Genomic DNA, 112,961 nt, shown 5'->3' with positions numbered 1-112,961 from the left:
GCTGCTGGCGCCGCTGCTGGGTGCGATCGCGTTGTGGATCCGGCTCGATTCCCCGGGCCCGGTATTCTTCCGCCAGGTGCGGATCGGCCGCAACGGTGTGCCCTTCAGCATTTTCAAGTTCCGCACCATGACGGCCCGGCCGGCCGGGGGCGCGCAGCTGACAGTCGGGACGGATGCCCGCATTACCCGCGCCGGCCGGTTCCTGCGCCACTACAAGCTCGACGAACTGGCGCAGCTGGTCAACGTCGTGCAAGGATCGATGAGCCTGGTGGGACCGCGGCCCGAAGTGCCGCGCTACGTGGCCTGCTACCCGCCCGACGTCGCCCGCATCGTGCTGTCGGTCGCGCCCGGCATCACCGACTGGGCCTCTATCCACTACAAGGATGAAAATGCGATCCTCGGCTACGCCGCCGATCCGGAGCAAGCCTACATCGACACCATCCTGCCGGTGAAGCTTGAATACTACGTACGCTATGTCGAGCAGCGCAGCTTCTGGACCGACCTGCGCATCATTTTGCGCACCCTCAGCGCGATCGCGCGCTAGCCATGGATCCGTGGATGACACTGGTGCGCCTCGGCGACCTCGACCTGACCTTGCCGCTGGCGGCGGCGGCGTTCGGCTGGCTCGCCGCCGCGCGCGCCTGGCGCACCGCGCTGTGGTGGGGCTTGCTGTTCGGCGGCGGGGTGATGCTGGTGGGCTTCAGCAAGATCGCCTTCATGGCGTGGGGTTCCGGCCTGCCCGCGCTCGGATTCAAGTCGGTCAGCGGCCACGCTACCGGGGTCACCGCGGTGTTCCCGACCGTGCTTTACCTGCTGTTCCATGGCGGCGGTCCGGCGTTGCGCCGCGCCGGCGTCGCCGCCGGGCTTGGACTGGGGCTGCTGGTCGGCGCGCTGCTGGTCGACTACGGTTTCCATAGCGCCACCGAAGCGGTCGCCGGATGCGTGCTGGGAGCGGCGATCAGCCTGGCGTGGATCCGGTTGGCCGGACCCGCAGCGCTGGCGCCTTCGCCGGCCATGCTGTGCTGGTTCGCGCTGGCATTCCTGGCCGGCGCCTGGCTGATGACCTTCGCCCATATCGGCTGGTGGATGATCCGGCTCGCCACCCTGTTATCGGGCAACGCGCGGCCCTATCCACTTGGCGGCGCCGACACCTGCTGTTGACCTTCGCTTTCAAAAAACAGGAGTAAACACCATGGCTTCCACCGCCACGCCGGGCATCCGGCTTCTCACCGAGCCCGAGCTGGGGGAAGATTCATGCCAGTCGCTGCTCATCTCGCTGCTGCGCGGGCTTGCCGCGCTGCAGGTCGCCGCCGCCCACCTGCGCGCCGAGTTCTTTCCCGGCCTGCGTTCGATGGCCGACCCGCCCCTGGTCTACCAGGGCCTGGCCTTCGCTACCGGATTCGCCCACCAGGCGGTCGTCGTGTTCTTCCTGATCAGCGGCTGGCTGGTCGGCGGCAGCCTGCTCGGCAAGATGGGGCGTCCGCAGGCACTGCAGGCCTATGCGATCGACCGCGTGTCGCGGCTGTGGACCGTGCTGGTCCCGACCTTTTCCTTAATGCTGCTGTTTGGCGTGTTTGCCGGTGAGCTCATTCCCAACACCATACACTACTCGCCATCGAACAGCTATTCGCTGCTGTCCTTCGCAGGCAACCTGTTCGGCCTGCAGACCGTCACGATGGTCCAGTTCGGCGGCAACTATCCGCTCTGGAGCCTGGCGAACGAAACCTGGTACTACCTGATGTTCCCGCTAATGCTGGTCCTGATGACGGGCCCGACCCAGTCGCGGCGCGCGATTGCGATGCTGTCGCTGGTGGCCATCGCCCTGTTCCTGCCGTATGCGATGACCTTGTATTTCCTGATCTGGCTGCTGGGGGCGCTGTTCTCGCGCGTACGCGTCGATTGCAGCAACGCGGTGCGCTGGCTGATGCTGGCGGTGTTCGGCGCGGTGGCGGTGTATTTCCGCCTGACCGGCTACAACGACGACATGACGGGCGCATCGTTCGTGCAGGACCTCGTGTACAGCATCTTGTTCCTGATGTTCCTGTGCAGCATGCACATGAAGGCCGACCCGGCGTCGCGTCCGCTGGCGCGCCTGCGCGCGGGCGCGAAATTTTTCGCCGAGTTTTCGTTCACCCTGTATGTGTTCCATGTGCCGCTGATCAAGCTGATGCAGCATGTCGGGCTGAAGGTGTCGGGCGGATACCGTCTGTCGCCGTCCAGCTGGATCGACTACGGCATTTACTTCTCCTTGCTGGCCGCGCTGCTGGTGCTTTGCTACGGGTCCTACCTGCTGTTCGAGTCGCACACGCCGAAGGTGCGCCGCCGGCTCAAGGAGTTGCTGCTGTCGCCCCAGCCAGTGCCTGCGGCGACCATACGCTGACGGAGAAACCGTGCCGCCGAAATAGCGGCACGGTTAAGGCTTTTGCGCCATGTAGATGAAGTGCGAGCGCAGCGGCGGAACGAAGGTGGCCAGCAGGTCGCTGGCCAGGCGCGGCGCGCGCGACAGCCGGCGCGCGACAGGCGGCGCCAGCAGCAGGGTCTGGTAGCGGGAAGCGCTGGCCGCGGGCCAGTAGTCGCGGACCTGGGGCCGGCTAACCCTTCGCACGTTCCGATTGGACGGGTTGTTGTAGCGGAAGTCGAAAACCATGCACCACGCGCCGGACTTGAGCACCCGCCACATGTCGGCGGCCAGCTGCCGGCGCATCTGCTCGTCAAGGATCGACGAAAACACGGTGTTGGCGACGGCGAGGTCGAGGCAGCCGTCGTCCAGGATGTCGAGGTCGCCAAGATGCCAGCGCACGTCGCGCGCGGTGGCGGTGCGCGCCTGCACCAGGCGGTCTTCCTGGTACTCGGTGCCGATGAGGTTGGCGGGGTGCGCGCCCCAGCTGATCAGCTGGCGCAGGAATCCGCCGCTGCCGCAGCCGACATCGGCAATGCGCAGGCGCGCCAGGTCGTGCCCCACGGTGGTGGCCAGCAGGGCGCCGGCGACGCGGCAGCGCGCCGCCTCCTGCTCCATGACCTCAGGCCGGTGCCAGGCGTAGGGAGCCAGTTCCTTGCCGCCGTGCCACTCCTGGTAGACCGCGCGGATGCGGGCCTTTTCGTCGAAGTCTGTATGCGGGGAGTCCATGCACTCCATCGTAAGCAGGATGGCGTGGATCCGTTTGATAATTGTTGAAAGGCGCGAAAAGACCGCCGCCACATCCTGCGGCGGCGGCCCCGGGGCAACAGCGCTTAGTGCTGGTAGGCGCCGATGTCGTAACCTGTGCTTGCGTTACGTGCATAGCCATCAAAGTCATACGGCAGCACGTAGCTCGAATTCACCGCCTTGCCGATCGCGGGCGAGCCGCTGCTCAGGTGGAAGTCGTTGGCCGTGCTGGTGCGGGAGTAGCTGGCGAACTGGGGCACTGCCGCCACGGTACCGCTGTGGGTCAGGCCGTTCTTCAGCGTCCAGTTGTACGTGTTCTGGACCACCAGGTTGTTGCGGTAGGTGTTCTTCAAACCCGTCTTGCCCTGCTCCGAGATGCCGTACTTGTTGTCGTACACGATGTTGTTGTGCACGTGCACGTTATCCGCGCCCGCCGTCGTGAAGTAGTAGTCGCCGCCGCCGACGATGATGCCGGTACCCGACGTCGTCACCGTATTGTTGGTGATGATGACGTTGTTGGCGTCGTGCCACAGGTGGATTGCCGCTTCCGCCACACGGTAGACCACGTTGTTCTTCACGGTCCCCGAGGTGCTGATGTAGATGCCCTGTACAAAGTGGCAGCCGGCAGGTCCGATGTCATGGACCAGGTTGCCGATGACGTCCGACTTGATGCCCTTGTAGTAGCTGTCGACGCCAATCGCCGAGCCGCCGCCGCTGGTGCAAGCGATCGTGTTGGCGATGTGGTGCACGTAGTTATTGCGGATCATGTCGTAGGAACCGCCGTTGTAGATGCCGTAGGCCCACTTGGTGCCGCTCTGGATCTTGCGGCCATCGACTTCAAAGCCGATGATGTCGATGTAGCTGCCGCGGTTGTCCCACGCCACGTTGTTCGACGAGCTCGCCGGCGGAACGATCTTGGCGCCCCACTTCGTTGTCGAGACGAAGTAGATGCGGCCAGTCGCGGTGCCGCTGACGCTGGTGCGGAAGCCGCCCGAGTAGTTACCTGGCGCCACGTGGACCGTGGTGCTCGGCTTGGCTACCTGTGCCGCGCGGGTAATCGTCTTGAACGGCGAGGCCTTGGTGCCCGGGTTGCTGTCCGAGCCGGTCGGCGACACGTAGTAGTTATACGTCGTTGCCGGGATCGGCTGGGGAACCGGCGTTGGCGTTGGTTCCGGCGTCGGCGTCGGAGTCGGCTCCGGCGTTGGCTCCGGAGTAGGCGTTGGTGCAGGTGCTGGCGCAGCGCCGGCATGCTGGAAGGCGCCGATATCAAGGCCGGTGGTAGTCGAACGCACGGTGCCTTCGATGTCGGTCGGTGGCGATGCGGCCGGCAGCGCCGCGCCGACTGCTGGCGAGGTCGACGCTGGATGGTAGTCGCCGCCGCCGGTGCGGATGTAGTTGACGAACTGCGGCTCGGCGTTGACGGTGCCCAATGCTTGCAGGCCGTTGTTCAACATGATGTTATAACCGCGGTTCTTGTACACCAGGTTGAATACGTAGCTGTTATGGGTGCCGGTCGAGCCGACTTCCTGGATGCCGTAGCTGGCGTTGTCGTAGATGATGTTGTTGGCGACGCGGGTATGGTCGTTCGGCGCGCTGCCGAGGTAGCCGCCGTTGCCGCTGACAACCACGCCGATGCCGGAATTGAACACCGTGTTGTTGGCGACCAGGTTGTTGGTCGCGTCATGCCACAAGCGAATGCCGGCATTGCTGACGTTGTACACCACGTTGTTGACGACCTTGCTCTTCGCCGAGTTGATATAGATGCCGAGGTAGTTGGCGCAACCGGATGGGCCGACATCGTGGACCACGTTGCCGATGACGTCGTTGGCGATGCCCTGGTAATAGCTGTCCGCACCAATGCCGCCGCCGCTGCTCGCGCACGGCACATTTTTCGCGATGTGGTGCACGTAGTTGCCGCGCACTGCCGAATACGAGCCGGCCGTGTAGATGCCGTTCAGCCACTGCGTGCCGGCCTGGGCCTTGGCGCCATCGACCTCGAAGCCTTCGATGTCGACATAGCTGCCGCGGTTATCCCAGGCGCGCGTGCTGCTGGACGAAGCAGGCGGCACGATCTTCGCGCCGTAGCGGGTTTGCGAAACGTAGCGAATGCGTGCTTCCGCGGCGCCGCTGACGCTGGTCTGAAAACCGCCGGCGTACACGCCCGGCGCCACGCGGATCGTCACGCCCGGTGTTGCCGCGCGCGATGCCCGCAAAATGGTTTGGAACGGCGCCGACTGCGTACCCGCGTTGGTATCTGAGCCGCTTGGTGAAACATAGAGATCAGCTGGTGCCGCGACGCCGCTAGTGGTGATGGCCGCGAACTGCGGCGCCTGGACCGGGGCCGGGGTGCTGCCCGAATCGGCACCGCCGCAGGCCGCCAGCAACAGCGGCAAGCTGCTGCAAAGCATGGTGCGTACACGATTTTCGGACGCAAAACTGACAAGTGTGTTCATCAAAATTCCTCGCTTTAACAGAGTGATTGAGCAAGGTTTGACGTGTGGAACTTGATTCAGTTCAACGTTTTTGAAAATAAATTTCCTTGTAGTATCAGATGATTAAACACAATTTCACTAGCGAAATTGACCGATAGATCACGGGTGTGGATGTTCAGTTACTGATCGTGCCGTGCATCGAACACGGTATGGGCGGGTTGGTGACTGGCCAGGCTTTTCCGCCCTACCTTTGCGCAACGTTGCTGGCGGGGTATACCGCCTCGCACGCGCTGTTTGTCTGGCGACGTTCTATTTGCTGTAGCCGAGCTGTGCGCCCTGTTCGTAATGGAACTGGTAGCGGCAGCCGGACAGGCGCAGCGCCAAGTCATTGAACAACACGCCCTGCGGCGAGATGCCGGCGTGGTTGAGGCGCTTGATCGACTCGTTGATCTCTTCTTCGGTCGTGCGCCCCGCCCTCGCCAGGATGAACACGGCGCCGGCGTGGGCGCCGATGATCAGCGCGTCAGCGACCGCCAGGATCGGTGGCGGGTCGAGCAGCACCAGGTCGTACGCGGCGCTCACCGCTTCCAGCAAGGTGCCGAAGTTCAGGTGCAGCAGGAACTCGGACCGGTTCGGCGGCAATGCGCCGGTGGGAATGAAGTCGAGGTTTTCCAGCACGCCGCGATGGATGACCTCGCCCACCGGCGTGGCGCCTGCGATTACGCTGGCCAGCCCATGCTCGCGGCCCACGCCAAAGTAACGGTGCAGGTGCCCGTTGCGCAGGTCTGCATCGATCAGCAGCACGCGCTTGCCGCTGGCCGCCATGACCGCCGCCAGGTTGACCGTCACGAACGATTTGCCCAGTCCGCGCGCCGGCCCGGTGATCATCACGATGTTATTGCGGAAGTGCGGCATCGCGAACAGCAGCGCCGCGCGGAAGCCGCGCAGGCTTTCGACTGCGATATCTTCAGGGGCTGCCTGGGCCAGCAAGGGCAGCTTGCCGCCGTCGTCGCGTGCCTTGCGGCTGAATTTTTTTTCGTTGGCGCTGTGCGGAATGCTTGCATACACCACCCGCGCTCCCAGCAGCCGTTCGATCTTTTGCGGGTCGTCGATGCCGCCGTTCAGCGCGCGCCGCGCGAAGGCGATCAGCGTACCGAGGAAGATGCCGGTAATCGCAGCGAGCACCACGATCAGCGGACGGTTCGGCTTGATCGGCCGCTCCGGCGCCATCGGCGCGTCGATCATGCGCACGTTGCTGACCCGGCCCACGGAAATCAGGCGCAGTTGCTGGGCGGTGTTGGACAGGGCCGTGTACAGGTCGGTGTTGACCTTGATTTCGCGAACCAGCCGCGCTTCGTCCTGTTCCAGCACGGGCAGCGACTTGATGCGCTTTTGCACGTCCTCGATTTCGGCTTCGACTTCCCTGCTCTGGCGGTTCACGCCGCGCACGATCGGGTGGTCTTCGGTGAAGCGCGTCAGCAGCTCGGTCTTTTTCTGCTGCAGCGTGATGCGGCGGCTGCGCGCTTCCGCCGCCTGCTGCAGGCTCATGCGCGCTTCCTCGCGCATGTCGACCGTGCCGTGGCTGTTGCGGAAATGGTTGTAGCGTTCTTCCGACTGTTCGAGCTGGCGTTTCAGTGCCGGCAGCTGCAGGTTCAGGAAGGCCAGCGACTTCTCGGCTTCCTCGGTCTTGCGGGCGAGGTTCTGACGCATGTATTCGCGGCCGATTTCGCTGAGCACATTGTTGATGCGCTGCGGGTCGTCGCCCTGCAAGCGCACTTCAATGATGCCCGACTGCTTGCCCTGCTCGCTGATCACCATCGCGGTCTGGATGCCTTCGATGGTGCCGAGCCGCGACAGCCGCCGCAGATAAAATTCGGCGCCGGGTTTCGCGTCCAGCCTGTCGATGCGCAGTTCGAGCTTGCCGCCGCCCGCCTGCGTCTTGAGCGTGGTGCCGACCCGTCCTTCGTACACCAGCGCCTGGCCGCCGCCGCTCAGGCGATAGACCCTGTCGCCCATCGCGGTAATCACGAAGCGCCGGTTGTGCCACGGTTCCGGCACGTCGAACACCGACACCGCCGCCCTCTCCGAGCCCGACACATAGCCGCCATGGCCGAAGATGCCGGGCTCCGACAGTCCGGCGTCGGCGCGTCCGGCGAACCAGAAGCCGATCACCGGGAAATACTTGGGCCGCACCTCGATATACAGCTGCAGGTTGTCGACCGCATGCGAAATGACCATGCGCGAGCGCAGCAGCTCCATTTCGGCGATCGCGTCTTTCTTGGTCTCGAACAGCGACGAAACCTCGGCCAGGATGTTCTTCGACGCGTTCGGACTTTCTTCCTCGACGTGGATCAGCAGGTTGGCCTGGTACACCGGATTGGCCACCAGCGCGTACACCACCGCCACCGTCGTGATCAGGAATGTGACCAGCCCGATCAGCCAGCGGCTGTCATACAGGATATTGATATAGCTGCGCAGTCCCGGCTCTTCCGGTTCGACCTGGTGCTCATAGCGCGGTTCGACCGGCATGCTGAGCATCGGCGGGCTGGTCAGCACATTGGAGATCGGATGCTGGTCGGCGGGTCGGTTCATGTGGATTGCCCTCGTGGCGATTTACGGCCGGGTGGCGCCGACCGCCTGCGACAGCGCGCCGGGGAACAACAACGATAGATTGCGGTGCCAGTTGGCCAGCGGCGAGGCGGCGACGTACACCAGGTCTTTCGGATGCAGCTCGAAGGCTTCGGCCATCGCCAGCGCCCCCGTCTGGCGCGCGTCGAGCTGGAAGACGCGGGTGCCGTCCAAGGCCTTGCGCACCACGAATACCTGGCGCGCATCGCCGGTCATGGGACTGATGCCGCCCGACTCGCCCAGCGCTTCGTTGAGGCTGAGGCGCCCGTTGTGCATCGTCAGCGCCTTCGGCGTGACCACTTCGCCGGACACGAACACCTTGCTTTCGTCGCGCGAGTGCACGCGCACGACGTCGCCGTTGAGCAGCAGGATGCTGCCGGGACTGACGCCCTTCTGAACCAGTTCGCGCAGGTCGAGGTTGTAGCGTTTCTTGTCGCGTTCGAGCACGATGCGGCTCTGGTCGGCGGTCGGCTGCAAGCCGCCCGCGCGGTTCAGGGCTTCGAGCAGGGTCATCGGGATGTCATTGATCGCCTGCAGGCCGGGCAGCCGGACCTCGCCATCCATATAGATACGCTTGCTGCGATACGACTGCACGCGCAGCGTGACGTTGGGCTGGGCGATGTAGCGCGCCAGCCGCGAGACCAGCAGGTTGCGCGCCTGTTCCTCGGTCAGCCCGGCCAGCTTGAGCGCCCCGGCAAACGGGAACTGCACCTTGCCTTCGTAATCGACGACAAAGCCCTGCGGCGGCGTCGAGGTTGTGCCAGCCTCGGCCGAACTGCTGGAAGCCACCAGCCCGTGTCCCGCGAGTTCGGGGTGGTCCCACACGACGATCGACAGGATGTCGCCGGGACCGATTTTGTAAGGCGGCGGATCGGCCACGACAAGGTGGTCCAGCGCCTGGTTCGCGCGCTGCTCGCGCTGCTGTTTCTCGGTGACGATCAGCTGTTCGGTGATGAGCTGGGTAGCGGGGGCGTCCGCTGCCGGTGCGCCCGGCTCGGCGACGTCCGGCATTTCAATACGGCTGCCGCTTGCGGCGCACCCGGTAAGCACGAGCGCGAGCAGCAGCGCCGCGCAAAGCTTGCATCGGGATCGTGCGGTATTTTTCATGATTGGTACCCGTTCACATTGCCTGTCGGGCGCGGCCGTGCTGATGCTCCCGACAAGTTACCTGTCTGATCCAGAGTAAGTGAGCGCGATGACAACGGCTTTGGCGCATATCAAATGGCGGCCTAAGCATATTTGCACCGTGAAGAGATGTGCCTGGATAAGCGGTAACGCTGCTGGAACGGGCTAACGCACTTCCTCGATCAGCTTCAGGACCTGGTCGAAAGTCCAGATGCGGCGGATCTCGATGACGTCGTAACGCGACGCGATGTTTGGCGGGAACGTTGAATACAAGGCGTTGAGGCGGACGATGCGGCGAACCGCCTCGTCGGTATCCTGGCGGCCGCTGGAGCGGACGATGGTCACGTCCTCGATGCTGCCGTCGCTGCGCACGGCGACGCTGACCAGCGGGTCGATGCGCGCGCGCTCGCCGATCAGCCTGGGGAAATTCATGCCCCCGTTACGCTCGATTTTCTGGCGCCAGCTTTCCACATACATACGCAAGGGTACGTCGCGTTCGGCGTTGTCGACCACCACGCGGCGCTGCTGGCGTTCGCTGTCGGCGCGCGGACGCACGGGCGGCGCGCCGGTCAGCAGGTCCAGTCCCTTGCTCAGCTCGCGCACCCGGTTCGCAAGGTTACTGCCGTGATTGCCCGCAGCGGCCTTGCTGCCGCCGCCAGCGCCCTGCCCGTCGGCGGCGCCGAACGGATCGCCGGCCGGTGCCGCGCGCGCTTGCGCCAACCCGCGTTCGGGGGCCTGGGCGTTGCGGGCGCGCTCCTCCGCGAGCCGCCGCGCCGCCAGTTCTTCCTGGCGTTGGCGCTCAGCCAGTTCCTGCGCAAGGCGCTGCCGGGCGAGCTGCTCGTCGAGCTTCTTGCGTTCGCTAAGTTCCTGCTGACGGCGCTGCTGGGCAAGCAGTTCCTCCGACTTCTGCCGTTCCGCCAGCTCCTGGGCGCGGCGCTGATGGAAAAGCCGTTCCGCCAACTCCTGCTGCTTAGCATTTTCCTGTGCCTGGCGCTGCTGCGCGAGGGCATCGCGTGCCGCAACCGCAGCAATACGTTCCTCGTCGGCCGCCTTCTGCAACTGCGCCTCCGCCTCGCGCTGGGCGAGCAATGGCTGCGCCAGTTCCGGCAGCGGCGCCTCGTCTTGCCGCACTTCGGCGACATCGTCGCTGCCACGCTGGGCCTCGGCGGGGTCGATCGTCTTCTGTACGGATTCTTCCGGCTGCGGCAGCGGAACCACGAAGTCGCTGGCCGGATTGCTGGCCTGTGCGATCACGCGCACGGGCGCATCTGCTTCGGGCTGGGGTAGCGGCGTGCTGATGCGGCGAGCCTTGCGCGGCTTGTCTTTCCGGACCATCGCTGGATGCAGCGGCGGGGGCGGTGCGGGCCTTGCGACCGGATCGACCAGGCGCATGCCCGTAACGGGTGCCGGCGGCCCAGGCGGAACGGGATCGGCGGCGACAGGCTCGGACTGCGGCTGCGTGACCGGTGGCAGCATAGGTGCCAGCGTGACATCGATTGCGGAGCGCGCCCCTTGCAGCGCCATGCCTGGCACGCCGAACTGGAGCGACAAAATAAGGGCGTGCAGCAGCAGCGAGACCAGCAGTCCGGCGACGAGTCGGCGGTTGCCGGCGTCGTGCGACGGCGCGGCCGCTGCGGGCGCTATCGTGCCCGCCCGGAACATGGAGCCGGCACGATGGGAACGCCTGGTTGACTACCGGCCAAAGCCATGACTGCCTCACGCAAGAGTTGGTTGGAAACTGTCGAGTTCGCACCATGTCAGAATTTTAACGAAAAGCCGGCGCGGACGATAGTATCGCGCGATACATTTCCAGGTACCGTGCGGCGATGCTTTCCCAGCCAAAACGCTCGAACCCTATCTGGCTGAGATCGAACGATGGATAGTTGTCGATCATTCGTTCCAGCCCGCGCCCGATGTCCTGCACCGACGACGGATCCACCGGCAGGCCGACGTTCCCCGTGAAGGTGCCGTCGATCCCCTGTCCTTTGCTGAACAGCACTGGCAAACCCTGCGACAGCGCTTCGACATAGACCAGCCCAAACGTTTCGTGGTGCGACACCATGGCAAATATGTCGCAGGCGCGGCAGATCTGCAGCAATTCGGGGCCGGGCGCCACCGGGCCATAAAAGGTGATGCACCCGGCATGGCGTGCGGCCAGCCGTCGCACCTTGTCCAGGCGCGAACCCGCACTGCCAACCAGGCTCAGCCTTATTCCAGGACGCAACTGGCGCAGCGCCAGGAAGGCCTCGATCAGGCGCACGGCATTCTTGTTGCGGTCGAAGCGCCCGATAAACAGGATATGGCTGGCCGATGGGCGCTTGCGGACATGCAGGTTCTCCAGCCAGAGCTGGGCGATGCCGTTGTTGATGACCACGGCCTTCGCCCGGTAAGGTCCGGCGAACATGGCGACCAGCGGGTGCTTGAAGAAATTGTCGAAATTGGATTGGCTGATAAAGACCAGTCGCTGCGCGCTGTCGAGTATCTTGCGCGCGAGGAAAACCAGGTGCGGTTTGTATTTCAGGAACATGTTGATGTCGGTGTTGCGGACCGCCACGACGTAAGGCTTGCCGTATTTCCTGAACAGTTCGTACGCCAGCGCCCCATCGCTGAACAGGGTCGTGGCATGGACGAGATCGCATTGACCGGCAATGCCGAAGGCGTCGAGGTCCCGGTACAGCTTGCAGATCTTTTGCTTGAACAAGACGCGGTGATATCCGCTGAGCACGCCGGAGAACCGCAGCGCGGAACCCGCCACCGTGAAGTCGATCCGGTTGTTGGCGGGATCGGAGTGCTTGCGCAGTGGCGTGAAGATGTCCTGCTGCACGCCGAGCCGGTCCAGCTGGGTGTACAAATTCTTGTGAACTTTGGTCCACAAGAAATCGTTGCTGATGTGAAGAATGCGAGGCTGGCCCATCCCGATTAGCGTACGGGGTGGCGGCCCGGCCTTACTTGAGAAGGCGCAATTGCCCGGGCTTCAAGGGGGAGCGCGCGGCCCGACTGCCGCAAAGTGAAGCACCCAATGCCGCTGGGGATCGGCGCCGAGCAAGGCGGCAGCCTCGTCATCGTAAAACGCGCCTACCGGGCAGCCAGCCAGGCCGCGCGCGGTGGCGCCGAGCAGCCAGCGTTCGCCCACCAGCCCGGCCTCGATCAATACGTGTCGGTAGCCGCGCGCGCCCTGTGCGAGGACCTGGTCGCGGTCGGCCGACAGGATCAGGACCGCGGCAGCATCGCCGATGACATCCTGCGACAGCGCGGCCGACTGGGCCGCGGCCTGGAAGTCGCCGCTGCGCACCCGTTGCAGCGCATGGCCCGGCAGGTAGCGGTAAATCCCACGCGGCAGGCCGGCCACCCGGTTGACCACGATATTGAGCGTCACCGCGTCGGACAGCTGCACAGGCTGCGCCGCATCGGCAAGCAGCGACGACAAGGCCGCGAGCGGCATGGCCTCGCCGCCGAAGCGGCGCTCGCTGCGGCGGTTGACGATGGTCTCGTGCAGGCCGCGGCTGGCCGGTTCGGGCGCAGGCAAGGAAACGATTTCGGCAATGGCTTGCGCGTGGTGCCGCAGCGATGTCGCGCGCTGGACCAGGCCAGTGACGCCGATCGCCGACGCGCGCAGGTCGCCGACGGCCGTAAAGCGCTCCGGCGCCAGTCGGTCGTTCGTTTTCCGGTTCAAGGCGACCAGCGCCAGCACGCCCTCCTCCACGCCATCGGCGGCGATGGCGCGCGCGGCCGCGTCGTCGTCGAACGCCGGCAGCAGCTGGGCGTGCATGCCCGCGCCGTGCGCGGCGAGACGTACGTTCTCGAGCAGGTGGCCGGCGTCGGCAGCGGCGTAACGGTAGGCGCGGTTGTGGTACTTGTAGCCAGTGCGGCGGAAGATCGAACTCAGTACGATGGCCGCGTCAGCGCGGTCTGCTGCGCTTGCGCCAAGCGTGACCGGGAGCGGCCCGAGGACATCGAGCCGATGGTGCTCGGGATCGTAGTGATACAGGCCCGGCGCCAGTCCTTCCATCGAACGTGCGGCCACATACAGCTCGCTGGGGAACAGCGCGCCGGACGACGGCGCCGCACGCAGCGCGTTGCCTCCGCGCCGCTGTGTGATGCCCGATGAGAGGTACAGCAGCTCGCCCAGGGCGGCGAGGCCGAGCCGCCCTTGCCCGCCGGCGGGCGCGCGCAGCATCTCGCCAAGAACGGCGCCGCCAGTGGCGCCGCGTGCGAGCGCAATCGTCTTCACGCCGCCATATCGCTTGAATACCGGTGGCGGCGATCCCCATTCAACGCCGGGCGCCCGCTTGAAAACGCCGCCGCGCGAGGCCGACGAAAACGCGTGATACTGGATCACCGCCTGCACCGGTGCGGGCATGTCGCCAGGGCCGACGGCCGGCAGCGCATCGCCGGCCTGGCGTGTTCCGACAAAGTACGCCACGCCGAATGCCGCCGCCAGGGCCGTCGCCTGGAGCACCAGCCGTGGCCCGCCGGGCTTCGCCGGCTGGGGTTTCGGCTGCTTGCGCGCGAACCAGCGCAGCACAATCGGCAGGTTGAATACAAGATGGACCGACATCAGCGCCAGCGTCGCGTAGCCGAACAGGTAGTGCCAGTCGAACACCGGCAGCTGCTGGTTGGCGACCCAGAAGATCCCGAGGCCCGCGGTTGCCAGCAGGTAGGCCAGCAACAGCAGGCTGGTTTGGACATTCAGCGCAAGGCGCGCAGGCGCGCGTCCGCGCCAGGCCAGCACGGCGAGGATTGCGGCGTAGGCCGCAAGCGGAATCAGGACCCAGGCAAGCTTTGGCATCGGCAGGCACCGGCGAGAGGCGACGTATCGGATTCTATCGCGGTTCCTGCTGCGCCCTCGTGCGCTGCGCGGCCTGTCACAATAGACCTTTCAATTCGACGATGCCTGCCATGATGAACTTTAACCTCGGCCCGCTCAGCATCCAGGCGAGCCACCTCTTCCTGCTAAGCAGTTTAGTCATTGCGACCGCCGTCGGTCATTGGGTCGGACGGCGCGACAAGGTCCGCATCGGCGGCCTGCTGGTCGATATGCTGGTGATCGGCCTGATCGCCGCGCGCATCGCCTTCGTCGCGAGCTGGTTCGAACTTTACCGCGAGTCGCCCCTGTCCATCATCGACATTCGCGACGGCGGCTTCGCGCCGCTTGCCGGCATCGGCGCGGCACTTGGATACGGCGGCTTTCGCGCTTACCGCCACAATGCGCTGCGCAATCCGCTGGTCGCGGGGGTCCTCGCCGGCGCGTTCGCGTGGTTCATGTCGGGGGCGCCGGCGATGCTCGGCATGAGCGAAGAAAAGGCCGTGCCCCAGGTGACACTGGCGACGCTGGACGGACAAGCGGTGGTGTTGCCGGAGCTGTCCCGGGGCCGCCCGATGGTGGTGAACCTGTGGGCGACATGGTGCCCGCCATGCCGGCGCGAGATGCCGGTGCTGGCGGCGGCGCAGCAGCGCGAGCGCGGCATCACCTTCGTGTTCGCGAACCAGCGCGAAGAAGCCGGTACTGTGCTTGACTACCTGCGTGGCGGTTCGCTGGCGCTCGACAATGTCCTGCTCGACCAGTCGGGCGCGACGGGCCGCGCGGTCGGCTCTTCCGGCATGCCGACGACACTCTTCTACGACGCCGGCGGACGCCTGGTCGATGCGCACGTCGGCCCGGTATCGGCGGCTTCGCTGGAGGCCAAGCTGGACCAGCTGCGCGCCGCGGCCGGCGCGAGCGCCTTGCGTTAGCGAACGGAGCCCTCGCAAGGCTGCATGCTATATTGGTCCTGGCTCAGCCGGGTCCAGTACACGCAGCACCGCGGATTGGCTGGAGCGGAGAAGTAGATGAAACGGTGAGGTATTTCACCCTTACGGGCTTCCAGATGCCACGATCCACCCGCTCACGGGTTCGCGAAAACGCCCCGGTCTCCCTGCTGCTGATCATATCGTGCGTCGTCACGCTGCTCGCCTTCCTGGCGCAGCAACGGACGCAACGCGAACGCATCGCCATCCATGCGAAGGCCGATGCGACCGAATCGGTACTGGCGCTGCAGCATGGCGTGGACGCCTACCTGCATCTCACCAGGGGGTTCGGCGGGTTCATCGCCGCATCCGGCCCGACCAACCTGAAGGACTACGACACCTACCTCGCCACTGTCGACGCACTGACAGATCATCCCGGCTTGCGCTACATCGGCTACATACCCCGCGTGCCGCGTGCCGCGGCGCAGTCATTTGAAGCCAGTGTGCAGGCCGAGGCGCCGGGCTTCGCGATAAAAGGTTCGGGCACCGATCCGGACTTCGCCTTTCCCAACCTGTACGCCGCGCCGCGCGACAAACGCTCGCTGGGCATTCGCGGACTCGACTTTTCCGGTATCCCCCAGCGCTGGACGGCGATGCAGCAGGCGCGCGACTCGGGCCAGACCATTGCCACCGAGCAGCACCACTACGTGACGGCGCCGGGTATGGTGCCAATCATCATGGCGTTCACGCCGATCTACGACCGGGCATTGCCTTCAAGCACCGTCGAAGAGCGGCGTGTCGCGCTGCGCGGTTTCGTGTTCTCCATCTACCACGTGCCGGCCATGATTGAACGGGCGCTGGGCGACGCGTTCCGCTCAGAATTCGACCTCGACATCGTGGATGGTGCGAGTGTCCTGTACAAGAGTGGCGAGCGCGTGCCGCGCGCGTCGGGCGAACGCGCTTTCGGTGTCGCGCATCGCGCGTCGGTGATCTTCGGCGGCCGGCATTGGCAATTGTTCTTCTATCCCAGGCCGCAGTATTTTGCGCGTTACGAGAGTTCGATGGGCAACGTGATCCTGGTGGGCGGGCTGGGCGCGTCGCTAACCCTGGCGTGGGCAATGGCGGCCTGGCTTCGCCGCAACCGGGCCAGGCTGGGCAGCTACAAACAAACGCTGCGCTTCGATGAAGTGTTCGAAAGCCACCCGTCGGCCGTCTATCTGCTCGACCGGCAACGGCGCTTCATCAACGCCAACGCACGCGCCCTCATCGAGTTCAAGATGAGCAGGGAGGAACTGATCGGAAAGTCGATCGAGCAACTCATCATCCCCGCCAAGCAAGACATGTCGCGCGAGCAATTCGAGCAAGCGCTGAGCGGCAATTCTGTCACCTACGACTCGGCGATTATCGACGGCAAGGGCCACGAGATTCAGCTGAGCGTCATCATGATCCCGATGAAGACGAACGACCGGGTCGCCCACGTGGTGGGGATCGCGGAAAACATCACCGCACAGCGCGAGCGCGCATGGGAACTCAAGGAATCGAAGCAAATGCTGCAGCTGGTAATTGACCATATTCCGCAACGCGTGTTTTGGAAGAATACCAAGCTGGATTATCTCGGTTGCAATAAGGCGTTTTGTGACGACGCCGGGCTGGAGCAACCGGAGCAGATCATCGGCAAGAGCGATTTCGACCTGGCTTGGCACGCCAGTGCCGACTCGTCTCGGACCGAGGACGCGGCGACGCTCGCGACCGGCAAGGCCAAGGTCAACTACGAAGAACAGCAAAACCGCGCCGATGGAAGCGTCGTCTGGCTGCGCACGAGCAAAATTCCGCTAAGCAATATCGATGGCGAAACGGTCGCATTGCTTGGACTGTATGAGGACATTACGCTGCGCAAGCAGATGGAAAGCCAGCTGCGCGAATTGGCGCATTACGACGGACTGACCAAACTGGCGAACCGGACATTTTTCTACGATCACCTCGAGCAAGCGATTGCGCGCATCAAGCGCAAGGGCGGCCAGTTCGCGCTGATGTATTTCGATATTGATCGCTTCAAGAGCGTGAACGATACCTATGGGCATGACGTCGGCGATGCTTTGCTGACGGCGTTCTCTGCGCGTATCAAGGCCACGGTACGCGACATGGACGTCGTTGCCCGCCTCGGCGGCGACGAGTTTGCGCTGCTGCTGGACGATATCAGCGACCGTTCCGCAGCGGAACGCGTCGCCGGCAAACTGGTCGCTGCGATGCACCCGCCGTTCCAGGTGGGCAGGTTGGGCTTATCGGTAAGCACCAGCATCGGCGTGGCATTCTACCGGCGCGGCATGAGCGCCGACGAGATCATCCGGCAGGCGGACGGCGCCATGTACACGGCGAAACGCGCGGGCCGGGATCGCTATGAGATCGTCGCCGAACCGGTCATCGAACCCTAGTCAGGCTCAGTTCCGGCGAAAAATTGGCTGGAACGGCACCGCGGGGGCCGTGGTACTTGCTACCATGATTATTGCGGAAGTATAAACACCTACATACCATTTGCCATCATCGCAACCCTGGTTGCCCTTGTCGTGATTTCGAGCCTGGTGCCGCTCGGAATTCGTGACTGCTCACCGCTGAGTATCCTCATTTGAACGCAAGTTGCGCTCCCACGCTTCGACGACGCTCTGGTGCTCGAGCGGACGCAGATCTTTGTAGATCCAGGCTTCGTGCCCGTCATCGCGCGTGAAGCCGCGCGCTCCAAGTTCAACCAACAGCCGCCGCAGTTCTGTGTCAGGGGGTTCCGGTAACACGACTCAGGGTTGCCAGGCTTCTGTCGATCCGTCCTCAAGTCTACGATCAGGAATTGATTTCGCATCCAGGTTAGCCCTGGTGTCCAACGCACATGCGGCACAGGACTACATTGCAATGCCAGTGGATGTACGCCGATTTCGACGTTTTTTGGCCTGCCCAGCAGGAATCGAACCTGCGACCCTCAGCTTAGAAGGCTGATGCTCTATCCAACTGAGCTATGGGCAGTTTGTGTTGCGGAGAAGAATTCTCCGCGGAAATGAAAAACGGGCCGCCAACTCAATGACAGCCCGTCTTTTTAACTTGGTCGGAGTACAAGGATTCGAACCTTGGACCCCCTGGTCCCAAACCAGGTGCGCTACCGGACTGCGCCACACTCCGAAGACTCAATTATACTGCGCCGACCGAAAGTGGTCAATGTGCGCGGGTAAAGTATTTGGAATGGTTGTTGCGGGGTGGGAAGCAGCAACCTTCATTTCGATCTGCTGCCACGGCTGAGTGACAGCGTACGTCTGGCACGCCGCAAAATGGGTTTCCGCTTTCGCGGAAACGACGGGTCACGTTGTAACTTTGTCTGCGATGCGGCGGGCTGTGCTTTCTGCGAGTTGCTGGGTCTTGGCTTCGACCATCACGCGGATCAGCGGTTCCGTGCCCGATGCGCGGATCAGCACGCGCCCGGCGTCGCCCAGTTCTTTCTCCGCCTTCTCCTTTTCCGCAACCATGCCGGCGTTCTGGGTCCAGTCGAACCCGGCTGGCACCTTCACGTTGATCAGGCTTTGCGGGTACAGGGTCAGCTCGTCACAGCATTCGTCCAGCCCTTTGCCGCTGCGCTTCAGCGCCGACAGAACCTGCAACGCGGAGACGATGCCGTCGCCGGTGGTGTGCTTGTCGAGCGCCAACAGGTGGCCCGAACCTTCGCCGCCGAACAGCCAGCCCTTCTCTTGCATGACTTCCAGCACGTAGCGGTCGCCGACCTTGGCGCGCGCGAAGCCGATGCCGAGTTCCTTGAATGCCACCTCGAGCGCCATGTTGGTCATCAAGGTGCCGACCACACCGGCAACCGGTCCGACCGTCATGCGGTCGCGCACCATCACGTACAGCAGTTCGTCGCCGTTGTACAGGCGCCCTTTCGCGTCGCACATGATCAGGCGGTCGGCGTCGCCGTCCAGCGCGATGCCGAGGTCGGCCCCATGCTCGACAACGGCGGCAGCCATCGCCTGCGGTGCGGTCGCGCCGAATCCGGCGTTGATGTTGAAGCCGTCCGGTGTGTTGCCGATCGAGATGACCTTGGCGCCCAGTTCGTGGAATACGTGCGGGGCGATGTGGTAGGCGGCGCCATGGGCGCTGTCGACCACGATCTTCATGCCGCGCAGGTCCAGCTCGTTCGGGAAGGTGCTCTTGCAGAATTCGATGTAGCGGCCCTGCGAGTCGTCGAGGCGCTTGGCGCGGCCGAGCTTTTCGGCCGGCACGCATTCCATCGGCTGGTCGATTCCTGCTTCGATTTCCAGCTCCACCGCGTCCGGCAACTTGGTGCCGTACTGCGAAAAGAACTTGATGCCATTGTCCTGGAACGGGTTGTGGGACGCCGAGATCACGACGCCGGCCGACAGGCGCAGCGCGCGGGTCAGGTAGGCGATCGCAGGGGTCGGCATCGGGCCGGCCAGTTGCACGTCGACGCCGGCGGCCGAGAAGCCCGCTTCCAGCGCGGCTTCCAGCATGTAGCCGGAAATGCGGGTGTCCTTCCCGATCAGTACGGTCGGACGGCCGGAGGCCGAGCCGTTGCGGGCCAGTACCTTGCCGGCGGCGTAGCCGAGGCGCATCACGAAGTCAGGGGTAATTGGCGCTACGCCTACCAGGCCACGCACACCGTCTGTACCGAAATATTTACGTCCCATGATGTCTCTTATTTTCTATGAATTAATGGATTGCGGCTGCTTGCCACACTTTGAATGCATCTACCGTTTCGGCTACATCATGTACGCGGACAATTCTAGCGCCATGCGCTAGCGCAGCCAATGCCCCGGCCAAACTTCCGGCCAGGCGTTGTTCCAGCGGCTTGCCGGTCACGGCGCCGATCATCGACTTGCGCGACAAACCCGCCAGTACCGGCAGGCCCAGGTCCTGCTGCATCTTGCCGAGGTTGCGCAGCAAGGCGTAATTATGTTCCACCGTCTTGCCGAAGCCGAAGCCAGGGTCGATGCAGATGCGCTGGCGCTCGATTCCCGCCGCAACCATGGCCTCGACGCGCTCGCGCAGGAAGGCGACGACCTCCTCCACCACATCGGCGTATTCGGGGCTTTGCTGCATTGTTTCGGGCGAGCGCTGCATGTGCATCACGCACAGGGCGCAGTCGCTGTCGGCAACGGCTGCCAAAGCACCCGGCGCACGGAAGGCGTTGATGTCGTTGATCATGTCGGCGCCGGCCAGGATAGCTTCGCGCATCACTTCCGGCTTATAGGTGTCGATCGACAAGGGCTTGCCCAGGTCGCGCAGCGCGTACACGGCAGGGATGACGCGGCGCAGCTCTTCGTCCAGCGGTACCGCGGGCGATCCCGGCCGCGTGGACTCGCCGCCGATGTCGATCATGTCGACGCCTTCGGAAATCATCTCCTCGGCGCGCGAAACGGCAAATTCAAGCGATTGGAAACGGCCGCCGTCCGAGAACGAATCCGGGGTGACGTTGAGGATGCCCATCACCAATGGGCGTGCGTCGAGGTCGAAGCCAAAGCGGCCGCATTGCAGGTATTGTCGCATTCGGTAAGGCAGTCTCCGGCGGGGCAATTTGTCGCCGCAATGAAAAAATGCCGTTCAGTAATTATCTGAACGGCATTATATCTGTTGCTGGCGGAATTTGAGCTTTACGCAGGTGCGGTCGCGTTTGGCGACACATCGCCCGAGCCGCTGCCCGGTGGCTGGTTGCGCTTTGGCGGCACTTCGAACTTCGGTGGACGCGGCTCGTTGCCGGCCATGATGTCGTTGATCTGGTCCGCATCGATGGTTTCCCAGTCGAGCAGCGCCTTGGTCATCGCTTCCACCTTGTCGCGGTTCTCTTCAAGCAAGCGGCGCGCCAGGGCGTACTGCCTGTCGAGGATGGCGCGGATTTCGGCGTCAACCTGTTGCTGGGTCGCTTCCGAGATGGTCTTGGTGGCGCCGCCGAAGAAGCCTTCGTTCTCGCTGTCCTCGTACACCATCACGCCCATGCTGTCGCTCATGCCGAAGCGGGTCACCATCGAGCGGGCCAGCTTGGTTGCGCGGGCGAAGTCGTTCGAGGCGCCGGTGGACATCTGGCCGACGAACAGTTCTTCCGCGATACGGCCGCCGAACAGGATCGAGATTTCCTCGAGCATCTTGTCCTTGTAGCCCGACAGGCTGTCGTGTTCCGGCAGCTGCCAGGTCAGGCCGAGGGCGTAGCCGCGCGGCATGATCGTGACCTTGTGCACCGGGTCAGCCTTCGGCAGCAGCTTGGCGATGACGGCGTGGCCGGACTCGTGGAAGGCGGTGTTGCGGCGCTCTTCCTCGCGCATGACCATCGACTTGCGCTCGGGACCCATGAAGATCTTGTCCTTGGCGTCCTCGAAGTCGCTCATCTCGACCAGGCGCTTGCTGCGGCGGGCCGCGAACAGCGCTGCTTCGTTGACCAGGTTAGCCAGGTCGGCGCCCGAGAAACCAGGGGTGCCGCGGGCCAGGATGTCGGCCTTGACGTCGGTAGCGATAGGCACTTTGCGCATGTGGACGTGGAGGATCTGCTCGCGGCCGCGGATGTCCGGCAGGCCAACCACCACCTGGCGGTCGAAGCGGCCCGGACGCAGCAGCGCCTTGTCCAGCACGTCGGCGCGGTTGGTTGCAGCGACGACGATCACGCCGGAGCTGGCCTCGAAACCGTCCATCTCGACCAGCAGCTGGTTCAGCGTCTGTTCGCGTTCGTCGTTACCGCCGCCCATGCCGGCGCCGCGGTGGCGGCCGACAGCGTCGATCTCGTCGATGAAGATAATGCATGGGGATTGCTTCTTGGCGTTCTCGAACATGTCGCGGACGCGGCTGGCGCCGACGCCGACGAACATTTCAACGAAGTCGGAACCCGAGATCGAGAAGAACGGCACCTTGGCTTCGCCGGCGATGGCGCGCGCCAGCAGGGTTTTACCCGTGCCCGGAGGGCCAACCATCAGCACGCCGCGCGGAATGCGTCCGCCCAGCTTCTGGAACTTGGTAGGGTCTTTCAGGAAGTCGACGATTTCGGTGACTTCTTCCTTGGCTTCGTCGCAGCCTGCGACGTCGGCGAAGGTGACGGTGTTGTTGGTCTCATCCATCATGCGTGCTTTGGACTTGCCGAAGGAGAACGCGCCGCCCTTGCCGCCGCCCTGCATCTGGCGCATGAAGAATACCCAGACGCCGATCAAGAGCAGCATCGGGAACCAGGAAATGAAGACTTGCTGGAGGAACGAAGGCTCCTCAGGCGGTTTGATGTCGAAGCGCACGCCGTTCTCGCGCAGGTCGCCGATCAGGCCGCGGTCGAGCACGGTGGCGGTCGAGCGTACCTTGGAGTCGTCGACCCGGGTAGCGGTGATGTTGGCGCCTTCGATCACGACGTCCTTGATGCGGCGCGCCTTGACCTCATCGAGCAGTTCGGAATAAGCGATGGACTTGCTGCCGCCGGCGACGCTTTGGGTGTCGAACTGCTTGAACAGCATGAACAACAGCAGCGCGACGACCACCCAGATGGCGGATTTGGAAAACATATTATTCACGAAAACTCCTTCGATGCCGGGGGCATCTTTTTACCGAATATAAGGGCCGATTCTACTATCAATCAGCAGGGCGCGCCACGCACGCCCGCGATCCTGGCCAAAAAAGCGCTGGAAACCCATTCTACCTGCGGGTTTCCTGCGCAAGATGTGCGGCTATGCGGTCAAATATCAAGAGCAGATTCATCATCTGCAGCGTGATTCTTTTCGGTAGGATTTTTCAGCCCGCGGCCGACCAGGAAGATTTCCGACGACTTATCCCGGCTTGCCTTGGGTTTGACTTGTTTAACAGTCTTAAATTCGAAACGGAATTTCTCCACGATCTGGCTGAAACCCATGTCCTTGAAACATTTCACCACGAGCGCGCCCGATGGTTTCAGGTGGAACTGCGAGAATTCAATTGCCAGATCAATAAGATGCTCCATGCGCGCGGAGTCGGCCGTCGGAATACCCGACAGGTTCGGCGCCATGTCCGACAGCACCACGTCGCACTTGCGTCCCTGCAAAATCGCGTCGAGCGCACGCAGGCTGCGCGCCTCGCGGAAGTCGCCCAGGATGAAGTGCATGTCGGCAATCGGCTCCATCGGCAGCATATCGAGGCCGATAATGGTGCCATTGATGCCGCCCCCCTCCTTGCCCGACATCTTCTTACGGACGTACTGGCCCCAGCTGCCTGGAGTGGAACCGAGGTCGACCACGATCTGGCCCGGTTTGATCAGTTTCTCCTGTTCGTCGATTTCCTTGAGCTTGTAAGCGGCGCGTGCACGGTATCCCTCTTTCTGTGCCAATTTGACATAGGGATCGTTTATGTGGTCGTGCAACCAGTTTTTGTTTAATTTGTTCTTTGCCATTCGCGTAGAATACTGCTTTTAAAGGATTATCTTAAAATATTATGCAAAAACTTACCCCCGTCGAGCGCAGCGCACTGCGCGCCGAAGCCCACGGACTGAAGCCTGTCGTAATCGTTGGCGAAGCCGGCCTGACTCCGGCAGTAATGAAGGAAGTCGCGGCCAGCCTCGATTCGCACGGCCTGATCAAGGTACGTGTATTCGGCGACGACCGTGAAGCGCGCGTCGCCATGTATGACACCATCTGCGAAGAACTCGACGCGGCGCCGGTCCAGCACATCGGCAAGCTGCTGGTGATCTACCGCCCGAAAGTCGAAGCCGTCAAGGAGCGCAGCTCCAAGTCAGGCAAAGGTATGCGCGAAGTCACCATCGTCAAGGCCAGCGCCAGCGGCACCAAGCGCCCTAGCGTGACCAAGGTTATGATCAAGGGCAACGAGCGGGTTACGGCCGGCGGCAACATCAAGCGTGCCAAGCCGCGTCAGACCAGTTCCAAGAAGAGCCTCGGTTAAGCGAGGGTTTTCGTAGGGTGGGAAAGCGAAGGCTCGGCGCCCCCGCGCATTCCGCCCTACATTCAGGCTCGGCTTTTTAGCACCAGCGACACCCCCAGCACGCTCTGCGCCAGGTAAATCAGCGCGGCCACGCCGTGCACGATCCCGAACTTCATCTTCAGGTTCGAATCCATCACACCCTGCGTACCAGCCGCTTCACGCAGCATCGCCATCACCGGCTGCATGCCGAAATACCCAATCACCGTACACGCCAGCATCGCGCCGACGATGAAATTGAGCGTGCGCTTGCGCTTGGCGTCGAGGTCCGTGGCCAGCATCACCAGCACAAACATCGCCAGCGCGCACGCCACGGTCAGCCACGCCTCGCTGCGGAAAATACCCGCCGCGATATTGCCGAACATCTTGCGGTCGGCTAGCGTGTTCGACAAAGTCGGCGCCACCAGGTAGCCAACCGTCCACAGGCTGCCCGCCCACAGTGCGGCAACCAGCAGGCGCAAACGCGTCAGCATCAGATGTACTTGACTTCGAGGATTTCGTATTCGCGCGGGCCCGACGGGGCCTGCACTTCAACCACGTCGCCGGCGTACTTGCCGATCAGCGCGCGCGAAATCGGCGAGGTCACCGAAATCTTGTTCAGCTTCAGGTCCGCTTCATCGAGGCCGACGATCTGGTAGGTCACCTTCTGGCCGTTTTCCAGGTCTTCCAGGTCCACGGTCGATGCGAACACCACGCGCCCTTCGGCATCGAGGGTGGCCGGGTCGATGATCTGGGCCGAACTCAGTTTGCCTTCCAGTTCCGAGATGCGGCCTTCGACGAAGGCCTGGCGTTCCTTGGCTGCGTCGTACTCGGCATTCTCGGACAGGTCGCCGTGCGAACGCGCTTCAGCGATCGCCTCAATCACACTGCGGCGCTCTTTGGTCTTCAGTTGATGAAGTTCGTCCTTGAGCAGCGCGGCGCCGTATTTGGTAAGTGGAACAGTGTTGTTCATATCGTATTCGGTATCAACTAGAAAGTGAAAACCACAGAGCCCGCGAGACAAAAGCCTCACGAGCCCTGTGGTTAGTGGTACTGCTTGCTGCTTAGTTTAAGGTTTTATGCAGGCCTTGTAAATCGTACACGCGCAACTCGTCGAGATGACGCATGCCTTCGACCGCAGCCTCCGCACCCGCTATTGTAGTGTATGTCGTCACGCCAGCCGCCAAAGCCGAAATACGGATCGCGCGCGAGTCGACAATCGCACTGCGCTTCTCTTCGACCGTGTTGATCACCAGCGAGATCTCGTGGTTCTTGATGATGTCCACAACGTGCGGACGGCCTTCGATCACCTTGTTGACCGCCTGGCACGGAATGCCTGCGGTGTTGATGACCGCCGCGGTGCCCTTGGTCGCCACGATCTGGAAGCCCATCTCATGCAGGTCGCGCGCCACTTTGACAGCGCGCGGCTTGTCGGACGATTTCACCGACAGGAAGACCTTGCCCGATTCCGGCAGCTTGACGCCGGCGCCCATCTGCGACTTCACGAACGCTTCGCCGAAGGTCATGCCCACGCCCATGACTTCACCGGTCGACTTCATCTCAGGTCCGAGGATGGTGTCGACACCCGGGAACTTCACGAACGGGAACACGGCTTCCTTGACGCTGAAGTATGGCGGGATCACTTCCTTCGTGATGCCCTGTGATTCCAGCGTCTGGCCGACCATGCAGCGCGCCGCGATCTTCGCCAGCTGCAGCCCGGTCGCCTTCGACACGAACGGCACCGTGCGCGATGCGCGCGGGTTCACTTCGAGCACGTATACCGTATCGCGCATTTCGCCGTCGCGTTCCTGCTTCTGGATCGCGAACTGCACGTTCATCAGGCCGACCACGTTCAGGCCCTTGGCCATCAGCGAGGTCTGGCGCTTCAGTTCATCGATGGTCTCCTGCGACAGCGAGTACGGCGGCAGCGAGCATGCCGAGTCGCCCGAGTGGACGCCGGCCTGCTCGATGTGCTCCATCACGCCGCCGATGAAGGTGGTGACGCCGTCGGAGATGCAGTCGACGTCGCATTCGATCGCGTCGTTCAGGAAGCGGTCCAGCAGCACCGGCGAATCGTGCGACACCTTGACCGCTTCGCGCATGTAGCGCTCGAGGTCGCGCTGCTCGTGGACGATTTCCATCGCGCGTCCGCCCAGCACGTACGAAGGACGCACTACCAGCGGGTAGCCGATTTCCTGCGCCAGCGCCAGGGCTTCGGTTTCGGTACGCGCGGTGCGGTTAGGCGGCTGGCGCAGGCCGAGCGTCTGCAGCATCTGCTGGAAGCGCTCGCGGTCTTCGGCCGCGTCGATCATGTCCGGCGAGGTGCCGATGATCGGAACGCCGTTCGCTTCCAGGTCGAGCGCCAGCTTCAACGGGGTCTGGCCGCCGTACTGCACGATCACGCCGACCGGTTTTTCCAGCGCGACGATTTCCAGCACGTCTTCCAAGGTCAGCGATTCGAAGTACAGGCGGTCGGAGGTGTCGTAGTCGGTCGACACGGTCTCCGGATTACAGTTGACCATGATGGTCTCGTAGCCGTCTTCGCGCATCGCCAGCGCCGCGTGGACGCAGCAGTAATCGAATTCGATACCCTGGCCGATACGGTTCGGGCCACCGCCCAGCACCATGATTTTCTTCTTGTCAGTCGGGTTCGACTCGCACTCTTCGTCGTAGGTCGAATACATGTACGCGGTGTTGGTCGAGAACTCGGCCGCGCAGGTATCGACGCGCTTGTACACCGGACGGATGCCGAGCGCATGGCGCTTCTCGCGCACCACTTTGTCGGTGGTCTGCAGCAGGAACGCCAGGCGGCGGTCCGAGAAGCCCTTTTGCTTCAGCTTGTACAGCAGCGGCTTGTCGAGGTTCTCGAGTTTCTGCGTATCGAGCCACAGTTCGATGTCGACGATTTCCTTGATCTGGATAAGGAACCACGGATCGATGCGGGTCAGCTGGTGCACTTCTTCCAGCGTGAAGCCCTGCGCGAACGCGTCGCCCACGTACCAGATGCGGTCCGGTCCTGGCTCGCCCAGTTCTTCCTCGATCTTCTCGCGGTCCTTGGTCTTCTCGTTCAGGCCATCGACGCCCACTTCAAGGCCGCGCAGCGCCTTCTGGAACGACTCCTGGAAAGTACGGCCGATCGCCATCACCTCGCCCACCGATTTCATCTGGGTGGTCAGGTGCTGGTCGGCTGCCGGGAACTTCTCGAACGTGAAGCGCGGGATCTTGACGACGACATAGTCGATCGACGGCTCGAACGATGCCGGGGTCGCGCCGCCGGTGATCTCGTTGCGCAGCTCGTCGAGGGTGAAGCCGACTGCCAGCTTGGCCGCCACTTTGGCGATCGGGAAGCCGGTCGCTTTCGACGCCAGTGCCGACGAACGCGACACGCGCGGATTCATCTCGATGACGATCATGCGGCCGTCTTCCGGGTTGATCGAGAACTGGACGTTGGAGCCGCCGGTGTCGACGCCGATCTCGCGCAGCACTGCCAGCGAGGCATTGCGCATGATCTGGTATTCCTTGTCCGTCAGCGTCTGTGCAGGCGCCACGGTGATCGAGTCGCCGGTATGCACGCCCATCGGGTCGAGGTTTTCGATCGAGCAGATGATGATGCAGTTGTCCGCCTTGTCGCGCACCACTTCCATCTCGTACTCTTTCCAGCCGATGAGGGACTCTTCGATCAGCAGTTCCTTGGTCGGCGACGCTTCCAGGCCGCGCTTGCAGATGGTCTCGAATTCTTCTTCGTTGTAGGCGATGCCGCCGCCGGTGCCGCCCATGGTGAACGACGGACGGATGATGGTCGGGAAGCCCAGCTCGCGCTGAACGGTCCACGCTTCATCCATCGAATGCGCCACGCCCGAACGCGCCGAACCGAGGCCGATCTTGGTCATTGCTTCCTTGAACTTGGAGCGGTCCTCGGCCTTGTCGATCGCCTCGGGCGTCGCGCCGATCAGCTCGACGTTGTACTGCGCAAGCACGCCGTGGCGGTGCAGGTCGAGCGCGCAGTTCAGCGCGGTCTGGCCGCCCATGGTCGGCAGGATCGCGTCAGGACGTTCCTTGGCGATGATGCGCTCGACGACTTTCCACGTGATCGGCTCGATGTAGGTGACATCGGCCATCTCAGGATCGGTCATGATGGTCGCAGGGTTGCTGTTGACGAGGATGACTTTGTAGCCCTCTTCGCGCAGCGCCTTGCACGCCTGTGCTCCGGAATAATCGAACTCGCAAGCCTGGCCGATGATGATCGGGCCCGCGCCAATGATCAGAATACTTTTAATGTCACTACGCTTAGGCATCTACTTTTTCCCCTGCATTTATTTTTTTCCCGCCCGCTTGCATCAGGCTGATGAAGCGGTCAAACAGGTAACTTACGTCGTTCGGTCCAGGCGATGCTTCAGGGTGGCCCTGGAAGCAGAACGCCGGCTTGTCGGTACGGGCGAAGCCCTGCAGCGAACCGTCGAACAGCGACACGTGCGTGACGCGGCAATTGGCCGGCAAGGTGGCCGCATCGACCGCGAAGCCGTGGTTTTGCGAGGTGATCATCACCTTCTTCGAATCGAGGTCCTGCACCGGATGGTTGGCGCCGTGGTGGCCGAATTTCATCTTCATGGTCTTGGCGCCGGAAGCGAGCGCCATGATCTGGTGGCCGAGGCAGATGCCGAAGGTCGGGATGCCGCGCTCGATCAGCTCTTTCGAGGCTGCGATCGCGTAATCGCACGGCTCCGGGTCGCCCGGGCCGTTGGCCAGGAAGATGCCGTCCGGGTTCAGCGCCAGCGCGTCGGCGGCGGTGGCCTGTGCCGGCAGTACCGTCACCTTGCAGCCGCGCTGCGTCAGCATGCGCAGGATGTTCTTCTTGACGCCGTAGTCGAAGGCGACCACGTGGAACTTGGGATCGGTCAGCTTGCCGTAGCCTTCGCCCAGGGTCCATTCGGTTTCGGTGAACGCGTAGGCTTTCGGGGTCGAGACCACCTTGGCCAGGTCCATGCCGGCCAGGCCAGGGAAGGAACGCGCCAGCTCCAGCGCCTGCGACTCTTTCGGCTCCACGCCCTGGTTACCGACCAGGATCGCACCTCCCTGCGCGCCTTTTTCGCGCAGGATGCGCGTCAGCTTGCGGGTGTCGATGCCGGCGATGGCGACGATGCCTTCGGCCTTCAGGTAATCGGACAGCGATTGGGTAGAACGGAAATTCGAGGCCATCAGCGGCAGGTCGCGGATGATCAGGCCGGCGGCGTGAACCTTGGTCGCCTCGACGTCTTCGAGGTTGACGCCGGTATTTCCGATGTGCGGATAAGTCAGGGTGACGATCTGGCGCGAATAGCTAGGATCGGTGAGGATTTCCTGGTAACCGGTCATCGCGGTATTGAAGACCACTTCTCCGGTCGTATGGCCGGCGGCGCCAATGGAAAAACCTTTAAATATTGTCCCGTCTGCGAGGGCCAGGATGGCTGGAACGGCGGGGCCAGAAAAAAATGGCGGCAAGGGCAACTCCTGATAAAGTTACCGTAGCTGCGCCACGTCAGACCGACGACCCTGCGATCCCGAGCATCTCAGCTCGAGGGATTGGGTCAATTGAATGAGGGATGTGTGGGTAGTCGCTACGGTAGGTGTAATGAATGGCTAAACCTCCGAATTATAGCGCAAACGGCCTCGCTCGGCAATCGCCGGCGGCCCGATTGATGCCGAATTTTTCCGGCGCTGGACAGCAGCACCGCGCTTCTCTACATTAGCGCACTTGGCGCTAAGCGCAACTCTTTCAGGAAAACAATGGCGACAACAGTTTTTGGCATGGACACGCCGATGGAGCGTCCCGCTGCGGGCGGGCGCGCGGGCGTGTTTGTACCGGGTCCCGACGCCAGCGAAGCGGTGCGGGCGGCGATGAAGAATGGATCCGGGCTGTGCGGCTTCGGCAACCTCGACGGCACCGTCATGATCTACTTCGAGAACAACAAGTTCAACGACGCCGGGCTGCACAAGTGGGAGAACAAGGTCTACAAGGCGTACGACCGGATGGTCAACCTGGCGCCCACGGTGAACAAGCTCAACTGTGACGCCGCCAGCCTGATCCAGGTCGGTTTCGTCAAGGGGCGCGAAATCCTGGTCACCGACATGGCTGCGCTGAAAGACTGGCTGACCCGCTGCAACGCCGCCGACACCGCGCCGGAAAACGCCGAAATCCACGACTAGGCGCGCGTTTTCGCTCGCCAGATTCGGGGTCCGTCCCCGGGGACGGACCCCGATTGAGAATGCAATATTTGCTAGGCGGTCAGCGCGGCGAGGCCGGCTTTGGCGACCTGGGCGTCTTCCGGGGATTTCACGCCGGATACGCCGACCGCGCCGATGACGTGCCCGTCAACGACCACCGGCACGCCGCCCTCGAGCATGCCTTCGCTGAACGGGGCGCTGCCGAAGGCGGTGCGGCCGTTGTTGATCATGTCTTCGTAGCCCTTGGTGTCGCGCCGCCCCAGCGCCGCGACCTTCGCCTTGGCCGGCGCAATGTGCGACGACAGCGGCGCGGCGCCGTCCAGCCGCTGCAGCCACAGCAGGTGACCGCCGTCGTCCACGATGGCGATCGTTACCGCCCAGTTGTGCGCGACCGCTTCCGCTTCCGCGGCAGCCGCCATTTTCTTCACGTCGGCGAGGGTCAGGTAGGGCTTCGATTGCATAATGCGGTCCTTGTTATATTGTAAGTGCGCCGATTTTAAGGCTGGCGCCCTGCCCTGCGATACGCATTGCCGTAGAGCGGCTATGGCTGCTGCCTGGCCTTGAGCTTGGCCTTGATCTGTGGCATCACCGCCGCGGCGGCCTGTTCGCCGGCAAGGATCGCCAGGTTGCGGCCGTTGAAGTCGGCCCCGCCCATCTTGCCGAGCGCCGGCTGGATCACGATGTCCGCGTCCTTGAGCTCGTAGTGGTTCAGGCGCTGGCCCATGATCGTGAAGGTCTGCATCAGCACGTCGAGCGAGCTGACCGTCGCCTGCACGTCGGTCTGCGTCGAGATGTTGACCGCGATGATGAAGTCCGCACCCATCTCGCGCACGAAGCGCACCGGCACCGGCGCGACCAGCCCGCCGTCGACGAAGGAGCGCGTGCCGATCTTTACCGGCTGGAATACGCTCGGCACCGCCGACGAGGCGCGCACGGCTTGTCCGGTATTTCCGCGCTGGAACAGGATTGGCTCACCGTTCTTCAGGTCGGTCGCGACCGCACCGAAGCGCAGCTTGAGCTTTTCCATCGGCTGGTTCTTGACCGCCTTGTTGACGTAGTTCTGCAGCGCTGCGCCTTTCAGCACGCCGGTCGACGAGCCGAACAGCGGCAGCGCCCAGTCCGAAATCGTCGCTTCGTCCATTTCCATGGCTGTCTTCTGCAGCTCGAAACCGCCCAGCCCGGACGCGTACAGCGCGCCGACCACGCTGCCGGCGCTGGTGCCGACCACGATTTCCGGATGGATCCCCTGCGCTTCCAGCGCCTTGATGACGCCGATGTGGGCGAAACCGCGCGCGGCGCCGCCGCCCAGGGCGAGGCCGATCCTGATTTTCTTGGGAGCGAGGACGACTACCGGCGGCGGCACGATGGCCGCAGCTTGCTGGACCGGCGCCGGCGGCGTGCTGCCGCAACCGGCCAGGATCAGTGCGAGGGTAATCAGGGAGCTGCGATTGGAATACATATGTGGGTAGGAAAGAACAGAGACTGCGATTGTAACTGTTCTGGGCGGCTGGGGCGACCGGCCAATGGGCGTCTAAGTTATTGCAAAGGCAACATCCCGATGGCAAAATGGCCCCCACTCCCACGACGCGCGGCCAAGCCCATGAAACCTGCCCCATTCAGCACGACACCGATCACGATCGCCGATGCCCAGCAAGACATGCGCAGCGCGTATTACAGCGGCGCTCCCGGCATCATGAGCTCGGCGCTGGTGTGGTTCACCGCCGGCATGGTCGCCTTGCACCTGTCGGCTGCGCAAGCCGTGTGGACCTTACTGATCGGCGGAATGTTCATTCATCCGGCTGCGGTAGTATTCAACAAGATGCTGGGACGCAGCGGCAAGCACAATCCATCGAACCCGCTCGGTGCGCTCGGCATGGCCTCGACGTTCTGGATGATCATGTGCCTGCTGCTGGCCTATGGCGTGTCGATGATGCGGATCGAGTGGTTCTTCCCGGCCGTGCTGTTGATTATCGGCGGGCGCTACCTGACGTTCTCAACCTTGTACGGGATGCGCATCTACTGGGCCTGCGGCGCCGCGCTTGCCCTGGCCGCGTATCCGCTTGCTGTCTACGGCGCCTCGCCGGCCACCGGCGCATTCGCCGGTGCCGGCATCGAGGCGGCGTTTGCCGTCGCGGTGTTCCTGATGTCCGGCCGTACAACCCGAGGCGCTGCAGGCGCCGCCGGCACCTAAGCCTTGGTCCCCGGCAGCGACACGATAAAGCTGCTGCCCTTGCCCGGCTCCGACTTGATCGACAAGGTGCCGCCATGGCGCAGCAGCACGTGCTTGACGATCGCCAGCCCCAGCCCGGTACCCTGGGTCTCGCGCGAGCGGCTCTTGTCGACGCGGTAGAATCGCTCGGTCAGCCGCGAGATATGCTGCTGGTCGATGCCGATGCCGGTGTCGGTCACGGCAAACTGCGGCCCGCCGCCGTTATTGGTCCACGAAATATGGATGCGGCCGCCTTCCGGCGTGTAGCGCACCGCATTCGACGCCAGGTTGCCGAACGCCGAGCGCAGTTCTTCCGCGCTGCCCATGACATCCGGCCCGTCCACGCTGGTGCTGACCTGGTGCTTGCCGCCCGACAGCGCGCGCGCTTCCTGGGCGACTTCTTCGATCAGCGCCTTGACGTCAACCTGCTCGCTGCGCAGCGGGTAATCGATCGATTCCAGCCGCGACAAGGTCAGCATGTCCTCGATCAGCCGCTGCATGCGGTGCGCCTGGTCGGTCATCAGCTTCAGGTGGGCCTCGCGGGTGGCCGGATCGAGCGCCGTGCCGCTCGAGGCGATTTCCAGGAAGCCGACAATCACCGTCAACGGCGTGCGCAGTTCGTGCGAGGCGTTGGCGATGAAGTCGCGCCGCATCTCTTCGATGCGGTCGGTCTCGGTGGCGTCGTGCGTCACCAGGATCTGGCGCCGGTTCTCGAACGGGATGATCTGGACGATCAGCTTGCGGTCGCGCAGGCTGAGCGTCAGCGGCTGGTCGTAGCGCCCAAGGATGATGTAGTCGATGAAGTCGGGATGGCGGATCAGGTTGGTCACCCGCATTCCCTTGTCGCGCTCCAGCGTCAGCCCGAGGTGCTTCTCGGCGGCCGGATTGCACCATTCCAGGAACAGCACATCGTCCATGATGGCCACGCCGTCGGGCAGCAGGTGCATGGCCTGGCGGAAGCGCGCCAGCCATTCGGTCAGGTCGGCCTGGTGGCGCTCGTCGTCGCGGCGCAGCCGGTACAGGCGTGAAAAGATCTCGGTCCACGAGCCCCACCCGTCCGGCAGTTTCGAGCTGTGCGGGTCCTCCAGCCACACGCCCAGCTGGCTGAGGTAGGACAGCTGGATGAACAGCAGCGCCATCACGGCGATCAGCGCAACGGCCAGGCCGTACACCGGGCCGAACAACCACCAGACGATGCTGGCGCCGGCCAGGATGAAGATCATGCGCAGCAGCGCAGGGATCCAGAACAGCAGGTTTGGATTCATTCGCTATTTTTCGGAGAACATGTATCCGACGCTGCGGACGGTCTTGATCAGGTGTTCCGACTCCTTCAGGGCCTTGCGCAGCCGCAGCACATGGACGTCGACGGTGCGCTCTTCGATGGCGACGTGGTCGCCCCATACCTTGTCGAGCAGCTGGCTGCGCGAGAACACCCGTTCACGGTGCGCCATCAGGAACTTCAGCAGCTTGAATTCGGCATGGCCGATGTCGATTTTCTGCTTGGCGATTTCCACCGTGAAGCTGGCCGGATCGAGCGTGACGGCGCCGGCGGTCATGGTTTCCTGCGCATGCTCGGGACTCTTGCGGCGCAGCAGCGCGCGCGCGCGGGCCAGCAGCTCTTTCGGCGAGAACGGCTTGGTGACGTAGTCGTCGGCGCCGGTGTCGAGGCCGGCCAGCTTGTCTTCTTCCATGCTCTTGGCGGTCAGCATGATCACCGGGATATCCTTGAAGTCGCGGTCCGAACGGATTCGCGACAGCAGGCGCAGGCCGGTCTGGTCGGGCAACATCCAGTCGAGGAAAATCAGCTGCGGCGTGCGGTGCTGGATGAATTCCCAGGCCGCCGCGCAGTTTTGCACCGAACACACGTTCCAGCCGGTTTCGCGCATCGAAAATGTGACCAGTTCGATGATCGCCGGCTCGTCTTCTACAATCAGTACAGTGGTTTTATCGGCTGCCATCAGGGTGTCACGCAGTGTGGTCGGGGCTTGGCGCGGCTGGCTTGGTGTGGCGGATGTCCTTGCCCTCGACCACGTAAATCACGTATTCGGCGATGTTCTTGGCGTGGTCGCCGATCCGTTCGATGGCCTTGGCCACCCACAGGGTGTCGAGCGCGGACGAGATCGTGCGCGGGTCTTCCATCATGAAGGTGATCAGGTTGCGCATGATCGAGCGGAACTCGTGGTCGATCACTTCATCTTGGGCGATCAGCTGCAGCGCCTGCTTGCCGTCGAGGCGCGCGAAGGCGTCCAGCGCATCGTGCAGCAGGTCGCCGGTGGCGGTGGCGATGGTGCGGATCATGTCGTAGTGGTTCAGCGCAATGGCGCCGCGCGCGTGCAGGCTCTTCGAGGTGCGCGCGATCTTGGCCGCTTCGTCGCCGATGCGCTCGAGGTCGGTGATGACCTTGATCGTCGCCATCACCGTGCGCAGGTCGTTGGCGGTCGGCTGGCGCCGCACGATCAGGTGGCTGCAGGCGTCGTCGAGCGACACTTCGAGCTGGTTGACCGTGTTGTCTTCCGCGATCACGTGGTCGGCGCGTTCGACATTGCTTACCCGGAAGCAGTTCATTGCTTCCTGGAACTGGGTTTCCACGATGCCGCCCATCAGCAATACCTTGGAGCGGATGGTTTCAAGTTCGTGGTCGTACTGTTTGGATGAATGCTCGCCAATCATGCTGCTCTCCGTCTTCTGTTTTTATGTGGGATCGATGCGGATTAACCGAAACGCCCGGTGATGTAGTCCTGCGTCTCTTTGCGCGCCGGGTTCATGAATATCTGGTCCGTTTCGCCGAATTCCATCAACTCGCCAAGATACATGTACGCAGTGTAGTCGGAGCAACGGGCTGCCTGTTGCATATTGTGGGTCACGATGGTGATCGTGTAGTCCTGCTTCAGTTCGCTGATCAGTTCCTCGACCTTGGCGGTCGAGATCGGATCCAGCGCCGAGGTCGGCTCATCGAGCAGCAGCACGTCAGGCTTGACGGCAATGCAGCGCGCAATGCACAGGCGCTGCTGCTGGCCGCCCGACAGCGACAGGCCGCTCTTGCTCAGCTTGTCCTTGACCTCGCCCCACAGCGCGGCCTTCTTCAGCGCCGCTTCGACGCGCTCGTCCATTTCCCCCTTGGACAGGTCTTCATACAGGCGCACGCCGAAGGCAATGTTTTCGTACACCGACATCGGGAACGGCGTCGGCTTCTGGAATACCATGCCGACCTTGGCGCGCAGCATGTTGACGTCCTGGTCCGGGTCGAGGATGTTCTTGCCGCGGTACATGATCTGGCCTTCGGCGCGCTGGCCCGGATACAGGTCGTACATGCGGTTAAGCGTGCGCAGCAGGGTCGACTTGCCGCAGCCGGACGGGCCAATGAAAGCAGTTACCTGCTTTTCATGGATGTCCAGGCTGACATTGGTCAGGCTCTGCGTCTTCCCGTAAAAGAAGTTCAGGCCAGAAATCTCGATGGTTTTGTTTTTCGGCGTCACGGTCGGAATCGGAGTTGGAATTGGGCTGTTCATATCGTTTTTTAATTTGGAGTTTTCTGGCTGAACACGGTGCGCGACAGGATGTTCAGGAACAGCACGCTGAACGTCACGATCAGTGCGCCACCCCATGCAAGGGCGCGCCAGTCATCATACGGGCTCATCGCGAACTGGTAGATCACCACCGGCAGGTTCGCCAGCGGCGCGTTCATGTCGGTGCTGAAGAACTGGTTGTTCAGCGCGGTGAACAGCAGCGGCGCGGTCTCGCCCGAAATGCGGGCCAGCGCCAGCAGCACGCCGGTGATCACGCCGGCCTTGACGGCGCGCAGGCGCACCATCGTGGCGACTTTCCAGCGCGGGGCGCCGAGCGCAAAGGCGGCTTCCAGCAGGTTGTTCGGCACCAGGCGCAGCATGTTGTCGGTCGTGCGCACCACCACCGGCACCGCGATCAGGGACAGCGCGATGGTGCCCGCGTAGCCGGAGAAGTGCTTGGCGTTGGCGACGTAGATCGCGTACACGAACAGGCCGATGACGATCGATGGCGCCGACAGCATGATGTCGGTAACGAAGCGGGTCACCTGGGCGAACCAGTTCTTGTCGCCATACTCGGCCAGGTAGATGCCGGCCAGGATGCCGATCGGCGTGCTGATCGCCGTTGACAGGCCGACCATCATGATACTGCCGATGATGGCGTTGCGCAGCCCGCCGCCGACGCTGTTGGGCGCAGGGGTGTCGGCGGTAAACAGGTGGAGCGACAGCGCGCCGAATCCGTTGACCAGCAGGGTCCACAGGATCCACGCCAGCGCCAGCAGCCCGATTGACATCGAAATGACGGACAGCACGATGCCGATGCGGTGCACGTGAAGGCGTTTGCGATAGACAGGATTCATGGCGGTCATTTCACGCCCTCCTTGCGGGACATTCCGGCAAGCATGATCTTGGCGGCGGACAGGACGATAAAGGTGATGATGAAGAGGATCAGGGCCAGCGCGAACAGCGACGACACATGGAGTGGCGAGGCCGCTTCGGCGAATTCATTGGCCAGGGTCGAGGAAATACTGTTACCGGCGGAGAAGAGCGACCACGACAGCGAGTGCGCGTTGCCGATCACGAAGGTCACCGCCATGGTTTCGCCCAGTGCACGGCCGAGGCCAAGCATCACACCGCCGACGACACCGGTCTTAGTGTAAGGCAGCACCACTTTGCGTACCACTTCCCACTGGGTACAGCCGAGGCCGTACGCGGACTCCTTCAGCACCGCAGGAACGATTTCGAACACGTCGCGCATGACCGACGCGATGAACGGAATGATCATCACGGCCAGGATCAGGCCGGCGGTCAGGATGCCGATGCCCATCGTCGGGCCGCTGAACACGTGTCCGATAACAGGCAACTGGCCCAGCGTGCTTTTCAGCAGCGGCTGGACGTGGTCGGCGAACAGCGGCGCGAACACGAACAGGCCCCACATGCCGTAGATAATCGACGGCACGCCGGCCAGCAGCTCGACGGCGGTGCCGAGCGGACGGCGCAGCCAGACGGGACAGATCTCGGTGAGGAACAGGGCAATGCCGAAGCTGACCGGAAACGCGATCAGCAAGGCGATGAAGGACGTGGCGAGGGTGCCGACGATGGCGATCATGGCGCCGAATTTATCGTTGACCGGGTCCCATTCGACAGTGGTAACGAAAGAAGCGCCGAATTCGTCGAAAGCCGGCGCGGCGCCGATGATCAGCGATACGATGATGCCGATCAGTGCTAGCAGCACGGAGGCTGCGAAGGTAAGTGTTACTTTGTGGAAGATGAAATCCTGGAAGCGCTGCTTGCGCATGGTGGAATGCATCGCCGCTGCGCTGCGTTCCTGCGCCGCACTTCCCTGCACATCCGTCATCGCTACGGGTGGGTGTACGCTCATGGTATGTTTTTTGTATTAACCGTGCCTCTGGCGGGCTTAGGTTGGGTAAATCGAAATTACGCTTGCGCCCCGCAGGGCGGATAAGCCGGAGGCGCCGAGCCTTGGCCTATCCGCCCTGCGGGGCGGTACTCCTGATTACCAGGCAGCCTTGCCCGACGCATCCTTCAGGTTTGCTTTCCAGGCGTCATTCACCAGCTTGACGACCGATTCCGGCATCGGGACATAGTCCAGCGCCACCGCGGCCTTGTCGCCGTTCTTGAACGCCCACTCGAAGAACTTGAGTGCTTCCTTGCCCTTGGCGGCGTCAGCCTGGGCCTTGTGCATCAGGATGTACGACACACCGGTGATCGGCCAGCTGGCCTTGCCGCCCTGGTCGGTCAGCACGACGCCGAAACCAGGAGCCTTGGTCCATTCGGCCGATGCCGCCGCCGCCTTGAACGCTTCGTCGTCAGGCTGCAGGAACACGCCGTCCTTGTTCTTCAGCTGGGTGTGCGAAATCTTGTTCTTTTTCGCGAATGCCCACTCAACGTAGCCAATCGCGCCCTTGATACGCTGTACGTTGGCGGCGACGCCGTCGTTGCCCTTGCCGCCGACACCGGTGGCCCACTTGACCGTCGCGCCCGCGCCGATGGTGGTTTTGAAGTCAGGACTGGTCTTCGACAGGTAGTCGGTGAACAGGTAGGAGGTGCCGGAGCCATCCGCACGGTACACAACGGTGATGTCTTCCGCCGGCAGGGCCACGCCTGGGTTCAGCGCGGCGATTTGCGGCGCGTTCCACTTGGTGATCTTGCCGAGGTAGATGTCAGCCACAACCGGGCCGGTCAGCTTCAGCTGGCCTGGGGTGATGCCGGGCAGGTTGACGATGGTCACCACGCCGCCCATGACGGCCGGGAACTGGAACAGGCCGGCGCTATCGAGGTCCGCAGCGCCCAGCGGCATGTCCGACGCGCCGAAATCGACGGTCTTCGCCTTGATTTGCTTGATGCCGGCGCTGGAGCCGACCGACTGGTAATTCACGCTGTTGCCGGTGGCCTTCTTGTAATCTTCTGCCCACTTCGCGTACACAGGATAAGGGAAGGAGGCACCCGCGCCGGTCACGTCGGCAGCCATCGCCGTGGACATTGCCATCACTACAGTTGCGCCGGTAACCAGGGAAGCCAACATCTTATTCATTCGCATATCAAGTCCTTATAAGTGGAACTACGGGTGGAATGCTGCGCAGTGTACCGACCGAATATGACATGTTTATGACATTCAAAAAACTGCTGTACAACACGTTTTGTCGCTGCATGATACTCTGAAATTGTCACGAGTTTGATGTCACACAAACAATGCAAAGTCATCGGCTTGTCATATTTCCTAACCACACTATCGCGGGATAAGATCACTCATATTAGATAGAAAAACATGAAAACCGTTGCGCAAGCCGATGCGTCGAAGCACACCACGTTTCTCGACCGTGAACTGTCGCAGCTCACGTTTAACCGGCGTGTCCTGGCGCAGGCCGAAGATGCCGCGATTCCGCTGCTGGAGCGCCTGCGCTACCTCTGTATCGTCAGCAACAACCTCGATGAATTCTTCGAAGTACGGGTCGCCAGCCTGTTGGCCCAGGGAAACCCCGCCGAAAATCCCGCCCTCAACGCCACCCTCGCCCGCATCAGCCTCGAATGCCATGACCTGGTGCAGCACCAGTACGCCCTCCTGAACACGGAGGTTTTGCCTCAATTGCAGGACAAAGGCGTGCGGCTGGTGCGCCACACCGACCGCAACGAAGCGCAGCGCGCCTGGGTGAAAGAATATTTCGAACGCGAGGTGCGCCCGCTGCTCACCCCGATCGGCCTCGATCCGGCCCACCCGTTCCCCCAGGTCGTCAACAAGAGCCTGAATTTCATCATCGCGCTGACCGGCAAGGACGCGTTCGGACGCGGCACCGGCATCGCCATCGTCAAGGCGCCGCGCGTGCTGCCGCGCGTGATCCAGCTGCCGGACCACCTGTCGCGCAATGGCGGCACCTCGTTCTGCCTGCTGTCGTCGGTGATCCACTCGCACATCGAAGACCTGTTCCCGGGGCGCGAGGTGACCGCCTACTCGCAGTTCCGCGTCACCCGCGACTCCGACCTGTGGGTCGACGAGGAAGAGGTCAAGAACCTGCGCCAGGCGCTCAAGGGCGAGCTGCAGGGCCGCCAGTTCGGCACCTCGGTGCGGCTGGAGGTGGCCAAGAACTGCCCGCCGGAGCTGTCGCAGTTCCTGCTGAACCAGTTCAGCCTCGATCCCTCGCGCCTGTATGCGGTCGACGGCCCCGTCAACCTGGTGCGCCTGAACGAACTGATCGACCACGTCCCGATCCCCAGCCTGCGCTTCACGCCGTTCTTGCCGGGGCAGCTGCCCAAGCTGGCCGGGGCCGGCATCTTCGAGCAGCTGAAAAAGCATGAGATCCTGCTGCACCACCCGTTCCAGTCGTTCCAGCCGGTGGTCGACTTCATCTGCGCCGCCGCGCGCGACCCCGACGTGGTGGCGATCAAGCAGACCATTTACCGCACCGGCGCCCACTCCGAGCTGATGGAAGCGCTGGTGTCGGCCGCGCGCGCCGGCAAGGAAGTGACGGTGATCCTTGAGCTGATGGCGCGGTTCGACGAAGAGGCCAACATCAACTGGGCCGACAAGCTTGAAACCGCCGGCGCCCAGGTGGTGTACGGCGTGGTCGGCCTGAAGACCCATGCCAAGATCGCGCTGGCGATCCGGCGCGAGGACGGCGGCCTGAAGTTCTACGCGCACCTCGGCACCGGCAACTACCACCTGACCACCACCCGCCTGTACACCGACTTCGGCCTGCTGACCGCGCACCCGCAGGTCGGCGAAGAGGTCAACGAGGTATTCATCCACCTGACCAGCATGTCCAAGCCGCAGAAGCTGCGCCACCTGTGGCTGGCGCCGTTCACGCTGCAAAACGAGATCATCCGCGCGATCCGCAATGAAGCCCGCATCGCCCGCGCCGGCCGGCCGGGCCGCATCATCGCCAAGGTCAACGCGCTGGTCGACGAATCGGTGATCCGCGCACTGTATGCGGCCTCGCAGGACGGCGTAAAAATCGACCTGATCGTGCGCGGCGCCTGCATGCTGAACCCGGGCGTGCCGGGCTTGTCGGAGAATATCAAGGTACGTTCGATCATCGGGCGCTTCCTCGAGCACAGCCGCATCTACTACTTCCGCAACGACCTGGCGCACGACGTCTACCTGGCCAGCGCCGACTGGATGAGCCGCAACCTGTTCCGGCGCATCGAAGTCGCCTTCCCGGTGCTGGACAAGGCGCTCAAGCGGCGCGTCATCGCCGAGGGACTGAACCCCTACCTGAAGGACAACGCGAACGCCTGGGAGCTTGAGCCGGGCGGGCAATACCAGCGCCGCCGCGCGCGCAGCAAGCAGGCCAGCTTCTCGGCCCAGGACTACCTGATGAAACTGCTTGGCACGCCGACGGCCGGGCAAAGCGAATGACAAAGTGGTGAGCGACCCTGCGGCATAACAACATGGAGGATGGCATGGACCTGATCTTGTGGCGTCACGCGGAGGCAGCCGATCCCGAACCCGGGCAAGCCGACATGCAGCGCGCCCTGACCTCGAAGGGGCAGAAACAGGCGCGGCGCATGGCCGAATGGCTGACCTCGCAGCTGCCGGACAGCTGCAAGGTGCTGGTCAGCCCGGCGGTGCGCACGCTGCAAACGGTCGAGCCGCTCGGGCGCAAGTTCAGGGTCCAGCCGGAAATCGGACCGGGCGCCGATCCGCACGAGCTGCTGCGCGTGGCAAACTGGCCGAATGCGCGCGACCCGGTGCTGATCGTCGGCCACCAGCCGACCCTGGGCCAGGTCGCCGCGCTGCTGCTGTCGGGCGAACCGCAGTACTGGGAGATGAAGAAAGCCTGCGCCTGGTGGTTCGTGCAGCGCGAACCGAACGACCCAGCCAGCCTGTACCTGAAGGCGGCGATGGCGCCCGACCTGATTGTCAAATAGGCCCAGCCGCCCCTTGCAAAGACCCGGCCATCTGCTAAAGTTTAGGTGTATCAATTCTCAACGGGGAGGGGGCGCCGGAAACGACGTCGAATGATATGTTAAGCGTGCTCGTCATTGGTATTCTCGGCGGCATGGTCGGGCTGGTTATCTACGAACTGGTGGACGAGGTTCGTGGAGGCAAGCACGAACTGCACGATCGCTATCACGAATAGCACTTCGGCCTGGGTTACCCGGCCATATAAAAAAAGCGGCAAGGCCTTTTAGGCGCTTGCCGCTTTCGCGTTATGCAGGCTCAGACGTGCAGCAGCAGGTGCTCGCGCTCCCACGGACTGATCACCGTCATGAACTCCAGGTGTTCCTGCTCCTTGATCGCCGCGTACACGTCGACGAAGCGCGGCCCCAGCACTTCGGCCAGTTTGTCGTCGGCGCGCAGCATGCGCAGCGCCTCGGGCAGTCCCTGCGGCAGTTCAACATCCAGGTGCTGGGCGCTGCCGCCGGTCGCCTCGGTCGGATCGCGCTGTTCGGCCATGCCCAGGTAGCCGCACGCCAGCGTGACCGCAAAGGCGAGGTAGGGATTGGCGTCGGCCCCGATCACCCGGTTCTCGATGCGGCGGTCGGCCGGACGCGAGGTCGCCGTACAGGAAATCGATGCCCATCTGCGCTGCCCCGATCTCGTGGATCAGGGTGTCGACATCCAGCTGCATCAGGTCGCAATAATCGTAGATATCCTCGAACAAGGGGTCGAATTCGTTGACCGCGTCGATGCTGCAGATCTGGCGGCTGGTTTCGGCGCGGCCGCTGCGCCCGATCGGCGCCTTGAGCGGCTGGTTCGGGTCCATGTTCTTGGCGGTCAGGTAAAACTCCAGTTCCGGGCCGATGACGGCCGACCAGCCCTGCCCGGTCGGGTCAAGCGCCCACGGCACGATGGTGATCGTGGCCGGATCGGCCTTCAGGATCATGTCGCGGTCGGTGGCGGAAATGGCGCGCTCGTAGGCCGCGTCGCCGGTCGGGAAATTGCCGGTGACGGTCATGCCGAGCACGGCTTCGGGGATGCGCATGCCGCGCTCCTCGGTGAATTTGGTGCGCGGAAGAATCTTGCCGCGTGCGACACCAGTCAGGTCCGGCACCAGGCACTCGATCTCGGTGACCCGTTTCTCGTTGAGATACAGGTCCATATCAGCTATAGGTAAAATTCTGGCGCAGCACCATACATTCCTCCTGATTCATGAGGACTGTTATCGATATTGAATTATATCGCGGCTGCTTAGCAGAAGAATTTCATCAAGCGCAAAGCCCACCCGGGAACCACAGGATTTAATCGAGCTCGCGGAGCCGGTTGAACGCCTCGTCAATCCGTTCGACCGCGACGATTCTCATGCCCTCGATCGGCTGCTTAGGCACATTCGACTTCGGGATCATCGCGATCGAGAAGCCCAGCTTGGCCGCTTCGCGCAAACGTTCCTGCCCGCGCGGCGCCGGGCGGATCTCGCCGGCCAGGCCGACTTCGCCGAACACCACCAGCCCGCGCGGCAGCGGCTTGCTGCGCATCGAAGAATTAATCGCCAGCAGTACCGCCAGGTCGGCCGCCGGTTCGGTGATTTTCACGCCGCCGACCGCATTGATAAACACATCCTGGTCGAACGCCGCGACACCGGCGTGCCGGTGCAGCACCGCCAGCAGCATCGCCAGCCGGTTCTGCTCGAGGCCGACCGACAGGCGGCGCGCATTCGGCAGGTGGCTGGTATCGACCAGCGCCTGGATCTCGACCAGCAGCGGCCGCGTACCCTCCTGCGTCACCATCACGCAGGACCCGGGCACCTGGCTGTCATGCTGCGACAGGAACAGCGCCGATGGATTCGACACGCCCTTCAGGCCCTTCTCGGTCATCGCGAACACACCCAGCTCGTTCACCGCGCCGAAACGGTTCTTGATCGCGCGGACCAGGCGGAAGCTCGATTGCGTATCGCCTTCGAAGTACAGCACCGTATCGACAATGTGCTCAAGCACGCGCGGCCCGGCCAGCGCGCCCTCTTTCGTCACATGGCCCACCAAAATGATCGTCACGCCGGTCTGTTTGGCCATCCGGGTCAGCTGGGCCGCGCATTCGCGCACCTGCGCCACCGAACCGGGCGCGGAGCTGAGCGCGTCCGAATAAATGGTCTGGATCGAGTCGATGACCGCCACTTCGGGCTTGAGCGTCTCCAGCGTCCCGAGGATTTTCTCGAGCTGGATCTCGGCCTGCAGCTTCAGGTCCCTGGCATCGACCGCCAGCCGGCGCGCGCGCAGCGCGATCTGGGCGCCCGATTCCTCGCCACTGACATAGAGGGTGTTCTTCACCTGCGAGATGTTGGCCAGCGCCTGCAGCAGCAGGGTCGACTTGCCGATGCCCGGGTCGCCGCCGATCAGCACCACGCCGCCCGCGACAAGGCCGCCGCCCAGCACCCGGTCGAATTCCTCGATGCCGGTGCCGAAACGCGGCACGTCGACCGCCTCGATATCGGCCAGCGACAGCACCGGCGCGGTCTGCGCGAGGCTCTTGTACTGCTGCTGGTTCGACAGGCGGTTGACGCCGGGCGCCTCGACCACCGACTCGACCATCGTATTCCACTGGTGGCAGGCCGCGCACTGGCCGGTCCACTTGGAGCTGATCGCGCCGCAGTCGCTGCAGGTGTAGTTGGTTTTTACCTTAGCCATGGGATTCCAGGTCAGCTTCAAGCATGCGCACGCGCGGCGCCACGGCGCACATCAGTTCATAGCCGATCGTGCCGGCGGCGTCGGCCACCTCGTCGACCGGAAGGCCGGCGCCCCACAGCACCACCTTGCTGCCGACGCGCGCGCCGGCGACGCCGGTCAGGTCGACCGTCATCATGTCCATCGACACCCGCCCCACCAGCACGGTGCGCACGCCATCGACCAGCACCGGCGTGCCGTGCGGCGCATGGCGCGGGTAGCCGTCGGCGTAGCCGCAGGCGACGACGCCGATGCGCATCGGCGCGGCAGCCTCGAAGCGGCTGCCGTAGCCGACCGTGTCGCCGGCCACGATATCCTGCACGCCGATGATCTCGCTGGCCAGCGTCATGGTCGGGCGCAGGCCGAATTCAGCGGCCGGCTTGCCGCCCGGGGTGCCGCCGTACAGCATGATCCCCGGGCGCACCCAGTCGTTCGACAGTTCGGCCGCCAGTTCGGCCTGGTGCAGCACCCCGCCCGAATTGGACAGGCTGCGCGGGCCGTCGATGCCGTCGGCGCCTTTGCAGAAGCGGCGCACCTGCTCGCGCACGGTCAGGCGCGGGTGTTCCAGTTCGTCCGCGTTGGCGAAGTGGGTCATCAGGGTGATCTCGCGCACCGCGGCGATGGCGCGCAGGCGCTTCCACGCTTGCGCGAACTGGTCGGGCCTGACGCCGAGGCGGTTCATCCCGGTGTTCATTTTCAGGTGGACGTCGATCGGGCGGCTGAAGCTTGCCTGTTCCAGCATCGCGATCTGCTCCACGCAATGGACCGCGCTATTGATGCTGTATTTATCCAGCAGCGCCGTGTCGGCCGCCTCGAAGACCCCCTCCAGCAGCAGCAGCGGGCCGGTCCAGCCAAGCTCGCGCAGGCGCACCGCGCCCTCGGTTTCGATCAGCGCCAGGCCATCGGCGCCGGCAAACCCGCGCATGCCGCGTTCGAGGCCATGGCCATACGCGTTCGCCTTGACCACGCCCCACACCTTGGCGCCGGGCGTACAGGCGCGAACCCGGGCCAGGTTATGTTGCATGGAATCGAGATGGACGGTAGCGCTGAGCGGCCTTGGCATGGAGGAAATAGCATAGTTTACAAGAGGCTCTATTTTACCGGACGCTGCCCGTTTCGCATTGCGGATTTCTTTGGGTTCATGGGCATTCATGGTATAAAGCAACCCACACTTGTTTTAGAGCTTTCGAATGAATCGTGGTTTCTATACCATCATGGCGGCGCAGTTTTTTTCGTCGCTGGCGGACAATGCCCTACTGTTCGTAGCGATCGACCTGTTGATCTCCATGAATGCGCCGGCATCGCTGACGCCATTGCTCAAGCTCTCATTCGTTCTCTTCTACGTGCTTCTGGCGGCCTTCGTGGGCGCATTTGCCGACTCGATGCCCAAGGGCCGGGTCATGTTCATCGCCAATCTGATCAAGATTTTCGGCTGCGCGCTGATGGTATTCCAGCTGCACCCGCTGCTGTCGTACGCGGTGGTCGGCTTTGGCGCGGCCGTGTACTCGCCGGCCAAGTACGGCATCCTCACCGAATTGCTGCCGCCTGAAAAACTGGTGGAAGCCAATGGCTGGATCGAAGGCCTGACGGTCATGTCGATCATCCTCGGCACCGTCATGGGCGGCGCCCTGGTCAGCACGCACGGCTCGGCGCTGCTGCTCGGCTTCGACCTGCCCTTCATCAACACCGGCATCGACAGCACCACCGAAGCCGCGCTGGCGGTAGTCGTGTTCGTCTACATCCTGGCCACCCTGTTCAACCTGCGGATTCCCGACACCGGCGCCGTCTACGCCCACCAGGAACGCAACCCGGCCAAGCTGATTGCCGAATTCGCCATCTGCTGCGGCCTGCTCTGGAAAGACAAGCTCGGCCAGATTTCGCTGGCGGTGACGACCTTGTTCTGGGGCGCCGGCGCGACCCTGCAATTCATCGTGCTCAAGTGGGCCGAGAAATCGCTCGACATGCCGCTCGACAAAGCCACGACCCTGATTGGCGTGGTCGCGCTGGGCGTTGCGTTGGGTGCCGCCGCCTCGGCCAAGATGATCCCGCTGAAAAAATCGCTGACCGTGATCCCGCTCGGCATTGCGATGGGCGTGGTGGTGATGTGCATGCCGATGGTCCAATCGGTCGTGCTGGCCTATCCGCTGCTGATGCTGATTGGCGTGCTGTCCGGCTTCTTCGTGGTCCCGATGAACGCGCTGCTACAGCACCGCGGCCACGTGTTGATGAGTGCCGGCCACTCGATCGCGGTGCAGAACTTCAACGAAAACCTGTCGATTCTGACGATGCTCGCGATCTACGCGGTGATGATCACGCTCAACCTCGACCTGAACATCATCATCGTGCTGTTCGGCGTCTCGGTAGCCGGCATCATGTACCTGATCAAGAAACGCCACGCGTTGAACCAGAAAGAGCACGACTCCCTGGCCCTGATCGGCGAGCACAAGCACTAATTCCAAGTCGTAAAAGTTCCAAAATCGAACAATAAAAATCGGGGTCCGTCCCCGGGGTCTGTCCCCGGGGACGGACCCCGAATCACTTTGCAACTTTTTTGGCTGGCCCGTGCGAGGGTTATTGGAGACGGCGGGCGGCGCGGTCGCGCCAGGTGTCGGGGACGATGAAGCCGCGGGCGGTTTCGATGATCACGCCGCCTTCTTGCCGAACCGCAGCGATCAGCGAGGGCATCTGCGCTCGCGTCAGCGCGGCTTGCAATTCTTCCTTGCCGAGAACAGGCTCGCCACCGTCGCCACCCTCGCCACGGTACGGCGCCAGCCATTGCATGCGCGGCAGCACCACGAAACGTTCCGGTTCCAGCGCGGGCACTTCGGCCAGCGCGCACCAGAAACCGCGGCAGTGCTGCGCCGAGATACCGCCCATCGGCGCATGCCCGCCAGCCGGGTAAAACAGCCAGCCTTTCACCAGCGCCCTCGCCCGGATCACCGGACGCTCAAGCAGCGCCTGCGCCGCCGGGTGCACGCCCAGTTCGAGCTGGCGCGTGAAGATCTTGCGCATCTTCGCGCCCAGGCTGTCGGCCAGGTTTGGCCCGACAAAGGTGTCGAAGCGCGAGGCGCTGGTGCCTTCGAGCAGATAGAACTTGGTGGCGAACTCGATGTGCTCGACGCCTTCAGCGCCCGCATCGAGCAGGAAGTCGAACTCGCCAACCGTGTCGTTGCGGTTGCTGCGCACTTGCAGCCCGTGCGCCACCAGCTCGCCGCGTTCGCGGAAGTAGAAGGCCATCAGCTTCTCAGCATACAGCCCAAGCCGCGTGTAGGCGCGCTCGCCGAGCGATGCTTCGAGCGCGGACGGGTCGGCGTCGAGCTGACCGAGCCAGCGCGCGACGTCGGGCTGGACTTCGCCCAGCGAGGCGATCTTGTGTTCCCAGTACGGGTCGTGGGGATCGAGCAGGTCGGGCGCGTCGAGCAGCCACGCCAGCGTGCGCACGTGCGCTTGCCGCAGGTGTCCCCAGCGGCGCGCGAAGTGCGCCTGGTAGCTGTCAGCCAGGTCGTCCATCGTGCGCCTTCGCCAGGCACAGGTCGGCCCACGCCAGTGCCTTGTCGGCGCTGCGGCGCAGCAGTTCGCCGGGATGCAGCGTCGCGACCAGCGCTACCTCGCCGAGCGCATGGACGGCGCCACGCGACGCCGCCAGCGGCTCCGCGAGCGATTTGCCGAGCAGCCCGTTGGCGGCGATCTGGCCCATCGTCAGCACCATGCCGGCGCCGGTGAGCGCAAGCTCTCGTTCGAGATACGGCCTGCAGGCGCGCGCCTCGTCGTCGGTGGGCGCGCGGTCGCCGCCGTTGGCGGTGGTCGGACGGCATTTGACCAGGTTGGTGACCCAGGCGCCGGTGTCGCGCGCGAGCCCGACGGCCGCCAGCATGTTCACCAGCAGCTTGCCGGCGTCCGCGGCAATCGGCTGGCCTTCCTTTTCGTCCGCAGCGGTGGTGGCGCCCGCGGCGACCAGCCATTGCGCTTGCTGCGCACCGCTTCCGTACACGGGCTTGCGCGCGCCGGCGCACAAGCCGCAGCGGGTGCAGCTGGCGATGGCCGCGCGCAGCTGCGCCCAGTCCATCAGCGCGATTTCTTCGTCCGTCACGGCGGCCGGCGCATCCGGGTCGGCCCAGGCGCTGCCCGCTGGCTGCGGATGATTCATCGGCGCGCGTGGTTCGTGCCCCTCCTGGTAGATCGGCGGCGGCGGCAGCATCGGCGACGGCTCGGGACGATATGGTTTCGCGGCCGGCGCGGGTTCTTCAACCGGGGCCTGCACTTCCGGCGCGGCGGCTTCGCGCAGGGTCCAGAGCGGGCCGATGCCCATCTCTTCCAGGAAGGCGGCGGTGCGGCCACTCATAAAACGTACCTCATCACGATCGCGTCCTCGCGTTGTCCGTTGTGGTCCGGGTAGTATGCCTTGCGCCGGCCGATTTCGGTGAATCCGTACTGTTCATAGACCTTCAGCGCGCGCAGGTTCGATGGCCGCACTTCGAGCAGCACCGATTCCATTCCCAGCGTGCGGGCGCATTCGGCTACCTTGTCGAGCAGCCAGCGCCCGAGGCCCTCGCCCTGGCGCCCGGCGCGCACCGCGACATTGAGCAGGTGAGCTTCGTCGACCGCCGCCATCAGCAGGAAGTAGCCGACCAGCCTGCCTTCGTCATCGCGCAATACCCTGCCCTGGTAGCCGCTGGCGAGCGAGTCGGCGAAGTTCCCGCGCGTCCACGGGTGCGGATACACGGACAGTTCGACGCCGAATACTTCGTCGAGGTCGGCCGCCGTCATGCGCGACAGGTGCAGTCCGGCTTCCGTCACGCGGCGGCCTTGCTGGCGTTGATGGCCTGGCGTTCGGCGCTGGTGTAGGCGACCTTGTTGCGCAGGTAGATCGGCTGCGCTTGCGCGGCCGCTACCGCGCTGCCGGCGGCGAAGGCCGCGCTGCCAAGGCGCGCCACTTCAGCGGCGTGCGGCATGATGGCGGCCAGCGCGCCTTCAGTCCAGGCGCGGCCCGCAAAGGCGTCCGGATAAGCGGAGAAGCCGTTGCCGCAGGCGGCCAGCGGCGCATCGACAGCGGCCGGCGCGACATCGCCCGGCGCGCACAGCGCCGGTTCGGCCACGACCTTCAGGCCGCCGTCGTAACGGTACTGGGCCCAATAGACCTCGCCCATGCGCGCGTCGAGCACCGCCAGGATCTCGGTGGCGCCGGTTTGCAGGTGGCAGGCGAGCGCCATCGCTTCGAGCGTCACCAGCGGCACCACCGGCAGGCTGGCGCCGAACGCCAGCCCCTGGGCGATGCCGCAGGCAGTGCGCACGCCGGTGAACGATCCGGGACCGGCGCCGAAGGCGATCGCGTCGCACTGCTTCAGGGTGATGCCCGCTTCGGCTAACAGCTCCTGCACCATCGGCAGGATCGATTGCGAATGGGTGCGTACGCCGGACGACTCGCGTGACAGCAGCTTGTCGCCATCCAGCAGCGCGCAGGATGCCAGTTCGGACGAGGTTTCAATTGCGAGAATAATAGACATACCGTATTTTAACCCGGCCAGCCTGTGCTGGCAGCCCTGCGGCCGGCGTTGTAGAATGCCGCATGCATAGCATCACTCTCGAACCCGATAACCGCGACATCGTCGCGCAAGCACTGGCCGGCGACCGCTGGGTGGTGGCCTGCCTGTGCGCGGCGTGGTGCGGCACCTGCACTTCGTACCGGGCCTCGTTCGAGAGCGTGGCCGCGCGCCATCCCGACAAGCTGTTCGTCTGGATCGACGTCGAAGACGAGGCCGGCGTCGTGGGCGACCTTGACGTTGAAAACTTCCCTACCCTCCTGATCCAGCGCGATGATGTCGTGGCCTTCTTCGGCACCATGCTGCCCGATCCTGCGCTGGCCGACCGCCTGGTAAAAGCCCAGGCGGCGCAGTCCGATGAGGAGCTGGCGCGCCTTGCCGCCAGCAATTCCGAGCGGCGCGAGTGGCAGCAGGACTGCAACCTGCTCGAACTCATACGCGCCGCCGGCCAATAACGCGCCCGGTTTCGCGTCGCCGGGGTCAGCCCGGCTCACGCACCTGCCAGTCTTCCAGCAATGCGAGCGGCATCACAGGGCGGCTGTACAAGTAGCCCTGCGCCAGGTTGCAGCCGTGCCGCAGCAGGAAATCGGCCTGTTCGGCAGTCTCCACGCCTTCCGCGATCACCGACAGGTTCAGGCTCTTGCCAAGCTGGATGATCGCGATGGCGATCGCTTCGTCGTTGATGTCGGTCGAGATATCCTTGATAAAGCTGCGGTCGATCTTCAGCGTCTGTACCGGCATCTGCTTCAGGTAGGCCAGCGACGAGTAGCCGGTGCCGAAGTCGTCGATCGCGAGTCCCACGCCGATCGCGTGCAGGTCGTTGATGAAGGCCAGCGCGTCGCCGGTGTTCATGATCACCGACTCGGTCACTTCGAGCTGAAGCCGGTGCGGCTCGAGTCCCGTTTCGGCCAGCACGTCGGCCACCATGCTGGCGATGCTGCCACGCTCAAACTGCTTGACCGACAGGTTGACCGCCATCTTCGGCACCGACAGCCCCTGCTCTGCCCAGCGGATCATCTGGCGGCAGGCTTCGTACAGCACCCACTTGCCAAGCTGGCTGATGAAACCGATGTCCTCGGCCAGCGGAATGAAGCGGAACGGCGGCACCACGCCCAGCTCCGGACTGTTCCAGCGCACCAGCGCTTCGACGCCGATCAGGCGGCCGGTATCGATTTCAACCTGCGGCTGGTAGTTCAGGAAGATCTCGTTCTTCTCGATCGAACGTCGCAGCATGGCTTCGAGGCGCAGGCGCTCGACGCCCTCGCCCGTCATCGACGGCGCATAGAACTGGTAGCCGTTGCGCCCGCGCGCCTTGGCCTGGTACATGGCGACGTCGGCATTCCGGATCAGCATGTTCAGGTCGGTGGCGTCGTGCGGGAACATGCTGATGCCCACGCTGCCCGTGACGAACAGCTCGTAGTCGGAGACGATGAACGGCTGTTCGAACATGCTCATTAACTTCTCGGCGACCAGCCCCGCGCCGAAGGCGCCATCCACGTTCTCGAGCAATACGATGAATTCGTCGCCGCCCAGGCGCGCCAGCGTATCGCCTTCGCGCAGGCGCTCGGACAAAGCGCCCGCTACCTGGATCAGCAGCTCGTCGCCGACGTGGTGGCCGAGCGTGTCGTTGACGTTCTTGAAGCGGTCAAGGTCGATGAACAGCACCGCGAGCTGCTCGTCGACGCGCCCGGCGCGCTGCAGCGCGTGCTGCAGCCGGTCGTGGAACAGCAGGCGGTTCGGCAGTCCGGTAAGCGGATCGTGGTGCGCCATGTGGTCGAGCTTTTCCTGCGATTCCTTGACCGCCGTGATGTCGCTGAAGACGCCGACGTAATGGGTGATCTTGCCGGCGCTGTCGCGCATGACGGATACGGTGAGCCACTCGGGGTACACCTCGCCATTTTTACGCCGGTTCCAGATTTCTCCGCGCCAGAATCCGGCCTTCTCCTGCTCGTCCCACATCGCCTGGTGGAAGCGCTCGTCGTGGCGGGCGGAGCGCGTCATGCTGGCGGGCTGCCCGATCGCTTCGTGCTCGGTATAGCCGGTAATCTGCGTGAACGCAGGGTTGACAGCGACGATTCGGCGCTCGGCATCGACCACCATCACGCCATCGGCGATGTGCTCGAGCACCGTCGCCGACAGGCGAAGTTTTTCTTCGGCCTGTTTGCGTTCGGTGATGTCGGCATACACCCAGATGCTGCCTTCGTTCGGATGAAGCGGGTCGAGCGCGCAGCCATTGACCATGCACCAGAACGAGGTGCCGTCGCGCTTGCGGTATTCGCGCTCCTCGGTGAAGTCGCGGCCGTCGACCAGGTTCGGATAGGCGCGCAAGCCGGCCAGTTCGTACTCGGTGCGCGGCTGGAAGATGATGTCGTCGGGCGCCCCGGCCAGTTCGCCGCTGCCATAGCCGAACAGCTCCTCGCAGCGGCGGTTGGCCGAGACCACGTGCCGCCCGCGTACGAACATCACGCCGAACATCACATTGTCGAGAATCGCGCTTTGCTCGGCCAGCAGGCCTTCGATGCGCATTTCATTGTGTTTGCGCTCGCTGATATCGGTCAGGATGCCGTCGATCCACTCCACATTGCCGTCGCTGCCGATGCGCGGGTGGCCTTTTTCCGAGACCCAGCGTTCGGTGCCGGTGGCGTCGAGGATGCGGTATTCGATTTCATATGGGTTGCCGGTGCGGCCGGCATCCCGTACCGCGCCATACTGGAGGCGGCGATGTTCGGGCGCGATCAGGTCGGACCAGACGTCAATCGTGCCGCGCATGAACTGGCTGGCCGGGAAGCCGGATATCTCTTCGATCGCGTCGCTGACGAAGTCGATCGGCCCGCCCAGGCGCACGCGGAACACCGCGCCGGGCACCTGGGCGACGATGGTGCGGAAGCGTTCCTCGCGCCGCCCGATGTCTTCGAACAGGTGCTTGATCGCGATGCGCATCTGCTCCATCTGGCTGCCGAGGCGTCCCAGTTCGTCATTGCCGTCGAGGTCGAGGTGGGTTTCGAAATCGCCGCGTGAAAGCCGGTCGGAGAACGACATCAGCTTGCGCATCGGGCCCATCAGGCGGCGGTTCAGGAACAGGATAATCAGCAGCAGCGACACCGTGATCTGCCCGGCCAGCACCAGCGCGTACTTCGACTGCTTGCTGCGCAGCTCCTGCTGGCTGCGGGCATCGTCCATCTCGACCAGGATGCGGCCGATGCGTTCGCCGCGCACCAGGATGTCGCGCTCGGCGTGGTAGACGATCCCGGCCTGGCGGTTGGGCGACTGCACGTTCATGAACTGGGTGTCGGCCTGGCCGATCACCTGCACCCGCAGCACGGACGGGTCGCGCATGACGGAATCGACCAGCGAGTTGGCCGATTCGGCGTTCATGTTCCACAGCGACTCCTGCATGCCGAGAGCGAGGATGTCGGCATTGCGCTGGAGCGATTCGTTGAGGGCGGTCCGGGCGGCCTTCTGCTCCTGAACGCCAATCAGCAGGTAACTGCCGATGATCGCCGGGAAAACCAGGCCGCCGACCACGACCAGCAACAAGGCGCCGTAAATCGAACGTCCATACAGGATTCCCAACCTGGCGCGCAATTGTCGATAGGGAGTGCTATGCATGCGGTGGCATTACCATATTTGCTATCCCCGGAAAGGCCGAGACCTGGTCGGCATGATTTTATACACAAGACAATTACTCTATGGCAAGTGCACCGCCTACGTCAAGGCAAGCGGCGAATTTGCACAGAGGTTCCGCCACGGTTTGCAACTTGCCGCCAAATGGGAGTAACAATTCGCCGCCAGCACAAACCTCGCCATCTTGTTATTATCGCAGCCATCTTTCAACGAGGAACATAAATATATGAGCTTTTCAATGTACGAGGCATCCGTGCCTGTGTTCACCCAGATCCTGAACAGCCTGGCCGCCATCATCGACAAGGCCGAGACCCACACCAACGGAAAAAACATCGAACCGGCGGCGCTTTTGCAAGCGCGGCTGTACCCGGACATGTTTCCGTTCGCACGCCAGGTCCAGGTAGCGACCGACTTCGCCAAGAGCTGCTCGGCGCGCCTGGCCGGCGTCGAAGTGCCGCGCTACGAGGACACCGAGAAGAGCTTCGCGGACCTGCGCGAACGCATCGCCCGCACCCTTGCCTTCATCAACGACCTGCCGCGCGCGGCGATCGAGGAAAGCGCCCAGCGCGACATCGTCACCGGCAGTGGCGCTAACGTACGCGAGTTCAAGGGCCAGGTCTACCTCGTCCATTACGCGATGCCGCACTTCTACTTCCACGCCACCACCGCCTACGCCCTGCTGCGCCACAACGGCGTAGAAATCGGCAAGAAAGACTTCATCGGCAGCTATTAATACAGCCGGCCCTTGTAAATCAATGACTTAACAATCGGGGTCCGTCCCCGGGGACAGACCCCGGGGACGGACCCCGATTCTGGAACGGTCTTATTTATTTTATTTATTACGACGGGGGTAGCCTTCGGCGAGGATGCGCTTCCACACGCGCTCTTTGTCGGCAGGCGCCATCGATACCCAGTGCGCGACTTCGACGACCGAACGGCCGCAGCCGCGGCAAATCTCGTCGAACGTCGTCGAACAAACCGCCACGCAGGGCGTGTCCGGCCGTTCCGGCAGCTTTTCTGCTTTCTTCATCACTTCCTTACCTGGCTGGGCCGACATCGAGCGCATCCCAGCCGTCATGGCCTAGCTTCTCGATCGTTTCAATATTCTTTTCGAAGATCTCGCTGGCTTCCGGGAAAGCTTCGACCGCGCGTTCGATGCTGTCTTCGCGCAGCAGGTGCAGGATCGGATATGGCGCACGGTTGGTGTAGTTGCCGATGTCGTTGATGTCGGTGTCGGCAAACTGGTATTGCGGATGGAAGCTGGCAACCTGGATCTCGCCGTCGAGGTGCATGTCTTCCACCGCCGCATCGGCCACGTCGAGGAATTCGTTGTAGTCGACGAAGTCGTTCAGCACAAACGGATGGATCAGCAGGGTCGTGTCGACCAGTTCCGCCGGCGTGTCGGACAGGCATTGCAGTTCGTTCATCAGCGTTTCGAGCAGCGCCTCGACCGTGGTCGCGTTCGCGACGACATAGCGGACCTGCTTTTTGATGTGCACTGCCTTGGCAAATGGACAGAGGTTCAGGCCGATCACCGCCTTCTCGAGCCAGCGCTCGGTGGCCGCGATGATCTGGTCGTCGTCGGCGTTCAAATTCGGGGTACTCATGGTGTTGCTTTCAACTAAAGGAGGATGCTCGCGCAAAACCAGATTGTACGCACACTTACCCGCGCCATAGTAGTAATTTGACGATACCCCCGGGGTGTACCGCCAAAACCCGCCGTTTTCTTACGATGGCAAACTGATATTTTTTCCGCATACTCCAGTTTATCATTTGATAACACGACAGCAAAAAGTTGCCATTAAATTTGCCTGAGGAAAGGCCAAAACGCTTGACGACGGGAACGAGTCCTACGTACACTCGGATTTGTTCCCGTCAGTCTGAAGTCCTTGGACGCCACAATGGAAAGCTATGCAAACATACACCCGTACTACCATCGCACTGGCAGCACTGCTTGTATCCCTGGCTCCCATCGCCCAAGCGAGCGCTGATTCCGCGTCGTCCGCGCCGGTATCAAGCGCTGCGCCGGGCGCCGTCAAGACCGCCGTCGCGCCTTTCGCCGGCGTCAAGGCTGAAGAGTTCAAGGAAACCGACGTCTGGGGCCGCATCCGCACCGGCTACGCCATTCCCGACATCGACAACTCGCTGGTCGGCAACCACGTCAAGTGGTACAGCACCCGTCCCGATTACCTCGCGCGCGTTTCGACCCGTGCATCGCGCTACATGTTCCACGTTGTCCAGGAACTCGAAAAGCGCGGCATGCCAACCGAACTGGCGCTGCTGCCGATCATCGAATCGGCGTTCAATCCGCAAGCCTATTCCAGCGCCGACGCTGCCGGCATGTGGCAATTCGTGCCGGGCACCGGCCGCGACTACGACCTGAAACAGAACATGTTCAAGGACGAGCGCCGCGGCGTGCTGGCCTCGACCGACGCCGCCCTCTCCTACCTGCAGAAGCTGTACGTGATGTTCGGCGACTGGCAGCTCGCGCTTGCCGCGTATAACTGGGGCGAAGGCAACGTCCAGCGCGCGATCAAGAAAAACCAGGCGCTCGGCAAGCCCACCGATTTCGAAAGCCTGGCCGCGCACATGCCTGCGGAAACCCGCAACTATGTGCCAAAGCTGCAGGCGGTCAAGAACATCGTCAGCAACCCGGCCCAGTACGGCGTATCGCTGCCGGTCATCGACAACCAGCCTTACTTCACCGTCATCGACAAGACCAGCGACATCGACCTGGCCATCGCGGCCCAGCTGGCGGAGCTGTCGGTAGACGAGTTCAAGGCGCTGAACCCGCAGTTCAACCGCCCGGTCATCACCGGCGGCGAGACGACCAAGATTTTGCTGCCGAAAGAGAACGCGGAGAAATTCCACGTCAACCTGGCGCAATGGGGCCAGGCGCTGTCGACCTGGACCACGCACAAGATTACCGGCGCCAAGGAAAGCATCACCACCCTGGCATCGCGCTTCGGCACGACCCCGGAAGTGATCCGCCAGGCCAATAACATTCCGGCCCGTACCGTCCTGAAGGCAGGCTCGACCATTTTGGTGCCGCGCACCTCGGCCAGCATCGACAGCGATATCGCCGAGCACATCGTCGACAACGCGGTGATGGCGTTCGAAGCAGAGCGCGTAGGCAAGCGCGGCGGCAAGAAAATGACCAACGCCCAGAAGGTCAAGGCCAAGGTTGCATCGATCAAGAGCCGCATGGGCCGCAGCTCGGCCAAGGCCAAGGCGCCAAAGCGCCGCTGAGATCGTCAACGAGGGCGCATGCTGCACTTGCGTGCGGCATGCGCCCTTGGTTCTTTCGCAGTACCCGCGCACGCTCCGTCATAATCCGTGCAAACACAGTGAAACTACTGTATAGTCCTGTTTGTGCGCTGCAATACGTTTCTCGCAAACTAGCTTAGCGATGGCAATACGCAGTTACAAAGCAGTAAAACTAGCAGCTTCGCAAGCCTGGGCCTGTCCACCGGACAGCCTCAATAAAGCCCTCCCGCCTTGTGTGTCGCACCTGACACCGTCCCGGCGCAAAGCTTTTGTGCCGAAATTTCTTTTCATCTCAGAGTTATTTCGTTTGTTGGTTGGCGTTGCTATTTTGCGCTCGAAGGCATTTGCCCGAGCGCTGATCTATACCGAAAGAAAAGAAAACAATGAGTTTTGAAGCATTAGGCCTCCACGCGTCTATCGTAAAAGCAGCAACCGATGCCGGCTACACCACGCCGACCCCTGTACAAGAGCAAGCGATTCCTGCGGGTATCGCGGGCCGCGACCTGCTGGTTTCCTCGCAGACCGGTTCGGGCAAGACCGCGGCATTCATGCTGCCTGCCCTGCACAAGCTGGCAATCGCCGAGCAAGCGCCTGTCGCTCCACGCGGCGCCCCTGGCGAGCGTCCACGTTTCAAGGCAGCACAGCCGAAAATGCTGGTGCTGACCCCAACCCGCGAACTGGCACTGCAAGTGACCAGCGCGACCGAAAAGTACGGCACCCAGATCCGCCGCATCCGCGCCGTATCGATCCTGGGCGGCATGCCTTACCCTAAGCAGATGCAACTGCTGGCAAAGAATCCTGAGATCCTGGTCGCGACCCCTGGCCGCCTGATCGATCACATGGAATCGGGCAAGATCGATTTCTCGCAACTGGAAATCCTGGTGCTGGACGAAGCTGACCGCATGCTGGACATGGGCTTCATCGACGACATCGAGAAGATCATTGCGGCAACGCCAGACGGCCGCCAGACGATGCTGTTCTCGGCAACCCTGGACGGCATGGTCGGCAACATGGCCCGCCGTATCACCAAGGACCCGATGGTGATCCAGATCACCAGCTCGTCGAGCAAGCACGAAAACATCGTGCAGCGCGTTCACTTCGTCGACGACCTGTCGCACAAGAACCGCCTGCTGGACCACCTGTTGCGCGACGAAACGCTCGACCAGGCGGTTGTCTTCACCGCGACCAAGCGTGACGCCGACACCATCGCCGACCGCCTGAACATCGCCGGTTTCTCGGCTGCCGCACTGCATGGCGACATGCACCAGGGCGCCCGTAACCGCACGCTCGACGGCCTGCGCCGCGGCAGCGTGAAGGTGCTGGTTGCAACCGACGTGGCAGCACGCGGCATCGACGTCCCGACGATCACCCACGTGTTCAACTATGACCTGCCGAAGTTCCCTGAGGACTACGTCCACCGCATCGGCCGTACCGGCCGTGCTGGCCGCAACGGCCTGGCGATCTCGCTGGTGAACCACGCCGAAGGCATGAACGTCAAGCGCATCGAGCGTTTCACCAAGCAGCTGATTCCGGTGAACGTCATCGAAGGTTTCGAGCCAAAGCGCACCGCTTCGGCGCCACGTTCGGCTGCCCGTCCAGGCAGCTGGAAGCCGGGCGACAACCGCACCGGCGCCAAGCCAGGCCAGCGTACCTTCAGCAAGCCAGGCGCGGCACCGCGCCGTGAAGGCGCCCCTTCGGGCGGCGGCTACAAGGGTTCGAACCCACGCTCGGCCGACGGCGCACGCCGCACCTACGGCGATCGTTAATCGTTCAAACGATTAAACAAGGACGGCTACTTCGGTAGCCGTTTTTTTTCGTCAGTACGCGCAGGTACGGAACCCGGCAAAGATGTCGTCGCGCTCCGGCAAATAAAAATTACGGAAGCGCGCCGACCCGAACCGCGACGGGGTCGCGAACGACGCCCCGCGCAGCACCTGGTGCGTCATGAACCACGGCGCCGAATACTCGCGGTAAGGCCCCGCCTCGAATCCCGGATACGGCTCGAACGGCGACGCCGTCCACTCCCACAGCTGCCCCCAGCTGAAGCCCGGCTGGCCCGACAGCGCGGCGTACTCCCACTCCGCCTCGGCCGGCAGGCGCCGCTCCGCCCACATGCAATAAGCCTGCGCCTCATACAGCGTCACATGGCGCACCGCTTCGTGCGGATCGAGCGTCCGGAGCTGGCCAAACCGGCTGGCCAGCCAGCGCCCGCGATCGCGCCGCCAGTAGCGCGGCGCCGAACGCTCCTGCCCCATCAGCCACGCCTGCCCTGCTTTGCTCCAGTACCCTGCCCGCTGGTAGCCGCCATCGGCCACGAACTCCGCGAACTGGTCGTTCGTCACCAGGGTCGCATCGATCGCGAACGGCGGTACATAGCAGGCGTGCGCCGCCTTCTCGTTATCGAACACAAAGCCGCCATCCTGCGGTCCGCCCAGCCGGATCGTCCCGCCCGGATAGTGGATCTCGCGCGGCGCGGCTGCAGCGTTACGGCCACGCGCCAGCTCCGGCGGCGCCTCCACGCCCAGCAGCTGCATCGCGTGCAGCAGCGCCTCGCCATGCATGTCCTCGTGCGCCAGCACCAGCCGGTAGGGGTACAGCGCCGCGTCCACATTGGCTTCGCGCGACAGCTTGTCGAGCACGCGGTCGAGCACCTCATTGCAGTACGTTTTCAGCGAGCCGGTATTGGGCAGGTCGAGCGTCCAGCGACTGCGGTGGCCCACGGTATTCGAATCGAACCAGTCATCGCCGCGCGTCAGCAGCGAATTGCCAACGGCGTCGGCGGGATGACTGGAGGCAGCCTGGCGCAGGATGTACCACTCGGCGAACCAGGCGATATGGCCGAGCTCCCACAGGGGCGGATTGATGGTGGCGACGTACGGCACGCGCGATGGCAGGTCGTAGCCGGCCTGTGCAAGGCAATCGAACAGCCGCAGCGTATAATTTCGGGCAGACTGCAGCGCGTCGGACAACTGTTGCGGCCTTGCCTGCCTGAACGATGCATTGATTGGGTTCATGGCAGGATTGTAACGACTTTTGAGGGAGCGGCATCGGTGCAACGCGTAACCATCGTCAGCCCGGCCATGGCCGAGGCAAATAACGGCAACTGGCAGACTGCCATGCGGTGGGCGCGCTTCCTGACGCCCCGCTACGACGTCAACATCGCAGCCTCATGGACGCCCGTCACCGGCGCCACGCCCGACCTGATGATCGCCCTGCACGCGCGCCGCTCGGCCGCGGTGCTGGCCGCCTTCGCCGAGGACCATCCCGACAGTCCGCGCGTGCTGGTCCTCACCGGCACCGACCTGTACCGCGACATCCACGACGATCCAGCGGCCCAGGCCTCGCTCGCCCACGCCGACATCCTGGTGCTGCTGCAGGAAGCGGGCGTCGCGATGCTGCCGCCCGAACATCGCTCGAAGGCGCGCGTGATCTGGCAGTCGGCGCCATCGTTACCGCATGTGGCGCCGCCGCCCGGCGCCCGTGAGTTCACGTTCTCCATGATCGGCCACCTGCGCCCCGAAAAAGACCCGCTGACCTTCATGCGCGCGGCGCAGCTGGCCGCCAACCCGGACGCGCGCTTCATCCACATCGGCGGCGCGCTCGATCCGCAGCTCGGCACGGCCGCCGAAGCCACGGCGGCCGCGGATCCGCGCTACCAGTGGATGGGCAACCTGGCCCACGACGCCGCCCGCATGGCGCTGTCCTGCAGCGACGCGATGGTAATCGCATCGCTGATGGAAGGCGGCGCCAACGTGATCATCGAGGCCGTCACCAGCGGCGTGCCGGTGCTCGCCAGCGACATCGACGGCAACCGCGGCATGCTGGGCAGCGGCTACGAGGGCTACTTCCCGGTCGGCGACGCGCCCGCGCTGGCCGCGCTGATGGAGCGCTGCATGCTGGACCCGCCTTTCCGCGAGCGCCTGCACGCCCAGTGCGCGGCGCGCGCCGCGCTGTTTGCGCCGGAGGCCGAGCAAGCGGCGGTGCTCGACTTGGTGGATAATCTGCTGATTGCCCGGCCAGCCGGCGCCAACTAATGACACGGAAATCCCCATGAGCACAGCACCAGAGCAAAAAATCAAACTGACTTCGTTCTCCCACGGCGGCGGCTGCGGCTGCAAGATCGCGCCCGGCGTGCTGGCCGAAATCCTGAAGAACTCCACCGGCTTCCCGGTGCCCAAGGAACTGCTGGTCGGCATCGAAACCGCCGACGACGCCGCGGTCTACAAACTCAACGACGAACAGGCGCTGATCGCGACCACCGACTTCTTCATGCCGATCGTCGACGATCCGTTCGACTTCGGCCGCATCGCCGCCACCAACGCGATCTCCGACGTGTACGCGATGGGCGGCACGCCGATCATGGCGCTCGCGCTGGTCGGCATGCCGGTCAATAAGCTGCCGCTCGATACGATCGGCCAGATCATCCGCGGCGGCGAGTCGATCTGCGCCGAAGCCGGCATCCCGATCGCCGGCGGCCACACCATCGATTCGGTCGAGCCGATCTACGGCCTGGTGGTGCTGGGACTGGTGCATCCGTCGAAGGTCAAGCGCAACGCCGACGCCAAGGCGGGCGATGTGCTCATCCTCGGCAAGCCGCTCGGCGTTGGCGTGCTGTCGGCGGCGCTGAAGAAAGACGCGCTGGACGCGGATGGCTACGCCGCCATGATCGAGAACACCACCAAACTGAACAAGCCCGGCAAGGCGCTGGCCGACATGGCCGGGGTGCATGCGATGACCGACGTCACCGGCTTCGGCCTGCTCGGCCACTTGCTCGAACTGGCGCGCGGCGCCAGTCTCGAAGCGCAACTGGACATGGCCAGCATCCCCTTGCTGCCGGGTGTAGAACAACTGGCGCGCGATGGCTTCTTTACCGGCGCGTCCGGCCGAAACTGGGATGCCTACGGCAGCGACGTCACGCTGGCGGCCGGCATCACCCCGGCCCAGCAAGCCCTGCTGACCGATCCGCAAACCTCGGGCGGCCTGCTGGTATCGGTCGACCCGTCCAGCGTCGACGAGGTGCTGGCGCTGTTCGCGCGCGAAGGCTTCGGCCATGCGGCCGTGGTCGGCCGCATGGCGCCGGGCGCACCGCGTGTGACCGTGCACACCGCAACCGTGTGAGCGAACATCCGGGCAGAGGCGTAATATTGGCAGCTCAATCAACCCTGATCGAGGAGAAATGTCATGCCGTATGTCGATGGTTTCGTGGTCCCGGTAGCGAAGGATAATATTGAGCGATACAAAGAGATGTCCACCGCCTGCGGCAAGATCTGGCGCGAGCTGGGCGCGCTGGAATTCCGCGAGTGCATGGGCGACGACGTCAAGCCCGGCAAGCTGACCTCATTCCCGCAAAGCGTCAACCTGGAAGATGGCGAGGTGGTGTTCTTTTCGTGGATCGTCTACGAGTCGCGCGCCAAACGCGACGAGATCAACGACAAGGTCATGAAAGACCCGCGCATGGCCGAATGGATGAAGCCCGAGAACATGCCGTTCGACGGCAAGCGCATGGTCTACGGCGGCTTCGCGATGGTGGTCGACGTCTGAACTTAGCTGCCCTTACGCGCGCCCGGTGGTCATGGGCTGGGGCTCGCCGTGCTGCTTGCGCCCCACCCGCTCGTACTCGGAGATCACCTGGGCGCCAAGCAGCAGCAAGGTGGCGCCGATTTCAAGGCTGAACATGACGACGATCGCCGTCGTCATCGAGCCGTACACGATATTGACCTGCGACAGCGTCGAGAAGTACCACACCAGCACATGGCGCGCCCCTTCCCACAGCAGCGCCGCCGTCACCCCGCCGATCAGCGCGTGCGACAGCGACAGCCGCCCCACCGGCATCACCAGGTAGATCGAAGTGAGCAACAGGATCTCGCCGAACAAGCCAAGCAGGTACAGAAGGACGCCGGATACGCCGCTCAGCGACCAGTGCCAGCCCAGGAAATTGACCTCTTCTTCCCCCATCACCTGCAAGGTGCCGGCCACCAGTGTCACCAGCATCACGCCGATGCCCAGCGCCAGGATGTAGCAGTAAGGCAGGATGGCCGACACAAAGAAGTGGCGGCGCCGGATCGCCACGCGGTGGATGAAGATCATGCTCATCGCGTTTTCCAGCACCGTGAACGCCAGCGAACTGAAAAACAGCATCGTCACGCCAAGCACGCCGGTGATCAGGCCGCGCTCATCGAGGAAGTTCGACACCTCCACGACAATCGCGCGCGACTGGCCCGGCAGCAGCCATTCCAGGTAACGCTGCAAGGTCGCCAGCAGCTCCACAGGGTCCATGAAGTGCGACAGCACCACCACCACCAGCATCAGGAACGGGACGATCGACAGCAGCGCGTAATACGCCACCGCGCCGGCCAGCAGCAGCCCCTGGTTGGCGCGGAATCCCCTGAGCACCTGCAGCGTGAACGCGAGCGGGTGCGCGAGGATATAGGCGTTGGCGCGCCGGTTGAGGATCTGGATCGGCGCCAGTCGTCTGAACGTCATCGCGCGAGCCTGATGCCGCTGAACTGCCAGCGCGCGCCGGCCGGGAAGAAGTTGCGGTAGCTGGCGCGCGCATGCCCTTCGGGCGTGGCGCACGAGGAACCGCGCAGGACATACTGGTTGATCATGAATTTTCCGTTGTACTCGCCGAGGGCGCCCGCTTGCTGCGCATAGCCGGGGTAAGGCGCGTAACTGCTGCTGGTCCACTGCCAGCAATGGCCGGCCATCTGGAGCAGGCCGCCGGCGCCGGATGCCGCCGCCACCTCCCACTCGGCTTCGGTAGGCAGTCGGGCGCCGGCCCAGCGCGCATACGCGTCGGCTTCATACAGCGACACATGGGTGACCGGCAGCGCGGGGTCCAGCGCATGGTCGCCATGCAGCGTGAATTCGCGCCATCCGCCGTGCTGGTCGCGCAGCCAGTACAGCGGGTGTCCGAGCGTGCCGGCGCAGACCTGGTCCCAGCCTTCCGACAGCCATAGGGCGGCGTCGCGGTAGCCGCCCGCGTCGACGAAGGCGAGGTATTCGCCATTTGTCACCAGCCGGCTGGCCAGTGCGAACGGCGCCACATATTGCTGGTGGCGCGGCAGCTCGTTGTCGAAGCAGAAGCCGTCGCCCGCATAGCCGATCCCGGCAATTCCGCCGCCGAAGCCTTGCCATGAGAGGGCCGGCACGGCCGTGGCCGGGGCCGGCGGGGTGTCGGCATACGCCGGATAAAGCGGGTTTTGCGCCAGCAGGTGCTTGACGTCGGCGAGGATCAATTCCTGGTGCTGCTGTTCGTGTTCCAGCCCGAGCGTGACCAGCTCCGCCAGCGCTGCGTCCCCTGCCCGGCTATCGAGCAGGCGCAGCATGCGCGCGTCGACATCGAGGCGATAGGCGCGCACCGCCGCCATGCCGGGGCGCGTCACCAGCCCGCGCTGTGCGCGCGGGTGTTTCGCGCCGATGCCGTTGTAATACGAGTTGAACAGCACGCGGAAGGCGGGATGGAACGGCCGGAAGCCCGCTTCGAAGCGTTCGAGGATGAAGGTCTCGAAGAACCAGCTGGTGTGCGCGAGGTGCCACTTGACCGGGCTGGCGTCCGGCATCGACTGCACGGTGCAGTCTTCGTCCGAGAGCGGCTCGGCCAGCGCCAGCGAACGGCGCCGGACCTGGCCGTAACGGCGGCGCAGCAGCTCAGGGTCCAATGGCGCGCGCATGGATGACGGCAAACCATTCATCGGGATCGACCCAGGTATTGGTCGCCTGGAAGCCGGACTGTTCGAGCAGGCCGATGGCCGCGCTCATGCGGTACTTGTAGCTGTTCTCGGTGTGGATGCAGTCGCCGCGCGCGAAGCTGCGCGATCCGCCCGGCCAGCGGACAAGCATGTCGCGCAGCGCCTCGAGGTGCATTTCGATGCGGCCCTCAAGGCGGTTGAAGAAAGCCTGGTGGCGCCAGCCGCGCACGTCGAAGTCGGCGCCGAGCAGCTGGTTCACGTGGCGCAGCACGTTCAGGTTGAATGCGGCGGTCACGCCAAGCGCGTCGTCGTAGGCATCCGACAGCGTCTGTTCATCCTTGACCAGGTCGATCCCGATCAGCAGGCCGCCGTCGGTTTCGCACTGGGCGCGGGCGCGGCGCAGGAAGCAGCGCGCTTCGTCGGGCGTGAAATTGCCGATCGAGGAGCCCGGGTAGAAAAACAGGCGGCGCGCCGGGCTGATGTTGGCCGGCAGGTCGAGCCGGGCCGAGAAGTCCTGCCCGAGCGCGGTCATTTCAATGTGCGGAAAGCGCTGGCGCAGGCGGGCCAGCGACTCCTGCAGGAAATCCCACGAGATGTCGATGGCCACATACTGGTCGGGATGCAGCAGCGGAAACAGGCTGGCCGCCTTGGCGCAATTGCCGGCGCCAAGGTCGATCAGGGTCGTTCCGGGGCCGACTGCGCGCGCGATATCGGCGCCATGGCGGGCGAGGATGGCAGCTTCGGTGCGCGTCGGGTAATATTCGGGCACTTCGCAAATCGCCTCGAACAGTTTCGAGCCAAGCGGGTCATACAGGAACTTCGGCGCGATGCTCGCCTGGCTGGCGCATAAGCCCGCGCTGAGCTCGGCCTGGATGCCGGCGACCGGCGGGCGTGTTTCGGTCTGGCATTGTGTCAGCATGGAATTCCCAGTATGGCCGATGCGTTCTTGGTGATTTTGTTATCATAGCTGAATATCCAATTTTTTCGCGCCGCGCAGGAAGCGTTTCGGGCGACGTGCCACCACCCTAGCCATCACAGAAGGCCCCCCATGTCCCAGTTCTCCGCATTTCGCAGCATGAAAACCATGCTGGCCGCCGGCTTTGCAGCCGCCTTCACGTTCGCGTCCCTGCCCGCCTCGGCCCAGGCCGTGCCAGGCGTGCTGCGCGTGTCGGCGATTCCGGATGAAGCGCCGACTGAGCTGCAGCGCAAATTCAAGCCGCTCGGCGAATACCTGGCCAAGGCCACCGGCCTGAAAGTGGTGTTCACGCCGGTGACCGACTACGCGGCATCGGTGGAAGGCCTGGTCAACAACAAGCTGGACATGGTCTGGTTCGGCGGCTTCACCTTCGTGCAGGCCAACGCCCGCAGCGGCGGCAAGATCACCCCGCTGGTGCAGCGCGCCGAAGACGAGAAATTCCGTTCGGTGTTCATTACCGCGTCGAACGACATCAAGCAGCTGGCTGACCTGAAGGGCAAGACCTTCAGCTTCGGTTCCGAGTCCTCGACCTCGGGCCACCTGATGCCGCGCTCCTACCTGCTGGCCGCGAAAATCAATCCGGACACCGACATGAAGCGCATCGCCTTTTCCGGCGCGCATGACGCCACCGTGGCGGCAGTCGCCGGCGGCAAGGTCGATGCGGGCGCGCTGAATATCTCGGTATGGGAAAAGCTGGTCGCCGAGCGCAAGGTCGATCCAGCCGCGGTGCGCGTGTTCTACACCACCCCTTCGTACTACGATTACAACTGGTCGGTGCGCAGCGACATGAACGCCGCCCTGAAAAAGACGATCACCGACGCCTTCCTCGCGCTGGACCCGTCCACGGCTGAAGGCAAGGAGATCCTCGCACTGCAGCGCGCAACGAAGTTCGTGCCGACCACCCCGGCCAACTACACGACGATCGAAGCGGCCGCACGCAACGCGGGCCTGCTGAAGTAAGCAAGGCGCGCACATGACATTCAGGCTCGACAAGCTGACAGTGCGGCACCTGGCGCCCAACGCGCCGGTGGCGCTGCACGAGATCGGCCTGGACGTCGCCCAGGGCGAGCAGCTCGCCATCATCGGTCCTTCCGGCGCCGGCAAGACCACGCTGCTGTCGACGCTGGCGGTCGCGCACCGGCCTGCGCACGGCGGCTTCGCCGTGTTCGGCGAAGACCCGTGGGCGCTGCCCGAAGCCAGCCGCCACAAGCTGCGCGCCAGCCTGTTCCTCGCGCCGCAAACGCCGCCGCTGCCGCCGCGCCAGCGCGTCGTGACCGCGGTGCTGGCGGCCCGCCTGCCGCGCTGGAGCTTGTGGCAGGCGCTGGTCTCGCTGGTCCGCCCGCTCGACCCGGACGCCGCGTTCGACGCGCTCGAACGTTTCGGCCTCGGCGACAAACTGTATTCCCGCGTCGACCGCCTGTCGGGCGGTGAACGCCAGCGCTGCGCCCTCGCGCGCCTGCTGCTGTCTGACGCCAAAGCTTTCCTGGTCGACGAACCGCTGTCGGCGCTCGACCCGGCGCTGTCGCAGATGACCCTCACCACCTTGCAGCAGGAAGCGGCTTCGCGCAACGCCACGCTGGTGTGCAGCCTGCACCAGGTCGACATGGCGCTGGCGAATTTCCCGCGCATCGTCGGCCTGCGCGACGGACGGGTGATGTTCGACGCCGCGCGCGACGAGGTCAGCGCCGACATGATCGCCGCCTTGTACCGCAACGAGCAGGCCGAGGCAGCGCGCCCGGCGCTGCACGAAACGCCCGAGCGGCTCGCGGTCGGCGCCTGCTTCTGAAACGCATGCGGCAAGCCACCCTCCATCCGGACCCGGCGTGGCGCGCGCGCGTCGTGATCACGCTCGCCTGCCTCGCCCTGTTGTGGCCGATGCTGGTGTATTCCGAATTCAAGCCGTGGACCCTGTTCGAGCCGCAGAGCCTGACGGCCGCGTGGAACTTCGCATCGGGGTTCCTGACGCCGGCGCATGATCCCGAGTTCCTGTCCATGGTGTTGCGCGAGACCTGGCAGACCGTGGCGATCGCCACCGCCGGCCTGGCGCTCGCGCTGCTGGCCGCCATTCCCGCCACGCTGGTGGTCACTGAAATCCTGTCGGTCTCGCGCCTGGGCACCGGCCGCATGCGCATGTCGTCGCGCATCGTGCGCCAGTCGGTGCGCTGGATCCTTGTCCTGCTGCGCAGCGTGCCGGAACTGGTGTGGGCGCTGCTGTTCGTGCGCCTGGTCGGCCTCGGCCCCACCGCCGGCGTGCTGGCGATCGCCCTCACCTACAGCGGCATGCTTGGCAAGGTGTACGCCGAGATCCTCGAATCGGCCGACGCCCGCGCCACCGACGCGCTGCTGGCCGGCGGCGCGGCGCGGCTGCCGGCCCTGCTCTATGGCGCGATTCCGGAGTCGGCGTCGGAGCTGGTGTCGTACACCGTGTACCGCTGGGAATGCGCGATCCGCGGCTCGGCCGTCATGGGTTTCGTCGGCGCGGGCGGCCTCGGCCAGCGCATGGATGAATCGATGCGCATGATGGCGGGCGGCGAAGTGGCGACCATGCTGATCGTGTTCGTCCTGCTGGTCGCCTGCGCCGACATGGTGTCGAAAATGCTGCGCACGAGGCTCGCATGAGGCGCGCGCTGCCGCCGGCGCCACGGCATTCCTTGTCCACGCTGCTGCTGCTGATCGGCCTGGCCGTGCTGGTGGCCGCCAGTTTCGCGACCTTGCCGCTGGAATGGGCCGCGCTGTTTTCCAGCGATGCGGTGCGCAGCAGCGGCGAGTTCCTGGCCGGCTTCGCGCCCCCCGAAGCGGCACTGCCCTTCCTCCAAAAAACCCTGGCCGCGACCCTGGAGACTTTGTCGATGTCGGCGCTGGGCACGCTGCTGGCGGTCGTCGGCGGCATCGCGCTGGCGATGCCGGCCGCAGGCCGCTTCGGCAAACTGCTGCGCGTGCCGGCGCGCGGCATCCTGAACGTCCTGCGTTCGATACCCGAACTGGTATGGGCGTCGCTGCTCCTGGTGGCCGCCGGCCTTGGCCCGTTCGCAGGCACGCTGGCGCTGGCCGCGCATACGTCGGGAGTGCTGGGACGGCTGTTCGCCGACGTGCTGGAAAACGCCGAGCCGAATCCGGAGCGCGCGCTGCGCGCCAACGGCGCCGCGGCGGGTAGCGCCTTCTTGTATTCGACCTTGCCGCAGGCGCTGCCGCAGATGCTGTCGTACACGCTGTACCGCTGGGAGAACAACATCCGCGCCGCCGCCGTGCTGGGCGTGGTCGGCGCCGGCGGGCTTGGGCAGATGCTGAAGTATCACCTGTCGCTGTTCCAGATGCAGCAGGCCGCCACCGTGATCCTCGCGATGCTGGTGCTGGTCGCGCTGGTCGACGCCGCCAGCTTCGCGCTGCGCCGCGCCCTTACCCGCTAGGCATGCCATGCTCGACCTGATCAGCGTCACCAAGACCTACAACGGGCGCGCGGTGCTGGCCGCGCTGTCGCACCATTTCCCATCCGGCCAATTCGTCGCCATCATGGGCGAATCCGGGGTCGGCAAATCGACCTTGCTGAACCTGATCGCGGGGCTCGACACGCCGGACAGCGGCCAGGTGGTGGTGGACGGCACGCCGGTCTCCGCGCTGGGCGACGACGCCGCGACCCGGCTGCGGCGCAGCCGCATGGGCTTCGTGTTCCAGGCGTTCCATGTGCTGCCGCACCTGACCTTGCAGCAGAACGTCGCGCTGCCGCTGCTGCTCAATGGCCTCGACGCCGGCGCCGCGCTGCGGATGCTTGAAAAGGTCGGGCTGGGTGGACGTGGCGGCGATTTTCCGCGCCAGCTGTCCGGCGGCGAAATGCAGCGCGTCGCGATCGCGCGCGCGCTGGTGCACAAGCCAGCGCTGGTGCTGGCCGATGAGCCGACCGGCAACCTCGACCCCGACACCGCGGCCGGCATCCTCGACCTTCTGCGCGCCGAAATCAAGGCCAGCGGCGCCGCCGCGATCATGGTCACCCATTCCCACGCCGCTGCCGAAAAAGCCGACAAAACCTTCGTATTAACACGCTCTGGATTGACGTTAGCGTCTGTTGTGCGCTAGTTAGTTCAAATCTCAGGTTTAATTTGTCAACAATGCTGCGCATATATTCTTAACGTAGTATCATTATTCCGACCCGATCTGCATTAATTCTCACCGAAAGTAACGATCGGCAACGTTGGGCGGAATTCGGAAAATCCTGTCAATGTGAGCTAATTGGAGGGGTACGATGAACGTACGGCAGAGAAAACTGGAAATGATCGAGGCGATGAACCGCGCCCGGGCGCTGGAACCGTCGAGCTTTATGCCCAACAAGCTGCTCGACACCCTGATCCAGAAAATGCACCTGAAAAATGACGCGGAGCTATGCCGGGTGCTGGAAGTCCAGCCGCCGATCATCAGCAAGATTCGCCACCGCAAGCTGGCCGTCGGCGCGACCATCCTGCTGCGCATGCACGAGAAATCGGACATGAGCATCAAGGAGCTGAAGGAGCTGTCGAACGCGTCGATGCACTAGCTGTGCGCTGCGAACCGCCGCTAACGGCCGGTCCGCATTGTCGCGCACCTTAGCTGCTCTTCGGGCGCCCCGTCTTCAGTTGCGGCAGGCTGGCCAGCACGCTCTTCAGCGTGGCCATGTCGATCTCGCGGATCAGCGCCACGCCGACGCGCAGCAACTCGCTCTTCTTGATCTCGAAGCCAGCCTTCAGGCAGGCCTTCTTCACTCGCGCCAGCACGGCGTACTCCTCTTCCGGCATCGTAAAACTGTCGCGCACCAGCTTCGGCTTGCGGGTTTTCTCGCGCTCGGGCGCCGCCTCGGCCGGTTTCGGCGCCGCCCTGGCCGATGATTTCGGCGCCGGTGTGGCCGCCGCTTTCGGCGCCGGCTTCGACGCCGCCCTGGTTGCCGCTGGCTTTACGGCTGCCTTTGCGACCGGCTTGGCGGTTTTCTTTGCCGCGGCGGCCGGGGAGGCTTTTGCGGCGGACCTGGCCGGGGCTTTCGCAGCCGGCTTGGCTGACACCCTGGCAGGCGCCTTGGCCGCCGCTTTTACCACGGCCTTCGCGGGCGCTTTCGGCAGCGGGCGCGCAGCGGCTTTTTGCGCCACGGCGTTGATGGCATCGACCGGATGCCCGTTGGGTTTCGCAGGGGCTAGCTTGCTCATTGGTTCTCCATCGCTGAATAGTTAAAACAATATATACGATTTATTTTGTTTTCGGAAGAGGCCGGAGCGGCGCCGTCGCGCTGAACGGGCATTTCACTCGTTCAACATACGCCAAACTGGCTGGTGCGGGGCGTCCGGGACAGGAAAACTTGACCTGTATCATTAATTGAAACAGGCAGTGTCGGCCGTGCGAGACAATCGCGCGGAAACAGTATTACTGAATGGCCTGGACCGGTTTGACGGCGAGATCGATCCCGACTTCGTCCCACCACTCCTGCTCTTTCTCTATCCAGTAACTGATGGTTGGATGTTCCGCGAGCAAATCGCGGCTGGCCTCGATGTCGATGCGGTTCTTCATGCGCAGGCGCAGCTGGCCGGGCGCCAGTTCGATCCGCGCGTGCATCAGCAGGATGGCGAAGCGCAGCGCCAGCACCGCCTTGGCGAAATCAGGCGCCGACTGCGCGCCGCCCAGCTTGCGCAGGTTGCCCTTCTGCGCCAGGATCAGGCGGCTCATGGTTTTCTGCTCGCCCGCCGTGAAGCCAGGCAGGTCGGCGTTTTCGACCATATAGGCGGCGTGCTTGTGGGCCCCGGTCTGCGACACGACCATGCCCACTTCATGCATCCACGCGCTCCAGTACAGCAGCCGTGCGAGGCTGTCATCGGCCGGCTTGAGCTGCGTGTAAAACATCGCCGCCGCTTGCGCGACGCGGGCCGCGCGCTCTTCGTCGACGTGGAAACGGGTGGCCAGCATGCGCACCGATTCGTCGCGGCGGTCGCGCTGCGTCGAGCGCAGGTACAGGTCCCACATCACGCCCATGCGCAGGCCCGCCTCGACCGGCACCAGTTCGGCGATGCCCAGCTCCGCCACCAGCGCGATCAGGATCGCCAGCCCGCCGATGATGGTGCCGGCGCGGTCCGCGCGCAGGCCGGGCATGTCGATGCGCGACACGTCGCCGAATTCGATGAAACGTTTTTTAAGCGCGTCCAGGCCGGCCGGCGTCAGCCGGCCGTCGCCCAGTTCGTTCTTTGCGATGACGTCGGCGATCGTGCGGACTGTGCCCGACGAGCCGTAGGCCTGGCTCCAGTTATGCGGATGGTAAGGCGGCGCGGCGTCCTCGAAGTGGCTGCGCGCCGACAGGATCGCGTGCTCGAACGAGACCGCGTCGATGCGCCCGCCGGCGAAGAACGACAGGCTCTGTTTGACGGTGCCGACGCTGAACGATTCGACCCGCTCGATGTCGAGGCCGCGCCCGAGGATCAGTTCCGTGGAGCCGCCGCCGATGTCGACCACCAGGCGCCGCTCCTTCGGCGCCGACAGCGAACTGGCCACGCCCATATAGATCAGGCGCCCTTCTTCCTCGCCTGAGATGATCTCGATCGGGTGGCCGATGGCCTGTTCAAGTTCGGGTAAAAACGCCTGGCCGTTGCGCGCCACGCGCATCGCGGAGGTGGCCACCACGCGCACCGCGTCGAAGCGGTAGGCCGCCAGCGCGACGCGGAAATTGGCCAGGCAGGCAAGCGCCGCCTGCTTCGCCGCTTCGGTCAGGTCGCCGCTGGCATCGAGGCCCGCGGCAAGGCGGATCGGCTCGCGCACGCTTTTGAGCACGCGGATGGTCTCGCCGTCATGCCTGCCGATCGACAGGCGAAAACTGTTGGAACCCAAATCAACGGCAGCATACATGCGAGCCTCTGTTTCGCTTATTGTCATCAAGGGCACCGGGCCGTGAAAATCGTAACACGATAGCCGGGCAATGTGACGCCCTTATGACGCCGGCGGCACCCAGGCTTCCGGCACGACCGGCGTAACGGCCTGCACCACCTTGTTGCGGCCGCCCTGCTTGGCCGCGCGCAGCGCTTCGTCGGCGCGCTGGAACAGGCTGACCGTGGTGTCTTCGGGGCGGATGGTGGTGACGCCGAAGCTGGCCGTCATCTTGATTATCGCGCGCTCGGTCTTGACCGGCGTGGCTTCGATCGCGCGGCGGATCCGTTCGGACACCAGCAGCGCGTCGAGCAGGTCGGTGCGCGGCAGCAGCAGCGCGAATTCGACGCCGGCCATGCGGCCGAGGATGTCGCTGTCGCGCAGCTGGCGCTTGCAGGTATCGACCATGGTGCGCAGCACCACGTCGCCGGCCGGATGGCCGTAGCCGTCGTTGATGCGCTTGAACTGATCGAGGTCGAGCAGCACCACCGCGGTGGGCTGGCCGGGACGGCGCGCCAGCGCCATCCATGGCGCCAGCAGGTTGAAGAAGCCGCGCCGGTTGGGCGCATCGGTGAGCGGATCGGTCATTTCGAGCCGCTCGAGTTCCTGCTGCAGCTGTTCGCGCGACAGCAGCAGGTAGCCGAACGCCGTCAGCAGCATCAGCAGCACGAACGCGCCCGAGGACAGCGCCTGCACCAGCGCATTGCTGATCCAGCCCCAGCCTCCCGGCATGGTCAGCGCCAGGATGGCGCGCGCCGCCACCAGCAGCGACAGCAGCGCCAGTGAGACGACCAGGAAGCGGCGCAGCATGCTGCCGTTGCGCCAGCCCAGCGCCAGCGCGGCCGCGCCGAGCAGGTAGAAGCCGCCCAGGATCAGCGAGCTGGCCACCACGCGCAGCCCGATCTGGTCGATCGCGTAGCACGCCAGGAAGGCGGCGATCGATGCGCCCAGCAGCGGATAGACATAGCGGCGCCAGCGCGGGCGGCCGGCCACTTCCCACAGGCTGCCCGCCTCCAGCGCGACGCCGGCGAACAGCAGGCCGTAGCCGATCGGGATCGACACCAGGTCGGGGGCGACGCCGCTGCCGCGGAAGTACAGCAGCAGCCAGCCGGCTGCCTGGCACTGGCGCGAGATCGCCCAGGTCGACAGCGACGGCGCCTTGCGGCTGCCGAATTCGAAGAAGAAGAGTGCCGCGCACAGGGCCAGGTTGCCCAGCGCGAGCACGAAGACCATCGTGGTGATGTCCATCGGCGCCGGCCTGGGTCAGATTTCGTGTTCGACGCTGGTGCTGCCGTCGCCGATCTTGCTGGCCCAGGCCTGGGCGAAGTAATCGCGCTCGGCATCGCTCGGGGCCAGGTTCCAGAACACGATCAGGGTGCCCTTGTGGTCATGCAGCTGGGTGAACTTCTCCACAAATTCCGCATTCCCGCCGGCGTCGGCCAGCGCCATGACATAACCGTACACGCGCGTCAGCCGCTCGATGCGGTCCGGTTCGGTCATGCTGTTGGTCGCGGTAATGGTAGGATGATCTAAGAACATGGCGTCTCCGAGTGGCTGCCCGCAGAGCTTATCAGAAACCAATGCTTATCAACAAGGTATCCTTTGCCATGCAGCCACCGGAATATCCGCTCGACGCCGCCACGCCCATCGTCGCTACCCGCGGCGACCGCCGCACCCTCGAATTCGCCCCCGGCGAGGTGCAAAGCGAGATGCGGCTGTCCGATCCGGACGCCCTGGTGCTGGCCTACTGCCGCGCGATCATGTGCTTCGCCTTGTTCGTGCCGCGCCCGCGCCACATCCTGATGGTCGGGCTGGGCGGCGGATCGCTGGCCAAGTTCTGCTACCGCCATTTCCCGCAGGCCCGCATCACGGTGGTCGAACTGCGTGCCGACGTGATCGCCCTGCGCGAACAGTTCCACGTGCCGGCCGACGACGCCCGCTTCGAGGTGGTGCACGCCGACGCCGCCAGCTACCTGGCCTGCATGCCGGCCACCGTCGACGTGCTGGTGGTGGACGGGTTCGACGCCGGCGGCCTGCCGCCGGTGCTGGGCAGCGCGCGCTTCTACGGCGACTGCCGGCGCGCGCTGCGCGACGGCGGCGTGATGGCCGCCAATATGTTCAGCTACGACCCGCACTACCGCGCCATGTTCGAACGGCTGCGCCTGATGTTCGACGACCGCGTGTGCCGCTTCGACAAGGTCGCGGGCAACAACCGCATCCTGTTTGCGGTCAAGGCGCCACTCGGCGGCGCGGCGCCGCGCGCGCTGACCGTCCAGCGCCTGGTGGCGCGCCGGGACGGGCTGGGCGCCGGCTGGCTGAACCGCCTGCTGGCGCGCGCCGTGGTTCGTTTCCTTGCGCACATTTGAAGTAATCGCCCAACAATAAAGTTTGCGATGAGCACTGTTTCTGTGACACACTGATGCACGCTGATGACAACCCGGACGGACTCGTCCCTTTCGCACCTTAGGAAACAGGATTTGCTGCGTCGCCGCCTGCCATTTTCGTTCGCTGCCGTAGCGGTCCCGGCCTTCGCTGCCAAAGCCGCCACCGCCGCGACGCCGCTTGCCGCCGCCGGTTTGCCGGACGCCGGCCAGGTTTCGCTGATCCTGCTGTGGGTGGCGATCGCGCTTGCCGCCGGCGCCGTCGCGACGATCCGGGTGCTGGCGCAGCGCGCCAACCGCCTGCAGCAACAGCTCGACCTGCGCAGCGCCGAACTCGCGCGCGCCAACCAGTGCATCGCCGAGGACGCCCTCGCGCGCTCGGTCAGCGAACAGCGCATCCACCACATCGCCCAGCATGACGTCCTGACCGGGCTGCCAAGCCGCAGCCTGCTGCAGGACCGCCTGGGCGTGGCGATCGGCGACTCCGAACGCAGCGGCGAGCCGCTGTGGGTCTTGCTGATCGACCTCGACCGCTTCAAGTATGTCAACGACAGCATGGGCCACAAGGCTGGCGACGTGCTCCTGATGACGATCGCCGCGCGCCTGCGCTCGGCGCTGCACGACGACGACACCGTGGCGCGCCTGTCCGGCGACGAGTTCGTCGTCATCATGAGCCAGCACCCCGGCCAGCGGCTCGGCCCGCAACTGGTGCAGCAATTGATGGACTCCGTGGCCCAGCCGGTCCTGCTCGGCACCAAGGAGTATTCGGTGACCTGCAGTATCGGCGTGGCGGTCTACCCGACCGCCGGCGCGCTGGCCGACAGCCTGATCGAGCACGCCGACATCGCGATGTACAGCGCCAAGAAGCTCGGCCGCAACAACTTCCAGTTCTACACGCCGGCCATGAACGACGAGGCGCAGGAGCGCGTGCGCATCGAGAGCGCGCTGCGCAAGGCGCTCGAGCGCGACGAATTCGTGCTGCACTACCAGCCGCAGGTCGACCTGGCCAGCGGCAAGATCGTCGGCATGGAGGCGCTGATCCGCTGGCAGCACCCGGAGCTGGGCATGGTGCCGCCGATGCGCTTCATCAGCGTGGCCGAGGACATCGGCCTGATCGTCCCGATCGGCGCCTGGGTGATGCGCACCGCCTGCCTGCAGAACCGCGCCTGGCAGGATGCCGGCATGGGCCACCTGCGGGTCGCCGTGAACCTGTCGGCGCGCCAGTTCGGCTCGCCTGACCTGCTCGACAACATCAGCGCGGTGCTGGACGAAAGCGGGCTCGATGCCAACTGCCTGGAAATCGAACTGACCGAAAGCCTGTTCATGAGCGACGTGACCTTGGCGGTCGAACTGCTGCACAATATGAAGGCGATCGGCGTCAACCTGTCGATCGACGATTTCGGCACCGGCTACTCCAGCCTGTCCTACCTGTCGCGCTTCCCGATCGACGTGCTGAAGATCGACCGCTCGTTCGTCACCAACATCACGCGCGACGCCAGCGACGCCGCGCTGGTCGCGTCGATCATCAACCTGGCGCATAACCTGAAGCTGTCGGTGATCGCCGAAGGGGTCGAAACCGAAGAACAACTCGACTACCTGCGCCGCCACGGCTGCGACGAAATGCAGGGTTATTACGTCAGCCGTCCGCTGCCCGCGCTGGAATTTGAACTCCTTTTGCGCGAGCACAATCAGCTGGCGGATGACAAAATTCTGCTGACGGCGGGAGCGAACTAAAATAAACGGGGAAAACGCTTTATTTAGTTAATATTATTGTGGTCACATCGACATCGTTTGCGTACAATCACGCCATGTCACGGAGGCTGACGCCGAAGTGCAACGCGAGCAAGACCAAAACGGAACGACATGAGCTCAGAGATGAACAGTAACGGCGTGGCTGAAGAAGTCGGCGCGCATATCCGTACTGATTTTCGCACCCGCGACGTAGTGAACCAGGCAATAGCGGCAATACCGACGCTGGGGCTTCAGAAGGCGGCAGAATTCCTGTCGGCGATGAATGTCCCGCCCGAGGTAGCGATCCGCGCCCTGGCCTACCCGGTCAAGCGCAAGCACTAAAACCGGCTTAGGAAGAAAGACGCCGGGACCGGCTCCGACAAGGAGCAGGTCCCGGCGTCTTTTTTTGTCGGGGGGGTTTTCTATCCGCCGAGGCGTTCAAGCCTGGGCGTCGATGTCGGCCAGCGATTCGCGGCCCTTGTCGGTCAGCGTGAAGCCGCCTTCTTCGCGCGGCGCGATGTGCGATTTTTTGCCGAGAAACAGCTGGACATCGCCATCGACGGCAGCGGCCGGATCGGCGGCCAGCGCGCGCAAGGTCTCGACGCAGCGGCGCAGGAACAGCACTTCCTCGCCCTTCTCGGTCAGCTGCACCTTGCCGCCGTGGCGCTCATACTTGATCAGCTTGATGCCCGACAGGCGCTTGGCGTTACGCCCGACGCAGGCATTGACCCGGTCATGCGAGGCGCCGCGGCGGATAAAGTCGAGCGCGTCGTATTCGTCGGTGGTCAGTTTTTCATTCTTCATTGCAGCAATATCCAAGTAAGCCAGGCGGCCCACATGGTAACCGCGCAGCGGGTGCGCGGCAAGCCGAAACGGCGCCGGCGGCTAGCGCAGGGCCCGCAGCGCCAGCCATGCGAAGCCGACGCCGAAGAATGCGCCCAGCACGAGCGCCGCGCGCCAGCGCGCCGATCCGAGCACTGAGGTGCGCCCGAGGTAGATCTTGTTGTGTAAGGAATTGCCCATCATATTCTCCCCCAGCACTATGAATGAATGATGATTCATTATAAAAATGGGCCGGGAAATTCCCGTGTGACGCCGAACACAAATAACAATATTTATAGCCCAGAAGCAACACAATTGCACGCGGCCCTACTGCGCGCCGGACCCGGGTCGCGGCTGCTACGATGGACTCAAATACAACACTTGCACCGGAGTCCCCATGAACGCCAGCACGCCAACATCCGATCCCGCCGCCGCACGCCCGATGACCGAGGAAGCCGATATCGGCAGCGGTGAAAAATCGCCGGGCCACGCCGAAACCGAAGAAATGATCCGCCAGATCCCGCCGCTGCCGCCTTCAGGCCCGGGCGGCGATGCCGACGCGCCGAAAGACGGCGGCACCGCGCAGCAGCGCGGCTGAACGCGCTCCCGTATCAGCCTGCCTTGATCGGCGGCTCGGGGAACCTGGGCTCCTCGACCGGCGCATTGGTCGGCGCCGGGACATCGTCCGGCACCGGGGTTGGCTTCGGCTCCGGCGGGGCGTCCGGATCGGGTGTCGAATGCGCATGCTGCGCGAAAGTCTCGCTCATGGTCTGCCTTTCAAGGGAAGAAGAATCGTAGCAAAGCGCGCAGCCACGTTCTTATCGAAAATCAACATCGAGTCTGTCCCGAAAACCGCGCGCGGTTTTCCCACGCGCGGTTTTCGGGTATCGTTTCGCCTTACCGACTTCTTGCAAACGGATCCCGCATGTGCGGACGCCTCGACCAAAGCCACAGCGCCAGTGAATACCTCGCCGCCATGCAATGGCCGCAATCGAACCCGTTCGCGGCCAGCCAGGCGGCGCCCAGCGATAACGCGTCGCCGGGCACTTACCGTCCCTTGATGCGCATCGTCGACGACCAGCTCGTCATCGACGACTGGTTCTGGGGCTACCGCGCCTCGTGGGCGGTCGGCAAGGTGCCGATCGCGATCAACGCGCGCATCGAGAAAATTGCGAACCGCTACTGGTCGCCGCTGGTGCGCACCGGCCGCGCCATCATCCCTGCCGACGGCTGGTACGAGTGGACCGGCGAAAAGGGCAACAAACAGCCCTGGCATATCCACCTGAAGTCGCGCGCGCCGCTGTTCCTGGCGGCGATCGCCGCTACCGGGCCGTGCCGCGAAAATGCCTGCGAGACCGGCTTCGTGATCGTCACCGCGGACGCCGAAGGCGGCATGGTCGATGTGCACGACCGCCGCCCGGTGGTGCTGTCGGCCGCGGACGCCAGGCTGTGGCTCGACCCCGTCCTGTCGGCCGATGCGGCCGAGCGACTGGTGCGCTCGGTGGCGCTTGGTCCGGATGAGTTCGAATGGCATGCGGTCAGCCGCGAGCTTGGGCGGTCGGCCAGCGAGGGGCCGCACCGGGCGGCCCAGCTCGACCTGCCCTTGTGACTACTTGTGGTTGTGCTTCTGCTTGGCGCCGCCGCCGGCGCCTTCGTTCTTGCCGGCCTTTTCGCGGCTCATGTGGTCATGGCTGCTCTTGTCGGTGACGCCGGCCTGCTTCGTCGCTGCATCCGCTTCCGACTCATGGGCCGATTGCTTGTTCTGGGTGTCCGATTTATTCTGGGTCATGATGCACTCCTCGTTGCAAGTGACTGAAAATTGAAACCGCGCCGCACTGCAGGCACGTTTTTGTCACCTTAGCATGGAAGATCTGAACGGTCGGTACGCCCCATCCAATCGTGCGCGGCCTTGCCACGGCATGCCGCGGCTTTCACTTTTGCCACGAATCTGGGTATAGTTCAGCACCTTTCAAAACCTGGAAAAGCCCGATGACCGACCGCCTGCGCGCCCTGCTTCCCGCCCTCCTGTTCTCCAGCGCGGCCGTCGCCGCCCCGATGACCCTGGACGACTACCTGAAGTTGTCCGGCCCGGCGCCGACGGCGCGCATCGCCTACGGCAGCGCGCCGTCGCAGTTCGCCGAGCTGTTCCGGCCCGAGGGCAAGGGACCGTTCCCGGTGGCGGTGCTGGTGCATGGCGGCTGCTGGACGATCAAGTTCGGCGGCATCGAGCAGATGCGCAACGTGGCCGGCGCGCTGGCGGCCGAAGGGATCGCGGTGTGGAATGTCGAATACCGCCGCTCCGATGAAGAAGGCGGCGGCTATCCCGGCACCTACCAGGACATGAACGCGGCGCTCGACAAGCTGGACGCCGAGGCAGGCAAGTACCAGCTCGACACCAGCCGCATCGTCGCCATGGGCCACTCGGCCGGCGGCCAGCTGGTGCAGTGGATTGCCGGGCGCGGCCGGATTCCGGCATCGAGTCCGCTGTTCCATCCGAACCCGCTGCCGGTGCGCGAGATCATCAGCCTGGGCGGCCTGGCCGACCTGCGCAACGAGAAGGACCTGATCAAGTCGAGCTGCGGGCGCGACACCGTCGAACTGGCAGGCCTGCCAAGCGCCGCCCGTCCCGATGTGTTCGTCGACACCAATGCCGCCGAGCTGATGCCGAACGGCAGCCGCACGGTGCTCGTCACCGGCGAGCTCGACACGATCTCGCCGCCGCGCGCCGCGCACGATTACGCGGCGCGCGCGCGCAAGGCCGGCGACCAGGCCGAGGTGCTGATCCTGCCGGGCGCCAGCCACTACGACGAAGTCGCGGCCACCTCGCCGGCATGGAAACTCGTGTTGCCGGTGATCCGCGCGGCCCTCGAACGCTAAGACATATGGGATTCCAACGATGAGTACGCTACCGCACAGACCCTGATGTTCTCGTGGCACTACTCTTGTCTCATCGCATCATATTGAGTTAAGGAGCCCCATGAATAAATTTGCACACATCGCCGCCGCCATCGCCAGCGCGGCAGCACTGTCCACTTCGTACGCAGCCCCTGCCGCGCCTGCTCCCGGCCTGACGGTGGAAGCGGTCAATTCCGCCGGCAAGCTGGCCAGCAAGGCAAAGCAACCCACAGCGGTCATGCTGCGCGCACAGGTCCTGCTCGACCGTGCACAGTTCTCGTCCGGTGAAATCGACGGCGCCTACGGCTCCAACATGCGCCAGGCGCTGTCGGGCTTCCAGCGCGCCCGCGGCCTGCAGCCTACCGGCATGATCGACACCAGGACCTGGGATGCGCTCAACACCGACACGGCGCCCGCGCTGGTCAACTACACGCTGACCGACGCCGATGTCGCCGGCCCGTTCCAGGCGATTCCGGAAGAAATGGCCGACAAGGCCAAGCTGACCACCCTCGGGTTTGCCAGCGCCGCCGAAGCCATCGGGGAAAAATTCCACGCCAGCCCGAAACTGCTGGCGCGCCTGAACCCGGGCAAGGAGTTCCGCGCCGGCGAGCAGATCGTCGTGCCTAACGTAACCGGCCTGGCGCCATTGCCGAAGGCCGGCAAGATCGTGGTCGACAAGACCGACCGCACCCTGACCCTGTTCGATACCGCCGGCAAAGTCATCGCCCAGTATCCGGTCTCGACCGGCAGTGAAAACGACCCGCTGCCGGTCGGCACCTGGAAAGTGAACGGCATTTCGAAGAATCCGGTCTACCACTACAACCCGAAGCTGTTCTGGGATGCGGAGCCGGGCGACAAGAAGGCCAAGATCCAGCCCGGCCCGAACAACCCGGTCGGCGTGGCCTGGATCGACCTGTCGAAGGAGCATTACGGCATCCACGGAACCCCGGTTCCCGGCACCATCGGCAAGACCCAGTCGCACGGCTGCATCCGCCTGACCAACTGGAGCGTCGCTGCTCTGGGCGAGTCGGTCGCAGCGGGCACCGCAGTCGAATTGCAAGAGTAAGCCAAACTACGTGGAGTGACGACAAATGAAGTGGATCCTGACGTTTATCGGTGGCACCCTGCTGGGCGTGATCGCCTTGTTCATCTACTTGCGCAAGGTGGGCACGGAAGCGCCCCCGCCGCCGGTCGTCGTCCCTTCCGCCATCACCGCACCGGCGGCGCCTGCCCCAACGGCAGCGGCGCTGCCGGGCGCGCCTGACGTGCCGCCCGACCTGACCGAGGCCGACCTGCCGATCCGCCCTGCGCCATCGGAAGTGCCGGCGATCGCCAAGGTCGATGGCGTCACGTCCACCGCGACGCCAAAGCTGATGATCCCGGTCGAAGGGATCAAGGCGTCCGACCTGTCCGACACCTACAACCAGACGCGCGGAACCGAGCGGACCCACGAGGCGCTCGACATCTTGGCGCCCAAGGGCGCCAAGGTGTTCGCCACGGCTGACGGGAAAGTGGCCAAGCTGTTCAACAGCAAGCAAGGCGGCCTGACGGTCTACCAGTTCGACCCGAGCGAGTCCTACGCCTATTACTACGCGCACCTGGACCGCTACGCCGATGGCATCAAGGAAGGCGATGTCCTCAAGCGCGGCGACCTGGTGGGTTACGTGGGCGTGACCGGCAACTCCGATCCGAACGGCCCGCACCTGCACTTCGCGGTGTTCGAACTGACGGCGGAAAAGCAGTGGTGGAAGGGAGCCCCGGTCAACCCTTACCCGCTGATGGGCGAGCCGGCTCCCGCTTCCACGCCGGTGGCGGCGGCGCCTACTCGCTGACGTCCGGGCCGACGTTGATGGCCGCGTAGGCACGCTGCACGGCGACGGCTTCCTTGCTGTCCATGCCATACAGTTCCTGCGCCGCCGCCAGCACCTTGTTGCGCGCGTCGGCGTAGTTGGTGACCGCCGTGAACTTGGTGGTCAGCGCCTTGAACCAGATGCGGTAAGCCTTGTCGCTGCCGATGCCGGTCATCCCGAGCGGCTCTTTCACCAGGTACTTGCTGTAGTGTTCGCTGCCCTTGTCGGCATTCGATCCCTGCGACAGGAAAAAGAACATCCGGTTGTTCGGGCCGCTGCTGTAGTGGACGTCGATCCGCTTCAGGCTGCTGCTCCACGCATCCGGGCTGCTGCCGTCCTTGCTCGGCTTGAACATCCAGCGCAGCGGCGTGTTGCTCTTGCTGATTTCCGTACCCATCATCCAGTCGTTGCCCCTGGCCGGAATCTCCTCGCCGGTGCCGCCGGCGCGCGCATACGCCTCCACCATTTCGCCGCTGATATCGGACGCCGACTCGTTCAGCCCGCCCGACTCGGCGAAGTACAGCAGCTTGGAGGTGGCGGCGGTGACGCCGTGGCCCATCTCGTGGCCGACCACGTCGAGCGAGCCCAGGTTGTTGAAGCTGGAGCCGTCGCCGATGAACATGCATTTGCAGGTATCGCTGTAGTAGGCGTTGTCGTAGGCCGTGTTCACGTGCACCGCGATGTAGGTCGCATTGTTCTGGCCGTCGAGCGACTGCCAGCCGAGCGTGTTCTTCAGCATGTCGTAGGTGTTCATCAGCCCCCACATCGCGTTGACCGCGGCGGTCTGGCCGTTGGCGCCGGTGGTGCTGCCGCCCTCGACGAACTGCTTGCCGTCGCCCCAGGTATTGCTCCAGTGCGCATACAGTTCGCCGGCCGAGGTGCCGTGGTTGGCGTTGGTAATGGCCATGCCGCCGTGCAGGCCGCCCTTGCCGCGCAGCGGATCGACCAGCTTGAAGGTATCGCCCTGCTGCGTGGTCGACAGCGGCACCACGCCGTTGTACTGGCTGTTGCCCACGCCGGCCGCTGTGGTCTGCAACATGCTCCACTGGTTGATGATGCGCCCGTCGCGCGCGCCGACCACGCTGTCGTGATAGTACGGCTGGTTGCCGACCACCATCCGCGTGCGCACCAGGTACGCCAGCGCGTAGCCGGCCACCACCTCCTCGACATCGAAGGCATTCAGGTCCGCTTCCGGCTTGCTGAGGGCGGCCGGCACGCGCGCGGTCCTGACGATCGGGTAGACGATCAGTTCGGCCGTCGGCGCCACCAGCGGCTTGCCCTGAGGCGCCGTCGATTTCACCGCCACGGCGATCGCCGCTTGCGGGGTGATGGCCGGCCTGACGCTGAAGTTGGCGGTGACGGCGCCCAGCTTGTTGGCCGGCCCGCGCCCGAGGAACAGGCGGCGGTCGGACACCGATTCGTTGAGGATCTGTCCGGCCGCGTTGACCAGCACCACCGATTCGGAGCCGAACACGCGCACGCCCTTGTAGGTGTGGCTGGCGCGCGCCACGGTGGTGCCCTCGACGCCGGGATGCTGGTTGGTGACGACGTAGCCATGGTCGGCGTCGAGCCCTTGCAGCGAGCGGTGCGCAGCCAGCTTGGCGACCAGCGCCTGCGCGTCGACGCTGGTCGGCGCGCCCATCATCGGTGGAGCGGCGCGCGCGGGGGCGCCGCTCATTACGGCCAGCGCGCAGATCGCCGCAGCCACAGGGGTCATGTTGATCGTCATATCCGTCTCCAATCGTCAGGAGGCCGCGCGGAACGCGCCGGGCTCTCTGGCATATTGGATGAGGCAGGATTGGTGTATTTGCCGGGCCGCAAAAAGCGGGCAGGCTCAGCCGTTGCGCGCTTTGCGCGATCACAACGAATTACGAGGGAGGCAACAGGTATGGCCGCGTCACGCGGCGGCCAGCGGCAGGCGGATCGAGAACGTGGCGCCGTGGCCGAGCCCAAGGCTGGTGACGGTGATGGTGCCGCCGTGCAGTTCGACGATGTGCCTGGCGATGTAGAGTCCCAGCCCGAGGCCGGTGTCGTTGCCCTGTTTCTGCAGGTTGAATGCGCCAAACACGTGCGGCAGGTCGTGGGCTTCGATGCCCTGTCCCGAATCGATGACGTCGATCACCGCGTGCCGTGGCTCCTGGCGAACATTCAGCGCGATGCGTCCGCCTTCGGGAGTGAACTTCACGGCATTGAGCAGCAGGTTCCACACCACCTGCTGGAGGCGCTGGCCATCCGCCTCGATGATCACGCGCTCGGCGTAGTCGGCCGGCGTGACCTGCAAGGTGATCTGCTTGTGATGGGCGTTGATTTCGACGGTCGATACCGCGTCGTGCAGCACCTGTCCCAATGACACCGGCTTGCGTTCGATCGACATCTGCCCGGTCAGGGTGCGCGAGGCGTCGATCAGGTCGTTCACCATCAGGGTTTCCTGGGCCACGTGCTTGCGCATCATGCCGATGCTGGCCTTGGCGGCGTCGGGCAGGTCCGGCATGGTCCGCTGCATCAGCTCGAGGCGCAGCGACAACGCCGCCAGCGGCGTGCGCATTTCGTGCGACACGGTCGCGAGAAATTGTTCGCGGGCGCGGTTGACCCGGTTAACCTCGGCAATTGCCTCGCGGTGGCGGTCGGACGAATCGACCAGGGTGCGCAGCAAGGCCGTCAGCACCGCCATGCGGGCGTCGGACACCGGCGACTCGAGCCGCACCTCGCCCCACAAGGCATGGCCGAGCAGGCCGACCTGGCGCGCGATGCGGTCGCACGCCATCGGCGAGCTGAAGTCGCTCAACGTCCAGCCGTACACCACCACGCCATAGGTCTTGCCGAAGCGCGTGAGCGGCATCGCGCAAACGCGCAAGGCATCGCAGAAGGAAGCGGCCACGGCGGCGCCGTGGTCCAGCACCTGGATCGCCAGTTCCTGTTCCAGCAGGGCGCCGGCGCCGCCTTCGCGCCACAGGGTGGAACCGGCCAGCAAGGCCGCGGTGCGCGACGAATGCAGCGGTCCGATCTGGCGCCTGGCGTGGGCATCGTAGGCCGATACCACCAGCCCCGACGCGTGTGCAAACTGGCGCAACGGCGCCGACCAGTCTTCCCAGTCGATGACGGTTTCGCCGTTTGCATGAACGCGGATCACGAGGCTGGTTCTACAGGCAATTCGGCCGAATCCGGCAGTTCCTTTCCTTGCGCGACTGCCACCTCGATGCTCGGGCTGGTGCGCGAAGGCGAACGCGACAGCAGGCCGTAGTAGGACGAGAACGGCAGCTGCGGCACTGTCCCCGGGTCCTCGGCCGCGGCTTCGTCGTCCACCAGCAGCAGGCCGCCCTCGCCGATCACGTATTCGCGCGTAACTTGCGGGTTGCGGCTGCCGCGCACTTTCGGCACGGCGATCGCGCGGCGCAGCTGGGTCGAGATTTCGACGTAGTTGAGCAGGATGATGTTATCGACCAGGTGGGAACCCTTGAGGTCTTCGCTGATCTGCGAGATTCCCAGCAGTTCGGGGCTCTCGTAATTGAACAGGATGGTCGCCAGGCGGTCCTTGACGAAGGTCGCCAGCGCGTACAGGTAGTCGGCCACCTCGTCGCGGCTGGACATTTCGTAGACCGCCACCGAATCGAACACCACGCAGTCGATGCCGTGCTCTTCGACCAGCTTGATGATGAGGTCGAAGTGCACATCCAGTTCGAGCTCGAGCGGCGACTCGTAATGGATGAACAGGTTGCCGGCCTCGACCTGGCCTGCGATGTCGAAGCCCAGCGAAGCGGCGTTGCGCATCAGCTGGCGCGGGTGCTCGTCCAGGCTCACCAGCAAGGTCTTGTGGCCGGCCTTGATGGCGGAGGTCAGGAACTGCACGCCGAACACCGTCTTGCCGGTGCCGGAAATGCCGGTGACCATCGTCACCGAGCCTTGATAGATGCCGCCGTCCATCATGCTGTCGATGGCCCGGGACCCGGTCGACAGGCGCTCGCTGGAGGTTGGCTGGTCGTCCGAGGTGACCGGGCGCGACTGGGCGCGGCGGTAGACGTGGATGCCGACGTCCTTTTCGATGCGCATCGTGTGGCTGCCGCCGATGAATTCCTGGCCGCGCGACTTGAGCACGGTCAGGCGGCGGTGCACGCGCCGGTGTTGTTCTTCGCGGGTCAGCGAAATGATCGTGTCGAACACGAAGCGTTCGTGCGGATAAACGCCGTTGGTCCCTTCGTCCTGCTCGGCGGTGACCATGGTGGTCACGCCCAGGCGGGTCAGGCCCTCGATCAGCAAGTGGACGTCTTCGCGGAAGGGAATGTCGTGTCGTTCGGCATACAGGCGGATTGGGGTCAGGCCGTCGATCAGCAGGCGCTTGGCGCCAAGTTCCTGCAGCACGCTGGTCAGAACGCCGTCGGACGTGCGGAACTCGTTCAGCAAGACCGCCGGGCTGGTCTGGATAATCTTGATCGTGCCCGCGTCGATCAGCTCCTGCATCGGCCAGTTGAAGCCGGCGGCGTCGCGCAGCAGCTTCTGCGGGTCGAGCTCGAACGAAATAATTGCGCCGGGCTCGCCGTAATGGGCCGCGCCCGCATAGATGAAACCCAGTCCCAGCGTTGTCTTGCCGGAGCCCGGCGCTCCCTCGACGATCAGGTTGTTGTTGCGCGGGAGCCCGCCCATCAACACCTCATCCAAGCCTAGAATGCCCGTCTTTACCAGCGTTTCCACAGTTGCCTCTTCGCACATAACGATGTTCTTGTTGGGCCGGCGTATTCACGGCGCATGAACGAACAGTCTAGCAGCGTTACTTCTTATGTGCGGCACGTTCCATTGCAAATGTGCCAACGCGACTTAGAACATCCGGCTGAAGTTCACAGCCAGCGTACGGCCACGCCCGGCGTAGGTGTTGCCCGGGTCGGTCGCCGCCGCCGATTGCGAGTAGTAGCCGACGTATTGCTTGTCCAGCAGGTTCTCGATGCTCACGCCGATCTTGCCGTGGCGGCTGTCGAAGCTGGCGGCGGCGTCAACCAGCGTGTAGCCGTTGAAGTGTTCTTCCAGGCGGCTGGTGCCAACCATGCGGCCGATGTTGATGTCGCGGTCGACCAGGTGGGTGGCCTGCAGGCGCAGGCTGGAGGCCGGCAGCCACTTCCAGTTGGCGCCCAGCACGGCCTTGTCCGGTCCCTGCGAGCGCGCGCCCAGCGAAATATCCATCGGCGCGCCCTGGGTGGCGGCGGTCTTGCCGTCGGTCTGGGCATAGCTGCCGAAGGCCGAGACGGCACGGGTCGGACGCCACTCGCCGCTCACTTCCCAGCCCTTGACGGTGGTCGGCACGCGCTCCACCACGCCCACGCCGCTGGCGATGATGCGGATCACGCTGCCCAGCTTGGAGCGCGAATCGTAGCGCGAGATGCCGAACTGGCCCTTCTCGCCGCGCCAGTTGAGGCCGATTTCGTTGTTGCGGGTGACGATAGGCTGCAGGCTGATCAGGTTCGAGACCGACTGCCCCGGCGTCGCGACGCCGCGCAGCACCAGGCCGGCGTCCGGCAGCCCGAAGCCTTCCGAGCTGGCGGCGAACGCCGACCATTGCGGGGCGAAGCGCCACACCGCGCCAATATTCTTGACCGACTTCGAGAACTCGGCCGAGCCGCCTTGCACGGTGCGGCTGCCGTAGGCGGCCAGGGTGGTGTAGGTGTCGACTTCCAGCTCGGCGATCTCATGGCGCACGCCGCCGCGCACGGTGACCGGGCCGAACTCGTATTCCAGCTGGGCGAACGGCGCCGTCGAATTGAACTTCAGCAGCGGCACCCAGGTGCGGTCGGTGATGGCCAGGCGCTGTTCGGTTTCGTCGCGCAGGAAGTCGACGCCGACCGTGGCTTCGAGGCCGGCGATCAGCGTGTCCGGACGCACGTAAGTAATGCGCGAGCCGAGCTTGTCGGCCAGGATCTGCGACTGGTCCCACAGCGTGCCGTTCGGCGCGATGCGGGTGTCCTGGAAGGTGACGACGCGGGTAGCGCCATACAGCGATTCGAACTGGTGGCCGAACAGCTGGGCGCTGAAGATGCCGCCGGCGAGGTCGGCATGGCGGTAGTCGAGGCTTGCGCTGCGCACCTTGTTGCGCGGCGCGTCGCCGATCGGGGTGCCCGGCAGCGAACTGGTCGGCACGCCTTCGGCGACGCTGCCCGGATCGTTCATGTAGTCGCCGTCGCCCTCGAGGTTGAAGCGGTTGAGCGACAGCTGCAGGCGCTGGGCGCCGAAGGTCTTGCCGATCTTGACGAACAGGTCGTCGCCGTGGGTGTCGAGGGTGTCGCCCTGGACGGTGTCGATGCCGAGGCGGCGGCCGCTGCCGTCGTAGCTCATGCCGCGGCGCTGCACGGCGGCGTAGCCGAGGAAGTCGAAGGCGTCCGACTTGTGGCTGATCGAATAGCCGGTCTTCCAGTCGATGTTGTCCGAGCGGAACTGGGTCGAGGCGCGCAGGTTGATGCCGTGCGTGGTGCCGTTGGCGCGCGGCGCCTTGGTGATGTAATTGATGATGCCGCCGGTCGCGCCCATGCCCTGCACTGCCGACGCGCCATTGATGACCTCGATGCGCTCGACGATGAAGCTGTCGGCGAAGTAGCCTTCGCGCATGCCGGCGCGCAGCGGATTCGACTGCGGAATGCCGTCGAGCAGGATCAGCGGCTGGCGCCCGCGCAGCGACTCGCCGGTCGAACTCATCTTCTGGCGGCTTGGCGCGTAGCCCGGAATGTAGGTCGACAGCGCCTGCGACGGGTCATCGGCGATCAGGTACTGGGCCGCCAGGTCCTGCTGGCTGATGACCGAGATTGCGCCCGGGATCTTGTCGACGGCCTTCTCGCCGCGCGTTGCGGTGACCACCACTTCAGCCATCTGTCCCTCCGGGCTGGCGATCGCCTGTTGGGCGAAAGCGTTGACCGCCATGGTCATGCATGCTGCGGCGACGGCGCGGGAGAGAGGCTTGATCGTAGGCATTCGACAAAAATCCTTGATGAATAAAGCGGCATTTGCCGCTGAGCAATGTACAATACGAATGATAACGATTCCCATTTAAATAATCAAGCGTATCGAGAATTATTCTCATTTATACTGACACTCCCGCTTCAAGAAACCGCACCATGAAACAATTGATCCGCACAGTGCATTTGTGGACCGGCCTCGTGTTCGGCGCGATCCTGGTCGTGCTCGGCCTGACCGGCTCCTTGCTGAGCTGGATCCACGAGCTGGACAGCATGCTCAATCCGGGCTTGCTGCAGGTGGCGCCGCCGTCGACCATGCGCGCAGGCGAGCCCTTGCGGGTGGACGCGGCGCTGGTGCAAGCGACCACCGATGCGCTGGTGGCAGACCCGCGCTACGGCCGTCCGAGCATGCTGGAACTGCCCGAACGGGCCGGCGACGTCTTCGTTGCGTGGTACCGCCCTGCCCCCGCTCCCGGCGGCGCGCCGTGGACGATGGCGGTGACGCGCCAGGTGATGGTCGATCCGGCCACCCTCGCCGTACTGGGCGAGCGCAACTGGGGCGAGGCGGGCCTGTCGCGTCCGCTACTGATGCCGACGCTGTTCCATATCCACCGCTACCTGGTTGCGGGCGACGTCGGCAAGACGGTGATCGCGGTGACCGGCGTGTCGCTGCTGTTGATGACCCTGACCGGCATCGTGCTGTGGTGGCCGCGCATGGCGCGCGCGGCGATCTGGAAGGCGATCACGGTGCGGCACGGCGGCTCGTGGCCGCGCTTCAGCTTCCAGCTGCACCGCGCGGGCGGCTTCTTTGCCGCACCGATGCTGCTGGTGACCGCGTTTTCAGGCGTTTATTTCAATGCGCCGGACTGGGTGACGCCTGCCATCAAGGCGCTGTCGCACGTCTCGCCGGGCGGCAAGCTGACCAACAAGAGTGCCGCCGGCGGGTCGCGGGTGTCGCCCGCGGAAGCAGTCGCCGCCGCGCAAGCGGAGTTTCCCGATGGCCGCGTATCGCGCCTGTCGTTCCCGGCCAAGCCGGATCAGCCCTTCGAAGCGCGCGTGCGCCAGCCAGGCGAACTGCGCCTGGGCCCGGGCGCAACACGGATCAGCATCGACTCCGGCAACGGCGCCGTGCTGCGCGTAATCGATCCGGTCCGGGCGAAAGGCGGGGACAAGTTCATCAGCTGGCTGTTCCCGCTGCATACCGGTGAGGCGTTCGGGACGGCGGGACGGGTGTTCATCAGCCTGTTCGGCCTGGTGCCGCTCGCCTTCTTCGTGACTGGACTGGTGGTGTGGCTCAAGCTGCGCAAGCCAGTAAAGGCGCCGCGCCGGAAACAATCGGCTGCTGTGGCAGCCTGAGCCGACAAGATCACTTGCCCTGCGCTGGTACAAACTCCTGCATCACCGCCTTGCGCAACAACTGCGGCGGAACCAGGCCCTGGGCCAGCACGAAATCGTTGAACGCCTTCCGGTTGAACTTCTTGCGCAGTGCAACCTCGGCGGCCTGGCGCGTTTCCATCAGGCGCTGGTAGCCGTAGAAGTACGAGGTCGCCTGTCCCGGTGAGCGGAAGGTGTAGCGCTGCATCTCCTGCGTCGCCATGCCTTCGGACATGCCCACTTCATCCATCAGGAAACCCTTCACGCCTTCGGGTGAGATTTCACCGAGGTTGACCATTGGATCGAGGAAGGCGCGGGCCGCTCGCAGCATGCGCGCCTGCAAGGCGAACAGCTGGCCGTCGAGCGGTTCGTACGGCTGCATCTCTGCTTCCGCATACAGCGCCCAGCCTTCTACGTTGACGCTGTTGAAGGCAAACACCGCGCGCGCCGTCGACACGCCCGTTTCAATCATCTTGGCAAACTGCAGTTCATGGCCAGGACGCGCTTCGTGCGCAGTGATCGACCAGGTGCCAGCCTGGTGGGTGAAATCGTCGAAGGCCAGCGACTTGCCGCTGGCGTCAGGCGCCATGCCGGTGGTCAGGACGAATTCGCCGTACTCGCCGGTATTGCCGATCAGGCGAGGCGGGTTCATATGCGGCGCCGGGCTGCGTGCATTCTCGGCGGCGCTTGCCAGGCGGATCAACGCTTTACGCGACGGCAGCGTCACGATGTCCTGCTTGCGCACCGCCTCTTCGATCTGGGCCAGGCGCTCTGCGTACAGCGGCATCACTTTATCGTTTGGGATCTGCTCTTTCTTCAGCTCCAGCATGACCGCGCGGTAATCCGCATTCGGCAGATTGCGCTCACGCGCGATCAGGCCTGCCGTGATGTTCATCTGGTTGCGGATCTCGGCAAACGACATCAGCGCCTTGGCGATCAGTTCCTGCGGCGGGATATCGACGCCAAACTGTTTCAGGTTGTTTGCGTAGACCTCTGGCGGCAGGCGATGGTCGGTGCGCGCACGCGGCAGGATTTGCGCCTTCACCTGCGCGTTGTAATCGGTCAGCTGCTTCTCCAGTGCCGCAAACGTCGGCTCCCACCCCTTCAGGTCGCTCTTGGCGAGCAGGTCCTTCATTCCGGCGATCAGGGTCGGGCTGTTGTTGATGGCCTGCTCGACTTCGCCCTTGTACGGACCCAGCAGGTTCTTGTTCGCTTTCAGGCGTTCCCGCAGACGCTCATTGGCCAGCTCGGTGACGGGACGATGCCCTTTCGCCAGGCCCGCATATTTCTGCAGGCGCACCAGCAAAGTCTTCTGGCGCTCCTTCGGGATGCGCGGGTCGAGCGTCGAACGGACCACGCCGAAGATCGTCTGGGTCAGGTCGTTAAACGGCAAAAAGTATTTACGATCCAGCGTATTGGAACGCATCTGGTCCTTTGCGCTGCCGATCAGGATCTCCAGGTCCTGCCTGACTTTTGGATTGGTTTCCGCTTTGAGGCGTTTCTCCATTTCGGCGATCACGGCGCGCAGGTCCTTGTTGGTCGGCTCGAACAGGTCGCGCGACAGGTCGGTGATCTGCTCGTCGAATCCATCCACACCCAGCGCGCTGGCGCCTTCAGGCGAGTACTTGGCAACGACGTTCAGCAGCAGTTTTGCGTTGGCATTACTTTTCGTGACCCACGGCTGTTCTGCCGCGGCGACCGGCAGCGACAGCACGGCCAGCGTCAGGGCGCTGATCAGGGCGCGGAGTTTCAGATTCGATGGCGACATGTCATTCCTCTTCGTTGATTTGATATTGCGTGTTTGGAACTGTCGGGAAGTATAGAAGTAATCTTGTTTCTCAGGCAAAAAAATAGCTCCCTGAAGGGAGCCATGTACTGACGAGAATCGCCTATTTATATCGGATCAGTTACGGACCGGATTGTTGGGGCGACGATCATCGCGGTTGAGTACGCCATCGTTGTCACGGTCGCGGTCGTGGCGATTGATCACGCCATCGCCGTCGCGATCGCGCTGGCCGGCCCTCCAGCCACCACGGTTGAACTCCCATCCGTTCGGGCCCTCGCGCCACTCCGCGCGGCGGTAATGCTGTCCGCGGCGAACCTTCTCAAAGTGCCCCTTCACCCAGGTGTATTGCCGGCCCGTCCAGGTCCAGTAACCCGGCGCCCACTCGTAGCCCCGGCGCGCGGCCGGAACTCTTTCATGCTTTGCTGCGGGCGGCGCGACACGAACGACGACGACTTCGCCTTTCGCCTGGGCTTGGGGGACCATGGCGACGGTGCTCAGTACCAGGGCGGCGGCAGCAGACAAGAGAACATATTTCATAAGAGTTCCTTAAGTTGTTGTGTCATTAATATAACAACTTAAAACCTGCGCAGGCGGGACGTAGGCGAACTCTTACATAAATAACATCTGAACTACGTTTTTGTAATGGCACCGTCAGAATTCTTCCCAGTCCGACGCGGTCGCGAGCGCGAGCCGTGGCGCCGGCCGTGCAGGCGCGGGAGCCGCCTTTTGCTGTGGCTTGCGCACCGCACCGGCTGGCTTCTTCACCGCGACGGCTGCAGGTTTGCCTGCAAGCTTGAAGACGCTCACCACGCGCAGCAGGCTGGAAGCCTGTTCGTCCATCGCCGCGGCGGCGGCCGACGCCTCTTCCACCAGTGCCGCGTTCTGCTGCGTCACTTCATCCATCTGGCCGACGGCCTGGTTGACCTGTTCGATGCCGGCGCTTTGCTCGGCGGTGGCCGCCATGATTTCGGACATGATATCGGTCACACGGCGCACACTGTCGACCACTTCGTTCATCGTCGTGCCCGCTTCGGCAACCAGCTTGTTGCCGGTGTCGACCTGCCGCACCGAATCGTCGATCAGCGCCTTGATTTCTTTTGCCGCGACGGCCGAACGCTGCGCCAGGTTGCGCACCTCGCTGGCGACAACGGCAAAGCCGCGGCCCTGTTCGCCCGCGCGTGCCGCCTCGACGGCGGCATTCAGCGCAAGGATGTTGGTCTGGAACGCGATGCCGTCGATCGTCGCGATGATGTCGACGATCTTGCGCGACGAGGTGTCGATGGCGCCCATGGTCTGGACCACCTGCGCGACCACCTCGCCGCCCTTGCCGGCCACGGCTGCCGCGGAGACGGCCATCTGGTTGGCCTGGCGCGCGTTGTCGGCGTTCTGGCGCACCGTCGACGACAGTTCTTCCATCGACGACGCGGTTTCTTCCAGCGAGCTGGCCTGCTCTTCTGTCCGGCTCGACAGGTCGAGCGTGCCGGCGGCGATCTGGCCAGCGGCCGTGGCGATGGTGTCGGTGCCGCTGCGCACCTCATGCACGATGCCGACCAGGCTGTCCTGCATCTGTTTCAATGCAGCTACCAGGCGGCCCACTTCGTCGTTGGCGTCGACCGTCACCTCCGCCGTCAGGTCGCCTTCGGCCACGCTCTGGGCGATGACCAGCGCGCCGTTCAGCGAACGGGTGATGCTGCGGATGATCCATGTGCCAATCGCGATGCCCGCCAGCATGCCAATGATCGTCAGGGCGAGCGACAGAACGCGCGAATCGTCGTAACGCTCCTGCGATTCAATGTATTCCGCTTCGCCGACCGACAGCTGCAAGTCCACCAGCTGCTCCATGACGGCGCCGACCGGCGCATAGAGGCCAGCCATCGGTCCTTGCACGATGGCCTGCAGCGCGAGCGTATCGCCGGAGCGCATTGCGACGAGGGCGGGCCTCAGGCTGCCCGTGACGAACCTGGCGCGCACGTCGGCGAACTGTGCCGCAAGAACCTTTTCTTCCGGCGTCAGGTAGCTGCCGCTGTAGGTCTTCCACGTCGAGGTAATCAGTTCGATACGTTCGGTGACGCGGCGCGCCTCTTCCTGCATCTGCTCGCCCGTCAGCAAGACGCTTTTGGCGACCGACAGCTGGTTCTGCTGGTTCCACACCAGGATGTTGTGCAACTGCCCCAGCGCGACCAGGCGGTCCTTGTAGAGGGTCTCGACCGACTGGTTGGTCTGGCCTAGCGCCGCCAGTCCGGTGAGCGAGATAACTGCGGCGATAACGCAAAGCAGGCCAACCACAACCGCCAAGCGGACCTTGACTGTCACATTCCTGAACATGAGGCACCTTTAAAAATAGAGGGATTCAACCGCAACGGCACGCTGCGACCGCGCATGGGCGATCGGATGGACACCGCAAGGCGCGTGGCACGGATGCGCGAAAACACGCTGGGCTGGTGGCCGGCGGTTTCCTGATCGTGAACGTGGACGGGGGTTGGGTCCGGGCGTTGGCGCGCCTGTGATGGCAGTGGTTCTGAGCAGTGCTTCGAGCGGTCTGGAGTCTTGATATTACTATGTTGCGTCGCGCAATTGGCGCGGATAGTTACGATTTCAGTGGGCCTGTTGTATTGTCCCCTCACGTGACGCGGCCGGTGCACCGCGCTGGCGCCCGGCCGCACCAAAGCAGGGCTAAGTTGCACCAAGCAAGATGCGATTGCGCCCGGCGGATTTTGCCGCATACATTGCAGCGTCCGCTCGCATGACTGTGATTCCCATTTTCTCGGCCGGCTGTCGTTCCACCACGCCGGCCGAGAACGTCACCGCCAGCCGATCGTCCCGGAAGCCGAATGTGGCGGCGCGAACATGGGTGAGGATGCGCTGGACGATCACTTTGGCCTCCTGCATGCCGACACCGGGCATCAGGAGCAGGAACTCTTCACCACCCCAGCGCGCCAGCGTGTCTTCGTCGCGCACCACCTGCCGGCAGGTCTCCGCGAACGCTTTCAGCACGGCGTCGCCGCCCGCATGGCCGAGCTTGTCATTGATGCTCTTGAAATGATCGAGGTCCATCAGCGCGACGCATACCGTTTGTTCAGCGCCGTCGTAGCGCTCCTCGAGATCGAGCAGCTCGGTCATGCGGCGGCGGTTCGCCAGCATCGTCAGGTCGTCGGTTCGCGCGACCGTTTCAATCTTCGCCAGCGCTTGCTCCAGCTCTTGCTTCTGCGCTTTCAGGCGCGAGCGCAACTTGGACAAGTCTCCAGTGACGACCGTCACCGATACAATGCCGATGGTCGTCAGTGCGAAGTTGATGACCTCGCTCTCGAAACTGGCGCCCCCAACACCGACCATCAAGCCGCAGGCGATGGCGAGCCCGGTTATCGCCACCAGCGCCAGGGCGATCGTCTGCCGGGGCCGCAGCGCGAAAGCGCAAAAAACAAAAATGACCGGCATGCCGATCAGGATCGCAGCGTGCGTGTTTTTCAGTGCGCTGTACAGCAGCAGGTCATAAACGACCGCGAAGATGGCCTGCAGGAAAGCGAGATGCCAGTTCGGGATCCCCAGGCGCGACGCATTGCGGATCATGAAGTAAAAAACGGCGAGACCGGCGAACGGATACCAGATGACCGGCCATCCCTGCCGCGCCGGTGTGGTGCCGGCAGCTATTTCGTCGAACACCAGGCCCGCGCAAAAAAGATACAGCACGGCGGTCGCCGCCCAATAGCCGAGTTGGCGACGCAGTTTCATCGCTGCGGCAAGGTTCGCTGCATTCGGCGTGTAGCTCATCTTTTCAGCGTGCGCGGGTATAAGGGTCAAGGTCGTTGGGATACGCTTGGCACTTTGGCAAGCTCGATAATACCCTATTAGGGTAACGGCTCTGCACCTTTGTGAATGGCGCGCAGATTCACCAATCTTTTCGACGAACGTGAGCGCGACCTGCAAGGCTAATCAGGCATAGCTCAGTGCCCTGGCTTTGCCCCAAAACACCCGATACGAGTAAATCGTATAGCCAATAATGGTTGGCAGCACGACCACGACGCCTACAAGGATGATCTCCAACGACTCCGGCGCGCTGGCGGCTTGCCAGATCGTCATACGGTCCACAATCAGGTAGGGGAACAGGCTGTACGCCAGGCCGTTAAACGCCAACAGGAAAATTCCAACGGTCGCGGCGAACGGTATCCAGCAGAAAGCCTGGTTACCGGCGGCGAGCAAGCCGGGCAACCTGCGCAAGATGAGATAGGCCAGGACGAACAATCCGGCTGTAACAGCTGGGATGGGAGCGAGCAGCAATATCTCCGGGAACGAGAACCATTTGTCGAATATCTGCTGGCTGACCAGCGGCGTCGCCACCGATACCGCCGCGACTCCCATCGCGCACAGCAGCATGCTGCCACGCGCCCACGCAATGGCGCGCAACTGGAGCGTCCCCTCGGTTTTCATGATCAGCCAGGTCGCGCCGAGCAGCGCATAACCAGCGAGCAGCGCCAGGCCGGTGAACGTTGCGAATGCCAGTTGCGGTGCGCCGTAGTCAAACCCGACGATGTAGAGCCCGATCATCAGCCCCTGCGCAGCGGTGGCCAGCACGGATCCGCCATAAAACGCCATGTTCCAGGCGTGCTTGTGGTTGTCGCGCGCCTTGACGCGGAAGTCGAACGCGACGCCGCGCAGGATCAGGCCGACCAGCATGAACGCGACGGGCAGGTACAGCTCGCCCAAAATGACGCCATGCGCCATCGGAAAAGCGACCAGCAGCAGCCCGACGCCGAGCACCAGCCAGGTCTCGTTGGCGTCCCAGAACGGCCCGATCGAAGCGATCATCGTGTCTTTATCTTCATCGCTGGCGCGCCTCAGCAGGATGCCGACACCAAGGTCGAAGCCGTCCAGGATGACGTACGCCATCATCGCAATCCCCATCAGGGCGAGGAACACCAACGGCAGCAAGGCGCCGGGTTGGGAGAGATCGGGCATCGTGCGCTCCTAGGATTTGACCAGTTGTGATTGCGGGGCAGGCAAGCCGGGGACCGGATAGACGGGTTCAGTCCCCCTCCCCGGTCCGGCCTTGCGCGCAAGATGGAACAGCACCGTGACGTACGCCACGATGAGCGCGGCGTACAGCGTCAGGTACATCGCCAGCGTCGTGGCGATCAGCTGCGGCGGCACGGTGGACGCCGCCTGGGCGGTGGTGAGGACGCCGTACACCAGGTACGGCTGCCGCCCGATTTCAGTGACATACCACCCGGCCACGGTGGCCACCCAGCCGGAAAAACTCATCGCGACAAGCGCGCGCGCCACCCATGGCTTCACATCGCCCCCGCGCCGCAGCTGCCATGCGGCCAGCCATGACGCGGCCAGCATCAGCATGCCGACGCCAACCATCACGCGAAACGCCCAGAACACCGGGGCCACCGGCGGGTGCCGGTCCTTGAACGCGTTGACGCCCTGCAGTTCGCCATCGAGTTCATGCGTCAGGATCAGGCTGGCCATGTTAGGCACTGCGATCTCGAAGTGGTTGGTCCGCTGGCTTGCATCCGGAAGTGCGAACAACAGCAGCGGTGCGCCGCGTTCGGTTTCCCAGATGCCTTCCATGGCGGCTATTTTCGCCGGCTGGTGCTTGAGCGTATTCAGGCCGTGCATGTCGCCGACCAGGATCTGCACAGGGATCAGCAGCGCCGCCAGCACGACGCCGGTCTTGAGCGCGGACATCACCGCCGGACTACGATCGCGGCGCAGCCAGCGATAAGCCGAAATGCCTGCGATGAGGAACGCCACCGTCAGGCCGGACGCGATCAGCATGTGGGTAAGGCGATATGGCATGGAAGGATTGAACACGATCGCCAGCCAGTCGGTCGCGTGGGCGCGGCCGTCGATCATTTCAAATCCGGCCGGTGTATGCATCCATGAATTGAGCGCGATGATCCAGAAGGCCGACAAGGTCGTGCCGCCGGCCACCAGGCAAGTGGCGAGCGTATGCATGCGATTGGAAACGCGCTGGGCGCCAAAGAGCATAATGCCGAGGAAAGTCGCTTCAAGGAAGAACGCGGTCAATACTTCATATGCCAACAGCGGGCCCGCGATATTCCCGACCGTTTCCATGAACCCCGGCCAGTTGGTGCCGAACTGGAAGCTCATGGTGATTCCGGATACCACGCCAAGCGCGAATGTCAGCGCGAATATCTTCACCCAGAACTGGTAAGCCTCGGCCCATTTCGCGTCGCTTGTTTTGTTATGGCGAAGCTTAAAGAACAACAGCACCCATCCCAACGCGATGGAAATGGTCGGGAACAGGATGTGAAACGTGATATTTCCCGCAAACTGAATGCGGGCCAGCATGAGAGGATCAGGCAAGACGTGCTCCGTTAAGGTCGATTCTTCGAGTTCCGTTTTCATCATAGGGATTCGGGCGCGCGGGCGGAATGCGTCATAACGTCGCACCCCGGCAAGCCGCACCGCCTGGTCCGATATAATCGCCCCATGATTTTCCCTCCCGCTCCCAAAGCCCTGCTGCAGCATGAAATACTGCGTTGGCTGATGTGGATGCGCTTGATCGCGCTCACTGGCCAATTCGCGGCGGTGGTCATCGCGCAGTGGGGGCTTGGCATCGACCTGCCGCTGGCGCCGATGCTGACCGTGCTGCTGTTTCTGGCAGCTTTCAATGTCTGGACATGGTGGACCTTGCGGCATGCGCGCATAGCAGGAAACGCGACGCTGTTTACGCAGCTCTTCGTCGACTTGCTGGCCTTATCGAGCCTGCTGTTTTTTTCCGGGGGCGCGACCAATCCTTTCATCTCGGTGTACCTGCCCGCGCTTGCCGTTTCGGCGGCGATTCTGCCCGGTGGCCTGTCGCTGATATTGGCCGCGTTTTCGCTGGCCTGTTATTCGTTCATGATGGCGGTGTATGTGCCGCTGCCAGTCATCGCGCGCGCAGCCACCTATCAATCAGCCGGGCTGTGGGCCAATTTCGCGCTGTCGGCCGGGCTGATTACCTGGTTCGTTGCGCGTATGTCGAACACCTTGCGCGACCGCGATGCCCAGTTGGCGCGCGCACGCGAGCAGCGTTTGCAGAACGCGCAGATTGTCGCCCTCGGAACGCAAGCTGCCAGTGCGGCGCATGAAATCGGGACGCCCTTGGCGACCATCGCCGTTCTTACGGGCGATCTGCTGCATGAAATGAAAAAACATCCGTCGCTGACGGAATTCCGCGACGACCTGTTGGCGATCGAATCGCAAATCGCAGTGTGCAAGACATCGCTCGACCAGTTGGGCAAGCACGCGAACGTCGATGATGCTTCCAATGCCCGGGCAGTGGTGATTGGTGAGTGGTTGTCGCGGTTTATTGAAGGCTGGCGTTTGCGTCATCCCGGCGCACGGTTAGAGGTCTCATTGCCATCGACCGATGCGCGCATCGTCAACACCGGCGCCGTTGGGCAGATCCTGTTGACCGCGCTCGACAACGCTGCCCGCGCCGCTGGTCCGACGGACGCGGCGATATCCGTTGCGCTGAGTATTGAGGCACATACCGCGACCGTTCATATCCAGGATCGCGGTCCGGGCATCGCTCCGGAATTGTTGCAGCGGCTCGGACATGAACAGGTCAACAGCACCACTGGCGGACAGGGTCTTGGCCTGATGCTGGCTTTCGCTACCGCACAGCAGATCGGTGCAGCCATTCGGGTTTCGTCGGATGCGCACGGCGGCACGCTTGCAGCAATTACCCTGCCCCTCGCATGAAGCCGACATTCCTGGTCCTCGACGACGACCCGGTGTTTTCCGCGACACTGGCGAGGTCGCTGGACCGGCGCGGGTTCGCTACCACCGTCGCAAATACTGGCGAGGAAGCGCTGCGCGCGGCGGCGTCGACGGCGTTCGACTACGTGACCATCGACCTTCACCTGGCCAAAGACTCGGGCTTGCAGTGGATCGTCCCGTTGCGCAAAGCACTGCCAAGCGCCAGTTTGCTGGTGCTGACTGGCTACGCAAGCATTGCGACGACCGTCCAGGCCATTAAGCTCGGTGCTGACGATTATCTGGCCAAGCCCGCGAATGTCGATTCGATTCTTTCGGCATTAAAAGCAAATCCGGAAATTGAAGGGATGGTCCAACCGGCGGCTCCACCAGTGCCCCTGACCGTGGACCGCCTGGAATGGGAACATATCCAGCGCGTTCTGGCTGAACATGACGGGAACATTTCGTCGACCGCCAGGGCGTTGAACATGCATCGGCGCACGCTGCAGCGCAAGCTGGGAAAAAAACCGGCCTCACGATAGGCCAGCGCACCCGCGCCTGCGAGCGCCTGCGTATGTGCAGTGTTCAGCATATGTGGCTTTCTAAAAAATATGTGACGATCAACGTGCCGGCAGTGCCTTGAACGGGCGTCCGTGGTCGGAAAAAGCGGCACTGCTGCGTACGCGCCGTGTATCCGGCGCGTACGCAGCCGTTGCGGGGCCGCCAGCGTCCTGGTGCAAGGTAAAGATGCTGACCGACTTCACCATCGCAGCGGCCTGCTCCTGCAGGCTGCCGGCCGCTGCGGCTGATTCCTCGACCAGGGCCGCATTTTGCTGTGTGAATTCATCCATCTGCGCAACCGCTTGCCGGAACAGGGGCTGAAGGTTGCGCTGGCGATTTGCTTGTTCGTGGCTGGCCTTGCGGTTGGCCCGGGCGTGTGTGTGGCTGGCGCTGTCGGAACTGATGCCCACGAGGATCCGCTGCGAAGCACACTTCGCCGGGGCATCGGCCGCGAAGTCCTGACGTGACCTGCTCGAATTGCCAGAGCGCATCAGGAAAACAATCTTGACAAGATGCACCGCGCAAGCGGTGACGGCAACATCTCGTCAACCGCGTGTGCCTCGACCACGTATTGCAGAACACGGCAGCACAAGCCGGCAAAAAAGCCAACACCAGGCAGGCATCGAAGAAGCGCTGTCGCCCAGGGCTCTTTCCGGTCGAGGCGCACATTCTTGTGCCGAAGCGTACTGAACACCAAACCCGTGAGCAGTAGGGTAAGCTCAATCGAACTCTGTTCTGCAAAACAGGTCGGAGACGCGGAATATGGGCAAGGGATCCCCCGGTTCCGCGCATTTTAAAACCAAGCCTGCCAATTGGACGTTAGGATTTAAGATGGCAAAGCCGAATCCCGCTGTCCACCGGATTGATCTACGGGTCGTCGAACTATGTGCGTTATTTAACTCGATGGATCCTACGCCTTTTCATCGCCGGGACCTCGACAAGGAGGCCGTTGAGTTTCTGGAGAACTGGGCGCTGGAATTTTCGCAATCCAGTCACTTCCTTATCGTCGTTCACATCGAAAAATTACCCGCGGCTGATCCCACCAATTTAATTGTCGCGGCCTTCCAGTACTACTTTGGCTATAAGTCGACGCTCACGAAACGAAACTTACGGCTGCTCCTCCGCGAAGGACGTACGAGTCTTTTCATCGGGCTCGGTTTTCTGGCTTTATGCCTGCTCGGGGCGGACCTCCTCGCGGGGTATGCAAGCAACACTTTCCTGCGGATGTTGAAAGAAAGCCTTCTTATCGGAGGCTGGGTTGCCATGTGGCGGCCGATGCAGCTATTACTTTACGATTGGTGGCCGATTGTTCGAAAACTGCGGATCTACCGCAACCTGGGCAACGCGAACGTAAGTGTCATACAAGCATCCGGCCAGCGCGAACTCTGAAGGTAACCCGCATTGAAAATGAGCGGGGTGGATTCGATTCTGCGGCAACGCGCTATAACGTCTTTCTTGAAGGAGCAATCGATGCGCAAAATGAAAGCGGCAGTCTATGTCCGACCCGGCGTCATATCCCTGGTTGACAAACCGATCCCCACTGCAGTTCCGGGGAGCGTCGTAGTCAGAGTCACCACCACGACAATCTGCGGAACCGACGTGCACATCCTCAAGGGCGAGTTTCCTGTCGATGCCGGCCGCACTATCGGCCACGAGCCGGTGGGCGTCATTGCCGAGATCGGCGCCGGAGTGACAGGCTACGCAGTGGGCCAGCGCGTAGTCGTCGGAGCAATCACACCGTGCGGCCAATGCCACACATGCCTGGACGGCCATCAAGCGCAATGCGGGGGCAAAGCGGCGGGCGGATGGCGCTTCGGCAATACGATCGATGGCTGCCAGGCTGAATATCTATTGGTTCCTCATGCGATGGGCAACCTTGAACCGATCCCCGACGGTCTGACCGATGAACAGGTCTTGATGTGCCCCGATATCATGAGCACCGGTTTTGGCGGCGCTGAAAGCGGAGGCATAAAGATCGGTGACACCGTAGTAATTTTCGCGCAGGGCCCGATAGGATTGTGCGCGACTGCCGGCGCCAAACTACGCGGCGCCAGCCTCATTATCGCTGTCGACGGGCTGCAAGCGCGGCTCGACGTCGCCCGGACACTCGGTGCCGATGTAACGATCGACTATACAAAATCCGATCCACTGACTGAAATCATGCGGCTGACACAAGGCCGAGGCGTTGATGTTGCGATCGAAGCGCTAGGAACTCAGGCGACGTTCGAGCAATGTCTCCGCGCGCTCAAGCCGGGAGGAACGCTGTCCAGCCTCGGCGTCTACTCAGGCAAGCTTTCCCTTCCCCTGGATGCATTCGCGGCGGGATTGGGGGATCACCGAATTGTGACAACGCTTTGCCCGGGGGGGAAAGAACGCATGCGCCGCCTGATGAATGTGGTCGCATCGGGACGTGTCAGTCTTGAGTCCTTGGTAACTCACCGTTTCAAGCTCGATGAAATTGAGCTGGCATACGAGTTGTTCGCAAACCAGCGAGACGGGGTGTTGAAAGTAGCGATCACCCCCTAAGCCGCACCTGTGGCACGCGTCCTAGGTCGAAGGTATTCCGTGCTGCCGCGCGCCTACATCCAGCCTGGCACTTATGAGAAAGACGACATGAAATTATCGCGATTTATCCTCAGCCATATGGATGAGATCTTGGGAGAGTGGGAGTCTTTCGCTCGCTCACTATCCATACCGGGAATCCTCTTGCCCGTCGCAGAACTCCAGGACCACGCAAGACAAATGCTCCAAGCCATCGCGGTCGATATGGAAACAATCGAAAGCGACCAGCAGAAGAAGGAAAAATCGATTGCCGAGGTATCGCGAATCAGCGGAGAAGAAAGTGCAGCGGCCACCCACGGCTCATTGCGTCAGATCAGCGGTTTCACAATGCCCCAGGTGACCGCCGAATTCCGAGCGATGAGGGCAAGCGTCTTGCGGCTTTGGATGGATAAATCTACGCGGGCCTCAAAGGCGAATACCGAGGAAATCCTGCGCTTCAATGAAGCCATTGACCAGGCGCTCCAGCAGTCTGCGATTCGGTTCTCCGACCAAAGCAATCGCACGCGCGATACATTTCTGGCTATTCTCGGGCATGATCTGCGCAGTCCATTGGCCACTATGACGATGGCGGGCGCATTTTTGGTGCGCCCAACCATCGACCAGGCCAATACCGTCCAAATCGGGGCCAGGGTCGCGCGTAGCGCAGCCACAATGACGACGATGGTGAATGACCTGCTGGAATATGCCAGATCACAGCTTGGCGGCGCCATTCCCATACGACCAGTGCTTGCCGATATAGTGGACATCTGTAGGACTGCGCTAGAGGACGCGTCCGCTGCTCATCCGGACTGTGTCTTCCAACTCGAGACCGACGGTGAGTCCATTGGTGACTACGACTCTGCGCGTCTTGCGCAAGTGTTTTCCAACCTTCTGAATAACGCGGCACAGTACAAAGGCGAAAAGCACCCGGTGACCATTTCAGCCTCTGGAAATGCAGACGCCACGATCGTTCAGGTAAAGAATTACGGGCCGGAGATACCGCGGGCTCTACTCGCTGCAATTTTTGATCCCCTAGTGCAACTCTCGGTTGCAACCGACCAAAAGGGGCCGGCTTCCACGAGTCTGGGCCTCGGCCTTTTTATCGCGCGGGAGATCACGAGATCTCATGGCGGGACCATCGATGTCGAGTCCAGCACTGAAAGCGGCACCATCTTTACCGTGCGCCTTCCCAGAGCTGCCATACACGGCATCGCGAAGTGATGAAGCGGATGGCCTACGGTTACCGCGCGATAGCGCGTTGTTCTTTTTGAAGATCGAGACGGCCTATCCCGGAAATCCGTGAAGAACCAAAAAAAAAGCTCCCTGACGGGAGCAATTTTTTAAAACTGGCGGAAAGGGTGTCCGCCTACGAATAGTCCATTGAGATTCTTTACCGTCTGATTTCCCCCTACAACCACGGGCTGTATGCGAAAATATAGTCCAATATGGATTATTGAAATACATTAAAATCCAGAGATCGCATGTGGGTAGAAATGGGGGTAGATATGGCGAAGTCTGTCGAGAGATTGAGTGCACTAGGGGTGAGTAAGCTGACCAAACCTGGCTATCATTGTGATGGTGCCGGCCTCTATCTGCAAGTGTCCATCAGCGGAACCAAAAGCTGGATTTTCCGCTATACGATCGCGAAGAAGCAGCGCGAGATGGGGTTGGGGCCGTTGCATACGATTGGCCTTGCCGATGCCAGAGCCAAGGCAAAGGACTGCAGGGCGCTAATGCTTGACGGGAAGGACCCGCTCGATGAGCGCGAGGCACAACGACTGACCGAGTCGCTTGAGCGCGCTCGGATGATCACGTTCGACAAGTGTGCCGAGGCTTATATCGCCGCGCACCGAGGCAGCTGGAAGAACGCAAAGCACGCTGCTCAGTGGGAGAGTACCCTCGCAACCTACGCAGGCCCGGTCATCGGCTCGCTACCGGTCGCTGAGGTCGATACTGCCCTGGTAGTTAAAGTTCTTAGCCCGATCTGGCAGACGAAAACTGAAACCGCCACTCGCTTGCGAGGCCGCATTGAAAGCATCCTAGACTGGGCGAGGGTTAGCAAATATCGTATCGGCGAGAACCCTGCTCGATGGCGCGGCCATCTGGACAATCTGCTTGCCGATCCGTCAAAGGTTTCGAAGTTAGTTCATCACCCTGCCCTACCCTGGACCGAGCTCGGCCCATTCATGACCGATCTACGCAAGCGAGAAGGGACAGCCGCGCGCGCGGTCGAATTCGCCATTCTGACGGCAGCTCGCTCAGGAGAAGTTCGAGGTGCCACGTGGGAAGAAATCGATCTGGATGCAGCGCTTTGGACGATTCCGGCGGAGCGCATGAAGGCAGGCAAAGAGCATCGTGTCCCTTTGTCGGGCTCTGCAATCGCGCTTCTTAAATCGATGCATGGCAGTTCGCTAGTGTTCCCGGGCCGGCGTGCCGGGTCGCCACTTTCCGATATGAGTCTCACAGAAGTCTTGCGGCGAATGGGTCGAACCGAGATCACAGTCCATGGCTTTAGGTCGACATTCCGCGACTGGTGCGCGGAGTCCGCTGCCAACTCGTTTCCTAGGGAGGTTTGTGAACACGCTCTCGCGCACAGTCTGCCAGACAAAGTCGAGGCAGCGTATCGGCGTGGAGACCTTCTCGAAAAGCGGAAGGTGCTGATGCAGACATGGGCAGACTACTTGGGAGGCACAAAAAATGAGTGACACGCAGACCTTCGCCGGCGACTTGCCGCCGACCGGTTACGTGCGTCAAACCGATCTCGTTGGGCGGCCGAGCAAGGGCATCCGGGGCGTGATTCCGTTCTCAGCGACGACCCTTTGGCGCATGGTTGCGGCCGGTACGTTCCCCAAGCCGATCAAACTGTCGCCAGGGTGCACCGCCTGGCGGGTCGAAGATATTAGGGAGTGGATGGCGCAGCGGGGGTGAGCGTTGTACCGCTGGGTTGTCGACGCTAATTGATATAGGCCGCGGCGTGGTGCTTGTGGCGATCAGCCCATTCACGCTGCGTGGGATTGCCGTCCTTCAGAGCGAGCCACAAGCCCATGTGCTCCATTTGGCGCCCGTGAAACAGCTGCGCGATCTCGACGGTGCTGCCGGCTATCGCCACCGATTCTACGTGGCAACCATCCTCATCGACCGAACCGTACAAGTCGAGGATTAAGTCATCGTCATACTCGAAGCCGGCGTGCAAGAGCTTTCCGGTGACCTGGCGCATTGAGCGCTCGGGAGTATTGGTGTTATCCATGGAAACATCCTCCAACCATGCGTTTGAGGTCTCGATGAGGATAGTTTAGGCCGCGCGGTTCGAGATGGGTAGCCGCTTACGCGAGCGCTAACCGATCATTCCTTTGCGAAATATCAGCGCTTGATCAACAACGGTGCGGATAATCTCCTGATGACCTCACGACGCGATCACCGAACGGCTCTCCTGATAGACCTATCGTTGAATTTCAGGGCGTCCCACGGCCATGCGGCCGCGGCGCGCACCTTGGCCGAATTCCACGTTCCCATTCACATTGCCCTCAGAGTGCTGAATCGCTCAGGCGCGCACCGGCGCCGTCAGTTCATCACGGGAGATGGTGCGACATCCGCGCCAGCTCGGCAGGCTGCACAGCCATGACCTGAACCGCCCACTCCTGCTTCTCCAAGCGCGAATCAGGATCATCCTGATCCCCTACGCGCTCGAAACCTTGGAAGAGCATCTTGTCGCCACGGATCATGACGACCTTCGCGCGCCACAGTTCAGGCAGAATCGGCTTCTGCACGGCATCGTCGCCGGCGCCATGCAGTTTCATCAGCGTTACGTTCTCAATCAGTACCATTGTGAGGTGACCGATCACACCGCCGTCTGCTGCGATTTCGTGATCGCTCTTTCGCTCGCCGTGTCGGCGGAGACGTTTGACTCTGCTATACATACTTCGCGTTCCGCAAACCGCTCAGATAGAGCTCAGTGATTGTGATCCGCGATCTGCTGCTGCAGATTTGACGCTAATTTGCCTACCTCAGACTCAGCATAGATTTCCTGGTCAAAGGAAGCTGACACTTTCTTCACAATCTGAACTGCGTGCTCGTATGCCGGTCGTAGCAGAGGATCGGAAGGCGCTCCCAGTACAACATATAGCTTAACTTTCTCCGGAGTGTCGGCAACACTGGTCATTTGGCCAAGGTACATTCTCGCCTTTGCCTTTATGGATTCTGGGGCCGCCAAATCAAAAGAAAGCGGCTCGACGCAGTGCCAAACTCCATTCTTCCAGGCCGATTGAAAGACGACTTTATCATCGCTTCCTTCGATCGTCTTTTCAGAAAAATATTTTGAAATATGCCGTTGCTCTAGCTCTTTGGAGAAGTTCTTCAGGACGTCAAGATCAGAACGCCGAGAGACAGCGACGCCACCGTCATAATGGGTCACGTGTCTTGCGTAAAGTCGACTCAAGGTGGCGGACAAGTCGACCGATAGGCCGCTTCCCCCTCTACTCCAGCGTAGAGCGCTGTCGTCTTCGGGGAGGATGCTTTTCAATAATGTTGGAAGGTCGTCACCCCGCGGCGCAACCTCTAAAGAGTCGCGATATGCTCCGCTCAACTCGTTTAATCTGGAATTCATCAACCTCATCAACGCTTTGAAATTGCGGGGGTTAAGGTTGGGGAAGAACTGGGAAACGCGGTTATAGGTGGTCCTACATTTCGCTTCCAAATATCCTTCTCGATCTGAGTGCAACACCACTCCGACGTTCACGAATTCGCCGGTTGCGACGTCATGAACGTATTGCAGAATCGAATAAGTGTACGAAACTCTTCTATTCATGAGTAGACCCTCATTGCATTCTCAGTAATTGTGCGAATATTGCTCCGGACCGTATTTAAATAGGCCAAGATGTCGGAGAGCTTAGCCTGATCATATACCCATAACGACGGAAGTGCTCCGAGGTACTCGTCGAAGCGTGCGGCTGGGATAGCCTCCCAAGCCTCTGCAAACCTCTCGAGGCTCTGAATTTTGTCGGAGAAATACGGTCGCCCAAAAATGTGCTTCTCATGCCCATCGAGGCCGCTAAGGCCGCCATCTACCCATGGCTCTCGCCAAAAGAGTACCTGCTCTCGTGCTAAAGACAGTTCATGATCGATCATCATCAAACTATCCCCGGTGAACAGTAAATTCGGATTCGTCGGCAGCCTATCGGAGTTGACGATGATTTGATCAAAGATCGCAATCTCTGCGGCAACTTGAACTTGGCCTTTGGTTACCTTTTGGCTTGTCAGCCAGGTGTTCATAGAGCTCCAGAACGCAGAACCAAACGCAAGTGAACAGCTGTTTGACATAGCCTTAGCGATGACCGGATCGTCGACGATGGCGATGAACTCTGGCTGCAGCTCGACCACGAACGGCTCAGGAACGGGCAGGCCAAGGTCGGCAGCAAGCATTGCGACAATTGCCTCAATTGCTAAATTTTTCTCTTTTTCAAACAGAGTGCTTGAGTACTTGGTGACGACTTCAATAGTGTTGCCGTCACTGTCTTCGCATTCCAAAAGGCACGGGAACGTGCGCCCGCTTTTCATTTTCCTTTTGAACCCAGTAGCGACGACGGTAGTTAGCATCTGATGTTTTTTTCGCAAGTTATGTGGCGGTGCAGGATTTTATCATCAAAATATTTCCAACCCACAAAATAGTGTTGCTCGCTGAACTCAGAAAGGACCTGACGCTTGCCCAAACTCCACTCACAGGCACCCGGCGAGCGCTGCTTCTAACATTCCCTCATACCTAAAGTGCAGCGGCGTGTCGCGCGCGATGGCCAGCACCTTTTCGCCATCGCTGGCGCCCGAGCCGAGCATCAGCACTTCAAACGTCGGCTTGACAGGCATCGCGGACACGCATGGCACGTAGACTGGAATCTTGACCTCTTGCGTGACGGGCTTGGTGGCACAACCGGCCAGCAACAGGGCAAAAGGCAGCGTTGCGCGCCACCGCAAGAGTGAGCACCCATGCGGGTTTGCGGCCATTTCGGACGAGATCCAGCGCCGCGTCTTGTTAAGGAATAGCTTCATTTGATCGCCTCCAAGATGTCATTCACTACCGGCATAGCCTCGGCGCAGGTCGTCGCCTTCGCGCCCTTGGTCCGCGCCAGCACATCATCGAAGCGCCGCCCGTTGGCCGCAGCGAGATCCATTGCCGCTTTGCCGCGTTGCTCCGCGCTCGCCTTCTGCGTCGCAAGTGCTTCGGTCGCCCGGTTCTGCTCGCGGATCGCGGTCTGGTATCCGTCTGCCAGCGCCTTCTGTGCGTCGCGCTCGACAATCGCTTCGTCACGGTCATCTGCCGCCATGTACCAGCCGTGGCCGAGATAAGCGCATGCGGCCAGCGATAGGATGGCCAGCGCGCTTGCGCCGATCTTCCAGATTCCGCCGCCGAGAGCACTGGTTGCTGTGGTTAGGATGTTCATGCCAGCCCCGTCAGGCACAGGTCGCGCTCTTTCGTGCGGCGTTTCGTCAGGCCCGGCAATGTGATCATGACGCCGAGAACACGCGCCTTATCCCATCGAACCAACTGATTGCACGCCGCCTCGTAGTTCCCGGCTCGCAGTTCGCGCGCTGCCTTGGAGTTGCGCGTATCGCACGATACGACCGGGCCAAGGTTATATGTTGCGTCGCCAAACGCTGCGAGGATCGGCACCGGAAGCCCTGGGACGCACCGATTCACGTAGTCCATGGCTTTGCGCATATCCTCGGACAGAAGCGCGTCACACTCACTCAGGCTGTACCTGCGCCCCTTCTGTACGTCCGCGCCCGTATGGCCGTAACACACGGTCAAAATGCCGGGCGGGTCGAAGTACGCGAATTGACGAAGCCCTTCTGCCGGAATCGCAATCGCCGTCGCCAGCGCAGTTGCAGCGGCGATCCTCTGCTTACTTGTCAGCGCCATCACTCAACTCCTTCTGCGCCAGCACGCGCGCGACGACAGCAGCGGTCGTGGTCAGGCCAGCCAAGCCCGCGAACACGCCGTTCGGGATGCCCGCTGGCTGCACAAGCGCGACAACGACTTCAGCCGCGCCGAACAGGGTTGCGGCGATATTGAATTTGACGCTCCACGCCTTCTTGAGTACCGCTTGCCAGTCTTCTACGAGTTGCATGGTTATCCTTTCGAGAAATGTCCAACTGCCCACGTGACGAAGCCGCCGAATGTAGTCGCCGCCCCGCCGACAAGCATCAATGTTTTCCACCCGCCGCGAGCCTCAGAGAGCGCAAGCAGCACCTGGTCAAGCTTCGCCGTCAGTTGCGCATTACTCTTCTGCAGGTCGTCCATGCCTTGCGTCAGATGGGTGACTTGCTCTTGAAGGCGGGCGATATTGATCCGCGCCTCGGTTAGCTCGCGCTGCGTTGGGTCTGTCATTGGAGCCTTACAAAGAAAAACCCGCCGAAGCGGGTTTGGTGAGTGCACGGAGGGTTGACGCCAGTGTGGCCGGGGTATATCGCCAAGGGTCCGGAATGCCCAGCGCGGCGGCGACAGCCTCCGAGCAGAACCATCGGCGCTTGTCGTGTCCGACCGGGCTCACAATGAAGTGGAGGTTGCCGAGCGAGTCGTACTTTAGGCCGCGATGCTTTTCGAACCAGAGGAATGCACGCGCCTCAAGGTGTCTCGGCAGGTCGATAAAGTCCCAATGCGCCGGGTCGAAGTCGATCACCTTGAAGCGCACGCCCTTATCTTCAAACGACGCCGATGCCGAATGGCCAGTCGAGAAAACAAGCTCAACGTGCGAATACTCCGAGCGAGTCCACCAGCGCACCAGACGGTTATAGATACCGGCGACGCCGGGGCGCGTGCCACGGTAGAAGGCGGCGCGGAAGGTCATAGCTCCGCTGCCCGAACAAACATCTGGTCAATTTCGGCTTCGGATTTCCCCATCAGCGGGATCACGTACAGCACAAGAGGGTCATTGCGCTGCACCGTGTTTGACGTGTCAAACTTCGATATCGCCTTGCGCTTTGCCACCGGGTCAGTGATCGTTTCAAAGTAGGCATAAACGTCATCCAGCAGCCCATCATCGATCAGGATTTCGCGGGCCTGCCACATGGCGACCTGCTGCGGCACCACAGGCGGCGGCGTGACAACTGGTGCCAGCTCGACGCCATCACGCGCCGCATTGGCCTGATACGCCGTCCAGTTATGCCGCTGCTCGGCGGTGACCTCGATGTGCGCCGCCTCATGGCTCGCGTGGAGCTCTTGGCTGAAACCGCCGGTCAGTGCGCCGGCCTCGTTGTAAGTGACGTATTCCATTATGCGACCTTCCAAAATTCTGCTTCGGTGTAAACCTCTATCTGCCCAGATATGGACGTTGCAACGCCAAGGCCATTGGTGAAGGCCGCCCCTGTCCAGTGGCGGACCGTCAAGTTCTTGGTTGTAGCCAGCGTGAATTGACCGACGATGAAGGAATCACAACAAGCCCCAGATGCTGCTGGATAGCTGTTCGAACCGACGAATATGTATGACGCGTCTGATGAGTTATAGAGAAATGCTTTGGTTGTGTTGGTGCTGTAGGAAGGAACTCGGATTCGACATTGATAAGTCCCTGCCAATAAGGTTATGGTGTTCGAGGCCAATGACGCGCCAATCGTGTTTGTCTTTACGGTGTTCAAGACCCGTGTTTGCGTGATGTCGGCAGCAACCGAGGTTCCGCCGTTCGTTCCGCTTGCCTGCTCCTCGCGAACGTGCAGATAAGGTGTTCCTGCAGTTGCCGCGCCAGTGGATTTTGTGTAACTGGTGACTATCGCGCCAGTCGTATCGCCACGCACGATCATGCGGTCATTGGCAGCCGTCACGATGTTTGCGGCCCCAGGGAGCAGCAATGCAGCGCCGTGCGTGAGCGTCAAAGCGCCATCGAAAATCACGGTGCGCTCAGCGCCAATAGGAATCGTGATTGTCGTGATCGTCGTCGTGCCGGTGATGTGGATATAGTCGCCGGTCGCGGTAGACAGGTTGACTGTCGCCGCTGACGCAATGTTCGCGCCCTTTACACCATACATGCCGACAATCGTCCAGTTGGTAGCATCGCTCGCCGGGTCGATAGAGCTGACACTTGACGCCGTTTTTTTTCGGTACCCTTGCATGTTCGACGGCGCGATAACAGTTACACCAAGCGCGTATGTCGTTCCCGTGACCCACAGCGCCGCCGTTGATGCGGATACTGCAGCAGCAGCTGAAGACACTGCAAGCGCGGCCTGGTCGGCGGCGGCATCAGCGTCGGCGCCAACCTCCACGGCGAGCGCATTCGCCTGCGTCGCCCAAGTATTCAACTCGGGCGTCATCGCCTTCTGTGCAAGCACTGAAGCCGCCGCCTTCGCACTGAATGTTGCTGGCGTATCCGTTGCCGGATCTGGCACGGCGGGCAATGCGGTAATCACTTGGGTAATTGTCATCAGATAAGCCCTCGGAATGAGATTGGCGCGGTCTTGCCGCTATTGGAAATAGGGACGCTCCACTGGTCGAGAAAGCCGTAGGAGATCGTCATGGAGTAGTCGGTTGAGCCGATGACGACGATTTCGACATCGGTGTAGAGCGTGAGCAGACGGAACGCCTCGGACTCGAAGCCATCGGGAATCTTCACGTCGAAATTGAGGTGCTTGGCGTTCGCGCGCTTGACCATCGTCGTGTTGCCGAGCGTGTCGGTGCTGGTCGTGGAGTAGCTGAGAATCCCGCCCGTTAGCTCCCACTGCGTTTGCCCTATCGTGCGCGACTTGCCGAAGAAGCAGCAGCCAATGGCGGCAGTCCCACCGGTGTTGTCGGCGGTGACGGTCAAGGTGGATGCGGCATAGGGCGGAATATCATCGAAGACTACATCGCCAGAGCGAATCGGCTCTTCGTAATAGAAGTCGTACCAGTTCAGCACGTCATGCTTGACTAGGCTTTTTGTCCGGCTGTAGCCACTGACCGACTGCTCGACAGTCACCGTGGC

Annotated in this window: 110 protein-coding genes, 2 tRNA genes and 1 pseudogene (2 of these 113 running past the window's edge); 40 read left to right on the top strand and 73 right to left on the bottom strand. The window is 63.2% G+C overall.

The genetic code is table 11. The annotated features are described in order from the left end of the window. The 3 genes in view from HHL21_RS12830 to HHL21_RS12820 are tightly spaced (at most 31 nt apart) and all read left to right on the top strand, a layout consistent with a single transcriptional unit that may run on beyond the window. A protein-coding gene (locus HHL21_RS12830; RefSeq protein ID WP_169466380.1) for a sugar transferase crosses the window boundary here: on the top strand, positions 1-544 show its 3' portion. Its footprint begins 47 nt before the window's first position; the window shows 544 of its 591 coding nt (coding positions 48-591); the start codon falls outside the window, past its left edge; its stop codon occupies positions 542-544. Between the two features lie 14 nt (positions 545-558). Beyond that, positions 559-1,161, top strand: coding sequence for a membrane-associated phospholipid phosphatase (locus HHL21_RS12825; protein WP_169466379.1), 603 nt, complete (start codon positions 559-561; stop codon positions 1,159-1,161). Between the two features lie 31 nt (positions 1,162-1,192). Then, the gene (locus HHL21_RS12820) at positions 1,193-2,380 is read left to right on the top strand and encodes an acyltransferase family protein (RefSeq protein ID WP_169466377.1); all 1,188 of its coding nucleotides are present in this window, start codon (positions 1,193-1,195) and stop codon (positions 2,378-2,380) included. 33 nt (positions 2,381-2,413) lie between these two features. Here HHL21_RS12820 and HHL21_RS12815 read toward each other — a convergent pair whose 3' ends face one another. The 7 genes from HHL21_RS12815 to HHL21_RS12785 form a co-directional block, all read right to left on the bottom strand. After that, a complete protein-coding gene (locus HHL21_RS12815) occupies positions 2,414-3,127 on the bottom strand; it encodes a class I SAM-dependent methyltransferase (RefSeq protein ID WP_169466374.1) in 714 nt (237 codons plus the stop codon). A 104-nt stretch (positions 3,128-3,231) separates the two neighbouring features. After that, positions 3,232-5,598, bottom strand: a complete 2,367-nt coding sequence (locus HHL21_RS12810) for a right-handed parallel beta-helix repeat-containing protein (protein ID WP_169466372.1) — start codon at positions 5,596-5,598, stop codon at positions 3,232-3,234. 288 nt (positions 5,599-5,886) lie between these two features. Further along, entirely contained in the window at positions 5,887-8,169 is a 2,283-nt protein-coding gene (locus HHL21_RS12805) for a polysaccharide biosynthesis tyrosine autokinase (RefSeq protein WP_169466371.1), read from the bottom strand. 21 nt (positions 8,170-8,190) lie between these two features. Beyond that, positions 8,191-9,312 carry a polysaccharide biosynthesis/export family protein gene (locus HHL21_RS12800; RefSeq protein ID WP_169466369.1) on the bottom strand — a complete coding sequence of 374 codons (1,122 nt, stop codon included), beginning with the start codon at positions 9,310-9,312 and terminating at the stop codon, positions 8,191-8,193. A 183-nt stretch (positions 9,313-9,495) separates the two neighbouring features. Further along, positions 9,496-10,992: a cell envelope integrity protein TolA gene (locus HHL21_RS12795; RefSeq protein WP_169466367.1), complete on the bottom strand. Its 1,497-nt coding sequence runs from the start codon at positions 10,990-10,992 to the stop codon at positions 9,496-9,498. 103 nt (positions 10,993-11,095) lie between these two features. Continuing rightward, positions 11,096-12,205, bottom strand: coding sequence for a glycosyltransferase (locus HHL21_RS12790; protein WP_169466365.1), 1,110 nt, complete (start codon positions 12,203-12,205; stop codon positions 11,096-11,098). Between the two features lie 99 nt (positions 12,206-12,304). Next, the gene (locus tag HHL21_RS12785) at positions 12,305-14,119 is read right to left on the bottom strand and encodes a SagB/ThcOx family dehydrogenase (protein WP_169466363.1); all 1,815 of its coding nucleotides are present in this window, start codon (positions 14,117-14,119) and stop codon (positions 12,305-12,307) included. Positions 14,120-14,229: 110 nt separating this feature from the next. Here HHL21_RS12785 and HHL21_RS12780 point away from each other — a divergent pair, with 110 nt between their 5' ends. Next, positions 14,230-15,063: a TlpA disulfide reductase family protein gene (locus HHL21_RS12780; protein WP_169466361.1), complete on the top strand. Its 834-nt coding sequence runs from the start codon at positions 14,230-14,232 to the stop codon at positions 15,061-15,063. Between the two features lie 32 nt (positions 15,064-15,095). After that, on the top strand, positions 15,096-17,489 hold the full coding sequence (locus HHL21_RS12775; RefSeq protein WP_169466359.1) for a sensor domain-containing diguanylate cyclase: 2,394 nt from the start codon (positions 15,096-15,098) through the stop codon (positions 17,487-17,489). A gap of 503 nt (positions 17,490-17,992) precedes the next feature. Here HHL21_RS12775 and HHL21_RS12770 read toward each other — a convergent pair. From HHL21_RS12770 to HHL21_RS12745, 6 genes are all read right to left on the bottom strand, one after another. Further along, positions 17,993-18,069 (bottom strand) — tRNA-Arg (locus HHL21_RS12770). Positions 18,070-18,145: 76 nt separating this feature from the next. Beyond that, positions 18,146-18,222: transfer RNA gene (locus HHL21_RS12765), tRNA-Pro, on the bottom strand. 176 nt (positions 18,223-18,398) lie between these two features. After that, complete coding sequence (gene glmM / locus HHL21_RS12760) at positions 18,399-19,736, bottom strand: phosphoglucosamine mutase (RefSeq protein WP_169466352.1); 1,338 nt, start codon at positions 19,734-19,736, stop codon at positions 18,399-18,401. A 22-nt stretch (positions 19,737-19,758) separates the two neighbouring features. Next, positions 19,759-20,595, bottom strand: a complete 837-nt coding sequence (gene folP, locus HHL21_RS12755) for a dihydropteroate synthase (RefSeq protein ID WP_169466350.1) — start codon at positions 20,593-20,595, stop codon at positions 19,759-19,761. Between the two features lie 104 nt (positions 20,596-20,699). Next, the gene (gene ftsH / locus HHL21_RS12750) at positions 20,700-22,586 is read right to left on the bottom strand and encodes an ATP-dependent zinc metalloprotease FtsH (protein WP_169466349.1); all 1,887 of its coding nucleotides are present in this window, start codon (positions 22,584-22,586) and stop codon (positions 20,700-20,702) included. A gap of 161 nt (positions 22,587-22,747) precedes the next feature. Beyond that, positions 22,748-23,434: an RlmE family RNA methyltransferase gene (locus tag HHL21_RS12745; RefSeq protein ID WP_169466347.1), complete on the bottom strand. Its 687-nt coding sequence runs from the start codon at positions 23,432-23,434 to the stop codon at positions 22,748-22,750. Between the two features lie 41 nt (positions 23,435-23,475). Between HHL21_RS12745 and HHL21_RS12740 the strand changes: the two genes are divergently transcribed. Beyond that, the gene (locus tag HHL21_RS12740; protein ID WP_169466345.1) at positions 23,476-23,940 is read left to right on the top strand and encodes a YhbY family RNA-binding protein; all 465 of its coding nucleotides are present in this window, start codon (positions 23,476-23,478) and stop codon (positions 23,938-23,940) included. A 62-nt stretch (positions 23,941-24,002) separates the two neighbouring features. Here the strand turns inward: HHL21_RS12740 and HHL21_RS12735 are convergent, their stop codons facing one another. From HHL21_RS12735 to carA, 4 genes are all read right to left on the bottom strand, one after another. After that, complete coding sequence (locus HHL21_RS12735) at positions 24,003-24,449, bottom strand: DUF4149 domain-containing protein (RefSeq protein ID WP_206085750.1); 447 nt, start codon at positions 24,447-24,449, stop codon at positions 24,003-24,005. After that, positions 24,449-24,928 (bottom strand): transcription elongation factor GreA, encoded by a 480-nt coding sequence (gene greA, locus HHL21_RS12730; protein ID WP_169466343.1) that lies wholly within the window; start codon positions 24,926-24,928, stop codon positions 24,449-24,451. The genes HHL21_RS12735 and greA overlap by 1 nt, the downstream gene beginning before the upstream one ends. 91 nt (positions 24,929-25,019) lie before the next feature. Further along, on the bottom strand, positions 25,020-28,250 hold the full coding sequence (gene carB / locus HHL21_RS12725; protein WP_169466341.1) for a carbamoyl-phosphate synthase large subunit: 3,231 nt from the start codon (positions 28,248-28,250) through the stop codon (positions 25,020-25,022). After that, positions 28,243-29,433: a glutamine-hydrolyzing carbamoyl-phosphate synthase small subunit gene (gene carA / locus HHL21_RS12720; RefSeq protein ID WP_169466334.1), complete on the bottom strand. Its 1,191-nt coding sequence runs from the start codon at positions 29,431-29,433 to the stop codon at positions 28,243-28,245. Before carA ends, carB begins: the two co-directional genes overlap by 8 nt. Positions 29,434-29,718: 285 nt before the next feature. Here carA and HHL21_RS12715 point away from each other — a divergent pair, with 285 nt between their 5' ends. After that, positions 29,719-30,138 carry a hypothetical protein gene (locus HHL21_RS12715; protein ID WP_169466332.1) on the top strand — a complete coding sequence of 140 codons (420 nt, stop codon included), beginning with the start codon at positions 29,719-29,721 and terminating at the stop codon, positions 30,136-30,138. Positions 30,139-30,209: 71 nt separating this feature from the next. On the opposite strand, the gene HHL21_RS12710 is transcribed toward HHL21_RS12715, so the two are convergent. Further along, positions 30,210-30,617 (bottom strand): GlcG/HbpS family heme-binding protein, encoded by a 408-nt coding sequence (locus HHL21_RS12710; RefSeq protein WP_169466331.1) that lies wholly within the window; start codon positions 30,615-30,617, stop codon positions 30,210-30,212. Between the two features lie 80 nt (positions 30,618-30,697). After that, the gene (locus HHL21_RS12705; RefSeq protein ID WP_169466330.1) at positions 30,698-31,615 is read right to left on the bottom strand and encodes a patatin-like phospholipase family protein; all 918 of its coding nucleotides are present in this window, start codon (positions 31,613-31,615) and stop codon (positions 30,698-30,700) included. A 141-nt stretch (positions 31,616-31,756) separates the two neighbouring features. On the opposite strand from HHL21_RS12705, the gene HHL21_RS12700 reads away from it, so the two are divergent. Next, on the top strand, positions 31,757-32,347 hold the full coding sequence (locus HHL21_RS12700; RefSeq protein WP_169466329.1) for a DUF7010 family protein: 591 nt from the start codon (positions 31,757-31,759) through the stop codon (positions 32,345-32,347). Here HHL21_RS12700 and phoR read toward each other — a convergent pair. From phoR to pstS, 7 genes are all read right to left on the bottom strand, one after another. Continuing rightward, entirely contained in the window at positions 32,344-33,630 is a 1,287-nt protein-coding gene (phoR, locus tag HHL21_RS12695; protein ID WP_169466328.1) for a phosphate regulon sensor histidine kinase PhoR, read from the bottom strand. The two genes, HHL21_RS12700 and phoR, sit on opposite strands and share 4 nt — an antisense overlap. A gap of 3 nt (positions 33,631-33,633) precedes the next feature. Further along, positions 33,634-34,323 carry a response regulator gene (locus tag HHL21_RS12690; RefSeq protein ID WP_169466327.1) on the bottom strand — a complete coding sequence of 230 codons (690 nt, stop codon included), beginning with the start codon at positions 34,321-34,323 and terminating at the stop codon, positions 33,634-33,636. A gap of 7 nt (positions 34,324-34,330) precedes the next feature. Continuing rightward, entirely contained in the window at positions 34,331-35,035 is a 705-nt protein-coding gene (gene phoU, locus HHL21_RS12685) for a phosphate signaling complex protein PhoU (protein ID WP_169466326.1), read from the bottom strand. Positions 35,036-35,076: 41 nt separating this feature from the next. Beyond that, positions 35,077-35,874 (bottom strand): phosphate ABC transporter ATP-binding protein PstB, encoded by a 798-nt coding sequence (gene pstB / locus HHL21_RS12680; RefSeq protein ID WP_169466325.1) that lies wholly within the window; start codon positions 35,872-35,874, stop codon positions 35,077-35,079. Positions 35,875-35,882: 8 nt separating this feature from the next. Continuing rightward, a complete protein-coding gene (pstA, locus tag HHL21_RS12675; protein ID WP_169466323.1) occupies positions 35,883-36,737 on the bottom strand; it encodes a phosphate ABC transporter permease PstA in 855 nt (284 codons plus the stop codon). Continuing rightward, positions 36,734-37,726 (bottom strand): phosphate ABC transporter permease subunit PstC, encoded by a 993-nt coding sequence (gene pstC / locus HHL21_RS12670; protein WP_206085760.1) that lies wholly within the window; start codon positions 37,724-37,726, stop codon positions 36,734-36,736. The genes pstA and pstC overlap by 4 nt, the downstream gene beginning before the upstream one ends. 159 nt (positions 37,727-37,885) lie before the next feature. Beyond that, positions 37,886-38,923 carry a phosphate ABC transporter substrate-binding protein PstS gene (gene pstS / locus HHL21_RS12665; RefSeq protein ID WP_370659720.1) on the bottom strand — a complete coding sequence of 346 codons (1,038 nt, stop codon included), beginning with the start codon at positions 38,921-38,923 and terminating at the stop codon, positions 37,886-37,888. A 234-nt stretch (positions 38,924-39,157) separates the two neighbouring features. Here pstS and ppk1 point away from each other — a divergent pair, with 234 nt between their 5' ends. Beyond that, positions 39,158-41,242, top strand: coding sequence for a polyphosphate kinase 1 (gene ppk1, locus HHL21_RS12660; protein ID WP_169466317.1), 2,085 nt, complete (start codon positions 39,158-39,160; stop codon positions 41,240-41,242). Positions 41,243-41,286: 44 nt separating this feature from the next. Beyond that, on the top strand, positions 41,287-41,754 hold the full coding sequence (gene sixA / locus HHL21_RS12655) for a phosphohistidine phosphatase SixA (RefSeq protein ID WP_169466315.1): 468 nt from the start codon (positions 41,287-41,289) through the stop codon (positions 41,752-41,754). Positions 41,755-42,046: 292 nt separating this feature from the next. On the opposite strand, the gene HHL21_RS22270 is transcribed toward sixA, so the two are convergent. The 4 genes and pseudogenes from HHL21_RS22270 to alr all read right to left on the bottom strand — a co-directional run bounded on the left by HHL21_RS22270 (position 42,047) and on the right by alr (position 45,547). Next, complete coding sequence (locus HHL21_RS22270; protein WP_441295189.1) at positions 42,047-42,361, bottom strand: type I glutamate--ammonia ligase; 315 nt, start codon at positions 42,359-42,361, stop codon at positions 42,047-42,049. A gap of 114 nt (positions 42,362-42,475) precedes the next feature. Next, positions 42,476-42,593: pseudogene (locus tag HHL21_RS22265) on the bottom strand (hypothetical protein); the annotation flags it as partial. Positions 42,594-43,068: 475 nt separating this feature from the next. After that, a complete protein-coding gene (gene radA, locus HHL21_RS12645; protein ID WP_169466313.1) occupies positions 43,069-44,448 on the bottom strand; it encodes a DNA repair protein RadA in 1,380 nt (459 codons plus the stop codon). Further along, the gene (gene alr, locus HHL21_RS12640; RefSeq protein WP_169466310.1) at positions 44,441-45,547 is read right to left on the bottom strand and encodes an alanine racemase; all 1,107 of its coding nucleotides are present in this window, start codon (positions 45,545-45,547) and stop codon (positions 44,441-44,443) included. The genes radA and alr overlap by 8 nt, the downstream gene beginning before the upstream one ends. A 127-nt stretch (positions 45,548-45,674) precedes the next feature. On the opposite strand from alr, the gene lplT reads away from it, so the two are divergent. Continuing rightward, entirely contained in the window at positions 45,675-46,937 is a 1,263-nt protein-coding gene (lplT, locus tag HHL21_RS12635; RefSeq protein ID WP_169466308.1) for a lysophospholipid transporter LplT, read from the top strand. A gap of 118 nt (positions 46,938-47,055) precedes the next feature. On the opposite strand, the gene HHL21_RS12630 is transcribed toward lplT, so the two are convergent. From HHL21_RS12630 to tsaB, 4 genes are read right to left on the bottom strand one after another with little or no spacing between them, the layout of a single operon-like run. Next, positions 47,056-47,994: a DUF1853 family protein gene (locus HHL21_RS12630; protein ID WP_169466306.1), complete on the bottom strand. Its 939-nt coding sequence runs from the start codon at positions 47,992-47,994 to the stop codon at positions 47,056-47,058. Beyond that, a complete protein-coding gene (locus HHL21_RS12625; protein WP_169466304.1) occupies positions 47,978-48,826 on the bottom strand; it encodes a uracil-DNA glycosylase in 849 nt (282 codons plus the stop codon). The genes HHL21_RS12630 and HHL21_RS12625 overlap by 17 nt, the downstream gene beginning before the upstream one ends. Continuing rightward, positions 48,823-49,281 (bottom strand): ribosomal protein S18-alanine N-acetyltransferase, encoded by a 459-nt coding sequence (rimI, locus tag HHL21_RS12620; RefSeq protein ID WP_370659718.1) that lies wholly within the window; start codon positions 49,279-49,281, stop codon positions 48,823-48,825. Before rimI ends, HHL21_RS12625 begins: the two co-directional genes overlap by 4 nt. Then, the gene (tsaB, locus tag HHL21_RS12615) at positions 49,278-49,988 is read right to left on the bottom strand and encodes a tRNA (adenosine(37)-N6)-threonylcarbamoyltransferase complex dimerization subunit type 1 TsaB (RefSeq protein ID WP_169466302.1); all 711 of its coding nucleotides are present in this window, start codon (positions 49,986-49,988) and stop codon (positions 49,278-49,280) included. Before tsaB ends, rimI begins: the two co-directional genes overlap by 4 nt. Positions 49,989-50,050: 62 nt before the next feature. Here tsaB and HHL21_RS12610 point away from each other — a divergent pair, with 62 nt between their 5' ends. Further along, on the top strand, positions 50,051-50,479 hold the full coding sequence (locus HHL21_RS12610; RefSeq protein WP_169466300.1) for a thioredoxin family protein: 429 nt from the start codon (positions 50,051-50,053) through the stop codon (positions 50,477-50,479). A 25-nt stretch (positions 50,480-50,504) separates the two neighbouring features. Here the strand turns inward: HHL21_RS12610 and HHL21_RS12605 are convergent, their stop codons facing one another. Continuing rightward, entirely contained in the window at positions 50,505-53,633 is a 3,129-nt protein-coding gene (locus HHL21_RS12605; RefSeq protein WP_169466298.1) for an EAL domain-containing protein, read from the bottom strand. Positions 53,634-53,874: 241 nt separating this feature from the next. On the opposite strand from HHL21_RS12605, the gene HHL21_RS12600 reads away from it, so the two are divergent. Beyond that, positions 53,875-54,381 (top strand): DUF1993 domain-containing protein, encoded by a 507-nt coding sequence (locus HHL21_RS12600; protein WP_169466296.1) that lies wholly within the window; start codon positions 53,875-53,877, stop codon positions 54,379-54,381. 99 nt (positions 54,382-54,480) lie between these two features. On the opposite strand, the gene HHL21_RS12595 is transcribed toward HHL21_RS12600, so the two are convergent. Beyond that, complete coding sequence (locus HHL21_RS12595) at positions 54,481-54,678, bottom strand: DUF1289 domain-containing protein (protein ID WP_169466294.1); 198 nt, start codon at positions 54,676-54,678, stop codon at positions 54,481-54,483. A gap of 7 nt (positions 54,679-54,685) precedes the next feature. Next, complete coding sequence (locus HHL21_RS12590; RefSeq protein ID WP_169466292.1) at positions 54,686-55,255, bottom strand: DUF1415 domain-containing protein; 570 nt, start codon at positions 55,253-55,255, stop codon at positions 54,686-54,688. A 304-nt stretch (positions 55,256-55,559) separates the two neighbouring features. Between HHL21_RS12590 and HHL21_RS12585 the strand changes: the two genes are divergently transcribed. Beyond that, the gene (locus HHL21_RS12585; RefSeq protein WP_169466290.1) at positions 55,560-56,897 is read left to right on the top strand and encodes a transglycosylase SLT domain-containing protein; all 1,338 of its coding nucleotides are present in this window, start codon (positions 55,560-55,562) and stop codon (positions 56,895-56,897) included. 401 nt (positions 56,898-57,298) lie between these two features. Further along, positions 57,299-58,681: a DEAD/DEAH box helicase gene (locus HHL21_RS12580; RefSeq protein ID WP_169466288.1), complete on the top strand. Its 1,383-nt coding sequence runs from the start codon at positions 57,299-57,301 to the stop codon at positions 58,679-58,681. 51 nt (positions 58,682-58,732) lie between these two features. On the opposite strand, the gene senA is transcribed toward HHL21_RS12580, so the two are convergent. Then, complete coding sequence (gene senA / locus HHL21_RS12575; RefSeq protein WP_229496362.1) at positions 58,733-59,929, bottom strand: selenoneine synthase SenA; 1,197 nt, start codon at positions 59,927-59,929, stop codon at positions 58,733-58,735. Between the two features lie 36 nt (positions 59,930-59,965). On the opposite strand from senA, the gene senB reads away from it, so the two are divergent. The 3 genes from senB (at position 59,966) to HHL21_RS12560 (ending at position 62,456) form a co-directional block, all read left to right on the top strand. Continuing rightward, positions 59,966-60,949 (top strand): selenoneine biosynthesis selenosugar synthase SenB, encoded by a 984-nt coding sequence (gene senB / locus HHL21_RS12570; RefSeq protein ID WP_370659717.1) that lies wholly within the window; start codon positions 59,966-59,968, stop codon positions 60,947-60,949. Between the two features lie 16 nt (positions 60,950-60,965). Beyond that, a complete protein-coding gene (selD, locus tag HHL21_RS12565) occupies positions 60,966-62,033 on the top strand; it encodes a selenide, water dikinase SelD (RefSeq protein WP_169466286.1) in 1,068 nt (355 codons plus the stop codon). A gap of 63 nt (positions 62,034-62,096) precedes the next feature. Continuing rightward, positions 62,097-62,456, top strand: coding sequence for a DUF1428 domain-containing protein (locus tag HHL21_RS12560; RefSeq protein ID WP_169466284.1), 360 nt, complete (start codon positions 62,097-62,099; stop codon positions 62,454-62,456). A 12-nt stretch (positions 62,457-62,468) separates the two neighbouring features. Here HHL21_RS12560 and HHL21_RS12555 read toward each other — a convergent pair whose 3' ends face one another. The 3 genes from HHL21_RS12555 to egtD are packed head-to-tail and all read right to left on the bottom strand — an operon-like array spanning position 62,469 to position 65,525. Continuing rightward, the gene (locus HHL21_RS12555; RefSeq protein WP_169466282.1) at positions 62,469-63,398 is read right to left on the bottom strand and encodes a YihY/virulence factor BrkB family protein; all 930 of its coding nucleotides are present in this window, start codon (positions 63,396-63,398) and stop codon (positions 62,469-62,471) included. Beyond that, positions 63,395-64,588: an ergothioneine biosynthesis protein EgtB gene (egtB, locus tag HHL21_RS12550; RefSeq protein WP_206085748.1), complete on the bottom strand. Its 1,194-nt coding sequence runs from the start codon at positions 64,586-64,588 to the stop codon at positions 63,395-63,397. The genes HHL21_RS12555 and egtB overlap by 4 nt, the downstream gene beginning before the upstream one ends. Further along, on the bottom strand, positions 64,566-65,525 hold the full coding sequence (egtD, locus tag HHL21_RS12545; protein ID WP_169466278.1) for an L-histidine N(alpha)-methyltransferase: 960 nt from the start codon (positions 65,523-65,525) through the stop codon (positions 64,566-64,568). The genes egtB and egtD overlap by 23 nt, the downstream gene beginning before the upstream one ends. Before the next feature lie 129 nt (positions 65,526-65,654). Between egtD and HHL21_RS12540 the strand changes: the two genes are divergently transcribed. From HHL21_RS12540 to HHL21_RS12515, 6 genes are all read left to right on the top strand, one after another. Then, positions 65,655-66,542 carry a putative selenate ABC transporter substrate-binding protein gene (locus HHL21_RS12540; RefSeq protein ID WP_206085746.1) on the top strand — a complete coding sequence of 296 codons (888 nt, stop codon included), beginning with the start codon at positions 65,655-65,657 and terminating at the stop codon, positions 66,540-66,542. A gap of 13 nt (positions 66,543-66,555) precedes the next feature. Then, entirely contained in the window at positions 66,556-67,368 is an 813-nt protein-coding gene (locus tag HHL21_RS12535) for a phosphonate ABC transporter ATP-binding protein (RefSeq protein WP_169466276.1), read from the top strand. A gap of 5 nt (positions 67,369-67,373) precedes the next feature. Next, complete coding sequence (locus HHL21_RS12530; RefSeq protein WP_169466274.1) at positions 67,374-68,201, top strand: PhnE/PtxC family ABC transporter permease; 828 nt, start codon at positions 67,374-67,376, stop codon at positions 68,199-68,201. Continuing rightward, positions 68,198-68,989 (top strand): phosphonate ABC transporter, permease protein PhnE, encoded by a 792-nt coding sequence (phnE, locus tag HHL21_RS12525; protein ID WP_169466273.1) that lies wholly within the window; start codon positions 68,198-68,200, stop codon positions 68,987-68,989. Before HHL21_RS12530 ends, phnE begins: the two co-directional genes overlap by 4 nt. 7 nt (positions 68,990-68,996) lie before the next feature. After that, positions 68,997-69,653 (top strand): ABC transporter ATP-binding protein, encoded by a 657-nt coding sequence (locus tag HHL21_RS12520; protein WP_169466271.1) that lies wholly within the window; start codon positions 68,997-68,999, stop codon positions 69,651-69,653. A 166-nt stretch (positions 69,654-69,819) separates the two neighbouring features. Further along, positions 69,820-70,107 carry a hypothetical protein gene (locus HHL21_RS12515; protein ID WP_169466269.1) on the top strand — a complete coding sequence of 96 codons (288 nt, stop codon included), beginning with the start codon at positions 69,820-69,822 and terminating at the stop codon, positions 70,105-70,107. A gap of 49 nt (positions 70,108-70,156) precedes the next feature. On the opposite strand, the gene HHL21_RS12510 is transcribed toward HHL21_RS12515, so the two are convergent. The 4 genes from HHL21_RS12510 to HHL21_RS12495 form a co-directional block, all read right to left on the bottom strand. Further along, positions 70,157-70,747: a hypothetical protein gene (locus HHL21_RS12510; RefSeq protein WP_229496360.1), complete on the bottom strand. Its 591-nt coding sequence runs from the start codon at positions 70,745-70,747 to the stop codon at positions 70,157-70,159. A 214-nt stretch (positions 70,748-70,961) separates the two neighbouring features. Then, positions 70,962-72,428, bottom strand: coding sequence for a Ppx/GppA phosphatase family protein (locus HHL21_RS12505; RefSeq protein ID WP_169466267.1), 1,467 nt, complete (start codon positions 72,426-72,428; stop codon positions 70,962-70,964). 81 nt (positions 72,429-72,509) lie between these two features. After that, on the bottom strand, positions 72,510-73,694 hold the full coding sequence (locus tag HHL21_RS12500) for a GGDEF domain-containing protein (protein WP_169466265.1): 1,185 nt from the start codon (positions 73,692-73,694) through the stop codon (positions 72,510-72,512). Positions 73,695-73,709: 15 nt separating this feature from the next. Beyond that, positions 73,710-73,985: a hypothetical protein gene (locus HHL21_RS12495; RefSeq protein WP_169466263.1), complete on the bottom strand. Its 276-nt coding sequence runs from the start codon at positions 73,983-73,985 to the stop codon at positions 73,710-73,712. A 68-nt stretch (positions 73,986-74,053) separates the two neighbouring features. On the opposite strand from HHL21_RS12495, the gene HHL21_RS12490 reads away from it, so the two are divergent. From HHL21_RS12490 to HHL21_RS12480, 3 genes are all read left to right on the top strand, one after another. Then, a complete protein-coding gene (locus HHL21_RS12490) occupies positions 74,054-74,812 on the top strand; it encodes a spermine/spermidine synthase domain-containing protein (protein WP_169466261.1) in 759 nt (252 codons plus the stop codon). 111 nt (positions 74,813-74,923) lie between these two features. Further along, positions 74,924-76,561, top strand: a complete 1,638-nt coding sequence (locus tag HHL21_RS12485; RefSeq protein WP_370659716.1) for a putative bifunctional diguanylate cyclase/phosphodiesterase — start codon at positions 74,924-74,926, stop codon at positions 76,559-76,561. A 129-nt stretch (positions 76,562-76,690) separates the two neighbouring features. Then, a complete protein-coding gene (locus HHL21_RS12480; RefSeq protein WP_169466257.1) occupies positions 76,691-76,900 on the top strand; it encodes a hypothetical protein in 210 nt (69 codons plus the stop codon). A 96-nt stretch (positions 76,901-76,996) separates the two neighbouring features. Here HHL21_RS12480 and HHL21_RS12475 read toward each other — a convergent pair whose 3' ends face one another. Together HHL21_RS12475 and HHL21_RS12470 are read right to left on the bottom strand one after the other, a co-directional pair. After that, positions 76,997-77,362: a hypothetical protein gene (locus HHL21_RS12475; RefSeq protein WP_169466255.1), complete on the bottom strand. Its 366-nt coding sequence runs from the start codon at positions 77,360-77,362 to the stop codon at positions 76,997-76,999. 81 nt (positions 77,363-77,443) lie between these two features. After that, entirely contained in the window at positions 77,444-77,581 is a 138-nt protein-coding gene (locus tag HHL21_RS12470; protein WP_169466253.1) for a hypothetical protein, read from the bottom strand. A 196-nt stretch (positions 77,582-77,777) separates the two neighbouring features. Here HHL21_RS12470 and HHL21_RS12465 point away from each other — a divergent pair, with 196 nt between their 5' ends. Further along, positions 77,778-77,978 carry a hypothetical protein gene (locus HHL21_RS12465; protein ID WP_169465846.1) on the top strand — a complete coding sequence of 67 codons (201 nt, stop codon included), beginning with the start codon at positions 77,778-77,780 and terminating at the stop codon, positions 77,976-77,978. A gap of 13 nt (positions 77,979-77,991) precedes the next feature. Here HHL21_RS12465 and HHL21_RS12460 read toward each other — a convergent pair whose 3' ends face one another. Then, positions 77,992-78,147 carry a hypothetical protein gene (locus HHL21_RS12460; RefSeq protein ID WP_169466251.1) on the bottom strand — a complete coding sequence of 52 codons (156 nt, stop codon included), beginning with the start codon at positions 78,145-78,147 and terminating at the stop codon, positions 77,992-77,994. A gap of 158 nt (positions 78,148-78,305) precedes the next feature. Here HHL21_RS12460 and HHL21_RS12455 point away from each other — a divergent pair, with 158 nt between their 5' ends. After that, positions 78,306-78,989, top strand: coding sequence for an SOS response-associated peptidase family protein (locus HHL21_RS12455; RefSeq protein ID WP_169466249.1), 684 nt, complete (start codon positions 78,306-78,308; stop codon positions 78,987-78,989). Here HHL21_RS12455 and HHL21_RS12450 read toward each other — a convergent pair whose 3' ends face one another. After that, positions 78,990-79,169, bottom strand: coding sequence for a hypothetical protein (locus HHL21_RS12450; protein ID WP_169466247.1), 180 nt, complete (start codon positions 79,167-79,169; stop codon positions 78,990-78,992). It lies immediately after the preceding gene. Between the two features lie 200 nt (positions 79,170-79,369). Between HHL21_RS12450 and HHL21_RS12445 the strand changes: the two genes are divergently transcribed. From HHL21_RS12445 to HHL21_RS12435, 3 genes are all read left to right on the top strand, one after another. Beyond that, entirely contained in the window at positions 79,370-80,257 is an 888-nt protein-coding gene (locus HHL21_RS12445) for an alpha/beta hydrolase (protein WP_229496358.1), read from the top strand. Positions 80,258-80,357: 100 nt separating this feature from the next. Beyond that, positions 80,358-81,341, top strand: coding sequence for a L,D-transpeptidase family protein (locus HHL21_RS12440; RefSeq protein ID WP_169466245.1), 984 nt, complete (start codon positions 80,358-80,360; stop codon positions 81,339-81,341). A gap of 25 nt (positions 81,342-81,366) precedes the next feature. Further along, positions 81,367-82,107, top strand: a complete 741-nt coding sequence (locus tag HHL21_RS12435; RefSeq protein WP_169466243.1) for a M23 family metallopeptidase — start codon at positions 81,367-81,369, stop codon at positions 82,105-82,107. Here HHL21_RS12435 and HHL21_RS12430 read toward each other — a convergent pair. The 4 genes from HHL21_RS12430 to HHL21_RS12415 form a co-directional block, all read right to left on the bottom strand. Continuing rightward, positions 82,097-83,854 (bottom strand): M4 family metallopeptidase, encoded by a 1,758-nt coding sequence (locus HHL21_RS12430; protein WP_169466241.1) that lies wholly within the window; start codon positions 83,852-83,854, stop codon positions 82,097-82,099. The genes HHL21_RS12435 and HHL21_RS12430 overlap by 11 nt on opposite strands. Before the next feature lie 168 nt (positions 83,855-84,022). After that, positions 84,023-85,255, bottom strand: a complete 1,233-nt coding sequence (locus HHL21_RS22165; RefSeq protein WP_169466239.1) for a sensor histidine kinase — start codon at positions 85,253-85,255, stop codon at positions 84,023-84,025. After that, positions 85,252-86,829, bottom strand: coding sequence for an ATPase domain-containing protein (locus tag HHL21_RS12420; RefSeq protein WP_267874075.1), 1,578 nt, complete (start codon positions 86,827-86,829; stop codon positions 85,252-85,254). Before HHL21_RS12420 ends, HHL21_RS22165 begins: the two co-directional genes overlap by 4 nt. A 105-nt stretch (positions 86,830-86,934) precedes the next feature. After that, positions 86,935-89,070 carry a TonB-dependent receptor gene (locus tag HHL21_RS12415; protein ID WP_206085743.1) on the bottom strand — a complete coding sequence of 712 codons (2,136 nt, stop codon included), beginning with the start codon at positions 89,068-89,070 and terminating at the stop codon, positions 86,935-86,937. A gap of 143 nt (positions 89,071-89,213) precedes the next feature. Between HHL21_RS12415 and HHL21_RS12410 the strand changes: the two genes are divergently transcribed. Next, entirely contained in the window at positions 89,214-90,410 is a 1,197-nt protein-coding gene (locus HHL21_RS12410; protein ID WP_169466235.1) for a PepSY-associated TM helix domain-containing protein, read from the top strand. A 10-nt stretch (positions 90,411-90,420) separates the two neighbouring features. On the opposite strand, the gene HHL21_RS12405 is transcribed toward HHL21_RS12410, so the two are convergent. From HHL21_RS12405 to HHL21_RS12380, 6 genes are all read right to left on the bottom strand, one after another. Next, positions 90,421-92,196 (bottom strand): DUF885 domain-containing protein, encoded by a 1,776-nt coding sequence (locus HHL21_RS12405; protein ID WP_169466233.1) that lies wholly within the window; start codon positions 92,194-92,196, stop codon positions 90,421-90,423. A gap of 135 nt (positions 92,197-92,331) precedes the next feature. Further along, the gene (locus tag HHL21_RS12400; protein ID WP_169466231.1) at positions 92,332-92,751 is read right to left on the bottom strand and encodes a thrombospondin type 3 repeat-containing protein; all 420 of its coding nucleotides are present in this window, start codon (positions 92,749-92,751) and stop codon (positions 92,332-92,334) included. A 114-nt stretch (positions 92,752-92,865) separates the two neighbouring features. Continuing rightward, entirely contained in the window at positions 92,866-94,527 is a 1,662-nt protein-coding gene (locus HHL21_RS22040; protein ID WP_370659715.1) for a methyl-accepting chemotaxis protein, read from the bottom strand. Positions 94,528-94,887: 360 nt separating this feature from the next. Next, a complete protein-coding gene (locus HHL21_RS12390) occupies positions 94,888-95,982 on the bottom strand; it encodes a GGDEF domain-containing protein (protein WP_169466227.1) in 1,095 nt (364 codons plus the stop codon). 162 nt (positions 95,983-96,144) lie between these two features. Beyond that, a complete protein-coding gene (locus HHL21_RS12385; protein ID WP_169466225.1) occupies positions 96,145-97,167 on the bottom strand; it encodes a cytochrome d ubiquinol oxidase subunit II in 1,023 nt (340 codons plus the stop codon). 9 nt (positions 97,168-97,176) lie between these two features. Next, complete coding sequence (locus tag HHL21_RS12380; RefSeq protein WP_370659723.1) at positions 97,177-98,529, bottom strand: cytochrome ubiquinol oxidase subunit I; 1,353 nt, start codon at positions 98,527-98,529, stop codon at positions 97,177-97,179. A gap of 141 nt (positions 98,530-98,670) precedes the next feature. On the opposite strand from HHL21_RS12380, the gene HHL21_RS12375 reads away from it, so the two are divergent. Continuing rightward, positions 98,671-99,927, top strand: a complete 1,257-nt coding sequence (locus HHL21_RS12375) for an ATP-binding protein (RefSeq protein WP_169466223.1) — start codon at positions 98,671-98,673, stop codon at positions 99,925-99,927. Then, positions 99,924-100,463, top strand: coding sequence for a response regulator transcription factor (locus tag HHL21_RS12370; protein WP_169466221.1), 540 nt, complete (start codon positions 99,924-99,926; stop codon positions 100,461-100,463). Before HHL21_RS12375 ends, HHL21_RS12370 begins: the two co-directional genes overlap by 4 nt. 78 nt (positions 100,464-100,541) lie before the next feature. Here HHL21_RS12370 and HHL21_RS12365 read toward each other — a convergent pair whose 3' ends face one another. Beyond that, positions 100,542-100,892: a hypothetical protein gene (locus HHL21_RS12365; RefSeq protein WP_169465844.1), complete on the bottom strand. Its 351-nt coding sequence runs from the start codon at positions 100,890-100,892 to the stop codon at positions 100,542-100,544. 421 nt (positions 100,893-101,313) lie between these two features. Between HHL21_RS12365 and HHL21_RS12360 the strand changes: the two genes are divergently transcribed. The 5 genes from HHL21_RS12360 to HHL21_RS12340 all read left to right on the top strand — a co-directional run bounded on the left by HHL21_RS12360 (position 101,314) and on the right by HHL21_RS12340 (position 105,951). Then, entirely contained in the window at positions 101,314-101,871 is a 558-nt protein-coding gene (locus HHL21_RS12360) for a hypothetical protein (protein WP_169466219.1), read from the top strand. A gap of 81 nt (positions 101,872-101,952) precedes the next feature. Continuing rightward, positions 101,953-103,008, top strand: coding sequence for a zinc-binding dehydrogenase (locus HHL21_RS12355; protein WP_169466217.1), 1,056 nt, complete (start codon positions 101,953-101,955; stop codon positions 103,006-103,008). 39 nt (positions 103,009-103,047) lie between these two features. Then, positions 103,048-104,244 (top strand): sensor histidine kinase, encoded by a 1,197-nt coding sequence (locus HHL21_RS12350; RefSeq protein WP_370659714.1) that lies wholly within the window; start codon positions 103,048-103,050, stop codon positions 104,242-104,244. Positions 104,245-104,528: 284 nt separating this feature from the next. Next, positions 104,529-105,728 (top strand): tyrosine-type recombinase/integrase, encoded by a 1,200-nt coding sequence (locus tag HHL21_RS12345; RefSeq protein WP_169466476.1) that lies wholly within the window; start codon positions 104,529-104,531, stop codon positions 105,726-105,728. Next, entirely contained in the window at positions 105,721-105,951 is a 231-nt protein-coding gene (locus HHL21_RS12340) for a helix-turn-helix transcriptional regulator (protein ID WP_169466215.1), read from the top strand. The genes HHL21_RS12345 and HHL21_RS12340 overlap by 8 nt, the downstream gene beginning before the upstream one ends. Before the next feature lie 25 nt (positions 105,952-105,976). Here the strand turns inward: HHL21_RS12340 and HHL21_RS12335 are convergent, their stop codons facing one another. The 13 genes from HHL21_RS12335 to HHL21_RS12275 all read right to left on the bottom strand — a co-directional run. Next, on the bottom strand, positions 105,977-106,270 hold the full coding sequence (locus HHL21_RS12335) for a hypothetical protein (protein ID WP_169466213.1): 294 nt from the start codon (positions 106,268-106,270) through the stop codon (positions 105,977-105,979). 322 nt (positions 106,271-106,592) lie between these two features. Beyond that, complete coding sequence (locus HHL21_RS12330) at positions 106,593-106,940, bottom strand: hypothetical protein (protein WP_169466211.1); 348 nt, start codon at positions 106,938-106,940, stop codon at positions 106,593-106,595. A gap of 32 nt (positions 106,941-106,972) precedes the next feature. After that, entirely contained in the window at positions 106,973-107,827 is an 855-nt protein-coding gene (locus tag HHL21_RS22310; RefSeq protein ID WP_169466209.1) for a DUF3037 domain-containing protein, read from the bottom strand. Next, positions 107,824-108,615, bottom strand: coding sequence for a HipA family kinase (locus HHL21_RS12320; RefSeq protein ID WP_169466208.1), 792 nt, complete (start codon positions 108,613-108,615; stop codon positions 107,824-107,826). Before HHL21_RS12320 ends, HHL21_RS22310 begins: the two co-directional genes overlap by 4 nt. 120 nt (positions 108,616-108,735) lie before the next feature. Continuing rightward, a complete protein-coding gene (locus HHL21_RS12315) occupies positions 108,736-109,062 on the bottom strand; it encodes a hypothetical protein (protein WP_229496354.1) in 327 nt (108 codons plus the stop codon). Continuing rightward, positions 109,059-109,454: a hypothetical protein gene (locus tag HHL21_RS12310; protein ID WP_169466206.1), complete on the bottom strand. Its 396-nt coding sequence runs from the start codon at positions 109,452-109,454 to the stop codon at positions 109,059-109,061. Before HHL21_RS12310 ends, HHL21_RS12315 begins: the two co-directional genes overlap by 4 nt. Further along, complete coding sequence (locus tag HHL21_RS12305; protein WP_169466204.1) at positions 109,451-109,933, bottom strand: lysozyme; 483 nt, start codon at positions 109,931-109,933, stop codon at positions 109,451-109,453. The genes HHL21_RS12310 and HHL21_RS12305 overlap by 4 nt, the downstream gene beginning before the upstream one ends. Continuing rightward, positions 109,917-110,141 carry a DUF7940 domain-containing protein gene (locus HHL21_RS12300; protein WP_169466202.1) on the bottom strand — a complete coding sequence of 75 codons (225 nt, stop codon included), beginning with the start codon at positions 110,139-110,141 and terminating at the stop codon, positions 109,917-109,919. Before HHL21_RS12300 ends, HHL21_RS12305 begins: the two co-directional genes overlap by 17 nt. Positions 110,142-110,143: 2 nt before the next feature. Next, a complete protein-coding gene (locus HHL21_RS12295; protein WP_169466200.1) occupies positions 110,144-110,401 on the bottom strand; it encodes a hypothetical protein in 258 nt (85 codons plus the stop codon). 7 nt (positions 110,402-110,408) lie between these two features. Continuing rightward, positions 110,409-110,861, bottom strand: coding sequence for a hypothetical protein (locus HHL21_RS12290; protein WP_169466199.1), 453 nt, complete (start codon positions 110,859-110,861; stop codon positions 110,409-110,411). Then, the gene (locus HHL21_RS12285) at positions 110,858-111,286 is read right to left on the bottom strand and encodes a hypothetical protein (protein WP_169466197.1); all 429 of its coding nucleotides are present in this window, start codon (positions 111,284-111,286) and stop codon (positions 110,858-110,860) included. The genes HHL21_RS12290 and HHL21_RS12285 overlap by 4 nt, the downstream gene beginning before the upstream one ends. Next, positions 111,286-112,425 carry a hypothetical protein gene (locus tag HHL21_RS12280; protein ID WP_169466195.1) on the bottom strand — a complete coding sequence of 380 codons (1,140 nt, stop codon included), beginning with the start codon at positions 112,423-112,425 and terminating at the stop codon, positions 111,286-111,288. Before HHL21_RS12280 ends, HHL21_RS12285 begins: the two co-directional genes overlap by 1 nt. After that, positions 112,425-112,961, bottom strand: the 3' portion of a protein-coding gene (locus HHL21_RS12275; protein WP_169466193.1) for a hypothetical protein. 507 nt of this gene lie beyond the right edge of the window; 537 of the gene's 1,044 nt are visible here — the last part of the coding sequence; the start codon falls outside the window, past its right edge; its stop codon occupies positions 112,425-112,427. Before HHL21_RS12275 ends, HHL21_RS12280 begins: the two co-directional genes overlap by 1 nt.

This window comes from Massilia polaris (genome assembly GCF_012927275.1).
Lineage (GTDB): Bacteria > Pseudomonadota > Gammaproteobacteria > Burkholderiales > Burkholderiaceae_D > Telluria_A > Telluria_A polaris.
The sequence above is the reverse complement of the archived record's forward strand: the minus strand, read 5'-3'. Positions and strand labels throughout refer to the sequence as shown.

Bases quoted from the DNA above. Each gene is read 5' to 3' on its own strand.
- HHL21_RS12510 (WP_229496360.1), bottom strand. From the start codon at position 70,747: ATGAGCAAGCTAGCCCCTGCGAAACCCAACGGGCATCCGGTCGATGCC.
- HHL21_RS12515 (WP_169466269.1), top strand. From the start codon at position 69,820: ATGAACGTACGGCAGAGAAAACTGGAAATGATCGAGGCGATGAACCGC.
- greA (WP_169466343.1), bottom strand. From the start codon at position 24,928: ATGAACAACACTGTTCCACTTACCAAATACGGCGCCGCGCTGCTCAAG.
- HHL21_RS12415 (WP_206085743.1), bottom strand. From the start codon at position 89,070: ATGCCTACGATCAAGCCTCTCTCCCGCGCCGTCGCCGCAGCATGCATG.
- HHL21_RS12530 (WP_169466274.1), top strand. From the start codon at position 67,374: ATGCGGCAAGCCACCCTCCATCCGGACCCGGCGTGGCGCGCGCGCGTC.
- HHL21_RS12555 (WP_169466282.1), bottom strand. From the start codon at position 63,398: ATGACGTTCAGACGACTGGCGCCGATCCAGATCCTCAACCGGCGCGCC.
- HHL21_RS12625 (WP_169466304.1), bottom strand. From the start codon at position 48,826: ATGAGTGGCCGCACCGCCGCCTTCCTGGAAGAGATGGGCATCGGCCCG.
- carB (WP_169466341.1), bottom strand. From the start codon at position 28,250: ATGCCTAAGCGTAGTGACATTAAAAGTATTCTGATCATTGGCGCGGGC.
- HHL21_RS12430 (WP_169466241.1), bottom strand. From the start codon at position 83,854: ATGACGATCAACATGACCCCTGTGGCTGCGGCGATCTGCGCGCTGGCC.
- HHL21_RS12495 (WP_169466263.1), bottom strand. From the start codon at position 73,985: ATGTTCTTAGATCATCCTACCATTACCGCGACCAACAGCATGACCGAA.
- senA (WP_229496362.1), bottom strand. From the start codon at position 59,929: ATGAACCCAATCAATGCATCGTTCAGGCAGGCAAGGCCGCAACAGTTG.
- HHL21_RS12505 (WP_169466267.1), bottom strand. From the start codon at position 72,428: ATGTATGCTGCCGTTGATTTGGGTTCCAACAGTTTTCGCCTGTCGATC.
- HHL21_RS12520 (WP_169466271.1), top strand. From the start codon at position 68,997: ATGCTCGACCTGATCAGCGTCACCAAGACCTACAACGGGCGCGCGGTG.
- HHL21_RS12805 (WP_169466371.1), bottom strand. From the start codon at position 8,169: ATGAACCGACCCGCCGACCAGCATCCGATCTCCAATGTGCTGACCAGC.
- HHL21_RS12470 (WP_169466253.1), bottom strand. From the start codon at position 77,581: ATGGGCAATTCCTTACACAACAAGATCTACCTCGGGCGCACCTCAGTG.
- HHL21_RS12435 (WP_169466243.1), top strand. From the start codon at position 81,367: ATGAAGTGGATCCTGACGTTTATCGGTGGCACCCTGCTGGGCGTGATC.
- HHL21_RS12820 (WP_169466377.1), top strand. From the start codon at position 1,193: ATGGCTTCCACCGCCACGCCGGGCATCCGGCTTCTCACCGAGCCCGAG.
- HHL21_RS12345 (WP_169466476.1), top strand. From the start codon at position 104,529: ATGGCGAAGTCTGTCGAGAGATTGAGTGCACTAGGGGTGAGTAAGCTG.
- HHL21_RS12450 (WP_169466247.1), bottom strand. From the start codon at position 79,169: ATGACCCAGAATAAATCGGACACCCAGAACAAGCAATCGGCCCATGAG.
- HHL21_RS12535 (WP_169466276.1), top strand. From the start codon at position 66,556: ATGACATTCAGGCTCGACAAGCTGACAGTGCGGCACCTGGCGCCCAAC.
- HHL21_RS12600 (WP_169466296.1), top strand. From the start codon at position 53,875: ATGAGCTTTTCAATGTACGAGGCATCCGTGCCTGTGTTCACCCAGATC.
- HHL21_RS12475 (WP_169466255.1), bottom strand. From the start codon at position 77,362: ATGAAGAATGAAAAACTGACCACCGACGAATACGACGCGCTCGACTTT.
- HHL21_RS12460 (WP_169466251.1), bottom strand. From the start codon at position 78,147: ATGAGCGAGACTTTCGCGCAGCATGCGCATTCGACACCCGATCCGGAC.
- HHL21_RS12320 (WP_169466208.1), bottom strand. From the start codon at position 108,615: ATGCTAACTACCGTCGTCGCTACTGGGTTCAAAAGGAAAATGAAAAGC.
- HHL21_RS12595 (WP_169466294.1), bottom strand. From the start codon at position 54,678: ATGAAGAAAGCAGAAAAGCTGCCGGAACGGCCGGACACGCCCTGCGTG.
- HHL21_RS12795 (WP_169466367.1), bottom strand. From the start codon at position 10,992: ATGTTCCGGGCGGGCACGATAGCGCCCGCAGCGGCCGCGCCGTCGCAC.
- HHL21_RS12420 (WP_267874075.1), bottom strand. From the start codon at position 86,829: ATGTGCGAAGAGGCAACTGTGGAAACGCTGGTAAAGACGGGCATTCTA.
- HHL21_RS12290 (WP_169466199.1), bottom strand. From the start codon at position 110,861: ATGACCTTCCGCGCCGCCTTCTACCGTGGCACGCGCCCCGGCGTCGCC.
- HHL21_RS12745 (WP_169466347.1), bottom strand. From the start codon at position 23,434: ATGGCAAAGAACAAATTAAACAAAAACTGGTTGCACGACCACATAAAC.
- HHL21_RS12715 (WP_169466332.1), top strand. From the start codon at position 29,719: ATGGCGACAACAGTTTTTGGCATGGACACGCCGATGGAGCGTCCCGCT.
- HHL21_RS12380 (WP_370659723.1), bottom strand. From the start codon at position 98,529: ATGCTGGCCCGCATTCAGTTTGCGGGAAATATCACGTTTCACATCCTG.
- phnE (WP_169466273.1), top strand. From the start codon at position 68,198: ATGAGGCGCGCGCTGCCGCCGGCGCCACGGCATTCCTTGTCCACGCTG.
- HHL21_RS12700 (WP_169466329.1), top strand. From the start codon at position 31,757: ATGAAACCTGCCCCATTCAGCACGACACCGATCACGATCGCCGATGCC.
- HHL21_RS12405 (WP_169466233.1), bottom strand. From the start codon at position 92,196: ATGTCGCCATCGAATCTGAAACTCCGCGCCCTGATCAGCGCCCTGACG.
- HHL21_RS12390 (WP_169466227.1), bottom strand. From the start codon at position 95,982: ATGAGCTACACGCCGAATGCAGCGAACCTTGCCGCAGCGATGAAACTG.
- HHL21_RS12800 (WP_169466369.1), bottom strand. From the start codon at position 9,312: ATGAAAAATACCGCACGATCCCGATGCAAGCTTTGCGCGGCGCTGCTG.
- sixA (WP_169466315.1), top strand. From the start codon at position 41,287: ATGGACCTGATCTTGTGGCGTCACGCGGAGGCAGCCGATCCCGAACCC.
- HHL21_RS12815 (WP_169466374.1), bottom strand. From the start codon at position 3,127: ATGGACTCCCCGCATACAGACTTCGACGAAAAGGCCCGCATCCGCGCG.
- HHL21_RS12705 (WP_169466330.1), bottom strand. From the start codon at position 31,615: ATGTATTCCAATCGCAGCTCCCTGATTACCCTCGCACTGATCCTGGCC.
- HHL21_RS12690 (WP_169466327.1), bottom strand. From the start codon at position 34,323: ATGGCAGCCGATAAAACCACTGTACTGATTGTAGAAGACGAGCCGGCG.
- HHL21_RS12580 (WP_169466288.1), top strand. From the start codon at position 57,299: ATGAGTTTTGAAGCATTAGGCCTCCACGCGTCTATCGTAAAAGCAGCA.
- HHL21_RS12610 (WP_169466300.1), top strand. From the start codon at position 50,051: ATGCATAGCATCACTCTCGAACCCGATAACCGCGACATCGTCGCGCAA.
- HHL21_RS12305 (WP_169466204.1), bottom strand. From the start codon at position 109,933: ATGGCGCTGACAAGTAAGCAGAGGATCGCCGCTGCAACTGCGCTGGCG.
- HHL21_RS12810 (WP_169466372.1), bottom strand. From the start codon at position 5,598: ATGAACACACTTGTCAGTTTTGCGTCCGAAAATCGTGTACGCACCATG.
- HHL21_RS12285 (WP_169466197.1), bottom strand. From the start codon at position 111,286: ATGGAATACGTCACTTACAACGAGGCCGGCGCACTGACCGGCGGTTTC.
- HHL21_RS12500 (WP_169466265.1), bottom strand. From the start codon at position 73,694: ATGGACATCACCACGATGGTCTTCGTGCTCGCGCTGGGCAACCTGGCC.
- HHL21_RS12560 (WP_169466284.1), top strand. From the start codon at position 62,097: ATGCCGTATGTCGATGGTTTCGTGGTCCCGGTAGCGAAGGATAATATT.
- selD (WP_169466286.1), top strand. From the start codon at position 60,966: ATGAGCACAGCACCAGAGCAAAAAATCAAACTGACTTCGTTCTCCCAC.
- HHL21_RS12630 (WP_169466306.1), bottom strand. From the start codon at position 47,994: ATGGACGACCTGGCTGACAGCTACCAGGCGCACTTCGCGCGCCGCTGG.
- HHL21_RS12540 (WP_206085746.1), top strand. From the start codon at position 65,655: ATGTCCCAGTTCTCCGCATTTCGCAGCATGAAAACCATGCTGGCCGCC.
- HHL21_RS12330 (WP_169466211.1), bottom strand. From the start codon at position 106,940: ATGTATAGCAGAGTCAAACGTCTCCGCCGACACGGCGAGCGAAAGAGC.
- glmM (WP_169466352.1), bottom strand. From the start codon at position 19,736: ATGGGACGTAAATATTTCGGTACAGACGGTGTGCGTGGCCTGGTAGGC.
- HHL21_RS12280 (WP_169466195.1), bottom strand. From the start codon at position 112,425: ATGACAATTACCCAAGTGATTACCGCATTGCCCGCCGTGCCAGATCCG.
- HHL21_RS12315 (WP_229496354.1), bottom strand. From the start codon at position 109,062: ATGAAGCTATTCCTTAACAAGACGCGGCGCTGGATCTCGTCCGAAATG.
- radA (WP_169466313.1), bottom strand. From the start codon at position 44,448: ATGGCTAAGGTAAAAACCAACTACACCTGCAGCGACTGCGGCGCGATC.
- HHL21_RS12455 (WP_169466249.1), top strand. From the start codon at position 78,306: ATGTGCGGACGCCTCGACCAAAGCCACAGCGCCAGTGAATACCTCGCC.
- HHL21_RS12785 (WP_169466363.1), bottom strand. From the start codon at position 14,119: ATGCCAAAGCTTGCCTGGGTCCTGATTCCGCTTGCGGCCTACGCCGCA.
- pstA (WP_169466323.1), bottom strand. From the start codon at position 36,737: ATGACCGCCATGAATCCTGTCTATCGCAAACGCCTTCACGTGCACCGC.
- pstS (WP_370659720.1), bottom strand. From the start codon at position 38,923: ATGAATAAGATGTTGGCTTCCCTGGTTACCGGCGCAACTGTAGTGATG.
- HHL21_RS12340 (WP_169466215.1), top strand. From the start codon at position 105,721: ATGAGTGACACGCAGACCTTCGCCGGCGACTTGCCGCCGACCGGTTAC.
- HHL21_RS12710 (WP_169466331.1), bottom strand. From the start codon at position 30,617: ATGCAATCGAAGCCCTACCTGACCCTCGCCGACGTGAAGAAAATGGCG.
- HHL21_RS12300 (WP_169466202.1), bottom strand. From the start codon at position 110,141: ATGCAACTCGTAGAAGACTGGCAAGCGGTACTCAAGAAGGCGTGGAGC.
- tsaB (WP_169466302.1), bottom strand. From the start codon at position 49,988: ATGTCTATTATTCTCGCAATTGAAACCTCGTCCGAACTGGCATCCTGC.
- lplT (WP_169466308.1), top strand. From the start codon at position 45,675: ATGAATCGTGGTTTCTATACCATCATGGCGGCGCAGTTTTTTTCGTCG.
- HHL21_RS12490 (WP_169466261.1), top strand. From the start codon at position 74,054: ATGCAGCCACCGGAATATCCGCTCGACGCCGCCACGCCCATCGTCGCT.
- HHL21_RS12780 (WP_169466361.1), top strand. From the start codon at position 14,230: ATGATGAACTTTAACCTCGGCCCGCTCAGCATCCAGGCGAGCCACCTC.
- pstB (WP_169466325.1), bottom strand. From the start codon at position 35,874: ATGAACAGCCCAATTCCAACTCCGATTCCGACCGTGACGCCGAAAAAC.
- phoU (WP_169466326.1), bottom strand. From the start codon at position 35,035: ATGATTGGCGAGCATTCATCCAAACAGTACGACCACGAACTTGAAACC.
- HHL21_RS22310 (WP_169466209.1), bottom strand. From the start codon at position 107,827: ATGAATAGAAGAGTTTCGTACACTTATTCGATTCTGCAATACGTTCAT.
- HHL21_RS12735 (WP_206085750.1), bottom strand. From the start codon at position 24,449: ATGCTGACGCGTTTGCGCCTGCTGGTTGCCGCACTGTGGGCGGGCAGC.
- HHL21_RS12335 (WP_169466213.1), bottom strand. From the start codon at position 106,270: ATGGATAACACCAATACTCCCGAGCGCTCAATGCGCCAGGTCACCGGA.
- phoR (WP_169466328.1), bottom strand. From the start codon at position 33,630: ATGAATCCAAACCTGCTGTTCTGGATCCCTGCGCTGCTGCGCATGATC.
- HHL21_RS12590 (WP_169466292.1), bottom strand. From the start codon at position 55,255: ATGAGTACCCCGAATTTGAACGCCGACGACGACCAGATCATCGCGGCC.
- HHL21_RS12605 (WP_169466298.1), bottom strand. From the start codon at position 53,633: ATGCATAGCACTCCCTATCGACAATTGCGCGCCAGGTTGGGAATCCTG.
- HHL21_RS12440 (WP_169466245.1), top strand. From the start codon at position 80,358: ATGAATAAATTTGCACACATCGCCGCCGCCATCGCCAGCGCGGCAGCA.
- HHL21_RS12465 (WP_169465846.1), top strand. From the start codon at position 77,778: ATGAACGCCAGCACGCCAACATCCGATCCCGCCGCCGCACGCCCGATG.
- HHL21_RS12585 (WP_169466290.1), top strand. From the start codon at position 55,560: ATGCAAACATACACCCGTACTACCATCGCACTGGCAGCACTGCTTGTA.
- alr (WP_169466310.1), bottom strand. From the start codon at position 45,547: ATGCCAAGGCCGCTCAGCGCTACCGTCCATCTCGATTCCATGCAACAT.
- folP (WP_169466350.1), bottom strand. From the start codon at position 20,595: ATGCGACAATACCTGCAATGCGGCCGCTTTGGCTTCGACCTCGACGCA.
- HHL21_RS12740 (WP_169466345.1), top strand. From the start codon at position 23,476: ATGCAAAAACTTACCCCCGTCGAGCGCAGCGCACTGCGCGCCGAAGCC.
- HHL21_RS12310 (WP_169466206.1), bottom strand. From the start codon at position 109,454: ATGAACATCCTAACCACAGCAACCAGTGCTCTCGGCGGCGGAATCTGG.
- HHL21_RS12400 (WP_169466231.1), bottom strand. From the start codon at position 92,751: ATGAAATATGTTCTCTTGTCTGCTGCCGCCGCCCTGGTACTGAGCACC.
- pstC (WP_206085760.1), bottom strand. From the start codon at position 37,726: ATGACGGATGTGCAGGGAAGTGCGGCGCAGGAACGCAGCGCAGCGGCG.
- HHL21_RS12370 (WP_169466221.1), top strand. From the start codon at position 99,924: ATGAAGCCGACATTCCTGGTCCTCGACGACGACCCGGTGTTTTCCGCG.
- HHL21_RS12445 (WP_229496358.1), top strand. From the start codon at position 79,370: ATGACCGACCGCCTGCGCGCCCTGCTTCCCGCCCTCCTGTTCTCCAGC.
- HHL21_RS12410 (WP_169466235.1), top strand. From the start codon at position 89,214: ATGAAACAATTGATCCGCACAGTGCATTTGTGGACCGGCCTCGTGTTC.
- HHL21_RS12375 (WP_169466223.1), top strand. From the start codon at position 98,671: ATGATTTTCCCTCCCGCTCCCAAAGCCCTGCTGCAGCATGAAATACTG.
- HHL21_RS12355 (WP_169466217.1), top strand. From the start codon at position 101,953: ATGCGCAAAATGAAAGCGGCAGTCTATGTCCGACCCGGCGTCATATCC.
- egtB (WP_206085748.1), bottom strand. From the start codon at position 64,588: ATGCGCGCGCCATTGGACCCTGAGCTGCTGCGCCGCCGTTACGGCCAG.
- HHL21_RS12825 (WP_169466379.1), top strand. From the start codon at position 559: ATGACACTGGTGCGCCTCGGCGACCTCGACCTGACCTTGCCGCTGGCG.
- HHL21_RS12385 (WP_169466225.1), bottom strand. From the start codon at position 97,167: ATGCCCGATCTCTCCCAACCCGGCGCCTTGCTGCCGTTGGTGTTCCTC.
- HHL21_RS12480 (WP_169466257.1), top strand. From the start codon at position 76,691: ATGAGCTCAGAGATGAACAGTAACGGCGTGGCTGAAGAAGTCGGCGCG.
- HHL21_RS12360 (WP_169466219.1), top strand. From the start codon at position 101,314: ATGGCAAAGCCGAATCCCGCTGTCCACCGGATTGATCTACGGGTCGTC.
- egtD (WP_169466278.1), bottom strand. From the start codon at position 65,525: ATGCTGACACAATGCCAGACCGAAACACGCCCGCCGGTCGCCGGCATC.
- ppk1 (WP_169466317.1), top strand. From the start codon at position 39,158: ATGAAAACCGTTGCGCAAGCCGATGCGTCGAAGCACACCACGTTTCTC.
- HHL21_RS12295 (WP_169466200.1), bottom strand. From the start codon at position 110,401: ATGACAGACCCAACGCAGCGCGAGCTAACCGAGGCGCGGATCAATATC.